General features: G+C 66.3%; 108 protein-coding genes and 1 riboswitch (1 of these 109 cut by a window edge). Of the genes, 52 read left to right on the top strand and 56 right to left on the bottom strand.

Annotated features, from left to right (window positions below; genetic code table 11):
- Nucleotides 1-67 carry the start of a hypothetical protein gene (locus tag ABKS89_RS24350; RefSeq protein ID WP_348587364.1) on the bottom strand. 467 nt of this gene lie to the left of the window's left edge, so only the first 67 of its 534 coding nucleotides appear in the window; its start codon is at nt 65-67; its stop codon lies beyond the left edge, outside the window.
- Nucleotides 68-290: 223 nt separating this feature from the next.
- Between ABKS89_RS24350 and ABKS89_RS24355 the strand changes: the two genes are divergently transcribed.
- Both ABKS89_RS24355 and ABKS89_RS24360 read left to right on the top strand, forming a co-directional pair.
- Entirely contained in the window at nt 291-533 is a 243-nt protein-coding gene (locus ABKS89_RS24355) for a hypothetical protein (protein ID WP_348587366.1), read from the top strand.
- Nucleotides 534-635: 102 nt separating this feature from the next.
- Entirely contained in the window at nt 636-2324 is a 1689-nt protein-coding gene (locus ABKS89_RS24360) for a SulP family inorganic anion transporter (RefSeq protein WP_348587367.1), read from the top strand.
- A 263-nt stretch (nt 2325-2587) separates the two neighbouring features.
- On the opposite strand, the gene ABKS89_RS24365 is transcribed toward ABKS89_RS24360, so the two are convergent.
- Genes ABKS89_RS24365 through ABKS89_RS24380 form a run of 4 tightly spaced genes read right to left on the bottom strand, consistent with a single transcriptional unit; the run spans nt 2588 to nt 7405 of the window.
- Nucleotides 2588-3493 carry an efflux RND transporter periplasmic adaptor subunit gene (locus ABKS89_RS24365; protein ID WP_192401047.1) on the bottom strand — a complete coding sequence of 302 codons (906 nt, stop codon included), beginning with the start codon at nt 3491-3493 and terminating at the stop codon, nt 2588-2590.
- 13 nt (nt 3494-3506) lie between these two features.
- Complete coding sequence (locus tag ABKS89_RS24370; protein ID WP_138216197.1) at nt 3507-3707, bottom strand: DUF1656 domain-containing protein; 201 nt, start codon at nt 3705-3707, stop codon at nt 3507-3509.
- 1 nt (nt 3708) lies between these two features.
- A complete protein-coding gene (locus ABKS89_RS24375) occupies nt 3709-5910 on the bottom strand; it encodes an FUSC family protein (RefSeq protein WP_348587368.1) in 2202 nt (733 codons plus the stop codon).
- Nucleotide 5911: 1 nt separating this feature from the next.
- On the bottom strand, nt 5912-7405 hold the full coding sequence (locus tag ABKS89_RS24380) for an efflux transporter outer membrane subunit (RefSeq protein WP_171039462.1): 1494 nt from the start codon (nt 7403-7405) through the stop codon (nt 5912-5914).
- Between the two features lie 310 nt (nt 7406-7715).
- Here ABKS89_RS24380 and ABKS89_RS24385 point away from each other — a divergent pair, with 310 nt between their 5' ends.
- Both ABKS89_RS24385 and ABKS89_RS24390 read left to right on the top strand, forming a co-directional pair.
- Nucleotides 7716-8651, top strand: a complete 936-nt coding sequence (locus ABKS89_RS24385; RefSeq protein WP_081516204.1) for a LysR family transcriptional regulator — start codon at nt 7716-7718, stop codon at nt 8649-8651.
- A gap of 205 nt (nt 8652-8856) precedes the next feature.
- The gene (locus tag ABKS89_RS24390; protein ID WP_138216111.1) at nt 8857-9831 is read left to right on the top strand and encodes a 2-hydroxyacid dehydrogenase; all 975 of its coding nucleotides are present in this window, start codon (nt 8857-8859) and stop codon (nt 9829-9831) included.
- A 102-nt stretch (nt 9832-9933) separates the two neighbouring features.
- Here the strand turns inward: ABKS89_RS24390 and ABKS89_RS24395 are convergent, their stop codons facing one another.
- Nucleotides 9934-10827 (bottom strand): DMT family transporter, encoded by an 894-nt coding sequence (locus ABKS89_RS24395; protein ID WP_138216110.1) that lies wholly within the window; start codon nt 10825-10827, stop codon nt 9934-9936.
- A 137-nt stretch (nt 10828-10964) separates the two neighbouring features.
- Between ABKS89_RS24395 and ABKS89_RS24400 the strand changes: the two genes are divergently transcribed.
- The gene (locus ABKS89_RS24400; protein WP_138216109.1) at nt 10965-11840 is read left to right on the top strand and encodes a helix-turn-helix domain-containing protein; all 876 of its coding nucleotides are present in this window, start codon (nt 10965-10967) and stop codon (nt 11838-11840) included.
- Nucleotides 11841-11889: 49 nt separating this feature from the next.
- Here the strand turns inward: ABKS89_RS24400 and ABKS89_RS24405 are convergent, their stop codons facing one another.
- The 5 genes from ABKS89_RS24405 to ABKS89_RS24425 all read right to left on the bottom strand — a co-directional run bounded on the left by ABKS89_RS24405 (nt 11890) and on the right by ABKS89_RS24425 (nt 16403).
- Nucleotides 11890-12213 (bottom strand): DUF3325 domain-containing protein, encoded by a 324-nt coding sequence (locus tag ABKS89_RS24405; RefSeq protein ID WP_138216108.1) that lies wholly within the window; start codon nt 12211-12213, stop codon nt 11890-11892.
- The gene (locus tag ABKS89_RS24410) at nt 12213-13736 is read right to left on the bottom strand and encodes a PepSY-associated TM helix domain-containing protein (protein WP_138216107.1); all 1524 of its coding nucleotides are present in this window, start codon (nt 13734-13736) and stop codon (nt 12213-12215) included. Before ABKS89_RS24410 ends, ABKS89_RS24405 begins: the two co-directional genes overlap by 1 nt.
- Nucleotides 13733-14020: a DUF3649 domain-containing protein gene (locus ABKS89_RS24415; protein ID WP_138216106.1), complete on the bottom strand. Its 288-nt coding sequence runs from the start codon at nt 14018-14020 to the stop codon at nt 13733-13735. Before ABKS89_RS24415 ends, ABKS89_RS24410 begins: the two co-directional genes overlap by 4 nt.
- Before the next feature lie 101 nt (nt 14021-14121).
- A complete protein-coding gene (locus ABKS89_RS24420; RefSeq protein WP_138216105.1) occupies nt 14122-14709 on the bottom strand; it encodes a hypothetical protein in 588 nt (195 codons plus the stop codon).
- Between the two features lie 296 nt (nt 14710-15005).
- Nucleotides 15006-16403 carry an aminotransferase-like domain-containing protein gene (locus ABKS89_RS24425; protein ID WP_348587369.1) on the bottom strand — a complete coding sequence of 466 codons (1398 nt, stop codon included), beginning with the start codon at nt 16401-16403 and terminating at the stop codon, nt 15006-15008.
- A gap of 153 nt (nt 16404-16556) precedes the next feature.
- Here ABKS89_RS24425 and ABKS89_RS24430 point away from each other — a divergent pair, with 153 nt between their 5' ends.
- Entirely contained in the window at nt 16557-17444 is an 888-nt protein-coding gene (locus tag ABKS89_RS24430; protein ID WP_348587370.1) for a DMT family transporter, read from the top strand.
- A 90-nt stretch (nt 17445-17534) separates the two neighbouring features.
- Nucleotides 17535-19916: an SNF2-related protein gene (locus ABKS89_RS24435; protein ID WP_518300965.1), complete on the top strand. Its 2382-nt coding sequence runs from the start codon at nt 17535-17537 to the stop codon at nt 19914-19916.
- Nucleotides 19917-20191: 275 nt separating this feature from the next.
- Here the strand turns inward: ABKS89_RS24435 and ABKS89_RS24440 are convergent, their stop codons facing one another.
- The 7 genes from ABKS89_RS24440 to ABKS89_RS24470 form a co-directional block, all read right to left on the bottom strand.
- Nucleotides 20192-20977, bottom strand: coding sequence for a 3-hydroxybutyrate dehydrogenase (locus ABKS89_RS24440; protein ID WP_138216102.1), 786 nt, complete (start codon nt 20975-20977; stop codon nt 20192-20194).
- A 42-nt stretch (nt 20978-21019) separates the two neighbouring features.
- On the bottom strand, nt 21020-21382 hold the full coding sequence (locus ABKS89_RS24445) for a YceK/YidQ family lipoprotein (protein ID WP_138216101.1): 363 nt from the start codon (nt 21380-21382) through the stop codon (nt 21020-21022).
- A 30-nt stretch (nt 21383-21412) separates the two neighbouring features.
- Nucleotides 21413-21772: a YceK/YidQ family lipoprotein gene (locus ABKS89_RS24450; RefSeq protein WP_348587372.1), complete on the bottom strand. Its 360-nt coding sequence runs from the start codon at nt 21770-21772 to the stop codon at nt 21413-21415.
- Nucleotides 21773-21805: 33 nt separating this feature from the next.
- Entirely contained in the window at nt 21806-22939 is a 1134-nt protein-coding gene (locus ABKS89_RS24455; RefSeq protein WP_348587373.1) for an ABC transporter permease, read from the bottom strand.
- A 9-nt stretch (nt 22940-22948) separates the two neighbouring features.
- Entirely contained in the window at nt 22949-24121 is a 1173-nt protein-coding gene (locus tag ABKS89_RS24460; RefSeq protein ID WP_348587374.1) for an ABC transporter permease, read from the bottom strand.
- Complete coding sequence (locus tag ABKS89_RS24465; protein ID WP_138216097.1) at nt 24103-25074, bottom strand: HlyD family secretion protein; 972 nt, start codon at nt 25072-25074, stop codon at nt 24103-24105. The genes ABKS89_RS24460 and ABKS89_RS24465 overlap by 19 nt, the downstream gene beginning before the upstream one ends.
- An 85-nt stretch (nt 25075-25159) precedes the next feature.
- A complete protein-coding gene (locus ABKS89_RS24470; RefSeq protein ID WP_192291983.1) occupies nt 25160-25639 on the bottom strand; it encodes a phosphate-starvation-inducible protein PsiE in 480 nt (159 codons plus the stop codon).
- Nucleotides 25640-25808: 169 nt separating this feature from the next.
- Here ABKS89_RS24470 and ABKS89_RS24475 point away from each other — a divergent pair, with 169 nt between their 5' ends.
- The 9 genes from ABKS89_RS24475 (at nt 25809) to ABKS89_RS24515 (ending at nt 33934) form a co-directional block, all read left to right on the top strand.
- Complete coding sequence (locus tag ABKS89_RS24475) at nt 25809-26090, top strand: DUF3509 domain-containing protein (RefSeq protein WP_138216095.1); 282 nt, start codon at nt 25809-25811, stop codon at nt 26088-26090.
- A 269-nt stretch (nt 26091-26359) separates the two neighbouring features.
- Nucleotides 26360-26626 (top strand): YebG family protein, encoded by a 267-nt coding sequence (locus ABKS89_RS24480; protein WP_017519065.1) that lies wholly within the window; start codon nt 26360-26362, stop codon nt 26624-26626.
- A 262-nt stretch (nt 26627-26888) separates the two neighbouring features.
- Nucleotides 26889-28253, top strand: coding sequence for an ABC transporter ATP-binding protein (locus ABKS89_RS24485; protein ID WP_138216094.1), 1365 nt, complete (start codon nt 26889-26891; stop codon nt 28251-28253).
- Nucleotides 28254-28257: 4 nt separating this feature from the next.
- Complete coding sequence (locus tag ABKS89_RS24490; RefSeq protein WP_081516225.1) at nt 28258-28749, top strand: acyltransferase; 492 nt, start codon at nt 28258-28260, stop codon at nt 28747-28749.
- A gap of 7 nt (nt 28750-28756) precedes the next feature.
- Nucleotides 28757-29593 (top strand): beta-keto acid cleavage family enzyme, encoded by an 837-nt coding sequence (locus ABKS89_RS24495; RefSeq protein WP_348587376.1) that lies wholly within the window; start codon nt 28757-28759, stop codon nt 29591-29593.
- The gene (locus ABKS89_RS24500) at nt 29586-31025 is read left to right on the top strand and encodes a glycosyltransferase family 4 protein (protein WP_348587377.1); all 1440 of its coding nucleotides are present in this window, start codon (nt 29586-29588) and stop codon (nt 31023-31025) included. Before ABKS89_RS24495 ends, ABKS89_RS24500 begins: the two co-directional genes overlap by 8 nt.
- Nucleotides 31022-31927, top strand: a complete 906-nt coding sequence (locus tag ABKS89_RS24505; RefSeq protein WP_138216091.1) for a Gfo/Idh/MocA family protein — start codon at nt 31022-31024, stop codon at nt 31925-31927. Before ABKS89_RS24500 ends, ABKS89_RS24505 begins: the two co-directional genes overlap by 4 nt.
- Before the next feature lie 19 nt (nt 31928-31946).
- The gene (locus tag ABKS89_RS24510) at nt 31947-33059 is read left to right on the top strand and encodes a DegT/DnrJ/EryC1/StrS family aminotransferase (RefSeq protein WP_138216090.1); all 1113 of its coding nucleotides are present in this window, start codon (nt 31947-31949) and stop codon (nt 33057-33059) included.
- A complete protein-coding gene (locus ABKS89_RS24515; protein WP_348587379.1) occupies nt 33056-33934 on the top strand; it encodes a sulfotransferase family protein in 879 nt (292 codons plus the stop codon). The genes ABKS89_RS24510 and ABKS89_RS24515 overlap by 4 nt, the downstream gene beginning before the upstream one ends.
- 18 nt (nt 33935-33952) lie before the next feature.
- Here ABKS89_RS24515 and ABKS89_RS24520 read toward each other — a convergent pair whose 3' ends face one another.
- Nucleotides 33953-34972 carry a Glu/Leu/Phe/Val dehydrogenase family protein gene (locus tag ABKS89_RS24520; protein ID WP_138216088.1) on the bottom strand — a complete coding sequence of 340 codons (1020 nt, stop codon included), beginning with the start codon at nt 34970-34972 and terminating at the stop codon, nt 33953-33955.
- A 155-nt stretch (nt 34973-35127) separates the two neighbouring features.
- On the opposite strand from ABKS89_RS24520, the gene ABKS89_RS24525 reads away from it, so the two are divergent.
- Nucleotides 35128-35937, top strand: a complete 810-nt coding sequence (locus tag ABKS89_RS24525; RefSeq protein ID WP_138216087.1) for a SirB1 family protein — start codon at nt 35128-35130, stop codon at nt 35935-35937.
- Nucleotides 35938-35947: 10 nt separating this feature from the next.
- Here ABKS89_RS24525 and ABKS89_RS24530 read toward each other — a convergent pair whose 3' ends face one another.
- From ABKS89_RS24530 to ABKS89_RS24540, 3 genes are all read right to left on the bottom strand, one after another.
- Nucleotides 35948-38491, bottom strand: a complete 2544-nt coding sequence (locus tag ABKS89_RS24530; protein ID WP_138216086.1) for a LuxR C-terminal-related transcriptional regulator — start codon at nt 38489-38491, stop codon at nt 35948-35950.
- Nucleotides 38492-38688: 197 nt separating this feature from the next.
- Nucleotides 38689-40059, bottom strand: coding sequence for a DUF1329 domain-containing protein (locus ABKS89_RS24535; protein ID WP_348587381.1), 1371 nt, complete (start codon nt 40057-40059; stop codon nt 38689-38691).
- A gap of 22 nt (nt 40060-40081) precedes the next feature.
- Nucleotides 40082-41893 carry a DUF1302 domain-containing protein gene (locus ABKS89_RS24540; protein ID WP_348587382.1) on the bottom strand — a complete coding sequence of 604 codons (1812 nt, stop codon included), beginning with the start codon at nt 41891-41893 and terminating at the stop codon, nt 40082-40084.
- Nucleotides 41894-42134: 241 nt separating this feature from the next.
- Here ABKS89_RS24540 and ABKS89_RS24545 point away from each other — a divergent pair, with 241 nt between their 5' ends.
- The 3 genes from ABKS89_RS24545 to ABKS89_RS24555 all read left to right on the top strand — a co-directional run bounded on the left by ABKS89_RS24545 (nt 42135) and on the right by ABKS89_RS24555 (nt 44891).
- Nucleotides 42135-42950 carry an AraC family transcriptional regulator gene (locus ABKS89_RS24545; RefSeq protein ID WP_081516236.1) on the top strand — a complete coding sequence of 272 codons (816 nt, stop codon included), beginning with the start codon at nt 42135-42137 and terminating at the stop codon, nt 42948-42950.
- Between the two features lie 112 nt (nt 42951-43062).
- Complete coding sequence (locus ABKS89_RS24550) at nt 43063-44484, top strand: NAD(P)/FAD-dependent oxidoreductase (protein WP_081516237.1); 1422 nt, start codon at nt 43063-43065, stop codon at nt 44482-44484.
- Between the two features lie 59 nt (nt 44485-44543).
- Nucleotides 44544-44891 (top strand): cupin domain-containing protein, encoded by a 348-nt coding sequence (locus tag ABKS89_RS24555; protein WP_081516238.1) that lies wholly within the window; start codon nt 44544-44546, stop codon nt 44889-44891.
- A gap of 199 nt (nt 44892-45090) precedes the next feature.
- Here ABKS89_RS24555 and ABKS89_RS24560 read toward each other — a convergent pair whose 3' ends face one another.
- From ABKS89_RS24560 to ABKS89_RS24580, 5 genes are all read right to left on the bottom strand, one after another.
- Nucleotides 45091-45858, bottom strand: coding sequence for a crotonase/enoyl-CoA hydratase family protein (locus ABKS89_RS24560; RefSeq protein WP_138216083.1), 768 nt, complete (start codon nt 45856-45858; stop codon nt 45091-45093).
- Nucleotides 45859-45983: 125 nt separating this feature from the next.
- Nucleotides 45984-46895, bottom strand: a complete 912-nt coding sequence (locus ABKS89_RS24565; RefSeq protein ID WP_081516240.1) for an SDR family oxidoreductase — start codon at nt 46893-46895, stop codon at nt 45984-45986.
- A gap of 112 nt (nt 46896-47007) precedes the next feature.
- Entirely contained in the window at nt 47008-47301 is a 294-nt protein-coding gene (locus tag ABKS89_RS24570) for a hypothetical protein (RefSeq protein WP_138216082.1), read from the bottom strand.
- 99 nt (nt 47302-47400) lie between these two features.
- Entirely contained in the window at nt 47401-48279 is an 879-nt protein-coding gene (locus tag ABKS89_RS24575; RefSeq protein ID WP_138216081.1) for an alpha/beta fold hydrolase, read from the bottom strand.
- Entirely contained in the window at nt 48279-49061 is a 783-nt protein-coding gene (locus tag ABKS89_RS24580) for a class II aldolase/adducin family protein (protein ID WP_348587384.1), read from the bottom strand. Before ABKS89_RS24580 ends, ABKS89_RS24575 begins: the two co-directional genes overlap by 1 nt.
- A gap of 436 nt (nt 49062-49497) precedes the next feature.
- Between ABKS89_RS24580 and ABKS89_RS24585 the strand changes: the two genes are divergently transcribed.
- Nucleotides 49498-50211 (top strand): WbqC family protein, encoded by a 714-nt coding sequence (locus tag ABKS89_RS24585; RefSeq protein ID WP_242015410.1) that lies wholly within the window; start codon nt 49498-49500, stop codon nt 50209-50211.
- Nucleotides 50212-50230: 19 nt separating this feature from the next.
- Here ABKS89_RS24585 and ABKS89_RS24590 read toward each other — a convergent pair whose 3' ends face one another.
- Complete coding sequence (locus tag ABKS89_RS24590; RefSeq protein WP_348587386.1) at nt 50231-50917, bottom strand: LrgB family protein; 687 nt, start codon at nt 50915-50917, stop codon at nt 50231-50233.
- Nucleotides 50904-51281: a CidA/LrgA family protein gene (locus ABKS89_RS24595; RefSeq protein WP_081516245.1), complete on the bottom strand. Its 378-nt coding sequence runs from the start codon at nt 51279-51281 to the stop codon at nt 50904-50906. Before ABKS89_RS24595 ends, ABKS89_RS24590 begins: the two co-directional genes overlap by 14 nt.
- A gap of 113 nt (nt 51282-51394) precedes the next feature.
- Here ABKS89_RS24595 and ABKS89_RS24600 point away from each other — a divergent pair, with 113 nt between their 5' ends.
- The gene (locus ABKS89_RS24600) at nt 51395-52291 is read left to right on the top strand and encodes a LysR family transcriptional regulator (RefSeq protein WP_138216078.1); all 897 of its coding nucleotides are present in this window, start codon (nt 51395-51397) and stop codon (nt 52289-52291) included.
- Nucleotides 52292-52437: 146 nt separating this feature from the next.
- On the opposite strand, the gene ABKS89_RS24605 is transcribed toward ABKS89_RS24600, so the two are convergent.
- Both ABKS89_RS24605 and ABKS89_RS24610 read right to left on the bottom strand, forming a co-directional pair.
- Nucleotides 52438-52908, bottom strand: coding sequence for a cupin domain-containing protein (locus tag ABKS89_RS24605; protein ID WP_348587388.1), 471 nt, complete (start codon nt 52906-52908; stop codon nt 52438-52440).
- Nucleotides 52908-53363, bottom strand: a complete 456-nt coding sequence (locus ABKS89_RS24610) for a flavodoxin (protein ID WP_348587390.1) — start codon at nt 53361-53363, stop codon at nt 52908-52910. The genes ABKS89_RS24605 and ABKS89_RS24610 overlap by 1 nt, the downstream gene beginning before the upstream one ends.
- 145 nt (nt 53364-53508) lie before the next feature.
- Between ABKS89_RS24610 and folM the strand changes: the two genes are divergently transcribed.
- From folM to ABKS89_RS24635, 5 genes are all read left to right on the top strand, one after another.
- The gene (gene folM / locus ABKS89_RS24615; protein WP_348587391.1) at nt 53509-54234 is read left to right on the top strand and encodes a dihydromonapterin reductase; all 726 of its coding nucleotides are present in this window, start codon (nt 53509-53511) and stop codon (nt 54232-54234) included.
- Nucleotides 54235-54266: 32 nt separating this feature from the next.
- On the top strand, nt 54267-54827 hold the full coding sequence (gene folE, locus ABKS89_RS24620; RefSeq protein WP_138216074.1) for a GTP cyclohydrolase I FolE: 561 nt from the start codon (nt 54267-54269) through the stop codon (nt 54825-54827).
- Nucleotide 54828: 1 nt separating this feature from the next.
- Entirely contained in the window at nt 54829-55200 is a 372-nt protein-coding gene (folX, locus tag ABKS89_RS24625; RefSeq protein WP_081516251.1) for a dihydroneopterin triphosphate 2'-epimerase, read from the top strand.
- 124 nt (nt 55201-55324) lie between these two features.
- A complete protein-coding gene (locus ABKS89_RS24630) occupies nt 55325-55636 on the top strand; it encodes a DUF1244 domain-containing protein (protein WP_081516252.1) in 312 nt (103 codons plus the stop codon).
- A gap of 12 nt (nt 55637-55648) precedes the next feature.
- On the top strand, nt 55649-55987 hold the full coding sequence (locus tag ABKS89_RS24635; protein WP_081516253.1) for a HopJ type III effector protein: 339 nt from the start codon (nt 55649-55651) through the stop codon (nt 55985-55987).
- Nucleotides 55988-56361: 374 nt separating this feature from the next.
- On the opposite strand, the gene trxB is transcribed toward ABKS89_RS24635, so the two are convergent.
- Nucleotides 56362-57306: a thioredoxin-disulfide reductase gene (trxB, locus tag ABKS89_RS24640; RefSeq protein WP_138216073.1), complete on the bottom strand. Its 945-nt coding sequence runs from the start codon at nt 57304-57306 to the stop codon at nt 56362-56364.
- A 421-nt stretch (nt 57307-57727) separates the two neighbouring features.
- Here trxB and ABKS89_RS24645 point away from each other — a divergent pair, with 421 nt between their 5' ends.
- From ABKS89_RS24645 to ABKS89_RS24660, 4 genes are all read left to right on the top strand, one after another.
- Complete coding sequence (locus ABKS89_RS24645; protein ID WP_348587393.1) at nt 57728-59659, top strand: sensor domain-containing diguanylate cyclase; 1932 nt, start codon at nt 57728-57730, stop codon at nt 59657-59659.
- Nucleotides 59660-59756: 97 nt separating this feature from the next.
- Complete coding sequence (cysZ, locus tag ABKS89_RS24650; protein WP_081516257.1) at nt 59757-60497, top strand: sulfate transporter CysZ; 741 nt, start codon at nt 59757-59759, stop codon at nt 60495-60497.
- Nucleotides 60498-60594: 97 nt separating this feature from the next.
- Nucleotides 60595-60894 carry a hypothetical protein gene (locus ABKS89_RS24655; RefSeq protein ID WP_138216071.1) on the top strand — a complete coding sequence of 100 codons (300 nt, stop codon included), beginning with the start codon at nt 60595-60597 and terminating at the stop codon, nt 60892-60894.
- Between the two features lie 66 nt (nt 60895-60960).
- Nucleotides 60961-62154: a glycosyltransferase family 4 protein gene (locus ABKS89_RS24660; protein ID WP_138216070.1), complete on the top strand. Its 1194-nt coding sequence runs from the start codon at nt 60961-60963 to the stop codon at nt 62152-62154.
- A gap of 3 nt (nt 62155-62157) precedes the next feature.
- On the opposite strand, the gene ABKS89_RS24665 is transcribed toward ABKS89_RS24660, so the two are convergent.
- The 4 genes from ABKS89_RS24665 to ABKS89_RS24680 all read right to left on the bottom strand — a co-directional run bounded on the left by ABKS89_RS24665 (nt 62158) and on the right by ABKS89_RS24680 (nt 66647).
- Nucleotides 62158-63117, bottom strand: a complete 960-nt coding sequence (locus tag ABKS89_RS24665) for a DegV family protein (RefSeq protein ID WP_138216069.1) — start codon at nt 63115-63117, stop codon at nt 62158-62160.
- Nucleotides 63118-63907: 790 nt separating this feature from the next.
- The gene (locus tag ABKS89_RS24670; protein WP_138216067.1) at nt 63908-65020 is read right to left on the bottom strand and encodes an NADH:flavin oxidoreductase; all 1113 of its coding nucleotides are present in this window, start codon (nt 65018-65020) and stop codon (nt 63908-63910) included.
- A 71-nt stretch (nt 65021-65091) separates the two neighbouring features.
- A complete protein-coding gene (locus ABKS89_RS24675; protein WP_081516261.1) occupies nt 65092-65682 on the bottom strand; it encodes a TetR/AcrR family transcriptional regulator in 591 nt (196 codons plus the stop codon).
- Between the two features lie 74 nt (nt 65683-65756).
- On the bottom strand, nt 65757-66647 hold the full coding sequence (locus tag ABKS89_RS24680; protein WP_348587395.1) for a LysR substrate-binding domain-containing protein: 891 nt from the start codon (nt 66645-66647) through the stop codon (nt 65757-65759).
- Between the two features lie 107 nt (nt 66648-66754).
- On the opposite strand from ABKS89_RS24680, the gene ABKS89_RS24685 reads away from it, so the two are divergent.
- A complete protein-coding gene (locus ABKS89_RS24685; RefSeq protein WP_138216065.1) occupies nt 66755-67162 on the top strand; it encodes a tautomerase family protein in 408 nt (135 codons plus the stop codon).
- Here the strand turns inward: ABKS89_RS24685 and ABKS89_RS24690 are convergent.
- The 3 genes from ABKS89_RS24690 to ABKS89_RS24700 all read right to left on the bottom strand — a co-directional run bounded on the left by ABKS89_RS24690 (nt 67149) and on the right by ABKS89_RS24700 (nt 69192).
- Nucleotides 67149-67889 carry a nitroreductase family protein gene (locus tag ABKS89_RS24690; RefSeq protein WP_138216064.1) on the bottom strand — a complete coding sequence of 247 codons (741 nt, stop codon included), beginning with the start codon at nt 67887-67889 and terminating at the stop codon, nt 67149-67151. The genes ABKS89_RS24685 and ABKS89_RS24690 overlap by 14 nt on opposite strands.
- Before the next feature lie 113 nt (nt 67890-68002).
- Entirely contained in the window at nt 68003-68488 is a 486-nt protein-coding gene (locus ABKS89_RS24695) for a glutathione peroxidase (protein ID WP_081516265.1), read from the bottom strand.
- A 218-nt stretch (nt 68489-68706) separates the two neighbouring features.
- On the bottom strand, nt 68707-69192 hold the full coding sequence (locus tag ABKS89_RS24700) for an FKBP-type peptidyl-prolyl cis-trans isomerase (RefSeq protein ID WP_017519102.1): 486 nt from the start codon (nt 69190-69192) through the stop codon (nt 68707-68709).
- On the opposite strand from ABKS89_RS24700, the gene ABKS89_RS24705 reads away from it, so the two are divergent.
- From ABKS89_RS24705 to yihG, 4 genes are all read left to right on the top strand, one after another.
- The gene (locus ABKS89_RS24705) at nt 69161-69493 is read left to right on the top strand and encodes a DUF3565 domain-containing protein (protein WP_138216063.1); all 333 of its coding nucleotides are present in this window, start codon (nt 69161-69163) and stop codon (nt 69491-69493) included. The two genes, ABKS89_RS24700 and ABKS89_RS24705, sit on opposite strands and share 32 nt — an antisense overlap.
- Before the next feature lie 2 nt (nt 69494-69495).
- Nucleotides 69496-70686 carry an acetate kinase gene (locus ABKS89_RS24710; protein ID WP_348587396.1) on the top strand — a complete coding sequence of 397 codons (1191 nt, stop codon included), beginning with the start codon at nt 69496-69498 and terminating at the stop codon, nt 70684-70686.
- A gap of 61 nt (nt 70687-70747) precedes the next feature.
- Complete coding sequence (pta, locus tag ABKS89_RS24715) at nt 70748-72874, top strand: phosphate acetyltransferase (RefSeq protein ID WP_348587397.1); 2127 nt, start codon at nt 70748-70750, stop codon at nt 72872-72874.
- Between the two features lie 81 nt (nt 72875-72955).
- Nucleotides 72956-73864 carry a 1-acylglycerol-3-phosphate O-acyltransferase, YihG family gene (yihG, locus tag ABKS89_RS24720; protein ID WP_138216060.1) on the top strand — a complete coding sequence of 303 codons (909 nt, stop codon included), beginning with the start codon at nt 72956-72958 and terminating at the stop codon, nt 73862-73864.
- Nucleotides 73865-73928: 64 nt separating this feature from the next.
- On the opposite strand, the gene ABKS89_RS24725 is transcribed toward yihG, so the two are convergent.
- Entirely contained in the window at nt 73929-74642 is a 714-nt protein-coding gene (locus ABKS89_RS24725) for a YiaD family glycine zipper/OmpA-like lipoprotein (protein ID WP_138216059.1), read from the bottom strand.
- Between the two features lie 85 nt (nt 74643-74727).
- Nucleotides 74728-75369 carry an MBL fold metallo-hydrolase gene (locus tag ABKS89_RS24730; RefSeq protein WP_348587399.1) on the bottom strand — a complete coding sequence of 214 codons (642 nt, stop codon included), beginning with the start codon at nt 75367-75369 and terminating at the stop codon, nt 74728-74730.
- Between the two features lie 119 nt (nt 75370-75488).
- Between ABKS89_RS24730 and ABKS89_RS24735 the strand changes: the two genes are divergently transcribed.
- The 4 genes from ABKS89_RS24735 to ABKS89_RS24750 all read left to right on the top strand — a co-directional run bounded on the left by ABKS89_RS24735 (nt 75489) and on the right by ABKS89_RS24750 (nt 80221).
- The gene (locus ABKS89_RS24735) at nt 75489-76301 is read left to right on the top strand and encodes a LuxR C-terminal-related transcriptional regulator (RefSeq protein WP_138216057.1); all 813 of its coding nucleotides are present in this window, start codon (nt 75489-75491) and stop codon (nt 76299-76301) included.
- A gap of 182 nt (nt 76302-76483) precedes the next feature.
- Nucleotides 76484-77614, top strand: a complete 1131-nt coding sequence (locus ABKS89_RS24740) for a histone deacetylase-like amidohydrolase (protein WP_081516273.1) — start codon at nt 76484-76486, stop codon at nt 77612-77614.
- Nucleotides 77611-78789 (top strand): MFS transporter, encoded by a 1179-nt coding sequence (locus ABKS89_RS24745; protein ID WP_348587401.1) that lies wholly within the window; start codon nt 77611-77613, stop codon nt 78787-78789. The genes ABKS89_RS24740 and ABKS89_RS24745 overlap by 4 nt, the downstream gene beginning before the upstream one ends.
- Before the next feature lie 109 nt (nt 78790-78898).
- Entirely contained in the window at nt 78899-80221 is a 1323-nt protein-coding gene (locus ABKS89_RS24750; protein ID WP_138216054.1) for an alginate export family protein, read from the top strand.
- A 60-nt stretch (nt 80222-80281) separates the two neighbouring features.
- On the opposite strand, the gene ABKS89_RS24755 is transcribed toward ABKS89_RS24750, so the two are convergent.
- Nucleotides 80282-81298, bottom strand: coding sequence for an AraC family transcriptional regulator (locus tag ABKS89_RS24755; RefSeq protein WP_138216053.1), 1017 nt, complete (start codon nt 81296-81298; stop codon nt 80282-80284).
- Between the two features lie 121 nt (nt 81299-81419).
- Here ABKS89_RS24755 and ABKS89_RS24760 point away from each other — a divergent pair, with 121 nt between their 5' ends.
- Nucleotides 81420-82259, top strand: coding sequence for a metal-dependent hydrolase (locus ABKS89_RS24760; protein ID WP_348587638.1), 840 nt, complete (start codon nt 81420-81422; stop codon nt 82257-82259).
- A 533-nt stretch (nt 82260-82792) separates the two neighbouring features.
- Here ABKS89_RS24760 and ABKS89_RS24765 read toward each other — a convergent pair.
- Nucleotides 82793-83731 carry an alpha/beta fold hydrolase gene (locus tag ABKS89_RS24765; protein ID WP_348587403.1) on the bottom strand — a complete coding sequence of 313 codons (939 nt, stop codon included), beginning with the start codon at nt 83729-83731 and terminating at the stop codon, nt 82793-82795.
- Between the two features lie 163 nt (nt 83732-83894).
- Here ABKS89_RS24765 and ABKS89_RS24770 point away from each other — a divergent pair, with 163 nt between their 5' ends.
- The gene (locus ABKS89_RS24770) at nt 83895-84767 is read left to right on the top strand and encodes a hypothetical protein (protein WP_348587404.1); all 873 of its coding nucleotides are present in this window, start codon (nt 83895-83897) and stop codon (nt 84765-84767) included.
- A gap of 128 nt (nt 84768-84895) precedes the next feature.
- Here ABKS89_RS24770 and ABKS89_RS24775 read toward each other — a convergent pair whose 3' ends face one another.
- The 4 genes from ABKS89_RS24775 to ABKS89_RS24790 all read right to left on the bottom strand — a co-directional run bounded on the left by ABKS89_RS24775 (nt 84896) and on the right by ABKS89_RS24790 (nt 93189).
- On the bottom strand, nt 84896-87622 hold the full coding sequence (locus tag ABKS89_RS24775) for a winged helix-turn-helix domain-containing protein (RefSeq protein WP_348587405.1): 2727 nt from the start codon (nt 87620-87622) through the stop codon (nt 84896-84898).
- 232 nt (nt 87623-87854) lie between these two features.
- On the bottom strand, nt 87855-89222 hold the full coding sequence (locus ABKS89_RS24780; RefSeq protein WP_138216049.1) for a DUF1329 domain-containing protein: 1368 nt from the start codon (nt 89220-89222) through the stop codon (nt 87855-87857).
- A 153-nt stretch (nt 89223-89375) separates the two neighbouring features.
- Nucleotides 89376-91298 carry a DUF1302 domain-containing protein gene (locus ABKS89_RS24785; RefSeq protein WP_348587407.1) on the bottom strand — a complete coding sequence of 641 codons (1923 nt, stop codon included), beginning with the start codon at nt 91296-91298 and terminating at the stop codon, nt 89376-89378.
- Nucleotides 91299-91506: 208 nt separating this feature from the next.
- Nucleotides 91507-93189, bottom strand: a complete 1683-nt coding sequence (locus ABKS89_RS24790) for a fatty acid--CoA ligase (RefSeq protein ID WP_348587408.1) — start codon at nt 93187-93189, stop codon at nt 91507-91509.
- Nucleotides 93190-93389: 200 nt separating this feature from the next.
- On the opposite strand from ABKS89_RS24790, the gene ABKS89_RS24795 reads away from it, so the two are divergent.
- The gene (locus ABKS89_RS24795; RefSeq protein ID WP_192292107.1) at nt 93390-94565 is read left to right on the top strand and encodes a thiolase family protein; all 1176 of its coding nucleotides are present in this window, start codon (nt 93390-93392) and stop codon (nt 94563-94565) included.
- A 63-nt stretch (nt 94566-94628) separates the two neighbouring features.
- On the opposite strand, the gene ABKS89_RS24800 is transcribed toward ABKS89_RS24795, so the two are convergent.
- Both ABKS89_RS24800 and ABKS89_RS24805 read right to left on the bottom strand, forming a co-directional pair.
- Nucleotides 94629-95258 carry a LysE family translocator gene (locus tag ABKS89_RS24800; protein WP_348587409.1) on the bottom strand — a complete coding sequence of 210 codons (630 nt, stop codon included), beginning with the start codon at nt 95256-95258 and terminating at the stop codon, nt 94629-94631.
- Between the two features lie 29 nt (nt 95259-95287).
- The gene (locus ABKS89_RS24805; protein ID WP_348587410.1) at nt 95288-96736 is read right to left on the bottom strand and encodes a DUF1266 domain-containing protein; all 1449 of its coding nucleotides are present in this window, start codon (nt 96734-96736) and stop codon (nt 95288-95290) included.
- A 219-nt stretch (nt 96737-96955) separates the two neighbouring features.
- Between ABKS89_RS24805 and ABKS89_RS24810 the strand changes: the two genes are divergently transcribed.
- From ABKS89_RS24810 to ABKS89_RS24835, 6 genes are all read left to right on the top strand, one after another.
- A complete protein-coding gene (locus ABKS89_RS24810) occupies nt 96956-97921 on the top strand; it encodes a 2-hydroxyacid dehydrogenase (RefSeq protein ID WP_348587412.1) in 966 nt (321 codons plus the stop codon).
- The gene (locus tag ABKS89_RS24815) at nt 97918-98682 is read left to right on the top strand and encodes a DUF1835 domain-containing protein (protein WP_348587413.1); all 765 of its coding nucleotides are present in this window, start codon (nt 97918-97920) and stop codon (nt 98680-98682) included. The genes ABKS89_RS24810 and ABKS89_RS24815 overlap by 4 nt, the downstream gene beginning before the upstream one ends.
- A gap of 53 nt (nt 98683-98735) precedes the next feature.
- Nucleotides 98736-99737, top strand: a complete 1002-nt coding sequence (locus tag ABKS89_RS24820; protein ID WP_348587414.1) for a methyltransferase — start codon at nt 98736-98738, stop codon at nt 99735-99737.
- 119 nt (nt 99738-99856) lie between these two features.
- Entirely contained in the window at nt 99857-101314 is a 1458-nt protein-coding gene (locus ABKS89_RS24825; protein ID WP_138216193.1) for an amino acid permease, read from the top strand.
- A gap of 44 nt (nt 101315-101358) precedes the next feature.
- Nucleotides 101359-101478, top strand: a riboswitch (yybP-ykoY riboswitch).
- A gap of 89 nt (nt 101479-101567) precedes the next feature.
- Nucleotides 101568-102149: a TMEM165/GDT1 family protein gene (locus tag ABKS89_RS24830; RefSeq protein ID WP_081516290.1), complete on the top strand. Its 582-nt coding sequence runs from the start codon at nt 101568-101570 to the stop codon at nt 102147-102149.
- A 100-nt stretch (nt 102150-102249) separates the two neighbouring features.
- Entirely contained in the window at nt 102250-102693 is a 444-nt protein-coding gene (locus ABKS89_RS24835) for a ketosteroid isomerase-related protein (protein ID WP_138216040.1), read from the top strand.
- 133 nt (nt 102694-102826) lie between these two features.
- Here the strand turns inward: ABKS89_RS24835 and ABKS89_RS24840 are convergent, their stop codons facing one another.
- Complete coding sequence (locus ABKS89_RS24840) at nt 102827-103810, bottom strand: NAD-dependent epimerase/dehydratase family protein (RefSeq protein WP_138216039.1); 984 nt, start codon at nt 103808-103810, stop codon at nt 102827-102829.
- Between the two features lie 92 nt (nt 103811-103902).
- Nucleotides 103903-104724, bottom strand: a complete 822-nt coding sequence (locus ABKS89_RS24845) for a M48 family metallopeptidase (RefSeq protein ID WP_138216038.1) — start codon at nt 104722-104724, stop codon at nt 103903-103905.
- 430 nt (nt 104725-105154) lie between these two features.
- Between ABKS89_RS24845 and ABKS89_RS24850 the strand changes: the two genes are divergently transcribed.
- Nucleotides 105155-107287, top strand: a complete 2133-nt coding sequence (locus ABKS89_RS24850) for a methyl-accepting chemotaxis protein (RefSeq protein ID WP_348587415.1) — start codon at nt 105155-105157, stop codon at nt 107285-107287.
- Nucleotides 107288-107354: 67 nt separating this feature from the next.
- Here ABKS89_RS24850 and ABKS89_RS24855 read toward each other — a convergent pair whose 3' ends face one another.
- Genes ABKS89_RS24855 through ABKS89_RS24865 form a run of 3 tightly spaced genes read right to left on the bottom strand, consistent with a single transcriptional unit; the run spans nt 107355 to nt 108437 of the window.
- A complete protein-coding gene (locus ABKS89_RS24855; RefSeq protein ID WP_138216036.1) occupies nt 107355-107966 on the bottom strand; it encodes an SOS response-associated peptidase in 612 nt (203 codons plus the stop codon).
- Nucleotides 107967-107988: 22 nt separating this feature from the next.
- The gene (locus ABKS89_RS24860) at nt 107989-108255 is read right to left on the bottom strand and encodes a putative signal transducing protein (protein ID WP_138216035.1); all 267 of its coding nucleotides are present in this window, start codon (nt 108253-108255) and stop codon (nt 107989-107991) included.
- Nucleotides 108255-108437 carry a CPXCG motif-containing cysteine-rich protein gene (locus ABKS89_RS24865; RefSeq protein ID WP_081516296.1) on the bottom strand — a complete coding sequence of 61 codons (183 nt, stop codon included), beginning with the start codon at nt 108435-108437 and terminating at the stop codon, nt 108255-108257. The genes ABKS89_RS24860 and ABKS89_RS24865 overlap by 1 nt, the downstream gene beginning before the upstream one ends.
- 131 nt (nt 108438-108568) lie before the next feature.
- Here ABKS89_RS24865 and ABKS89_RS24870 point away from each other — a divergent pair, with 131 nt between their 5' ends.
- Entirely contained in the window at nt 108569-109729 is a 1161-nt protein-coding gene (locus ABKS89_RS24870) for a 1-acyl-sn-glycerol-3-phosphate acyltransferase (RefSeq protein ID WP_348587416.1), read from the top strand.
- Between the two features lie 43 nt (nt 109730-109772).
- Here ABKS89_RS24870 and ABKS89_RS24875 read toward each other — a convergent pair whose 3' ends face one another.
- Nucleotides 109773-110051: a hypothetical protein gene (locus ABKS89_RS24875; RefSeq protein WP_138216033.1), complete on the bottom strand. Its 279-nt coding sequence runs from the start codon at nt 110049-110051 to the stop codon at nt 109773-109775.
- 263 nt (nt 110052-110314) lie between these two features.
- Here ABKS89_RS24875 and ABKS89_RS24880 point away from each other — a divergent pair, with 263 nt between their 5' ends.
- A complete protein-coding gene (locus ABKS89_RS24880; protein WP_081516299.1) occupies nt 110315-110521 on the top strand; it encodes a hypothetical protein in 207 nt (68 codons plus the stop codon).
- 63 nt (nt 110522-110584) lie between these two features.
- On the opposite strand, the gene ABKS89_RS24885 is transcribed toward ABKS89_RS24880, so the two are convergent.
- Nucleotides 110585-111172, bottom strand: a complete 588-nt coding sequence (locus ABKS89_RS24885) for a YajG family lipoprotein (protein ID WP_081516300.1) — start codon at nt 111170-111172, stop codon at nt 110585-110587.
- Nucleotides 111173-111344: the final 172 nt, after the last annotated feature.

Consider the following 111344-nt stretch of genomic DNA (forward strand, 5'->3'; position numbering starts at 1 on the left):
CCCAGGCCACCAGGACGGCGGCATCGAAGAAAACCTTGGGACGGATTTGTGGCGTTTGCTCACTCATGACCTTACCTCTCCTTAGTCTTTGTTCTTATGTCATTTTCAACCGCCGCATCGAGCGGCACAGCGAGACTGCGCGGTCCAGCCTAATGGTCCAGAACGGGTCGACAATCGCTCGAACGAACTACTGCGCCACAATACGAATAGCCCCGTGAAGCCGGCCGGTTGTTCGCACCTTTGCTCGGCCCCACAGGTCTCAAGCAGCAAAGCCCTGTGGGAGTACCCGCATGCAACTGATCGATCTGCTGCAATGGCCCGCCATGCTGGTCACCGTCCTCGCCGCCTGGCTGGTCGGCTCGCGCGAGCGCAAACGGCGCAAGATCGGCTTCTGGGTCTTTCTCGCCAGCAATGCGCTGTGGATCGCCTGGGGCATTCCTGCCAAGGCCTATGCGCTGGTTCTGCTGCAGCTGTGCCTGGCGGCGATGAACATTCGCGGCAGCTACAAGAATCGCCAGCGCGGTGACGCCTGACGGATTGCAGCGAAGACTCCGATAAGCCCTTGGGAAGTCGCCCGCTGTTCGCCGGCCGGCGCCATTGCTCGAATGCCCCACCACTCTCCAGGTAGAGCACCCATGGCATTTCCCGTGAAACTCCTCCAGGGCATTCGCCCCATCACCCGCAAAGGCGCACTGCGCGACGCGCTGGCTGGCGTCTCGCTGGCGGCGATGGACATCCCCCAGCTGCTCGGTTATGCGCGCATCGCTGGCATGCCGGCAGTCACCGGGCTCTACACCGCGCTGCTGCCGCTGCTGGCCTTCGCCTTCTTCGGCGCCTCGCGGCATCTGGTGGTGGCGGCGGATTCGGCCACCGCTACCATCTTCTCCAGCCAGTTGTCCGGCATGGCCAGCTTCGGCAGCCCGCAGTACGTCGCCCTCGCCGGCACCGTGGCGCTGCTCACGGCTGCGCTGCTGTTGATTGCACGTCTGCTGCGGCTGGGCTTTCTCGCCGACTTCCTGTCGCGCACGGCGCTGACCGGCTTCCTTGCCGGCGTCGGTGTGCAAGTGGCGCTGGCCATGAGCGGCGATCTGCTGGGGCTCACGGTCGCCGCCCCCAGCTCGCTGGGCAAGCTGCTGTACGTGCTCGGCCACCTGCCGCAGGTCCACCTGCTCACCGCCGCACTGGCCCTGCCTTTGCTGCTGGTGCTGTTCGCCGCCAAGCGCTGGGCACCGCAACTGCCCATCCCGCTGCTGATGCTGGTCGGCTGTATCGCCGCCAGCGCACTGTTCGACTTCGCCGGCAAGGGCATCCAGGTGCTCGGCCCGGTGGCCGGAGGGCTGCCTTCGCTGACCCTGCCCCGACTTGGCTGGCAGGACATCGTCGCCCTGCTGCCGATCGCCGGCGCCTGTTTCGTCATGATCATCGCCCAGAGCTCTGCCGCCAGCCGGGTCTACGCCGACCGCCACCATGAGCACGATGACCAGAACGCCAATATCCTCGGCCTGTCGGCGGCCAACGCGGCGGCGGCCTTCAGCGGCACCTTCGTGGTCAACGGCAGCCCTACCCAGACCGCCATGGCCGAGCAGGCCGGCGCGCGCAGCCAGGTCGCCCAGTTGGGCTTTGTGGTCGTGGTGGCGCTGGTGCTGCTGTTCCTCTGCCAGTGGCTGCAGTACCTGCCGCATTGCGTGCTGGCGGCGGTAGTGCTGTCGATCGCCGTCGGGCTGGTAGACGTGAAGACCCTGCGCGCCATGCGCCGGGAAAGCCCGGTGGAGTTCCGCATGGCGCTGATCACCGCCGCCACCGCGGTGGCGGTGGGAGTGGAACAGGGCATCCTGCTGGCCGTGGCGCTGTCGATGCTGCATCACGTGCGCCACAGCTACCGCCCACACACGCAGATGCTGGTGCCGGACGCCAGCGGCCGCTGGGACCCCACGGACGTGCAGCCGGGCCTGGAAACCGCACCGGGGCTGATCGTTTTCCGCTTCGGCGCCGATCTGTTCTATGCCAACGACACCTTCTTCGCCAGCCAGGTCTCGCAGCTGGTCGCTCTGGCTCCCACCGGGTTGCGCTGGTTCATCGTCGATGCTGGCGCCATCACCAGCCTGGACTATTCGGCGGCCCGGACGCTGCTGGAGCTGTACCAGAACCTCTCGCGGCAAGGCGTGCAAATGGTATTCGGACGGGTCAACAGCTACCTGCGCGCCGACATGGCGCGGCACGGCATCGACCAGGTCGTCGAGGCTCGCTATCTGCTGTCGACACTGCATGAGGCGCTGGCGGTGGCGGGCATAGCACCGCGGCCTCAAGCCAATGGCGAGGCATGACAAATCGGGGGCAAGCGCAAGTTGCTCTGCCCACTCAGGCTTGCGCAGCCCTCACCCCAACCCTCTCCCGGAGGGAGAGGGGGCCGATTGTGCCGAGAGTCGATCGGCGCTAGCCGGCTGCATGAGTAGCCGCAGAATTGCACCGGGGTTTCTGCCTGCACGGACTGGGTTGGGGTGAGGGTAGCCCCAGGCAGCGAACGTCCGCGGAACACCCTTCAAACGAAAACGGGAGCCGAAGCTCCCGTTTCATTCATCCCATCAGCTCACTGCGCCGCCGCAGCCGCGCCGTCGGAGTGTTCCGCGTTGCGGCTCTGCGGGTTGACGATCACGGTGGCGGTGATGCCTGCCGCCAGCAGCACGCCTTCGGGCACGTCGTCGATATGGATGCGCACCGGCACGCGCTGGGCCAGGCGCACCCAGTTGAAGGTCGGGTTGACGTCGGCCACCAGCTCGCGGCTTTCCGGGTTGTCGCGGTCGTAGATGGCGCGGGCGATGCTCTCGACATGGCCCTTCAGGCGCTCGCCGCTCATCAGTTGCAGCTCGGCCGGGTCACCGACACGGATGTGCGGCAGCTTGGTCTCTTCGAAGTAGCCGTAGATCCAGTAGGAGTTCTCGTCGACTACGGCCATCTTCGCCTCGCCGACGCGGGCGTAGTCGCCACGGTGCACGTTGAGGTTGGTCACGTAGCCGTCCACCGAGGCGCGCACCTGGGTGCGTTCCAGGTTCAGCTTGGCGGCGTCCAGCGCGGCCAGAGCCTGCTGGTAGTCGGCCTCGGAGGCGGCGGCGGTGTTGCTGGCGTCGTCCAGGCTCTCGCGGGAGACGACTTCCTCGTCCATGGCACGGCGGCGCTTGGCGTTGAGCAGGCGCATCTGCAGGGTGGCCTTGCGCGAGTCGACCAGGGCCTGGGCCTGCTTCACGGCGATCTGGTAGTGGTCCGGGTCGATCTGCATCAGCAGGTCGCCCTTCTTCACCTGCTGGTTGTCGCGCACCGGCACGTCGACCACCACGCCGGAGACGTCGGCGGCGACGTTGATGATGTCGGCGCGCACCCGGCCGTCGCGGGTCCAGGGCGTATCCATGTAGTTCACCCAGAGGGCGCGGCCGATCAACGCGGCGACCGCCAGGATGATCAGGGTCGCCAGCAGGCTGATGATGGATTTGAGAGTCATGGGTGCACGCTCGTTACTTGTAGATAGTGAGAGACAGGCCGCCGAACAGGCAGGCGAACAGGCACACGCGGAACAGCGCCGGGTGCCAGGTGAAGCGGTACAGGCCGATGGAGGCGAAGATGCGGTCGATGCCCCAGCTGATCAGTGCGGCGACGAGGAACATCAGGGTCAGGGTCGGCATGTAGACCCCGTGGAACGCGATCTCGCGGGGCAGGTCAGGCAACATGGGTCGATCTTCCAGAAGAGGTTTCGCCATCGCGCAGCGGCGACTGCGGGTCGAGCAGGCTGCTGCGGATGAAGTGCAGGTAGCTGAGCACGCGGCGCAGCGGCGAGCTTTCGAAGTCCGGGGCGCGAGGCTCGTCGGTGGTCTTGACGCAGTCGATGGCCTGCTCCACGGCGGCCAGGGCGCGCTCGCGGTTGGCCTCGCACGGCTTGACGAACAGGCGGATCAGCGCGCGGCCCATGGCGCGAATCGACTGCCGCCAGGGCGACGACTGCGCATAGCAGGGCTCGTTCGGCAGGTTCTCCTGCTCGACGCGCAACTCAATGATCGAATGGCCGATCTCCAGCACCACGAAGGTCCAGCGCAGCAGGCGGCGTTGCATCTGCGGGCTGCGCGCGGCGACGCCGTATGCCTGGTTGAGCAGGTCGCGGGTGCCGCTCTCGAAGGACGAGACGAGGCCGTCGAGCTTGCCGCTGATGGCTTCCACCACACGCAGGCGCAGGTCCTTCTCCAGGCGGCGCCACAGCCAGGCGCTGGTCGGCGGCATGATCACCGCGGCGACCACGGCCGCCAGACTCTGCGAGATCACCAGGGCGATGTACTCGTTGAGCATGCGGCCCGGATCGTAGACGGTGAGGTTCGCCGGGATCGCGCCGAAGCTGAAGAACACCAGCAGGCCCAGGCCGTAGCCGGCGTACTTGGGCTTGATCGAGAAGAACGCGCCCACCGCGAACACCGGCGCCAGGGCAAAGGCCAGCAGCGGGAAACCGTCCAGGTGCGGGAACACGAAGAAGGTTTCCGAGAAGCCGAGGATGGCCGCGAAGAAAGTGCCCACGGCCATCTGCATGGCCATCTTTGCCGGGTCCGGCGCGGCCGACACCAGCGCGGCGACGGCGGCGGCGTTGAGCACGAAGGTGCTGCCACTGGGCCAGGCGGTCTCGATCCAGAAGATGCCGAACACCAGCACCATCAGTGCGGTACGCCCACCGGCCACCAGCGAGGCGACCAGGTTGGCCTTGGGCGAGAAGCCGTGCTTCCAGTTCTCCCGCTCGTGCTTGTGCGCGGCCAGGGAGGCGTGGGTCAGGGCGTAGTTGTAGAGGTCGTCGGCCAGGCGGTAGAGCAGCTCGCCGGCGGTGTTGTAGTCCAGCAGCGCGGACGGCTCGTCCTGCTCATCCAGCAGTTGCGCGCGGCCAGAGCGGATGCGTTGCATCATCCGCGTGCGGTGGCTTTCCAGCTGGGCGGCAAGGCGTTCGGCATCACGGTCGGTGACCGACTGGCCGCGCCACGGGGCGAGCACCTGGGCGAGTTCGTCCAGGCACGGCTGCAGCGCACGCAACACGGCCTCGGCTTCCTGCGCACGCAGGCGCGAAAGCAACTGGTGCAGCGCGTGGTAGCGGGTGGTCAGGACCATGAACTCGTTGTTCAGGCGCGACAGGCGGCCGGAACGCAGGCGCATGTGCGGGTCTTCGAAACGGGTGACACTGCGCAGCGCTTCCAGGCCTACGGCCTGGGAGGCGAAGGCCACGTTGGCGGCCTCGAACTTGGGCCGCTCGCCGCCGCCGAGGTTGTCCAGGACGAAGCCGGCGAAAGCGCCGAAACGCTGGTACAGCGCGCTGCGCATCGCGGTGCTGGAGGTCTGCGGGAACAGCGTGGCGCTGACCACCATGGAGCAGAGGATGCCGAGGCTGATTTCCAGCACACGCCAGATGGCCGACATGAACGCGGCTTCCGGGTGCAGGGTGGCGGGCAGGCCGATCAGCGTGGCGGTGTAGCCGGCGAGCACGCAGGCGTAGGAGCGGAAGTCGCGGTAACGCGCGGCACCGACGGTACACAGGCCGATCCACAGCGCCGAGACCAGCAGGAACAGCTCACGCTGCTGGGCGAAGATGGCGATCAGCGCGACCATCACGGTCAGCCCGACCAGGCTGCCGAGAATCCGGTAGAAGCTCTTGGCGAATACCTGGCCGCTCTGCGGCTGCATGACGATGAACACGGTGATGGTCGCCGTGCTCGGCTGCGGCAGTTCCAGGCGCATCGCCAGCCACAGGGTCAGCAGCGCGGCGAGCAGCACCTTGGCAATGTAGATCCAGGTGACGCCGTCACTGCGGCCCCACTCCAGCAGCGCGCGACGCAGGGCGTCCAGCGGAGCCAGCTGGCGGGTGGCGGTGCTGCCGTTGAAGGAATCGCCGGCCATCTCAGCGCTCGCTGGCCGCGCGGACGTCGACGGTCTCGGGGACCATCTTCGTCTCTTTCGGGCCTTCCTGCTTGTCCATCAGGCCGCCGCCCAGGGCGACGACAAGGCCGGCATGGGTAGCCAGGCGCGCGGCGCGAACCTGTTGCTCCACCAGCTGCTGCTGGAACAGGCGGGTCTGCGCGTTGAGCACGTTGAGGTAATCGGTCAGGCCGCCACGGTACGCCTTGGTGGCGATGTCGTAGGTGCGCTGGGCCGAGGCCACGGACTTGGCGGCGAAGCCTTCCTGCAGCTCCATGGAGTGCATGCGGATCAGTTGGTCGGAGATGCCCTTGAGGGCATTGACCAGAGTCTGGTTGTACTGCGCCACGGCGGCGTCATAACCGGCGGATTCCTGGCTCAGCTGCGAGCGGCGACGACCGCCGTCGAAGATTGGCAGGGAGATGGCCGGGCCGACGCCGTAGGTGAATTTCTCGGCGTTGAGGAACTCCAGCACACCGCCACCGACCGCGCTGTAGCCGATGCTCGCGACCAGGTCGACGTTGGGGTAGAACTCGGCACGGGCAACGTCCACGCCCTTGGCTTGCGCGGCGACCTTCCAGCGGCTGGCAACCACGTCCGGGCGGTGGCCGAGCAGTTCCATCGGCAGCTTGCTGGGCAGCCCGGGGCCTGCGGCGAGCTTCAGGCTCGGGCGCTGGATCGAGGTGCCGGCGCCGGGACCTTTACCGGCGAGGGCGGCGATCTGGTTGCGGGTGAGCTGGATTTCCTCGTCCACCGCTTCGATCTTGCGCTCGGTTTCCGGCAGCGGGACTTCCGCCTGGCTGACTTCGAAGTGCGTGCCGATGCCACCGTCGAGGCGGCGCTGGGCCAGGGCCAGGATGCCTTGCTGCTGCGCCAGCATGGCCTTGCCGATGTCCAGCTTGGCGTACTGCAGCGACAGCTGGATGTAGGCGCGGACGATGTTGCCCTCCAACTCCAGCTGGGCCATGCGCGCCTCGGCGGCAGTCATCTTGGCGATGTTCACGTAGCGCTCGGTGTTGCTGCGCTCGCGGCCCCAGAGGTCCAGCGAATAATTGAAGCCCAGGGCGGCGTTGTTGTTGAAGGTGGTGCTGTCGGCCAGGTCGCCCGGACCGTAGAAGTAGTCGGTCGGCCAGCGGTGGCGGGTCAGCGAGGCATCCACGCCGATCTGCGGCGACTCGGCGGACTCGGCAATGCCGGCCATGGCCATGGCCATGCGCACCCGCGCCTCGGCCTGGGCCAGGGTCGGGCTGCCCTCCAGCGCGGTCTGCACCCAGGCATTCAACTGCGGATCACCATAGGCGCGCCACCACTGCTCGGCCGGCCAGCCAGCTTCCTGGTTGGCGTGCGCGATGGCGGCGTCGGTGGCCAGCTCGGTGTCGCCCAGGCGTTGTTCCTGCGGGGCGATGCCGTTGGTGCTGATACATCCGGCGATTGTTGAAAAAATGACAAAGGAGCCGACGAACGTCAGTCCTTTCATGAGGTGACGCGACACGGTGGAGGTCCTGGAAGTGGTCTAGCTTTTCAGCGTGGGGCTTTTAAGCGTGGAGATGCCGGCAAAGCCATTGGCGGCGATTGAATTCTAGGGATGGGGAAGGGAACGGATAAGCCGGCTGATTTGTGATTGTTTATTACCGATAATGAAACAATGTGTGTCGCCATCCATGTGACAATAGGCCGCCCCCGCTCTGCTCCGCGCATTGCCACCCATCAAGGACATGCCGCCGGCGACGACGTATCGCTTCACTGGCGTCGCCACCCGGGACAGACGCCCCACTGACGAGGCCCCAATGGACACACTGCAGACCATGCGTGCGTTCGCCTGTGTCGCGGAAACCGGCAGTTTCACCGCCGCCGCGCAGCAGCTGAACACCACCACCGCCTACGTATCCCGCGCGGTCGCCAATCTGGAGTCCCACCTGCGGACCCGCCTGCTCAACCGCACCACCCGGCGGATCGCCCTCACCGAGGCCGGCCAGCGCTACCTGCTGCGCTGCGAGCAGATCCTCGCCTACGTCGAGGAAGCCGAAGCCGAGGCCAGCGACGCCCACGCCCGGCCCGCCGGCCGCCTGCGCGTACACTCGATGACCGGCATCGGCCAGCACTACGTGATCCGCGCCATCGCCAACTACCGCCAGTTGCACCCGGACGTGACCTTCGAGCTGACCATGGCCAACCGCGTGCCGGACCTGCTCGACGAAGGCTTCGACGTGGCCATCGTGGTCGCCTCCGAACTGCCCGACTCGGGCCTGGTGTCCCAGCGCATCGGCGAGACCTACAGCATCCTCTGCGCCTCGCCCGACTACCTGGCCCGGCGTGGCACGCCGAAAACCCCGACCGAGCTGATGGATCACGACTGCCTGCGCCTGATCAGCCCGGTGCTGCCGCTGGACAAGTGGCTGTTCGACGGCCCCAACGGCCAGGAAATGATCACCCTCGGCCCCTCGCCCTTCCAGGTGAACGTCGGTGACGCCATGACCGAGGCCATCGGCTCGGGCATGGGTATCAGCGCCCTGCCCGTCTACTCGGCCATCGACGGCCTGCGCGACGGCTCGCTGGTGCGCGTGCTGCCGCACTACAAGTTGCAGATCCTCAACGTCTACGCGCTGTACCCGTCGCGCCAGTACCTGGATGCGAAGATCAAGACCTGGGTCGCGTACCTGCGAGAAAATCTCCCCGGAGTGCTCCAGGCCGATGGCGCCGGCCTCGCCGATGTGGGACCCTGACCATCCGTTTTGTCGTGTTTCGCGGGCAAGCTCACTGTGTAACTCCCTACCCCGGTGTTCAGTGAGCTTGCCCGCGAACCCATCTTCTTCCCCGCCGCACACCACCCCACGTTCGATAATCGCCCGGCGCGCACGCAGGCCTTGCGCCGCTCTGGCTCGGCAATGGTAGGGTTAAGCCCCCTCCGCCCCCTGCCGTCCGAGAGCCATGAAAAAGAACGTCTTCGTCTTCAGCCGCCTTGCCGCGGAACACCTCGACCGCCTGCGCAGTCAGTTCAACGTCACCGTGCTCGACCCCAAGCTGGGCGACGTCGATGCACAGCTGGCCGCCGCGCTGCCGACCACCCACGGCATGATCGGCGTCGGCCGCCCGCTGGGCGAGAAGCAGCTGGCCCAGGCCACGCAGCTGGAAGTCATCTCCAGCGTCTCGGTCGGCTACGACAACTATGACCTGAACTACCTGAACCAGCGCGGCATCCCGCTGACCAACACCCCGGACGTGCTGACCGAAACCACCGCCGATCTCGGCTTCGCCCTGATCATGGCCGCCGCCCGGCGCACCGCCGAACTGGACGCCTGGACCAAGGCCGGGCAGTGGAAGCGCACTGTGGACGCCCAGCACTTCGGCGTCGACGTACACGGCAAGAAGCTCGGCATCCTCGGCATGGGCCGTATCGGTGCGGCCATCGCCCGCCGTGGCCGCTTCGGCTTCAACATGGACATCCTCTACCACGGCAACAGCCGCAAGCCCGAGCTGGAACAGGAATTCGGCGCGCGCTTCTGCGGCTTCGAGGAACTGCTGGGCGAGGCGGATTTCGTCTGCGTGGTGGTGCCGCTGTCGGACAAGACCCGCAAGCTGATCGGCAAGCGCGAGCTGGAGCTGATGAAGCCTACCGGCATCCTGGTGAACATCGCCCGCGGCCAGGTGATCGACGAAGCCGCGCTGGTGGAAGCGCTGCAGGAGAAACGCATCCTCGCCGCCGGCCTGGACGTCTACGAGAAGGAGCCGCTGGCCGAATCGCCGCTGTTCGCCCTGCCCAACGCCGTGACCCTGCCGCACATCGGCTCGGCCACCCACGAAACCCGCCAGGCCATGGCCGAGTGCGCGCTGGACAACTTCGAAGCCGCCCTGCGTGGCGAGCGGCCGAAGAACCTGGTCAACCCGCAGACCTGGAAGGCCTGATGCGCTTTTCGTAGGGCGCATAACCTGGAACAGGTTATCCGCCGACACCTCGGCGGCGGATAACGCTGGCGCGTTATTCGCCCTACCAAGCTACGAGGAACGTCAGGCCTGTGCCGGCTGCAGCACCGGCCTGGGCTTGCGGAACACCAGCACGTTGCCGACCATCACCAGCCCCAGCCCGGCCAGCGCTGGCAGGCTCCACTGGTATCCCTCGGCGAAGGCCGAGACGTTCAGCGCCACCACCGGGAACAGTACGGTGCAGTAGGCCGCACGCTCCGGCCCCATGCGCCCGACCAGCGTCAGGTAGGCGGTGAAGCCGATCACCGAACCGGGAATCGCCAGGTACAGCAGCGACCAGACGTACTGCGGGCTGCTGTCGAAAGTCAGCGGCACGCCCTGTACCAGACAGATCGCCAGCAGGATCAGCGAGCCATAGAGCATGCCCCAGGCGTTGGTCGACAGCGGCCGCAGCCCGGCCTTCTGTTGCAGGCTCGACAGCAGGTTGCCCGCCGAGAAACACAGCGTGCCGAGCAGCGCCAACCCCAGGCCGTAGAAGGTCTCCCGCGTGGCCTGATGCCCGGACAGCTCCGGCCAGAACAGCAGCGCCAGACCCGCCAGCCCGAACGCTCCACCCCCCATCACGTTGGGCGCAATCCGCTGACCGAAGAAAACCCGCGCATTCAGCGCGTTCCAAAGCGTCGCGGTGGAGAACACTACGGCGACCAGCCCGCTGGGGATCCACTGGCTGGCGGTGTAGAAGCACAGGAAGTTCACGCAGAACAGGCACAGTCCCTGGGCGAAGCAGATCGCCTGCCCACGCCGTCCCAGCGGCTGCAACCGCCGCGAAACCAGCAGCAGGGCAAACAGCACCAGCGCCGCCAGACTGAAGCGGTAGGCGATGGACAGCGGAATGGCGACCACGCCAACCTGCAGCTTGATGGCGATCCAGGTCGTGCCCCAGATGAGCACGGTGAGCAGGTAGAGCGAGAGGTTCATGGCGGTCTCCGAAAATCCTACGGAAACAGTCTCCCGCCCGCCCTCGGCGCCGGCTTGCAGATTCTTGCGCTTATTGCGACAACCGGGCTGGCAAGGCGCGCCCGCGCGGGTAGAGTGAAGGCAACAGAGGAACACCCATGTCAGCCATTTCGCAGCTCGAAGTTTTCCAGTCGATGAACGCCTCGCCCAACGCCCGCCTGGAGCGTTGCGCCGAGCTGGGCGACGGGCTGTCCGCTGCGATCTGGAGCAACAGCCACGACGCCCGCGACTACCACGCGCCGAGCCACCACACGCTGTCCTGCTACCTCAACGACGGCACCGGCACCTTCCGCCGCGGCGCGCCCGGCGCCACTGGCGCGCCGGACAAGCTCTGCGTGATGCCGGCCGGCGCCGAGTCGGCCTGGATCGTCAACGGCGACATCCGCCTGGCGCACCTCTACATCGGCCAGGAGCAGTTCTCGCTCGGCTGCATCCGTCTGCTCGATCGCGAGCCGCGCGAACTGCAACTCCACGAACGCACCTTCCTCGACGACCCGCAGCAGGCCGCACGCTTTCGCCAACTGGTGAAACTCGACTGGCACGAGCCCGGCGAGCGCATCCGCACCAGCACGCTGGCCCATGACCTGATCGATCACCTGCTGCTGAACCAGGTGGGCATGCGCGAAGGCCTGAAGCTCAAGGGCGGACTGGCGCCGACCATGCGCCGGCGCGTGGCCGACTACATCGAGCAGCGCCTCGACCAGCCGCTGTCGCTGGGCGAGTTGGCGATGCAGACGGCGCTGTCGGAATACCACTTCGCGCGGATGTTCCGCGAAAGCTTCGGTATGCCGCCGCACCAGTACGTCCTGGCCCGCCGCGTGGCCCTGGCGCAGCGCCTGCTGCGCGACACCCGCCAGCCGCTGAGCCAGGTCGCCCTGGCCTGCGGGTTCTCCAGTGCCAGCCATTTCGCGAACCGCTTCAGGTCAGTGGTAGGCGGGACGCCGGGGGAATACCGGCAGGCGTTCGAGGAATAGCGATTCGGCCATGTACCTGCCGGTACAGGGTTCGCGGGCAAGGCCGGCGTCAGCCCAGCACCGCCAGCACGCCACCGATCACCGGCATCGCCGCCGCCGTCGGCAACGCCCAGCGCGGCCGCCAGGCCAACAGCAGGACCAGCACAGCACAGGCAATCATCAGCAGGCACGCCCAGTAGACGATGCCCAGTTCGATGCCGATGCGGTGAATCGAGTACGCCAGCGCCAGCGCACCATCCACCAGCGCAGCGACTCGCAGCAGACGCACACGCGACGGCGAGGGCGCGCTGCCGAACAGATCGCGATGATGTCGGGACAGAGACAGACAGGCCGCCGCCAGCGCCAGCAGGTTGAGACCGAACACCAGCAGCATCAGGCGTACTCCTCGTTACGGACGCGGCGCGCGCGAGCTGGCTCGGCACGCTCCTGTCCCGGGCGCCAGCAGAGGAAGGCGCAGAGACCGCCGATCAGCAGCAAGCCGAAATCGATGCCGACCATCATCCAGTCGCCATTGGCGACATGCGTCGTCACCCGGCCCGGCTCGGGGCCGAACAGGCTCAGCAGCGGCAGCAGCAGCGCCAGCGCCGCCAGCGCGACGAACTGCTCGCGGGCCATGACGCGGCTGCCACGGCGCAGCAGCGCGTGGGCCAGCGCCAGCAGCCAGATCACCACGAAGGCCGTGGCTTCCCAACGGGTGCGCTGGAGCAGCTCCGCCGGCAACAGACGCGACGCCGCCAGCAGACCCAGGGAAGCAATCGGCAGACCGCCGCAGACCGCGCCGTTGAGTGTTCGTACCAGCGCTACACCACGGTGGCCGCGCGTTTCACGCTTGCTGACCCAGACCTGCAGGCCGCCGAACACCATCACGCAGCCCACCAGGCCGAGGACGAAATACATCACCCGCAACAGGTCGTTGCCGAACTGCGCCATGTGCAGGCCGGTCAGCCAGGCGTAGGTCTTGTAGCCCGGCTTGTAGGGCTTCTGCACATGCAGCAGTGCGCCGCTGCCGGAGTCGAAGGAGACGGTGCGCTGGTCGTTGACCATGCTCTTGTCCACCGCCTTGCGGATCTGCACCATCGCCGCGGCGTCGCCGGGATTCTCGATGTTGATCCAGCCGACCTGGCTGTCATCGCCCCAGGCCTCGCGGGCCTTGAGGATCATGTTGTCGATGGACTTGGTCGCCTTGGCCGGCTTGCCCAGCGCCTCACGGTCGAAGGCGCCCTGCACGTCATGGAAGAAGTGCTCCATGTCGTTCTTGTAGGCCACCTTGATGCCGGCGGTCATATAGAAGGTGATGAAGATCGCCAGGCCCGTGTAGGCCATCAGCAGGTGGAACGGCAGGCCGAGGACGCCCAGCACGTTGTGAGCGTCCAGCCAGGCGCGTTGCTTCGCCGCCTTCGGCCGCAGGGTGAAGAAGTCCTTGAAGATGCGCCGATGGACGATCACCCCGCTGACCAGCGCCACCAGCATGAACACGCCGGCCACGCCGACCACGTAGAGGCCGAGGATGCCACCGTGCAGTTCGTAATGCAGTTCGAGGAAGAAGTTGCCGCCGACAGTCTTGGGCAGCACCTCGCCGCTCTGGGCATCCACCAGGAAGGACTGGAACTCGCTGAAGTCCGCCGGCTCCCAACCCGCCGTCCAGTAGGGCATGCGCTCGGTAGGCGGGTGCATCCAGTAACCGTGGGCCTTCGGCGCGCGCTCGACAATCAGCTCACGCACCTGGTCTGCGCCCACCTTGACCTGCTCCAGCTTGTGCAGCTGCGGGGTCATCCAGCGGGTGAGTTCCTTGTCGAACACCGCGACGGTGCCGGAGAACAGCACGACGAAGAGAATCCAGCTGACCAGCAGCCCGGCCCAGGTGTGCAGGCCGGACATCGATTGGCGCAGGCTCATGGGCGCACTCCGTAGCCGGTCGGCAGGAAGGCCGCGACGCCGAGCACGACACTCATCGCCACCGGGAGCCAGACCGCACGCCAGGGGCTTTTCGCGCCGAAGGCGTAGATGATCGCAGCGACCCACACAATGAAGCAGGCGAGACTCGACAGCGACACGCGATCCGGTCGCGACATCGGCAGGTAGACGCTGAGGAAGGCGGTAGCGGTGTAGGCCAGGGCATAGCCGCCGACCACGGCACTGAGGATGCGGGCGACAACGGCGCCAGACTGGGTTCCGGTCATGCGGCAAGTCTCGACGGGATACGGGCAAAGCGGCCCAGGTTATTCCCAGGCACGCGATTGAAAAGCGGAATTATATGATATTAATTCTCAATTGAAAGGACTCAACAGCGTCGTTTGTGAGTATCTGTGTCGGAAATTCGCTGAACGGCATAGGTAGCGGTCACGTCCATGGCGCGCACCAGCCTGCTCATCACTATGTCGGCTTCGGCCATGACACGAGGCGGCGGCTGCTCGTGGAGGATTCGGGATGCGCCAGGGGTCAGTTCGACGGCGGCCACCACCGTGCCCTTGCCGAAGAGGTATTCGTAGATCAGCAGGTAGTCCGCGCCCGGCAGGTCCTTGTACTCCGCTACACGTCGCAGCACGTTGAGCGCACCGACTATCCAGTCCCGGCTGTCGCGGAACTCCAGCACGCCCAGGCTCCAGGTCTGGGTCCAGTCATCGTAATGATTCCAGGCCGGCGAGCGCAGGTGCTGACTCCAGCCAGCCACCCAGCCCGCCGCCGTCGTTCCCTGACCCAGCTCACACAGTTCGCTCCACGTCAGACCACCGCGGCGCTGTGGATTGCGATCCAGCCACTCATCCAGGTCCTCGAAACCCGCAGCGGACCCTGCCTCCTGACGCAGGAAATCTTCCAGCCTTGCCCGGCTGATGGCGACATTCAGGTACAGCTGGCACGGCTCGGCCATGGAGTGTCCTCTTCTTATGATCCAACGATTCACCTCGAATGACTAATCGCGAGCCTGAGGTGCTGAATCGATAATCCTAGAGGTTTGGCCTGTTTGCGGTTCGCCGTACCTTTTCGACCGTGAGGTGGTATTTTTCGGATCTTGCTGTACACCCGTTCAACTTTCCGCAGGCATTTCAGTCAGTCCAAGGCTGACTGCCCTTCCCCTCCCCCTTTTCTGCCGGCTCCAGGAGAGGGAAACGCTCTGGATTCCCGTGCAGAAAAGGAATAGCCGACCAGTTCTGAGCTCGATTTCTGTCAGCGCCCGCCCGCCTGCCCCATGGCCCGTTCCAGCCCCTCGAAGACGCGGGGCGACAGGCACTGGGCGACGTTGAAGCGCAGGTAGCCGGTGGCGCTCTGGCTCAGGCTGAAGACATTGCCGGGCGCCAGCACCAGGTTGTCTGCCAGCGCCGCCCGCGAGACTGCGGCGGCATCCAGCCCACCGGGCAGGCAGGCCCAGACGAACACCCCGCCACGCGGTTCCAGCCAGGGCTGGATATCCAGCGCGCGCAGGCGCAGCAGCGTCTCGCCCATGGCGTCGGCCAGGCGCCCGCGCAGGCTGTCCAGATGGCGGCGGTAGCTGCCCTTGCGCAGCAGTTCGTAGAGCATCTCCGCGCTGAACGGGCTGTTGCCGAAGCTGGTGGCCAGCTTCAGGTCCACCAGGCGCTCGCACCATTGCGGCTGGGTGGCGATGTAGCCGCAGCGCACCGAGGCCGACAGCGTCTTGGAGAAGCTGCCGACCTGGATCACCCGTTCCAGCCCGTCGAAGGCCGACAGGCGCGGCGCGCTCTCGTGCTCGAAGTCGCCGAAGATGTCGTCCTCGACGATCAGCAGGTCATGGGCCTCGGCGAGCTTCAGCAGGCGATGGGCAACCAGAGGCGAAAGCACCGCGCCGGTGGGGTTATGGAAGGCCGAGTTGGTGATGTACAGGCGCGGGCGGTGCTGCTCCAGCAGGCTCGCCATGGCGGTGATGTCCGGCCCGGTCGGCGTGTACGGCACGCCCACCACCTGCACACGGTGCGCGCGCAGCAGGGCCTGGAAGTTGAAGTAGCCGGGATCGTCCACCAGCACGCAGTCGCCCGGCTCCAGCAGGAAGCGGCAGACCAGGTCGATCGCCTGAGTACCGTTGTCGGTAAGTACCACCTGTTGCGGGCCGACCGGCACGCCGTAGTCCGCCAGCCGGCGCGCGAGCTGTTCGCGCAGGCCGGAATGGCCGTAGGGGCGGCCGTATTCCAGCAGGCTCGATTGCGGCGCACGGGCGATCTGCCGCAGCGCACGGCGCAACTCCTCCTCCGGCAGCCAGGACGGCGGCAGCCAGCCGCAACCGGGCTTGAGCGAGGTGTCCGCGGCCTCCAGCGACTGCCTGGAAATCCACAGCGGATCGATGCTGCGGTCCAGCGCCGGGCCGACGTCCGCCAGGGACAGCGGCGGCGCATGGCCAGCGACATAGAAGCCAGAACCCCGGCGCGCGGCGATCACGCCGTCGGCGGCCAGTCGGTCATAGGCTTCGACGACGGTGGTCTTGGACACTTCCAGCTGCTCGGCCAGCTGACGTATCGACGGCAACCGTTCACCGGGAACCAGCACCCGCGCAGCCAGGCGCTCGCGTACGTGGTGCATCACCGAATCTACCCGCGTGCTCTTTGGTCTGCCCATGCCGCCCTCGCCTGCCCCTGGATAACCTGCCCCTGGATAAGGTGTACCGAGATAATTTACGGACAGTTTGCGCAAATTGTACCCTTCTGTCACTGGCCGCCCGGCGGCTCCGCGCGCAATCTGCAAGCTCGCTCTCCTGCCGGAAGACCCACCATGAACAACACCCACACTCTGACCACGAACAGCAACCTCGGCGGCTGGCTCAGTGGCTTCCTCGGCGTACTCATCTTCAGCGGTTCACTGCCGGCGACGCGGGTAGCAGTGGCTGACTTCGACCCGACCTTCCTCACCCTCGCCCGCGCCAGCATTGCCGGCCTGCTGGCGGCGGCGATCCTCATCGTGCTGCGGCAGAAGCTGCCGGCGCGCAGGGACCTGATCCCCCTGCTGGTGGTCGCCAGCGGGGTGGTGGTGGGCTTCCCACTGCTCACCGCGCTGGCGCTCAAGCACGTCAATTCGGCCCACGCCATCGTCTTCGTCGGCCTGCTGCCACTGGCCACCGCGCTGTTCGGCGTGGTGCGCGCCGGGGAACAGCCGCGCCCGGCGTTCTGGATCTGCTCGCTGCTGGGCAGCGCCGTGGTCGCCGGCTACGCCCTGTCGCAAAGCAGCGCGGGCAACTTCACCGGCGACCTGCTGATGCTCGCCGCCGTGGCGGTCTGCGGCCTGGGCTACGCCGAAGGCGGACGCATCGCGCGCCACCTGGGAAGCTGGCAGGTGATCTGCTGGGTGCTGGTGCTGTCCCTGCCGCTGATGCTGCCGCTGGCCTGGTACACCCAGCCGGAGACCTTCACCGGCGCCAGCTGGCCGGCCTGGATCAGCCTGGGCTACGTGTCGCTGTTCAGCATGCTGATCGGCTTCTTCTTCTGGTACCACGGCCTGGCCACGGGCGGCATCGCCGCGGTCGGCCAGCTGCAACTGCTGCAGCCGTTCTTCGGCCTGGCGCTGGCCGGTCTGCTGCTGCACGAGCAGATCAGCCCGCTGATGGCCGGCGCCACCGTCGCCGTCGTGCTGTGCGTAGCGGGGGCGAAACGCTTCGCCCGCTGACCGCCGGTTTCCTTCCGCGTCCCGCCCGAGAAAAATCGCGGTATCATCGGGCGTTTGCGTACTCGGCTGGACTGCCGGAAGGAAACTCGGATGAAGCCACCCGCCGAATCTCCACTGCCCGCCGTGGAGCGCGACGAACTCGCGCCCCGGCCACGGCTGACCCTGGGCAGCCACGTGCACAGCGGCTTCGACCTGCGCAGCGGGCGCATGCAGAACATCTCCCGGCACCGCGCCGCGCTGGCATTCCTGTATGGCGACATGCCCGTCTCGGGCAGCGTCACTCCACGCTTGGGCCGCGAGATCCGGGTGTTCCGCGATGACCAGATCGTCCGCGTCAGCCGCGAGCTGGAGCTGGAGCACGCCTGGCGCCTGGATCTGCGCGAACTGGGCTTCAAGCCGGCGATGCGCCGCAGCGACGCGCTGGAAGACAGCGCCGGGGAAATGTTCGAACTGCCCGACGACAGCGCCTGGCAGGAGTTCATGCGCGAAGGCCTGCCACAACTGCGCGAACAGGGCTGGGAAATCGATATCCGCCCCGAATTCGTCTTCGACCTCACGCCAGTGGAGAGCTGGTACGCCGAGATCGAGGAAACCGACGACCGCCAGTGGTTCGACCTGGAACTGGGCATCGAAGTGGAAGGCCGGCGCATCAGCCTCCTGCCCGCGCTGATCGAACTGATCCGGCGCATGCCGGCACTGCTCGACCCGGTCGCCCTCGCCCGCCACGCCGACGATGAACAACTGGTGCTGCGCCTGGATGCCGGGCGCAGCCCGGTTCACACCTGGCAGACCGCCTCCGACCGTCCGCTACGCGTTTCGCTGCCGTTCGGCAAGCTCAAGCCGATGCTGGGCACGCTGTCGGAGTTCTACATCGGTGAGCAGCCGCCAGTACGCCGCCTGCGCATGGGCGCTCCGGACGCCGCGCGCCTGACTGAGCTGGAAGAATTACCGCTGACCTGGCAGGGCGGCGAGCAACTGCGCGAGATCGCCCACCGCCTGCGCGACTACCGCGCCCAGCCGGCGCAGATTCCCGCCGGCCTCAATGCCGAGCTGCGCGGCTATCAGCACGAAGGCTTGAGCTGGATGCAGACCCTGCGCGAAGTCGACGCCAGCGGCATCCTCGCCGACGACATGGGCCTGGGCAAGACGCTGCAGTCCCTCGCCCACGTGCTGCTGGAAAAGCAGGCCGGGCGCCTGACCAGCCCAGCGCTGGTGATCATGCCCACCAGCCTGATCCCCAACTGGCTGGACGAGGCAGAGCGCTTCACTCCCGACCTGCGCGTGCTCGCCCTGCACGGCGCCGGGCGGCGCAAGGCGTTCGCTAAGATCGCCGAGCACGACCTGATCCTCACCACCTACGCCCTGCTGCCGCGCGATGCCGAGAAGCTCGCCCAGCACGAGTATCACCTGCTGATCCTCGACGAGGCGCAGAACATCAAGAACGCCACCACCAAGGCCGCCCAGGCCGCACGCCACCTGAGGGCGCGCCACCGGCTGTGCCTGACCGGCACGCCGCTGGAGAATCACCTGGGCGAACTGTGGTCGCTGTTCCACTTCCTGCTGCCGGGCTGGCTTGGCGATGCGCGGCAGTTCGCCGTGGACTACCGCACGCCCATCGAGCGCCACGGCGACCAGGGCCGCCTGGCGCACCTGGCCGCGCGCATCCGTCCCTTCCTGCTGCGTCGCACCAAGGAACAGGTGGCCTCGGAACTGCCGCCCAAGAGCGAGTTCATCCAGCACATCGAGCTCAGCGAAGCTCAACGCGACCTCTACGAGACCGTGCGACTGGCGCTGGACCGCAAGGTACGCGACGAGATTGCCCGGCGTGGTCTGGCGCGCAGCCGGATCATCATCCTCGAGGCGCTGCTCAAGCTGCGCCAGGTCTGCTGCGACATCCGTCTGGTGAACAAGGAAGCGCCGCCGCCCACCGGCAAGTCCGCACGCGCGGTGACCTCGGGCAAGCTGGTCTACCTGCTCGACATGCTCGAAGAGCTGCTCTCCGAAGGCCGCCGGGTGCTGGTGTTCTCGCAGTTCACCTCGATGCTCGCGCTGATCGGCGATGCGCTGGCCGAGCGCAACCTGGAGTACGCCCTGCTCACCGGTGACACCCGCGACCGCCGCGCACCGGTGAAGGATTTCCAGGAAGGCCGCGTGCCGCTGTTTCTGATCAGCCTGAAGGCCGGTGGCGTAGGCCTGAACCTCACCGCCGCCGACACCGTGATCCACTACGACCCCTGGTGGAACCCGGCCGCCGAGAACCAGGCCAGCGACCGCGCCTACCGCATCGGCCAGGACAAGCCAGTGTTCGTCTACAAACTGATCGCCCGTGGCACGGTGGAAGAGAAAATCCAGCTACTGCAGCGCGACAAGGCCGCGCTGGCCGCCGGCATCCTCGACGGCTCGGGCAGCGACTGGCAGCTGGACGACGCGGATATCGACGCGCTGTTCGCGCCGCTGCCGAAGGCGGTCTGACCCGTCGCGCATCCCTGTGGGAGCAGACCATGCCGGCGACTTTCGTCCCAGGCAATCTCCTACAGTGAAGAACCTCCTGACACCACGAAGGGGAAATCCACTACATCGCCGAGCACTGGCATGTAGGAATCTACACCTGCGCCGACGCAACGAGCCCGGACCCGGCAGAGGCAGACGCCCCGGGCAAACCAGGGCTCCAGCCGGCGCAAGCAAGTCGACCCAATGACCCCGCTCGTCCCCTTACGAGACGGGGTCATTGTCCTTGCGCCGCCTCGTCAACGCATCCCCCAGCCATGGCTGACCAGCACCGACTGCCCGGTGAGCGCGGCCGAGGGGAAACCGGCCAGGAACAGCACCGTCTGCGCCACGTCCTCCACGGTGGTGAACTCCCCATCCACCGTCCCTCCGAGCATCACCTGCTTCACCACCGCCTCTTCGCTGATGCCCAACTCCTTCGCCTGCTCGGGAATCTGCTTTTCCACCAGTGGCGTGCGCACGAAGCCGGGACATACCACATGGGAGCGCACGCCGTGTGGCCCACCTTCCTTCGCCAGGGTGCGGGCCAAGCCGAGCAGGCCGTGCTTGGCGGTGACGTAGGCGGATTTGAGCGGTGAGGCTTCGTGGGAGTGCACCGAGCCCATGTAGATCACCACGCCGCCGCGCCCGGCCGGGTACATGTGTCGCAGCGCCGCGCGGGTGGTAAGGAAGGCGCCGTCGAGATGGATAGCGAGCATCTTCTTCCAGTCGGCGAAGGCATAGTCCTGCAGTGGGTTGACGATCTGGATGCCGGCGTTGGAGACCAGGATGTCGAGCCCGCCGAAGGTGGCGACTACCCGCTCGATGCCGCTGTCCACGGCCTGTTCATCGGTCACGTCCATGGCCACCGCCAGCGCCTTGCCGCCGGCTGCTTCGATCTCGGCCACCACGCGCTGGGCGGCATCCTGCTGCAGGTCGGCGATGGCCACTGCGGCGCCGGCCTGCGCCAGGGTCAGGGCGATCTGTTTGCCGATGCCGCTGGCCGCGCCGGTGACCACTGCGACCTTGCCGTTCAATGCGTTCATCAGAGAGCTCCCGGGGAAGTTGGAACTCTCACTCTAGACGGGTCAGTCGCGGGTCAGCTCGATACTGCCATCGCGTTGCTGCCGGTAGATCGTGTAAGGCAGCGCCATCGTATCGGTGGCAGCGGAAAGCAGACCGTCGAACAGCGGCCAGTAGAGCCCCTGGGGCGAATCGGGAAGCGGTGGCGATAGCCCGGCACTGCGCTGATAGCTGCCGCCCGGATCACCGTGCAAAGCGCAGAAGTTGTAGGCGACACCACTGTAGATACGGGGGATCTCGGTGCAGTAGGTCCTGCCCAGTTTCAGATCGCGCACGCTCTCGTGCGCTTCACTGTCCAGCGTCCGGACTGACCCGCACCCGGTAACTCCAGCGGTGACTATCAGCACCGCGAACAGACGACTCAGCATTGATCATCTCCCTTGAAGTTCGGATTCCGCTCAGTCACGGCGCAGCTCGATGCTGCCGTCGCGACTCTGTCGATACAGGGTGTAGGGCAAGGCGAGGGTGTCGACTACACCGGAAAAGGCCATGTCCAGCACAGGCAGGATTGGCGGGCCGAAGGTGTAGTTGGCCGGTGTGGAGGGCGACGTCTGGCCGGTGTCGGTCGGGGGTTCGCCATACAGCTGGCAGGCATCCCAGACCACGCCGCCATACACGCGCGGAATGGCGCCGCAATAGGTCCCTTTGAGTCTCAGGTCGCTGGCATCCATCACCTCGCCGCTGCGCAGCGTGTGGTAGGACCCGCAACCGCTGAGCATCGCGGCAACGAGCAGCAGCCAGGAACGGAACATCGTCATATCGAAACTCCTTCTCGATAGCGAAACGACAGCTTACCAGCCCTTGAGCTGGTCCCAGCGCCAATTGCGGTACTGGTAGATCAATGTCCCCAAGAGTCCATAGGCTGCGGCCATGGCGAAAAGAATGAGGATGCGGTCAGCAACGGCGGAAAGCGGAAGATTCATCTGGTTCATTTCCACCACGGCGCGGATCGCCCACGTGGAAGGGATCGCGTCGGCCAGCAACTGCACCCACTGCGGCATGGCCTGGGGCGGCCAGGTGAAGCCGGCCATGTAGAACAACGGCAGGGTGATGAAGGTCATGGTCAGGTACACCGCCTCTTCCGAGGGCAGCAGCTCGGCGATGAACTCGCTCATGGCGATCACCGCCAGCAGGAACGGCAGCACCAGGCCCATCAGCATGAAGAACGAGGCCGTCTGCCGGTAGCCCATGATCCACGGCCAGATCACATAGAAGAGCATCGCCAGCACCGTCCAGATCAGCAGTTGCGCGGCGTAGCGGCCGAAGCGCGTGGAGGTCGGCTGGCGCAGCGAGCGCGGAGTGCCGCCGCGCAGGTTGAGGTTCACCCGCGTGCAGGAGAGCAGCAGGCTGTGCTGCAGGATCAGCGTCACCAACCCCGGCAGGACGATGGCGGCGAAGCTGGTGCCGGGGTTGAACAGGTCGGTCAGCTGGCCGATGGCCGGCTGCAGCAGGACGTTCGCCTGCACCTCGGAGAAGCCGCCGCGCATCAGCCGCTCCCGGTTGTAGCGCAGCGACAGCTCGCTGTAAGTGGCGCTGATGTCCTGCTGGATCTGCCCGTTGGCCATGCGGTTAGTGGCGTCGCCGAAGATCGGCACGGTCACCGCCTCGCCGCACAGCACGCGCTTCTCGAAGTCCAGCGGGATCACCACGATGGCGAACAGCTTGCGCCAGGCCAGATCGTGCTGGGCCTCGGGCAACTGGTCGTAACCCACGGTGGCGATCTTCGGCGCGGCATCCAGCTGGCGCACCAGCTCGCGGGACACCGCGCTTTGGTCCATGTCGATCACCGCCACTGGCAGGTCGTCCATGGTGCGATGGGCGTAGGGCAACGTAGTCAACGCCACGGACAGCACCATCAGCAACCACATCGGCTTGCCGAGCATGCCGCTCAGGGATTCGCGGAAGACCTTCCAGAAATTCTCCATGGCGGCTCCTTACGCCGGGCTCAGGTCGAGGCGCCGGCGCAGGCGCATCTTGGCGATCATGTAGGCAATCAGCGGGTAGAGCAGCAGCTTGCAGCAAGTGTAGAGCCCGGACTCGGCCGGCGCCCGGCGCAGGAACTGGTCGAACAGGCCGTGCAGGGTATGGGTCAGCGGCTCGGCTTCGGAGATGATCCGGGCAATTTGCGGCATCGCCAGTTCCGGCAGCAGCACGCCGGAATAGGTCTGTGCCACGCCGATCAGCAGGCCGATCAGGGAATAGGCGCTGTAGCGGTTGGCGGTGAAGATGAACAACATCAGCCCGACACTCTGTGCCGCCGCCACGTAGCAGATGGTGATCGCCAGCATCCACCAGGAGTTGCCGTTGATCCGCGCGCCATTGAGCTCAACCAGCAGGAACAGCTCGACCATCAGCAGCGTGCTGAACAGCAGCGTGTAGGGCGCCAGCTTGCCCAGCAACCGCACACCGAGTGCCTGGGCGCGCAGGATGTGCGGCGACGACGCGCGCAGCTCCGGCGCTTCGCGCGCCAGCACATGCACGGTGGCGACGATCACGAACAGTTGCAGCAGGTGCACGATGGCGGCGAACTGCTGGAAGTAGATGTAGTTGCCGCTGGCGTTGAACAGGCTTTCGTAGGACACGCTGATGCTGGCCAGTGCGGGCATCGCGCGGTCCATGCCGGTGGCCAGGCGCGGGCGCAGTTCGGCGTTGACCGAACTCATCAGGCCGCTGAAATCCTGGGTCGAGTAGAAGCCGGCGGAATAGAACAGCGAGTTGTAGTACAGCTCGGCCACCGGCTGGCGGCCGGACAACGCGTCCGCCTCAAAGTCACGCGGGATGTAGAGCAACGCGTAGTCATCGGCCATGCGCAGGCGGCGCAGGCCCTCCTGCAGACCCCCGCCGAGCACTTCGACCTTGGCGTGGGAGCCGGCATCCAACTCGCGGACGATGCGCCGCGACAGGCTGCTGTGGTCGGCATCGACCACCGCCACCGGCATGTCCAGCAGCGTCCCCGCCTGGTACACGCCGCTGATCACCACGAACAGCAGCAACGGCCAGAGCCAGCCGAGCCAGTGGATGGTCCAGCTGCGCAGGGCGACCCGCGTTTCGCTGCCGAAGGCCTGGGCGAAACGCAGCAGGTTGCGCCTTACTGCTTCCACTGCCACAGCGCGCTCATGCCGGGGCGCAGGCCTTGCACCGGCTGGTCCGGATACAGGCGCACCTCGAAGGTCTTCAGGTCGAAATCGCCGGTGGCGCGGGTGGCGCGCTTGGTGGCGAAATCGCCGAGCGGTGCAATGTAGGCAACCCTGGCTTTCACCTCGGCGCCCTTGAGGGCCGGCACCTGGATCGCCACTTCATCGCCCTTCTTCACATCCGCGAGGATGTCTTCGCGCAGGTTGAACACGAAGTAGCTGTCGGACAGCCGCACCAGCGTCAGCAACGGGCTGTAGGCGTTGACCAGCTCGCCCTGCTCCGCCGGGATCGGCCCGACCTCGCCGTCCACCGGCGCGACCACGTTGAGATCGTCGGTCTGCGCCTGCAGTTCGAGTATCTGGGCGTCAGCCCGGCGCACAGCGGCTTCCAGCGCGCGGCGGCGTTCCTCGCGGTCGCCCTGGGTGCCTTCATCGAGATTGGCCTGGGCCTCGGCGACGCGGTTACGCGCCACGTCGCGACCACGGCGGGACAGGTCCAGCTGCGCCTGGGAGACGAAGCCACGGCCGGCCAGTTCCTCGTTGCGCTGGTACTCCAGCTCGGCATTGCGGAGCTCGGCCTGTGCCTGGGACAGGCTGGCCTGCAGGGCGCGCAGGGTTTCCTCGCGGGTGCCATGCAGGGATTCGTCGAGGTTCGCCTGCACCTGGTTGCGCGCGGCGCGCAGGGAGTCCAGCTGGGCCTGCAGCTCAGGGCTGCTGAGTGAGATCAGCACCTGGCCCTGCTTCACGTCGTCGCCGCGGCGCACATGCAGCACCTCGACCCGGCCCTTGGCCTTGGACGCGACGATGACGTTGGTGGCGTCCGCCTCGCCCTGCAGCAGCAGCGGCTGGGTGTGCAGGCGCAGGTAAAGGGTGACGGCGATGATCACCAGGATCAGCAGGGGTGCGAACAGCTTCCATCCCTTCATGGAGTGGTCTTCTCAGGCAGCGGATGCACCGATGGTAGTGCATCCGCCGCCTGAGCGGCGGCTCTGGATCAACGCCGCCGGGCGATCAGCGCTCGTCGTCGCTGATCAGGTCACGCTCGCTGCCGCGCTGCGGCGAACTCGGCGAGGGGAAGCGCGAGGAAGCGTAACGCACCACCAGGATCGCCAGCGCCAGCAGCAGCAGGGCTACCGAGACCAGGATGATGCCGTCGTCGGGCACGTGGTTGTGCTGGATGTCTGCGATCATCAGGCGGGTCAGCGCGGTCATCGCCACGTAGATCAGGAAGCGCACCGGCATGTGGTTGGTCTTGAAGTAGATGCCGACCATGGCACCCAGTTCGAGGTAGATGAACAGCAACAGGATGTCGTCGATGCTCGCGTGTCCCTTGCTGACCATCTCGCCGAAGGCCACCGCCGCCGACCAGAACACCGTGCCGCCGATGGCGAACAGCGCCAGGTAGTGGAAGCCCTCCACCAGCAGGTTGCCCAGGGACTCGGCACAGCCGTGCATCCGCTCGCTCAGGCGCTCGGCCCAGTTCTGTTTCATTCGTCGGTTCTCCGCAATACAAGGCTTTGTTGGCGTGAAGCCTGCAAGTGCTACGCCATTGATCTTGCGCAGTCATGGCACAGATGGGCTGCGCGAATATGACTGCGAACTTTTTCGGCCAGCCCCGAGTCCATTCAGGGGCATGCCACAAAACAGGCAGGAACGAGTGATGGAAAGTCCCTTTCAGAAGCTGACCGACGCCTTCCAGGACCAATACCGCGTCAATTTCAGCCTTGAACGGCCAGACGGCAGTATTGTCCTGACCCTCTCCACCGAGGCAGGCGTCGCCGCGCGCCGGCTGATCCGCAATACCCAGCTGCAGGACCCGGAACAGCTACAGCGCTTCATCCAGAGCATCCGCTTCGGCATCGCCATCGAGCAAGGCGGCACGGCGCCGCAGCTGCTGGCTGCCATGACGCGCGGCGAAAACGGCCTGCCGATCGCGTCCTGACGCACCTGTCTGCAATAAATCCTTCCTACAGAGCCATCTGACTGACGATTCATTGCGCCAGTCACGTGGCTGCGCTGCGCGCGCCGACGGGGCGCGCGCACTGCTTTGGGCCACCGCCAATACTGGCCATCTACAGGCACATCCCTATCCTGCGACTACGCTGCTGGCAACGATTCGCATAGCGGCAGTAGCATTGCGCGATCACTTTACTGTATAAATAAACAGTAATTTCGAACTCCCCAATCAAAGAGAAGGCACAGAGGTGATGAATGGCCGTCGAAGTGGTGTACCGCAGCAGCCGCGATCCGGAGCGCCTGTTCATGGATAAGGCAGAAGCCGACCGGCACGACAAGATGCTGGAGCTGGCGGAAACGCTGGCCGACGTGCTGCAGAAGGCGGTGCCTTCGCTGAAGGAGGATCAGGTCGAGGAGATCGGTATCTTCATGGCCAGGAACCGCGACGCCTTCGCCCGCGCCTTCAAGAACCAGCCCGATGCGCTGAGCGAGATCTTCAGCGAGCCTGCGGCCGAGGAATGAGCCGGCGAGCAAGCCGCTCGGACCCGGGCGATGGCGATGTGCGAGGCCGCATCGATCATCGCCCCGCCCGCCGCTTCATCTCCCGACTGACGGGGACCGCCGGCACCTGAAGGCGGCTTGTCCGGGTACTGGCCCTGATGCCAGAATGCGCTAAGAAAATTCCTATAAGATTCTTAACGCACCGTGCACCGGGAACTGTCGGCGCGCCGGCCTTGCCGGAGCGCAGATGTCCGCCGCGTGGTCGTGATCAGGACGACCGACCATGCATGATGCGCCCGCCGCCGAACTCATCCGCTGCTCAGCCCTGAGCAAGAGTTTCCGGCAATATTCCAAGCCCAGCGATCGCCTCCTCGATGACCTGAGCCATGCCTGGCCCCGCTGGCTTGGTGGCCGGCCACGCAACAGCGCCAACGAATTCCACGCCCTGCGCGGCATCGACCTGACCCTCAATGCCGGTGAGGCCGTTGCTATCATCGGGCGCAACGGCTCGGGCAAATCGACGCTGCTGCAACTCATTGCCGGAACCCTGAGCCCCGGCAGCGGCACCGTCCAGGTGCGCGGCCGGGTCTGCGCCATGCTCGAACTGGGCGTCGGTTTCAATCCCGAGTTCACGGGGGTCGAGAACGTCCGCCTGTATGCAGCCGTGCTCGGCATGAGCGGCGAGGAGATCGAACAGCGGCTGCCCTCGATCATCGCTTTCGCTGAAATCGGCGACTTCGTGGACCAACCGGTGAAGACCTATTCCAGCGGCATGTATGTCCGCCTGGCCTTCGCCGTACTGGCGCACTCCGATCCGGAACTGCTTATCGTCGACGAAGCGTTGTCGGTGGGCGATGCGGCCTTCCAGGCCAAGTGCATGCACTGGTTCCGCGGCTTCCAGGAAGCCGGCGGCAGCCTGCTGCTGGTCAGCCACGATGTGAGCACCGTCCGCGCCATCTGCAGCCGTGCCATCTACCTGGAATCCGGAAGGATCAAGGCAGAAGGCCCCTGCGGCGAAGTCACCGATCTCTACCTGCACGACATCCACCAGACCCAGAACCAGGTGCTGGCGCAACCGGCGGCATATTCCGAGGGAACGGCCCCGAACTGCCAGGTCACCGACGCTGCCTACCTCGCACGCTGCCAGGCTTTCGAACAGCGCTGGATCAGCAGGCGTCAGGGCACCGGCGACAGCCGCGTTCGTCTGGTCGAATTGCTCAACGCCTCCGGCGAGCCGTCCGAACTGTTCCAGTTCGATGCTCCCGCGATCATCCGCATTCATGTCGAGTGTCTGCGCAGCACCGCGGTATCGGTCAACTACAAGGTGCGTGACCGCCATCTGGTCTCGGTGATCGGCGCCGACTTCCTCATCGCCGAGCAACCCCTGCTGACCATGCAGCCCGGCGAGATCCACTGCATCGAATACCGCACCCGGCTGCCGCTGATGCACGGCGACTACAGTCTTCGCCTATCGATCACCGAACCCGTCGACAAGCACGCCCAGGCAGTCTTCCACGACATCGTCGAGGTAGCACTGCCCTTCAAGGTTCTGCCGGCCGATCGTGGCTGGATCTACACCCAGAGCTACCTGCCCAACCAGGTCAGCGTCCGCCAATGGCAGGACCAAACCCAACTCGAGAACGCCTGACGCCATGCATGAACTCGAACAACGCTTCCCCGAAGTCCGCTTCTACAACCCGCCACTCACTGAAGTGCAGGACAACGTCGAGATCGGCCCGCAGAGCCGCGTCGGCTCGATGACGCTGATCCACAGCGGCGCGCGGATCGGTGCCGGCGTCACCATCGGTTCGCACTGCAACATCTGCGACTGCCGCATCGGCGAACGCGTGTCGATCCAAACCGCCTGCCACATCACCCGCGGCGTCGTGATCGAGGACGATGTCTTCATCGGTCCGCACGTGGTCACCCTCAACGACAAGCTCAAGGGTGGCCCCATGGTCTACCCGCGCATCTGCCGGGGCGCACGGATCGGCGGCGGCAGCGTCATCCTGCCGGGCGTGACCATCGGCGAGAACGCCGTCGTAGGCGCCGGCAGCGTCGTCACCAAGGACGTCCCGGCGGGCGCCACGGTGATCGGCAACCCCGCGCGCAGCCGCGCCGGCGTGACCGTCGAGCGCGACTGAGACGACGATGGAAGGATTCATCCTCAATCTGGCTCCCACCGGCATGCTACCCACACGGGCAATGAGCCCTCATGTGCCGCTGAGCGTGGAAGAGATAGTCGCCGACGCCTGCCGCTGCGTTGCCCTGGGCGCCAACATGCTGCACCTGCATGCACGCGATGAGCAGGGTCGCCCGACCTATCACCGGGAGATCTATGCCCGCATCATCGGTGGCATCCGCGAGGTGCATCCCGACGTCGTCATCTGCGTCTCCCTCAGTGGCCGTGACTTCGGCGAGTTCGAGCAGCGCGCCGATCCGCTCGGACTCACCGGCGACCTGCGACCGGACATGGCGAGCCTGACCCTGTCGTCGCTGAATTTCAGCCGCAGCGCCAGCGTCAACAGCCCCGAGATGATCCAGCGTCTGGCCGAACGCATGGCCGAAGCGGGCATCCGGCCGGAGCTGGAAGTGTTCGACGCCGGCATGCTCAATTACGCCCACTACCTGCTCGAGCGCGGGCTGATCCAGCCACCGCTGTACTTCAACTTCATACTCGGCAACGTGGCGGGTGCGCAGGCCAGGCCCGGCGCGCTGGCGCTGCTGCTCAGCGAACTGCCGCCGGGCGCTCTCTGGAGCGGTGGCGGCGTAGGGGCCTGCCAGTTGGCGATGAACACCCAGGGCCTGCTGTACGGCAACGGCGCCCGTACTGGCCTGGAAGACTACCTGTGGCTCGACCCGCAGCGCCGCGTGCTGGCGAGCAATGAACAGATGGTCAGCCGCCTGGTCGACCTCGCCTCTCACTTCGACCTGCGCCCGGCCAGCGCCGCCGCGGTTCGCCAGGCACTGGGGCTGCGCCATGTCTGAAGCCACCTTCAAGCCCTTGCGCGTTCTCATCACCAACAACACCCTGGGCGGCCGTGCCGGCTCCGAACTCTACGTCCGCGACCTGGCGCTGGCGCTCCTGCGCCGCGGCCACTTGCCGGTGGCTTACAGCTCGCAGCTGGGCGAAGTCGCCGAAGAGCTGCGCCGGGCCACCGTTCCGGTCATTGATGACCTCAACGCGCTGAATACTCCACCCGATGTCATCCACGGCCAGCACCATCTGGATGCGGTCACTGCGATGCTGCACTTCCCCAGAGTGCCGGCCCTGTACATCTGCCACGGCTGGTTGCCCTGGGAGGAAGTCCCGCCGGTACTGCCCTCCATCGGCCGCTATCTGGCAGTGGACGACCTGTGCCTGGAGCGTCTGCTGACGACGCCGGGGATCCCCCCGGAGCGCTGCGAAGTGCTGTACAACTTCGTCGACCTGCAGCGCTTCAAACAGCGCGCGGCATTACCCGAGCGTCCACGCTCCGCACTGATCTTCAGCAACTACGCTGCAGGCCAACCCAGTCTCGAAGCCATGCGCAACGCTTGCCACCGTGCGGGCATCGAGCAGGTCGACGTGGTTGGCGGCGGCTCGGGCAACGCGGTCCGGGAACCGGCGCAGATACTGGGCAACTATGACCTGGTGTTCGCCAAGGCTCGCGCGGCACTCGAAGCCATGGCCAGCGGCTGCGCGGTCATGGTCGCCGATCAGGTAGGCCTGGCGGGCATGGTGGACAGCGATAACCTGGCCGAGCTGCGGCGCCTGAACTTCGGCGTACGCAGCATGCAGCGCCTGCCTCTGGACGAAGAGACCCTGCTGGCACAGATCAATCGCTACGACAGCCAGGACGCGCGCCGGGTCAGCGACCGGATTCGCCAGGATGCCGACATGGAGCGTGTGGTGGATCGCTGGCTGCAGATCTACACCCAGCTCATCGAGGACTCTGCAGAGGGCGACAACACCCCGCCGCTGCAGTCCCAGCTGCAGGCCGGAGCCGCCTACCTGCGCTGGCTTGCACCCACCATCAAGAAGCAGTACCAGACCGCACACCATGCCGCACAGGCCCAGCGGGACCTCGCCCACGTGCAGGGGCAGGTTCACCAGTTGACCGAGCAACTCGACGGACACCAGACCCAGTGGGCCGCACTGGAACGACATTGCCAGCATCTGCAGTCGCTGCTGAACGAGGGCGAGCAGCGCGCTCAGCACCTGCAGGCATCGCTGACGGAGCAAGAGTTGCACGGCCAGCAGCTGGAAAACCAACTGGCCACGCAGGAACTGCATGGCCAGCGCTGGCAAACACTGGCAAGCGAGCGGGAACTGCACCTGCGCAAGGTCGAGGCCGACCTCGCCGAAGTCCTCGATTCGCGGACCTGGCGCGCCCTCGCCCCGTATCGACGCCTCAGACGTTGGCTGCGCAAGGGATGAGCGCCGCTCTGCACCCGCCACTGCGCGTCGCAATCGTCGGCCTGGGCAAGATGGGCAGCCTGCACTACGCGGCTTGGCAGCGCCTTCCCAATGTCCGGATCACCACGCTGGTGGATTGCGAGCCGGACCGGATCCGCTGGGCGGCCGCCCAGGAAATGATCGGCCTCGATAGCGTTCAGGACCTGGTGGGCAAGGTGGACGTGGCGGTCATCGCCACCCCCAGCGACCAACATGTCGGCAACGCCCTGCCCCTGCTCGAGGCCGGCATCCATTGCCTGGTGGAGAAACCCCTGGCCCTGACCTTCGCCGGGTGCCGGCGCCTGGTCGATGCCAGCCGGTGCAGCGGAGCGCTCCTCGCCGTGGGCCACAGCGAACGCTTCAACCCCGCCCTGCACCTCGCGCGCAGTGCGCTGTCCGGTCACGCACCCTGCGTAGAAGTGATACGCGCCGCGCCCCCACCTCAACGCTCGCTCAAAAGCGACAGCGACGTGGTGCAGGACCTGATGATCCACGACCTCGACTGGCTGCTGGATACCCTGGGGGCCCCCGAGGAAGAGCTCCGCCTGCTCGAATGGCGCCGGCAGGACGGCCAGCTGTCGCACGTCCGCTGCCAATTGAATTACGCCAACGGTCGCCGGGTGAACCTGACCGCGTGCCGCGAAAGCGACCGCCGGCAGCGCCAGGTGCGGCTTTACGAGGGTGACATGGCGAACCGGGTGATCGACCTGGACGTGCGCTACGCCAGCCACGAACCGGACGCCCTGACGCGCCAGGCGCAGGCCTTCCTCATGGCGCTGCGCGGCGAGCCCTCGCCCATCGCCCTGGGCAGCCAGGCCCTGGAAGCGGTCCTGCTGGGCGAGCGCATCCGCAACGGCTGCCAGATGGCAGAAGCCGTACTGTGATTTATTCCCGGAGCAACGAATGACGACTGCGGTTCCCTTCATCGACCTGGTGGCCGACTGGCAACCGCTCAAGGACGAGGTACTGGCGCGGGTGGCGCGCCTGTTCGAGCATGGACAGTTCATCATGGGGCCTGAAGTTCAGGAGTTGCAGCGGCTCCTGGAGACGGACTGTAGCGTCGCCCACGCCGTCACCTGCAGCTCCGGGACCATGGCCCTGCAACTGGCGCTGATGGCGTTGGACATCGGCCCCGGCGACGAAGTGATAGTGCCGGCGTTCACCTTCGCCGCTCCGATCGAAGCCATCCTGCTGCAGGGCGCCACACCGGTGCTGGCCGATGTCCATGCCGACACGCTCAATCTCGACGTGGAGTCCTGCGCCCGGCTGATCGGCCCGCGCACCCGCGCCATCATTGCCGTCTCGCTGTTCGGCCAGCCGGCCGACTTCGACGCGCTCAATGCGCTGGCCCGCCAGCACGGCCTGCGAGTCATCGAGGATGCCGCGCAGAGCTACGGCGCGACGCTTCACGGCCGACGCAGCGGCGGCCTGGCCGACATCGGCTGCACCAGCTTCTTCCCCACCAAGCCCTTCGGCGGCGCTGGCGAGGGCGGGGCCCTGTTCACCCAGGACGAGCAACTCGCCCAGCGCATTCGCGAGGCCCGCGACCACGGCCAGTCCACCAAATACCTGCACAGTTCGGTGGGCACCAATGGCCGGCTGGATGCATTGTCATGCTGCGCGCTGCTGGTGGCCCTCGAACGCCTGCCGGAACAGCTGGCCCGTCGGCAGGCGATAGCGCGACGCTACGACCTGGGGCTGGCCGCCGCCGGCAACAACCTGCGGCATCAGGGAATGCTGGCCGGCGCCAGCTCGGTCTACGCGCAGTACGCCGTCCGGCTCGAGGAGCGCGACCGCCTCGTCGAGTATCTGCGCGACGCCGGTATCCAGGTGGCCGTCCACTATCCGACGCCCGCCCACCAGCAACCTGCTTTCGCCAACCGCTGCCGCTACGAAGCCTTGCCCAACTCGGAGCAGGCCTGCCGCCAGGTGCTGTGCCTGCCGCTCTACCCGACCCTGGAAGAAGCAGCGCAGCAGCGTGTCATCGAGGTAATGCTCAAGGGGCTGCAAAGGTGAGCGCAATCTCCCGACAGCTCCGGCCATTCCCGATCATCGTCGGCGTGCCGCGCTCGGGTACGACGCTGCTGCGCTTCATTCTCGATGCCCACCCGCAACTGGCCATCCCTCCGGAAACCGGCTTCCTGATGAACGAGGCGCTGCTGCACAGCGCCGCGTCCCCCGCGGAGCTTGCCCGGAGCCTGACGCAGCTGCCGGAGACGGCGCCCGCCTGGGCTGATTTCGCCCTGGACGCGGAGACCTTCATCCAAGCCGCAGCCCAGCTGCCAGGATCGGCGGGACTCCCGCAGGTACTGCGGCTGTTCTACCAGCTGTATGCGGCGCGCCTGGGCAAGCCGCGATCCGGCGACAAGACTCCCGGCTACCTGCAGCACATGCAGACTGTCGCCGGACAACTGCCGGAAGCCCGCTTCATTCATATTCTGCGCGATGGCCGTGACGTTGCCCTGTCGTGGAGCCAGACCTGGTTCGCCCCCGAGCGCGAGCCGGAACTGCTGGTACAGCGCTGGGCCGGGATGATCACGCGAGCCCGCCGACAGGCCCATGGCCTGCCCTATCTGGAGCTGCGCTACGATCAGCTGCTCACCGATCCGCAGACACAGATCAAGCGTGTCTGCGAGTTCATCGAACTGGACTTCCACAGCGCTATGCTCGACTACCACCGCGGCACAGCCTCACGCCTTGACGAACACCAGGCCCGCTTCCAGAGCGACGGTCAGTTGCTGGTCAGCAAGCAGCAGCGCCTGCAACAGCAGTGGCGCACGACCCAGCCGCCGGACACGAGCCGGCTCGAAGTCTGGCGCGAGCAGCTCAGCCCGGCACAACAGGCCGCTTGTCGCAGGGCAGGCGGCGAGGTGCTGGGGGAGTTCGACTGACAGCCAGCGGCGACCGGCCTACCCGTAGAGAATCCGCTCGGCCAGCATGTCGGCGATGCGCGCCGGCGAACGGTGATCGGCCTGGGCGTGGGCATAGACCTCGGTCAGGCGCTCGGCGATGCGCGACAGGTGCGCGGTGATGGTCGGCAAGGACTCGCCCTGGTGTTGCAGGGCGACATAGATCAGCCCGCCCGAGTTGATCACGTAGTCCGGCGCATAAAGAATGCCCCTCCCCTCCAGCTCATCGGCGACTTCCGGATGAGCCAGCTGGTTATTGGCCGCCCCGGCGACGGCGGCACAGCGCAGGTGGCCGACCACATGTGACGTCAGCACGCCGCCCAGCCCGCAGGGCGCCAGGATGTCGCACGGGGTGGTGAGCAGCGCTTCGTTGGGTACCGGGCGGGCGCCCAGTTGCTCGACGGCGAGCTGTACCTTGCCGGCGTCGATATCGCTGACCAGCAATTCCGCCCCAGCCGCCGACAGGTGTTCGGCCAGCGCGTAGCCCACATTGCCCAAGCCCTGGATCGCCACGCGCAGGCTGTCCAGGTCATCGCTGCCCAGGCGCGCCTGGGCGCTGGCGCGGATGCCGGCGAACACACCGAGGGCGGTATGCGGTGAGGGATCGCCGCCACTGGTGGTGCTGGTCACATGGCGGGTGAACTGGGCAATGCAGTCCATGTCGGCGCTGGAGGTGCCGCTGTCCACCGCCGTGATGTACGCACCGCCCAGGGAATCGATCGCGCGGCCGAAGGCTTCGAACAGTTCGCCGCGGTTGTTGACGTGCGGGGCGCGCAGGATCACCGCCTTGCCGCCGCCCTGGCGCAGGCCGGCCAGCGCTGCCTTGTAGCTCATGCCCTGGGCCAGACGAGCGGCGTCGCGCAGCGCGGCATCCTCGCTGGGGTACGGCAGGTAACGGCAACCACCCAGCGCGGGGCCGAGCCGGGAATTGTGGATGGCGATGATGGCCTTGAGTCCCGTGGCCGGGTCCTGGAACAGATGCAGCGACTCGAGCCGGGTGGCTTCCATCATGTCGAACATGGCGGCGCTCCCTTGCTGGGGGTGGACGGCGGTCCGAAGGCGGACCCTCTTCAGTATAGGCAGCGCCTGTCACAACACCTTCACGGGCGACGACTGCACCACTGGACGAGTGCCCGGCGCTCCGGTTACAACCGCAGGGTCAGCCGGAGAACGCCATGGACCCGCGTCAAGCCTGCCTTGCCTGTCTTGCCCAGGACCCGCCCGCCCTGTTCGAAGCGGCCCTGTGGATCGCCGCCGAGCACGAACCGCACCTGCCGCCGGACCAGGCGCTGCGGTTGTTCGATTCGCTCGCGCACCAGGTCGCGGTGGCCCTGCCCCAGGGCACCGGCGATGCGGAGCGCGCGCAGTTCCTGTTGCGCCGGCTGAGCGAGCTGGGCTTCGCCGAGGACGACGAGTACCCGTTGCACCCGCGCGCCGCCCTGCTCCCCCAGGTACTGCAGCGTCGCCACGGCCAGCCGCTGTCGCTGGCGCTGATCGCGCTGGAGATGGCACGGCGCAACGGCATCACCCTGGTCGGCGTGAACTTCCCCGGACGTTTCCTGCTGCGCGTACCCGGCGCCGACCACCTGCTCGACCCCGCCACCGGCCGCCGTCTCTACACCCGCGACTGCCGTGACCTGCTGGCGCGCCAGATGGGCGCCAGCGTTGAGTTGTCAGCCGAGCACCTGCGCACCGCCAGCGCCGCCGACATGCTGCAGCGCCTGTCGCGCAATCTGCGTCAATTGCACCTGGCCGCCGGGGAACCGCTGGCGGCGCTGAAGGATGCCCAGCGCGTACTGGAACTGGGGGCGCCCAGCGCCAGCGATCACCTTGCCCGCGCCGACCTCTACCACGTGCTGGATTGCCCGCAGGCGGAGCGCTACGACCTGGAGCGCGCCATGCTGCTCAGCGACGACGCCGCCGAGCAGATGCGCCTGGCCCAGCGTCTGGCTGAGATCAGCGTGCCGCCCAAGGCGCTGCACTGATCCTCGCGCTTCAGACTTTCAGCAAGCCCAGTTCTTTTGCCCGCGCGACCGCCTGGGTGCGGCGCTCCACGCCGAGCTTGCCGTTGATCCGGCGTGCGTGGGTTTTCACCGTGTGCAGGGAGATGTACAGCCGCTCGCCGATTTCCAGGTTCGAGCAGCCTCGGGCGATCAACTCCAGCACCGAGAGTTCGCGCAGGCTCAGCAGGTTGTGCGGGGCCATCTCGCCGGCGTGCGGGCGCAGGCCGAACAGACCGGGCTGGCGGCGCTGGGTGTCACGCAGGGTGGAGAGCAGCCCGAAGCGCTGGGCCAGGGAGACGCCCTGGTCCAGCGCGCTGCGCGCTTCGTCCAGGCTGCCGGCGATGAAGTGCGCCTCGGCAAGGGCCAGCCAGACGTCGCAGGCCAGAGTGTTGCGGCCCTGGCGCAGCAGGTCCGGAAGCATCGCCAGCAAGCGCTGCAGGGCGGCGTCAACGTCCCCGTCATAGAGTTCGGCCAGGGCCAGGTGATGTTCGACGCGCAGTATCTGGTCCGGCGCCGCCGCGGGCGGGCTGAGACGGTCGGCGCGATAGCGCGAGGCCACGCGCTGCAGGACTTCCCGCGCCGGCCCCGCACGGTTCTGGCGCAGATTCAGCGCGCCGCTGGCCAGCAGCAGCGGCCCGCGGTAAATCGGCTCGGGGACATGCTGTAGCTGCATCAGCCGCTCGACTTCCAGCAGGCGGCTGAAGGCGCCATCGGTGTCACCGTCCAGCGCATCGAGCCAGGCCATGCCGGTAAAACCGTAGATCGAGCTGGGATCGTGGCTGCGGCGGGTTTCGTTGAGGCCGGCGATGAACAGCTCGCGGGCCTCCTCGTCACGCCCCTGGCGCAGGCACAGCCAGCCCCGACGCAGGGCGACACGGCCGGCCATGGCGTTGCAGGTGATGCGCATCTCGTCGAGGTATTCCTGCACCCGCGCCAGCAGCGCATCGGCACGCTGCAGCTCGCCGCGCTGCTCCAGCCACTGGGCGCGGTCCAGTTCCAGCAGTGCTTCGAAGGTGGTGCTGCCTTGCAGGCGAGCGCGTCGCAGCGCTTCGCGGTTGATCAGTCGCGCTTCGGCCAGGCGTCCCTCCGCCTGGGCCTGCTGGGTCAGCGCGGACAGGCAGATCAGCGTCTGCGACCAGGCTTCTTCCGGCAGGTGCTGCAGAGCCTCGCGCAGTTGTTCGCGGGAGCCCGGCAGTCCGCGCGCATGGATGAGCATGCCGTTCAGGCCCTGCCACTGGGCGACCAGCGCGCGCTGGCGGTGCTCGCCGGGCATCGGCAGGAAGCGGTCGAAACCGGTCAGCAGCGCTTCCACGTCGTCCAGGCGACCGACGAACAACAGCGTCCAGGCGTTGAGGATGAGCAGGCGTGGCGTGCTGCACAGTAGCTCCTCGGGCAGCGACTCGCGCAGTTGCAGCACGCGCTCGACGTTGCGCCCGTGGAGCAACTGCTCCTCGGTCAGGCGCTGCAGCAGGCTGGCGGAAACGTCCGGCTGCTCGGCGTACAGTGAGTGCTCGAAGGCCGAGTGGATTTCCCCGCACTGGGTGAACCACTGGCAGGCACGTCGGTGCAGGGTCGCCGCCGGCCAGCGCGACAGGCTCGCCAGCGCCGTCGCGACCATGGGCGCCACCTGGAACCAGTGCTGGGTATTGTCCACCGCCTCGATCAGTACGCCCCAGGCCTGCAGGCCGTCCAGGCCGAGGCCGGGTTCGTCGAACAGGTAATCACAGAGTTCGCGGTTGAAGCGGGCGATCTGTGCCAGGCCGCAGAGGGTTTCCGCCAGCTCCGCCGGCAGGCTCGCCAGGACTTCGCGTTGCAGGTAGTCCTGCAGCAGGCCGTTGCCGGTCTCCGCCACCTGGGTGGCGCAGGGCGCGATAGGCTCAGCCCCCAGGCTGAGCAGGCGCAGGCGCACGCCTGCGAACCAGCCGTGGGTCGCATCCTGCAGGGCCTGGCGCTGGGCCTGCGGCCATTCCAGGCCGGCGGTCTGCAGGTAGGCGTCCAGCTCGCATTGGGTCAGCGCCAGGGTGCTGGCAGCCAGCTCCAGCAGTTCGCCTTCGAGCAGCAGGCGGGTGAGGTTGCAGGCAGGGCGGCGGCGACTGGCCAGCCACCAGCCGATCTGCGGCGAGGCCACCGCGAGCAGGCGGTCGAAGCAGTCGTCGAGGGCAAGATCGGGGGCACGGGGATAATCGTCGAGCATCAGCCAGACCGGCTCGCTGGCGTTTTCCAGCCAGGCCGCCAGGGCCGCTTCGCCCGACCAGGGCACGCCCAGCGCCTCGCCCAGGCGTTCGCAGAACTGTTCGGGTTCGAGTGCGCGACCGCCCAGGCCCAACCAGACCACGCGGGTGCCGGCAGGCGCCAGGCGCGCGCATTCGCTCATCAGTACCGTCTTGCCGCAACCGGGCGGCGCCACCAGCAGGCGCAGGCGGCACTCGGTGGCGCTCAGGCTGGCATGCAACCGTTCGCGGGGCAGGTGCTGGCGGGGCAGGCGAGGCAGCGCCGCACCGTGCTCTGTAAGACTGTGCAGGGCGATTGTCGACATGGGCTTCTTCCGGCCATTTGCAGCCCAGACTATGCCGCCAGAAAGAGCGGGCAAAGGACCATCAGCCAGATTCATGGGGCGATATAGCGCAGGCCGCCCCCAGGCGCAGAACAGACGCTGCGCGCCTTGCTGACGGCAAAAAAAAAGAAACCCGGCATCCACGATGGGATGCCGGGGCCAAGGAGCGGAGTGTTACTTCAGCGCACGCCAGTGTTGCGCAGTGCCGCCGGGGTGAAGTCGGCCATGGTGGCCTTGTTGCCGAACTGGTAGCCGCGCTTCTCTTCGTTGTTCAGGCCGAAGGTCACGTAGCGGCCGGCGAGGATGTCGTACAGCGATTCGGCGGCGTAGCCAGTGGCGAGTTCGGTGTAGAAGGTCATCTCGTGGCCTTCGCCGACGCGCCACAGTTGGCCCCGACCGTCATACAGCTCGGACACTGCGATCTGCCAGCTGTCCTCGTCCAGGTAGAAGTGGCGCTGGCCGTAGATGTTGCGCTCGCCCGACTTCAGGGTGCCCACCACTTCCCACACGCGGTGCAGTTCGTAACGGGTCAGGTCCTGGTTGATGTGGCCCGGCTTGACGATGTCGTCGTACTTGAGCTCCGGCGAGTTCAGGTGGTAGCTGTTGTACGGGATGTACATCTCGCGCTTGCCCACCAGTTTCCAGTCGTAACGGTCCGGGGCGCCGGAGAACATGTCGTAGTTGTCCGAGGTGCGCAGGCCGTCCGAGGCGGTGCCCGGGCCGTCGTACGCTACCTGCGGGGCGCGGCGCACGCGGCGCTGGCCGGCGTTGTAGATCCACGCCAGGCGCGGCTCCTTCACCTGGTCCAGGGTCTCGTGCACCAGCAGGACGTTACCGGCCAGACGCGCCGGAGCCGTTACCTGCTGCTTGAAGTAGGTGAGGATGTTGCCGGTCTTGCTGACATCCTGGTCACCCATGTTCTGCGGCACCGCGATCGATTCCTCGAAGCGGATCGGCGTGTAGCTGCCGTTGGTCTGCGGTACAACCTGCACCACCGAGCGAGAGATGTTGCCGCCGTGGTAACGGGTCAGGTGGTTCCACAGCGCCTGCACGCCGTTCTGGGGCAGCGGGAAGGCGTAGTAGCGGCTCTTCTCGAAGTTCTCCAGGCCGTTGCCGTCGTTGATCGGCTGGACGAACTCGGCGCTGCGCTTGATGGCGGCGTAGATGTCGTCAGGCAGCGCGAAGGTGCGGTGGGTCTTGTACACCGGAATCTTGTAGGTATCAGGGTAGCGCTTGAACATCGCCAGCTGGCCGGCGGAGAGCTTGTCCTTGTACTGGTCGACGTTCTGCGCGGTGATGATGAACAGCGGCTTCTCGTCGGCGAACGGATTGGAGAGGAAGCCCTTGGCGTCCAGCTTGCCGGCGGTGCGGGAGATGCCGCCGGTCCAGGCCGGGATGCTGCCGTCGGCGTTGCCTTCCTTCTGCGAGCCCATGGGCGTCAGGCTGGTGCCCAGCTTGGCCACTTCATCGGCGGACACCGCCGCCATCACGCCGCAGGACAGCAGGCTCAGGGCCAGCGCGCCGCATTGGAGGATTCTTGTCGTTCTCATGTCGATTCCTTGAGCAGGCAGGTCAGAAGTTCACGCCGAAGCTGAGCGAAACGAAGTCACGGTCAACGATGGTGTTGTAATCGCCGCCGAAGAAGTTCGTGTAGTTCAGGCTCGCGGTGTAGGTGTTCTGGTAGTCCGCATCCAGACCAACGCTGGCGGCCTTGCTGCCCTCGTTGAAGACCGGGCCGTAGCCGTGCACGTCGTGGGACCAGGCGAGGTTAGGCTTGAGGTTCACCCCGGCGAAGACGTTGTTGTAATCCCAGATCGCGCGGGCGCGGTAGCCCCACGAGGACGAGGTGTAGAAGCCACCGCTGCCGTACTCGTTACGCGCAGTGGCATTCTCCGGGACGCCGTAGACCGAGTCGCGACCGTAGCGCTCGCCGACTTCGTTGGTCATGCCGCCGACATAGGTCATGCCGACTTCGCCCACCAGGGTGACGCGGTCCGCGCCCATGGTCTGGTCGAAGAAGTGGGTGAAGGTGGTCTGCGCCTGGGTCACTTCCTTGCGGATGTAGCCGTGGCTGATCCGGTCGGCCTGGGCCAGCGCGCCGGCCGCTCCACCGCTGGTGAATCCGCCGACTACCGTGGTGGCGAGCAGCGGGGTCATGTCGGTGGTGTTGAGCTGCAGCGGCATGTTCGGCCGGTAGCTGAGTTCGCCGTTCCACGCGGTGCCGGTGGGCAACGTGGTGGAGAAGCTCAGGCCGTACAGGCGGATGTCTTCCGGGTATTCCAGGAAGTAGTTGCCACGCCCCAGCAGCAGCGGCTGGGCCAGCGCGGCGCCACCGGGCACGGAGAGCGCCCGCAGGACGTTGCCGATGTCGGCGGTGCCGGCGTTCTTCATGCTCACGATCGGCGTACGGCTGTGGTAGTTCATCGCATACGCGCCGTACTCCACGTCGTCGCCCAGCCAGCGCAGGGCCAGGCCCCACTGGCCGGAGTCACGTGCGTCACGGTCGGCACCACGCGGCACCATCAGGCCCTCGGGGGTCACGGTGACGCCCAGGGAGTTGAGCAGGGCCTTGGTCGCCGGCGCATTCAGCGAGTTGACGGTGGCCGGATCGAGGATGTTGTAGTTGGTGTTGCAACCGTCGGCAGCGACGTCGGTGGTGGAGAAGAAGGTGCCGCAGTTGTCGAGCACCGTCTGGTCCCACTCCAACTGGTAGAAGCCTTCCACGGACAGCGCGTCGGTAACGCTCTGCGACATGTACAGCATGTTCACCGGGATCAGGCCTTCCTTGATTTCCGAACCGGGACGGCGGAAGGCGGAGACGTCGATCGGGTTGATGGTGTTGATGCTGTTGCCGATGAAGGTGCTTTCACCCCAGCTCACCACCTGCTTGCCCAGGCGCACAGTGCCCGGCATGTCGGCGATGGCATAGTTGTAGTAGCCGAAGGCATCGAGCAGCTGCGCGCCGGATGCCTTGGCACCCTCCTTGCGGCCGCTGTCGGAAAGCTCCTTGAAGGCCACGCTTTCGTCCTTCAGACGGAAGTCATACCAGTACTTGCCACGGGTGAAGACGCCGAAGTCCCCATACTTCAGCTCCAGGTCGTGGATACCCTTGAAGATCTTCGAGAAGGTGTGGCCTTTGCGGAAGTTCTGCCGGCCATCGTCGTTGGTCTGGGTCATGCCGTGGCCGCCGTTGGCGGCGCCGATCAGATCCTGCTTCGGACTCTGGGTACTCCAGCTGGCCCCCACGGACAGACTGGAATCGAACTGTCCTTCGATCTCCCCGATGTTGAAGTTGATTGCCTGAGCCTGGGTGGCGCATCCCAGGGCGACAGCAGTGGCGAGAAGTTGCGGTTGGAAGAATCCGCGCCTTGTTTTTGTTGTCATGCGGCTCTCCTGACGGTGTCTAGGTGGCCTTACCCTACTGAGCGACCTGACGGGGAGTAAGCGCTCCAAGGTGGTATTTGGCGTGTCGCCCGAAAGAGTGAATCCCCCCTCTGCGACGGGCTCTGGCGGGCGATATTGGCGCAGGCGATGACGGATCATCGAGACGATGGATAGTGCCTTGCGCCCGACAGGTGCTTTGCCACTACCCGAGAAGCGCCGTCTGGGGCATCCTTAGCTTCCTATGCAAGCCATCGACCAACGCCCGACCGACAGTCACCTGACCGAGCAGACCCGCGAGGTGGTGCTGCGCTACCACCAGTGCTGGAAGCATCGCGACCTCGAAGCGGTGCTCGCGCTGTATCACCCGCAGGTGCAGTACAACGACTTCTTCCAGAACCGCACGCTGGGCTACACCGACCTGCGCGATTACGTGCAGGGCACCATGCCCAGCCGCCCGGAAGAGTTCCTCGACCACATCGACCGCATCCGCGTGGACGGCGACACCGCCTTCATCCAGTACCGCATCGCGGTCACCCTGAGCGGCCGTCTGGCAACCTTCCATTCCAGCGAAGCGATCACCGTGCGCGAAGGCCTGATCTGGCGCATCAACGAATACGCTTCGGTGGTACGCGAAGGCGGCGAAAGCCGTCCGCAGGCCATCGACCCACGCCCGGCCACCAGCCGCCTGGGCCTCTCGCCGCGCCAGCTCAGCCAGTTGGCCAGCGACCTGGAAGACTATTTCAGCAAGAGCCAGCCGTACCTCGCGCCGGACCTGGACCTGACCCAGGTGGCCACCGCCACTGGCTACACGCGCAACCAGATTTCCTACCTGCTCAACCAGGTGATGGGGCTGAGCTTCTACCAGTACGTCAACCAGACGCGCCTGACCCACCTGCTCAGCCAGCTGCGTCCGCCGCTGCCTTCACGCATCGACGAACTGGCCTTCTCCGCCGGCTTCAACTCGCTCTCGGCCTTCTACCGCTGCTTCCGCCAGCAGACCGGCCAGTCTCCCCGCGAGTACCTCAAGCGCCTGCGCGAGGAACAGCAGGAGGCCTGATGCGCCCCTGCCAGCGGGTACGCGAGCAATCCTCGCGTACCCGCGCGCACGACAGAACCCCGCGCCAAATCTAGGCTTGCCGACATTCCCCTTCTTCCTTTCGGAGTCGTCTATGTCGGCATGGCGTCATATCAGTCTGTGGATGAACCAGCTGGACGATGATCTCGTCCCGCGGCCTTCCCTGCAGGGCACCCTGGACGTCGATGTGGCCATCGCCGGCGCCGGCTATACCGGCCTGTGGACCGCCTACTACCTGAAGCTGCGCGCACCGCAGCTGAAGATCGCCATCGTCGAGGCAGAAACCGCCGGCTTCGGCGCCTCGGGCCGCAATGGCGGCTGGCTGATGGGCAACATGCTCGGCGAAGACCGCCTGCTCGCCGGCCTGTCGCCCGAGCAGCGCCGCGCGTCCTACGACCTGCTGCACGACATCCCCGATGAAGTGGCCCGCGTGCTCGACCGCGAAGGCATCGACTGCGACTACCGCAAGGCCGGCGTGCTCTATACCGCCGCGCGCTACCCGGAGCAGGAAACCCGCCTGCGCGAGTACCTCGCCCACCTGCACGCCGAAGGCCTGACCGAGGACGACTACCGCTGGCTGAGCAAGAGCGAGCTGGACGAGCAGCTGCGCATTCCCAGCTCGCTGGGCGCCATCCACACCCCGCACTGCGCCACCATCGACCCGGCCAAGCTGGTCCGTGGCCTGGCCCGCGCGGTGGAACGCCAGGGCACGCAGATTTTCGAGAAGAGCCGCGTCACCCACTGGGCGCCCGGCCTGCTGCGCACTGACCGGGGCGAGCTGAAGGCTCACTGGGTGGTGCCGGCCATCGAAGGCTACGCCGCCGACCTGCCGCCGCTGGGCAACTACCAACTGCCGGTACAGAGCCTGCTGGTGGCCACCGAGCCGCTACCCGAATCGGTGTGGGCCGAAATCGGCCTCGACAAAGGCCAGGCCTTCAGCGAATTCAGCCGCCAGGTCACCTACGGCCAGCGCACCCCGGACAACCGCCTGGCCTTCGGCGCCCGCGGCGGCTACCGCTTCGGCGGCAAGCTGCGCAACGACTTCAGCCTGACCGAAGATGAAGTCGGCCTGCGCCGCTACCTGTTCAGCGAGCTGTTCCCGCAACTCAAGGACGTGCGCATCACCCACACCTGGGGCGGCAACCTGGGCATGTCGCGACGCTTCCACCCGCACATGCTGATCGACCGTCGCAACGGCATCGCCCTCGCCGGCGGTTATGGCGGCGAAGGCGTCGGCGCCACCAACCTGGGCGGCCGCACCCTCGCCGACCTGATCCTCGGCCAGGACAGCGCCCTCACCCGCCAGCCCTGGGTCATCAACGACCGCAGCGTGCAGGACGGCCTGCGCGGCTGGGAGCCCGAACCCTGCCGCTGGCTGGGCTACAACGCCATCATCCGCAGCTTCGTGCACGAGGACGATGTGCTGGCCAACCCGCATAGCGCGCCCTGGCGCCGCCGGCTGGCCGAGAAGGTCGCCGCCAGCATGGAAAACCTGATGACCTGGAAGGTCGGCTGAAACGCTGATCTGCTTGCGAACAGCCAGCCCCCGAATAGAAAGCCCACTGGAGCCCCTGTATGAAACTGACCCACCTGAAGAACACCCTGCACGCCGAACTCGGTGAAGCCAATCCGGTGGCCGTGCCCCTGGGCGAGCCGATCTCGGAAACCCGCGTGGAATCCATCGAGCGCACCGACCGCGTGGAAACCGGCATCTGGGAATGCACCCCCGGCCGCTGGCGCCGCCAGATCGTCGAGCAGGAGTTCTGCCACTTCATCGCCGGCCGCGGCACCTTCACCCCGGACGGCGGCGAGCCGATCGCCTTCCAGGCCGGCGACGCCTTCCTGCTGCCGCAGAACAGCCTGGGCATCTGGGATATCCAGGAAACCACGCGCAAGACCTACGTAATCATCGAGCGCGACTGATCTGCCTGTAGGTGTGATGGGTTAGCCCGGCGCTCGGGCTTTTCCCTCTCCCTAACCCTCTCCCTGAAGGGAGAGGGGACTGAAAAGCGTCAAGCGAAACTCCGAGCCAGCCGGCAACTCTGAACGGCTCCCTCTCCCTTCGGAGCGGGGCGCGCAGCCAGGGCTGGGGAGAGGGTGTCTCAGCCACGCCGCGCGCCCATCAGAACTCCCCGTGCCGCCCTTCCCCGCCAGCGAAACGCTTCGCCCCATTCACCGTCTCGCCGCTTTCGATCACCGCCATCCCGCCCTGGAATTCGTTGGCCAGCGCCACGTCGAACGACAACTCCCATTGCGCGAACACGCTCGCCCGGTCGGCCAGCATGCACAGCTGCGGAAACTCGGCGATCTCCCGCGCCAGCTCCTCGGCGGACTCCAGCGCCTGCCCGCTGGGCACCACGCGATTGGCCAGGCCCATAGCCAATGCCTCCTGCGCACCCACCGGGCGACCGGTGAGGATCAGGTCCAGCGCCCGCCCCTGGCCGACAATGCGCGGCAAGCGCACGGTGCCGCCGTCAATCAGCGGTACGCCGAAGCGCCGGCAGAACACCCCGCACACCGCGTCCTCGGCCATCACCCGCAAATCCGCCAGCAGCGCCAGCTCCAGGCCACCGGCCACGGCGTAGCCCTCTATGGCGGCGATCAACGGTTTGGACAGCTGCATGCGGCTCGGTCCCATCGGCCCGTCGCCTTCCATTTCCAGGCGGTTGCGCCGCTCGCCATCCTCGGCCACCGCCGCCAGATCGGCACCCGCGCAGAAGGTTCCGCCGGCGCCGGTAAGCACGGCGACGCGGGCTTCCTCGTCCTGCTCGAAATCGCGCAGGGCATCGGCCAGCGCCTGGGCGGTCGGCAGGTCCACCGCGTTACGCACCGCAGGGCGGGCGATGACCAGGGTGGTCACCGGGCCGTTCTTCTGGATTATCACGCTCATGGCGAACTCCTCGGGCCTGGAAGCGGAAAAGCAAAAGGGCCGGCATTGAGCCGGCCCTTTCACCTTACTGCGTTCGCCACCGTGGAACAGCCCCGCTGGCCGTTCCACCGGTCAGGCTGGCCGGATCAACCGGCGTATTTCTGCAGGTTGGCCATCATCTCTCGCAGCGCTTCGACGTTGTCCTTGGGATGCGCAGCGTTCTCGAAGTCGCAGATCTGCGCAAAGTTGGCCGCCACGTCCTCGACGCTGAAGCCCTCGCGCGGATCGAAGCCCACGCCCAGGCTGCGCTCCCAGCGCACCTTGCCGATCCAGCCGCCGCCCACTTCGAAGAGACCGGAGGTTTCCTGGCAGGCTTCGCTGCCCAGGTACACCACCAGCGGGCTGACCAGTTCGGGCTTGAGCGCCTCGAACACCTGCGGCGGGATCAGGCCTTCGGTCATGCGGGTGCCGCCGGTGGGGGCGATGGCGTTGACGAAGATGTTGTTCTTGCGGCCCTCGATGGCGAGGTTACGGGTCAGGCCATAGAGACCCAGCTTGGCCATGCCGTAGTTGCTCTGGCCGAAGTTGCCGTAGATGCCGGAGGTGGACGAGGTGAAGATCACCCGGCCGTAACCCTGCTCGCGCATGAACGGCCACGCGGCGCGGGTCACCTTGTAGGCACCTTCGACGTGGACCTTGTAGACCAGGTCCCAGTCGGCGTCTTCCATCTTGTGGAAGGTCTTGTCGCGCAGGATGCCGGCGTTGTTCACCACCACATCGATGCGGCCGAATTCCTCGACGGCCTGGCGGACGATCTTCTCGCCGTCGGTCACCGAGTCATGGTTGGCGATGGCAGTGCCGCCGGCCTCGCGGATTTCCGCGACCACGCGGTCGGCAGCCGAGGCGTTGGCGCCTTCGCCATGGGTGCTGCCGCCCAGGTCGTTCACCACTACCTTGGCGCCGTGTTTGGCGAACAGCAGGGCGTGGGCGCGGCCGATACCGCCACCGGCTCCGGTAACGATCACGACTTTTCCGTCGAAACGCAGGGCATCACTCATGATTGGGGCTCCAGGCAGGATGGTTTTTCGTCGAGTGTCCGGCAGTCACGATCCGGTCACAACCAAGACGACCCAGGCTGAATGGTGCTCGATAAGGCCAGGGGATGATCGGTCAGCGCATCGGCAGGTTCAGCTCCGAGCGCGGGCCGAGCTTGAACAGCCACCAGTCGTACTCGCTCCAGAACAGCAGCAGGCCGAAGGCCGGCAGCAGCGCCAGCGCGCCCAGGGCGGCGGGCACCCAGTCCTGGGTGAGCCAGGCGTAGTAACCGCCGACCGCGCAGACTCCGACCAGCACCAGCAGCACGGGAATGGCGACGAAAACGAAGTCCCGGCGCAGGTGCAGAAGCGCCCGGTACAGCAGCGAACCTTGCGGCTGGCGGACGGGAATGACGGATCTGAGTGGCATGGCAGTGACCTCCGGCTGGACAAAGCCGGGGAAGCTACCGATGCCACGCAGGGCCGATCTATCAGTCAGTTCCGAATCTTCGCCCAGATCGGTCCGTAGCTACGACGCCCTTTCCTGTCGGAACGCCAGATAGTGCTGTAGCACCTGTTCCGGCGCCTCGACCTGCGGGTAGTGGCCGATGCCGGGCAGTTCGACGGTGTCCGGTTGCGGGATCAGCTCCCGGTAGCGCACCACCATGTGCGCACCGGAGATCGGGTCTTCCGGCCCGTCGATCAGGCGCAGCGGCACCGCCGTGCGCTGCATCGCGCCGACCCAGCGTTCGCGATGCTGGCGACGGTCGAGGATGTAGTGGATCAGCCGGTGCATGACGCGCGGCCCGTCGTTGTGGCGGATCAACTCCCAGAAGGCATCCAGTTCTGCTTCGGACGGCTGGGTCTGTGGGCCGAACACCTTGGCGAAGTTCTGCGCCAGGCGCTTGCGGTCGAACAGCCGGCCGAACAGGGAACCGAACGGGCCGAGCAGCAGCTTCTGCGAAAGCACCGCACGGTGGGTCTCCGGGAACAGCCCGCCGTTGAGGAAGGCCAGCGAGGCCAGGGCGAAACCGCCCTCCTCGTGCCGCGCGAGCAGCTCCTGGCCGACGCTGTTGCCGTAGTCGTGCACCAGCAGGTGCACCGGCTCGCGCACGCCCAGGTGCTCCAGCAACGCCTGTTGCAGGTCGGCCTGTTCGAGAATGCGGTAGTCGTGGCCCTTTGGCTTGGCAGAATCGCCAAAACCGAGCATGTCGCAGGCGATCAGCCGGTAGCGCTCGGCCAGCGGTTGCCAGAGGTAGTGCCAGTCCCAGGATGCGGTGGGGAAACCGTGGACCAGCAGCAACGGAGCGCCGCTGCCGGCGCTCCAGTAACGTATCTGCTGCCCACGGAAGGTGAAGTCACTGCCCTGCGCGCGCCAGTCGCGCAGGGCGATGCCGACCAGCGCCATCAGTCGCGGTAGCCGGGGTTCTGCAGGTCGAGCTTGCGCAGCAGCGCCGGCCACGCCAGCGCACCGCCCATGCCCTGTTTGCTCTTGGTCACGGCGGCGGCCATGGCGCGGGCGCCATCGAGAATCTGCTGCGGGATCATGATCAGCTCGGCGCCGCCGCCCTGGGCCAGCACCTGGATCTCGCAGGCACGCTGCAGGGTGAACATCATCAGGAAGGTGTCGGCGATGGTGCCCGAGCAGGTCAGCAGGCCGTGGTTGGGCAGGATCATGAAGTTGGCTTCGCCCAGGTCCGCCTGCAGGCGCGCCTTCTCGTCATGGTTCAGCGCCACGCCCTCATAGCCGTGATAGGCCAGGCTGGAGAGGACGAACAGCGACTGCTGGGAAATCGGCAGCAGACCCTGCTTCTGCGCGGAAACGGCGATGCCGGCGGCGGTGTGGGTGTGCAGCACGCACTCGACATCGTGGCGCACGTCGTGGATCGCGCTGTGGATGGTGTAGCCCGCCGGGTTGATGTCGTAAGGGCTGTCCATCAGCTTCTTGCCCGAGGCATCCACTTTCACCAGGCTCGATGCGGTGATCTCGTGGAACATCATGCCGTAGGGGTTGATCAGGAAGTCCTCGGTGCCGGGAACCTTGGCCGAGATGTGGGTGAAGATCAGGTCGTCCCAGCCCTGCAGGGCGATCAGCCGGTAACAGGCGGCAAGGTCGACGCGGGTCTGCCATTCGGCGGCGGAGACCTGGTCCTTGACGTTCACGGTGGGCAGCGGATGAGCGGCGTGCATGGTCGGTAGCCTCTTCGTTGTTGTTGTTCGATGGCGCAGTCTAGTCAGCGCGGCGGCGTGGCGACTGTCACGGAACTGACAGTTTCATCTGGCAGCGTCTGGCGAATGTTCCCCTATAAGCGCAGGCGGATAACTCTGCTTGCGTCAGCAGTTTCCCCACCTATAGTGGCGGTAGTCGCTGCCAGCGGCGCCTGATCGACCCGGCGCCCGGCGATTCCCTCCAAAAGCGCTATCCAGACAGTGCGGCAGCCAGCTCGCACGTCAGGGCTGGCGGAAGCGTGCCCGATTTCCATCCCTGCCCCGGTGCCTTTCCGGCGCCTCCGAGCCATCTGGAAACATTTCGCAATATCTTTCGCAACATCCCTGATTCGCAACATTCCTCAGTAGTACCCGGGAGTCGGGAGGAGACTCCAGTTCGGCCAACGAGGCAGCCGACGTGAAACGAACCGCCATCATGCAGCCCTACTTCTTTCCGTACCTGGGCTACTTCAGCCTGATCAAGCACACCGACCTGTTCGTCCTGTTCGACACCGTGCAGTACATCCACCACGGCTGGATCGAGCGCAACCGCATCCTCAAGCAGCAGGACGGCTGGCTGTACATCCGCGTGCCGCGCGTCAAGCACCACCGCGAGACACTGATCAAGGACGTGCGCCTGGACAACAGCCAGGACTGGCGGCGCAGCCTGTTCTCCCAGCTGGACGTGTACCGCAAGGTCGCGCCCTATTACCGCGACGTACGGGAAATGATCGCCGCCTCGCTGGACCATCCGTTCGACGATATCGTCTCGCTGAACAAGACCACTCTGGAGGCCACCTGTGCCTACCTGGGCTTTCCCCGGAAGATGCCGGTGCTGTCGCACATGGAGCTGCCGATGGAGCGGCCGACCGCGCCGGACGAATGGGCTCTGAACATCTGCAAGGCGCTGGGTGGCGTGGAGGAGTACTGGAACCCGCCGGGCGGGCAGAGTTTCTTCGACCGTGGCAAGTACGAGGCAGCCGGGCTGACGCTGCGCTTCCAGGAGCCGAAGCTCACACCCTACGAACAGAAGCGCCCGACCTTCGAGGCGGGTTTGTCGATCATCGACGTGATGATGTTCAACTCCCCCGCCGATATCTCGCGAATGCTCGATGCCTACGAGCTGAGCTGACCGCGCCCTTGACTGTCACTTACAGGCACCAGGCCAGGACGGGCGCCAGCAGCAGGTTGAACAGCCCGGTCAGGACCATCAGCAGGCCGGCCGCCGAACCCTCTTCACCGCCGAACTCGTAGGCCCGGCTGGTGCCCGCGCCGTGGGCGCCGACACCCAGCAGCGCGCCGCGGGCCAGGGCGGAGCGCAGGTGCAGCATCTTCATCAGCACGCCGCCGATCAGCGCACCGAACACCCCGGTAATCATGACGAAGGCCGCGGTCAGCGCCGGAACCCCACCCAGGTCGTGGGACATTTCCATGGCGAAGGGCGTGGTGATCGAGCGCGGGATCAGCGACAGGGTCACCTGGCCGTCCAGCGCCAGCGCGTGGGCCAGCGCCCAGGAACTGCCGATGGCCATGGTCGAGCCGGCCAGCATGCCGGTCAGCAACGCCGGCCAGTGGCGGGCGAGCAAGGCACGCTGCTGCCAGATAGGGATGGCGAAGGCCACGGTGGCCGGGCCGAGCAGCGCCACCAGCCAGCTGGTGTCACGGGCGTAGTCGGCGTAGCGGGCCTGCAGCGGAATCGCCAGGGCGAACAGCAGCACCGGCACGAACACGATGGGCGACAACCAGTACTGCTGGAAGCGGCGGTAGAGGGTACGGCTGAGCAGGTAACCGCCCAGGGTCACGGCCAACCAGAACAGGGCTTGCTTATCGAGGCTCATGGCGCGAACTCCTGTTGCACATCCATTCCACCGCCAGGGCGGTGGAGAGCATCACCATCACGGTGCTGGCGGTTATCACCAGCAGAATCTTCCAGCCCTCGCTGCGCAGCAGCGGGCCGTAGTCCAACAGGCTCATCAGCGCGGGGATGAAGAACAGCAGCATCTCCGCCAACAGCAGGCCGGCGCCGCCCTGCAGCAGGGCCGGGCGGATGGCCCCACAGGCGAACAGCACCAGCAGCAGCGCCAGGCCGATCACCCCGCCCGGCAGCGGCAGGCCGGTGAGCGTGGCGATCCAGCCGCCGACCCACCAGAAGGCGGCGAGGACGGCAAGTTCGAAAATGAGGCGGGCGGCGCGGCGGAACATGGCGGCGATCTCGATGCGTTGGGCGGATGGAGAAATCGGTTGGGAATGGCGCAAAGCCTACTCCCGCGCCTATCATCCCCAAAGCGAATAGATCGAATCGGAGCCATTCCAGAATGGAATTCAAGCAGCTGCGCACCTTCGCCGAAGTCGTGCGCCACGGTAGTTTCACCCAGGCGGCGGTGTACCTGAACGCCAGCCAGTCGGCGGTGAGCAAGCAGGTCGCGCAACTGGAGCAGAGCCTGCGCGTGCAACTGCTGGAGCGCAGCGGCCCGCACATCCGCCTGACCGCCGCTGGCGAGGTGGTGCTGCGCCGTGCCGAAGACATGCTGCGCCTGCGCCGCGAGCTGCATACCGAACTGGACGACCTCACCCAGCTGCACCGCGGCGAGCTGCGCCTGGGCCTGCCGCTACTGGGCGCGGACGCGCTGTTCGCCGGGCGCTTCGCCGAATACCGGCGGCGCTACCCGAACATCGACGTGCACCTGATCGAGGGCGGCAGCAAGACCATGGAGGAAATGGTCCACAGCGGCGAACTGGAGCTGGGCGGCGGCCTCACGCCGGACGACCCCGGCTTCGACTGGCAGCCCTTCTGCAACGAGCCGCTGGACGTGCTGCTGCCCGCCGCCCACCCGCTGGCCGGGCGCGGGAGCCTGGAGCTGGCGGAACTCTCGGACACTCCGTTCCTGCTCTATCAGCAGAGTTTCACCCTCAACGACCGCCTGCTGCGCGCCTGCCGCGAGGCCGGTTTCGAGCCGAAGGAAGGCGGCCGCAGCGGCCAGGCGGACTTCCTTGGCGCGCTCGTCGCCGCCGGGCAAGGCGCGGTGCTGCTGCCGCGCGTGGTGGCGAAGGACCTGGAGCGACCGGGACTGGTCCGCGTGCTGCTGAGCCAGCCGGACCTGCGCTGGGACATCAGCTTCATCTGGCGGCGCGACGCCTACCTGTCGAATGCGGCGAAGGCCTGGTTGGCGTTGATGGTGGAGATGCCGCTGCATCCACAGGGGGCGGAGTGAAGCAGGTTCGCGAGCAAGGGCCAGGCGCCCCCTCGATCCCACGAAGATCGTAGGGCACATAACCCGCAACGGGTTATCCGCCGGCAACTTGGCGGCGGATAACGCTGGCGCGTTATTCGCCCTACCAGAGCTCGGCACGAAGCCTTTCAGAGCAGTTCAGGAAACTCGCTGACGAGCCGCGGCCACTCCCGCTGCGCTTCACCGTCATCCGCCAGCAGCTTGAAACCAGCGAACTCGAAGGCCGGCGACACGGTGCAACCCACCAGCACGTAATCCCCCAGGCAGCGCGCAGCCTGCCAGGCGTGGGCCGGCACGGCGCGTTGCGGCAGGCTGCCCTCGCCTACCGGGCCGAGGAGTTCGCGGCGCACGGCGGCATCCGGCCGCTCGGCGATCAGCAGTTCCAGCGCGCTGCCTTCGTGGAAGTGCCAGAGCTCGTCGGCGTCCACGCGGTGCCAGCGGCTGACGGTGCCGGCGGGCAGGAGGAAGAGGATGGCCGACGACTGCGGCCGGCCATCGGCGCCCACCAGCCTCGATTCGAACACCCGCCGGTAGAAGCCACCCTCGGGATGCGGGGCGAGTTGCAGGGTGTCGATCAGGTAGCGAGCGCGCGGATGCATCAGGCCTTCAGCGCGGCGATGAAATCGGCCAGCCACGGTTCGGAATCGGTCTCCTGGTCCACCGTCTCGCTGCCGTCCAGGCGCAGCATCGGCACGATTTCCTGCACGCCCAGTTCGGCGTACAGCTCGCGCACCTGCTCGCCGCCGCCGCAGTAGGTATCGCCGTAGCTGGAATCGCCCAGCGCCAGCACAGCGCCCGGACGACCGCGCCACTCGCCCGGCAGGCGGTCGCGGATGGCGTGGAACAGCGGCTGGAAGCTGTCCGGCAGGTCGCCCATGCCGGTAGTGGCGGTCACCACCAGGAAGGCCTCGGGAGCGAACTCGAGCATGCCGTCCAGGGTGGCGCGCGGGTCATACCAGGCTTCGAAGCCGGCGGCTTCGAGCAGGCGCTTGGCGTGGCGCGCGACTTCTTCGGCGGTGCCATAGACCGAACCGGACAAGATGGCGACTTTCATGTTCACTCCCACAAGGCAAGACAAGGCCGCCCATTATGCCCCATCCGTGCCGCACCGCGCCGGGGCTGGTATAGTTTTGCCCTACCCGGCCGCTAGGACATTGTCCGCCGCGGCGCTCCCTGAAGTGGATTTTCGCGAGGCGCGCATGGGCCAGACCCCAGCCCCCATCCTGATCACCGGCGCCAGCCAGCGCATCGGCCTGCACTGCGCGAAACGCCTGCTGCTCGAAGGCCAACCGGTCATCGTGACCTATCGCCAGGACAAGCCCGGCATCGCCGAACTGCGCGAACTGGGCGCCACCTGCCTGCACGCCGAACTGGCCGATGAAGCCGGCATCCTGGCCTTCGCCGACGAGTTGAAGTCCCGCACCGACCGGCTGCGCGCGATCATCCACAACGCCTCGGCGTGGATCGGCGACACCCCCGGCGAGGAAGCTCAGGCCTTCGAATCGCTGTTTCGCCTGCACATGCTCGCGCCCTACCTGATCAACCTGCGCTGCGCGCCCCTGCTCGAGCGCGACGCCGCCGAGCGCGGCGCCCCGGCGGACATCATCCATCTCTCCGACGACGTCGCCCGCAAGGGCAGCGCCAACCGCATCGCCTACTGCGCCAGCAAGGCCGGCCTGGACAACCTCACCCTGTCCTTCGCCGCGAGCCTCGCGCCGCGCATCAAGGTCAACGGCATCGCGCCGGCACTGATCCTGTTCAACGAAGGCGACGACGACGCCTACCGCGCCCGCACCCTGGCGAAATCCGCCATGGGCATCGAGCCCGGCCCGGACGTGATCTACCAGAGCGTGCGCTACCTGCTCGACAGTCCCTACGTGACCGGCACTACCCTGACCGTCAACGGCGGCCGGCACCTCAAATGACCCGCCCGGCGCGGGCGCGAGGAACTCCCACCATGATCGAAGACCTGTCTCACCACTACCGTGAGATTCTCCAGGGGATCGGCGAAGACCCGACCCGAGAAGGCCTGCTGGACACCCCCAAGCGCGCGGCCAAGGCCATGCAGTACCTCTGCCACGGCTACGGGCAGACGCTGGACGAGATCGTCAACGGCGCGCTGTTCGCCTCGGACAATGACGAAATGGTGATCGTGAAGGACATCGAGCTCTACTCGCTGTGCGAACATCACCTGCTGCCCTTCATCGGCAAGGCCCATGTGGCGTACATTCCCACCGGCAAGGTGCTGGGCCTGTCGAAGGTCGCACGCATCGTCGACATGTTCGCGCGCCGCCTGCAGATCCAGGAAAGCCTGACCCGGCAGATCGCCGAGGCGGTCCAGCAGGTCACCAACGCCGCCGGCGTGGCGGTAGTGATCGAAGCGCAGCACATGTGCATGATGATGCGCGGGGTGGAGAAGCAGAACTCGGTGATGAACACCTCGGTGATGCTTGGCGCCTTCCGCGCGTCCACCAATACCCGCCAGGAATTCCTGCAACTGATCGGACGGAGCAAGTGAAATGACGCAATTGCAGCCGGGCATGGCGCGAATCCGGGTCAAGGACCTGCGCGTACGCACCTACATCGGCATCAAGGAAGAGGAAATCCTCAACAAGCAGGATGTGCTGATCAACCTCACCATCCTCTACCCCGCCGGCGACGCGGTGCAGGTCAACGACATCGACCACGCGCTGAACTACCGCACCATCACCAAGGCGATCATCGCCCACGTGGAAGAGAATCGCTTCGCCCTGCTCGAGCGCCTGACCCAGGAACTGCTCGACCTGGTGATGGCCAACCCGGCCGTTCACTACGCCGAGGTGGAAGTGGACAAGCCCCACGCGCTGCGCTTCGCCGAGTCGGTATCGATCGCCCTGGCCGCCCAGCGCTGAGCCGCGCTTTCGCTTGCACGCCCGTGCCAGTCGGCCAACGGGCGTTGCTGGCAGATCGCCCGCCTCTTAGAATCTCGCCAGCCCCGCCATGCGCCTCCGATGCGCCCTTGTTGAGAGACCTGCCATGACCGAGCCGATGAACCTGACCGACGAGCAGCGCACCGAACTCGAAGCCGCCGCGTTCCGCACCCTGGTGCAGCACCTGCGTACCCGCAAGGACGTGCAGAACATCGATCTGATGAATCTTGCCGGGTTCTGCCGCAACTGCCTGTCCAAGTGGTACAAGGCCGCGGCGGACGACATGGGCCTGCCGGTCAGCCCGGATCAGGCCCGCGAAGAGATCTACGGCATGCCTTACGCCGAATGGAAGGCCAAGTACCAGACGGAAGCCTCGCCCGAGCAACAGGCGGCCTTCGACCACGCGAAGAAACACTAAGAGTTTGCCTTGATGACCCTCACTGATTTCCGCTCGCGCCTGCGCAGCGAGCAGCACCTGTTCACCGACACCCTGGCGTACATCGCCGAGCACTACAGCTACACCCCCAGCGCCTTCACCAACGGCAGCGTGGAAAACCCCGCCGGGCAGAACGAAGGTTCCTGCAAGACCCTGGGTTTCGCGATCCTCGAAGGCCTGAGCCAGGAAGAGTCGCTGCTGGCATTCGGTGAGCACTACCGCGCCGTGCGCGAGCACCCCGAAGGCACTGACCACGCCAACATCCGTGCGTTGCAGACCACCGGCCTTGCCGGCGTCAACTTCGAGCGCCAGCCGCTGTCGCGCCGCGGCTGAGGCTGGCCGGCTCGATGAAAAAGCCCCGCTGATGCGGGGCTTTTTCATACATGGGGCGTGGTATCGGAGTCCCCTGTAGGAGCGCCCCATGGGCGCGATCGCGGGCATGGCCCGCTCCTACAATGGGCATCGGTGCGGGGAGGTAACAGGACGTTGGTGCAGAGAGGTTCGCGAGCAAGCTCGCCCCTGCGGGAACCCATTCGACACACCCAGCACGTAGGGCGCATGACCCGGAACGGGTTATCCGCCGATACCACGACGGCGGATAACGCTGGCGCGTTATCCGCCCTACGAAGAACACCCGCCTCGCTGAGCGGAAAAAGAAAAAGGCCCCGCAAGCGGGGCCCCTTCCTGCACGCCGGCTCTTCGGGCCGTTACAGGGAATCCAGGTAACGCTCCACGTCCAGCGCGGCCATGCAGCCGGCGCCAGCGGAGGTGATCGCCTGGCGGTAGACGTGATCGGCCACGTCGCCAGCGGCGAAGACACCGGGAATATTGGTCGCAGTGGCATTGCCGTCACGGCTGCCGCTGACCACCAGGTAACCGTCCTTCAGCGCAAGCTGGCCTTCGAACAGCGAAGTGTTGGGCGTGTGGCCGATGGCGACGAACAGGCCATCCACCTTCAGCTCGGAAGCCTCACCGTCGTTGTGGCGCAGGCGCACGCCGGTAACGCCCATGTCATCACCCAGCACTTCCTCCACCTGGGCATTCAGGCGCAGCTCGATCTTGCCTTCGGCGATACGCGCACGCAGCTTGTCCTGCAGGATCTTCTCGGCGCGGAAGCTTTCGCGGCGGTGCACCAGGGTGACCTTGCTGGCGATGTTGGCCAGGTACAGCGCCTCTTCCACGGCGGTGTTGCCGCCGCCGACCACCGCCACTTCGCGGTTGCGGTAGAAGAAACCGTCGCAGGTGGCGCAAGCGGACACACCCTTGCCCATGAAGCTTTCTTCCGAGGACAGGCCCAGGTAACGCGCACTGGCGCCGGTGGCGATGATCAGTGCATCGGCGGTGTAGGTGCCGCTGTCGCCCTTGAGTACGAAAGGCTTGCCGGCCAGGTCCACGCCGTGGATGTGGTCGAAGACGATCTCGGTCTCGAAGCGCTCGGCGTGTTCCTGCATGCGCTGCATCAGCGCCGGGCCGGTCAGGCCGTGGGGGTCGCCCGGCCAGTTGTCGACCTCGGTGGTGGTGGTCAGCTGGCCGCCAGCCTGCATCCCGGTGATCAGCAGTGGCTTGAGGTTGGCGCGGGCGGCATAGACCGCGGCGCTGTAGCCGGCAGGCCCGGAACCCAGAATGATGACGCGCGCATGACGATCGGACATGACAGCCTCCAGAGCTCAGATGGGATGAGTCAGGCAAAGAAAAGGGAGCTGCCAAAGCACCAGGGGGAAGGTTGGGAGGGCGGCAGCTCCACGTAAAAGTTTCTTGCGCGGACCGCATGGCCCGGAGACCGTGGGCAATGCGGTGTGACCTGAGTCACGCTTTGCATTGTCCCGCAGAACCCCGGGAAACCCTTGAGATAAGTCAGGGATTTCCGCAGTCGCCCCGGACTCCTTGAGATAAGTCAGGGAGCGGCGGATCGACCCTCGAACTTGTTCGATACCAGATGGCGCGCAGCTTACCGCCGCCGCCGCGTCCTGCTGAAATGTCCAATATCAATGCCCTCCATAGGCTGACCCTATGCAGCGGGCACCCACTGCCTGGATGGCTAGACTCAAGAAACCAAAGGTCACCCGTATCACCATGAACCTTCGCGCCCGCCTGCTATGGCTGTGCCTGCCCCTGTTCACCGCGAGCCTCGCAGGGGTCTGGCTGCTGTCGGACATGATCCTGCTCGACCGCTTCGACCGCGGGGACCGCCAGCACCTCGCCGACGAGGTGCGCATCGTCCACAACCGCGTCGCCTACGAGAAGCAGCGCAACCTCGATATCGTCCACAGCTACGCCTGGTGGGACGCCAGCTATCAGTTCATGCACCTGCCGCAGGCGCGCTTCGTCGAGGACAACCTGGACCAGGACCTGCTGGGCATTCTCGGCTTCGACTACGTGCTGTTCGTCGGCCGCGACGGACACATCCTCGCCCAGCAATGGAAGCTCGACGAACTGTCCGCGCGCTTCCCCGGTCAACAGGTGCCCGACGCCACACAGCTGCGCGACGGCATCCTGCGCACCGCACTGGACCTGGGCGCCCTGCAGATCGACGGCGACCCGCGGCACAGCCTCGACCAATTGCTGCAGATCGAAGGCATCCCCCAGCTGCTGCTCAGCTACCCCATCAGCAACACCGCCGGCACCGCCGAACCGGCCGGCGTGGTCATCGCCGGCGTGCTGCTCGACAGCGCGCGCATGTACAGCCTGCAGACCCAGATGGGCGCGAGCCTGCGCCTGGTGCAAGACAAGGTGCAGGGCAACGACTGGCGCACCTTGAACATCCCCACCGGGCGCGGCGCCACCCTGCTCAGCCCGCGACGTCTGCTGGACGAGAACAGCCAGCAGATGTCCCTGCTCTACCTCGACTCCCGCGGCCGCCCGCAACTACGCCTGGAACTGACCAGCCCGCGGCCGCTTTACCAGCAGGGCCAGCAATCGGTGCGACTGTTCCTCTACCTGACGCTGGCGCTGCTCGGCGGCGCCACCCTGCTCGCCTACGTGGCCCTGGAATTGCGCATCATCCGCAGGGTTTCCACGATGAACCGCGAAGTCGCGGTCATCGGCCAGGACGACACGCCCTCGCGTCTGAGTTCCCAGGGCGCGGACGAACTGGGGCAGCTGGCCCGTGAGATGAACGACATGCTCGACCGCCTGGAGCAGAGCGAGGCACGCGACCGGGCGATCCTCGACGCGATCCGCGACGGCTACTTCGAGATGGACACCACAGGCATCATCCGCACCCTCAACCCGGCGCTGTGCCGGATGCTCGGCTACAACGCCGAGCAACTGAGCGGCCAGCACTTCAGTATCCTGCTGCAGGAGCAGGACCTGCTCCGCGCTCGCAGCCTCTACCAGCAAGCCCGCGACGATGAGCAGGAAACCACCTTCTCCGCGCCCTTCAAGCGCCGCGACGGCCGGCTGGTCAGCTGCGAGACGCGGCTCTCGGCAATCCGTGACGGCCAGGGCGAGTTCCAGGGATTCCGCGGCATCCTGCGCGACATCAGCGACCAGGTGGCCTACCAGAAGCAGCTCATCGACCTGGCCTACCGCGACACCCTCACCGAACTGGGCAACCGCAAGGCGTTCAACGAACAGCTGCAGCAGGCTGTCGTGCACAGCAACCGGGTGTCCCTGCTGTACATCGACCTGGACCGCTTCAAGCAGGTCAACGACCGCTTCGGCCACGCCCTCGGCGATGCCCTGCTCAGCACAGTCGGCGAGCGTATGCGCAACAGCCTGCGCCAGCCCGACCAGGCCTTCCGCCTGGGCGGCGACGAGTTCGCCGTGTTGCTGGAGAACGCCGAGCCCGATCAGGCCGAAGCCCTGGGCATGCGCCTGCTGGCCGTACTCGGCGCCGAGTACCACCTGGGCGGCCAGGTGATCGACTTTGTCACCCCCAGCATCGGCATCGCCTTCTACCCGCAGGATGCCGCCGACGCCGACGCCCTCACCCGCGCCGCCGACATCGCCATGTACCAGGCCAAGCAGGAACGCAACCGCTGCTATCGCTACACGGCAGCCTGAGCGCCGGCCCGCGAACACATACCCGGCAAAACAGACGGCTCGCCGGCCGTTCGCCGGGTCTGCTAAGGTCGCCTACGGTTCAACCCTGGAGAATCCGATGTCCACCCTGAGCGGCCCGCAATACCTCAGCGAAGGCCTGAAACTAATGATGCGCCCCGGCCTGCGACTGTTCGTCCTGCTGCCCCTGAGCATCAACATCCTGCTGTTCGTCGGCCTGATCGGCTTCGCCATCAACCAGTTCAGCCACTGGGTCGACTGGCTGATGCCCAGCCTGCCGGACTGGCTCAGCTTCCTGCAGTTCATCCTCTGGCCGCTGTTCGTGGCGCTGGTGCTGCTGATCGTGTTCTTCACCTTCACCATGATCGCCAACATCATCGCCGCGCCTTTCAACGGTTTCCTCGCGGAAAAGGTCGAGGTGGTGGTGCGTGGCACCGACGACTTCCCCGAATTCAGCTGGGGCGAGCTGATGGCCATGGTGCCGCGCACCATCGGCCGGGAGCTGCGCAAGCTCGGCTACTTCCTGCCGCGCGCAATTGCCTTGTTCATCCTCAGCCTGATCCCCGGTCTGAACCTGATCGCCGCACCGCTGTGGCTGATTTTCGGCGTATGGATGATGGCCGTGCAGTACATCGACTACCCGGCGGACAACCACAAGCTGGGCTGGAACGAGATGCTCGCCTGGCTGCGCAGCAAGCGCTGGGCGTGCATGGGCTTCGGCGGCATCACCTACCTGGCGCTGCTGATCCCGGTGGTCAACCTGGTCGCGATGCCCGCCGCCGTGGCCGGCGCGGTGCTGTTCTGGGTGCGTGAAGGCGGGGACAAGGCGCTGGTGAAGTAATCACCGGCGCCGTATGAATCTTCCTGTTTGACCCGAGAGTGCTGACTGCTGCCGGGGAAATCCGTCCAATGACGTTTTCCCCGGCACCGAGACTTCCATGCGCTCACTGCTTGTCCTCTTCCTCACCCTGCCCCTGGGCGCCGCCCTGGCTGACGATTACGACAGCCGTTTCAGCAGCACATTGCCGACGCAGCCGGCCGCTCCCAGGGACCAACCGAGCGAACCGACCTTCCGTATCAACCAGGATGGTTCGCTCGTTCGTCCGCCGGACGAACGCAGGATCGACAGCGGCAACCCCCTGCTCGATTCCGACGAGTCCCGTGAGCGGGCCAACTGCCAGCGCACCCGCCAGCGCGTCGCCGATCAGGGCAAATTTCCCACCTTCAGCTGCGACTGAGCCGCTGTCACCTATCGATCATCGCTCTGTCATCGGCGCGCCACCGCGCGCCGAGACACTGCGAGCATGACCACGACTCCCCTGCGCATCGCGCTGATCAGTGAAACCTTTCCGCCGGAAATCAACGGCGTTGCCAACACCCTTGGCCGGCTGGCCTCGGGGCTGTTGCGCCTCGGACACCAGATCCAGGTCGTGCGCCCGCGCCAGCAGGGCGACGAAGGCCGTCACAGCGATGGCGAGCTGGTACTCACCCGTGGCTGGCCGCTGCCGGGCTACCCCGGCCTGCAATGGGGCCAGTCCTGCCTGCACAAGCTGCTGCGCCACTGGAACAGCACCCGCCCGGACGTGCTCTACATCGCCACCGAAGGCCCGCTGGGCCTGGCTGCCCTGCGCGCCGCGCGACGCCTGCGGATCCCGGTGATCAGCGGCTTCCACACCAACTTCCAGCAGTACAGCGCGCACTACGGCTTCGGCCCGCTGATGCGCCTGGTGACGCTGTACCTGCGCTGGTTCCACAACCGCACCCAGCGGACCCTGGTGCCCAGCGCCAGCCAGTCCGTGGAGTTGCAGCGGCGCGGTTTCGAGCGCCTAGCGCAGCTTTCGCGCGGCGTCGACAGCCAGCTGTTCAACCCCTCGCGGCGCGACGAAGCATTGCGGCGCGAGTGGGGCCTGGGCGAGCGCGACATCGCCGTGCTGCACGTCGGCCGGCTGGCGGCGGAGAAGAACCTGTCGCTGCTGGGCAGCAGCTTCCGTGCGCTGTGCGCGGCGCACCCGCAGCTCAAGCTGCGCCTGGTGATAGTTGGCGACGGGCCGCAGCGCGCGCACCTGCAGAAGGAGCTGCCCGAAGCGGTGTTCTGTGGACTGCAGCGCGGCGAGGAACTGGCCCGGCACTATGCCAGCGGCGACCTGTTCCTCTTCCCCAGCCTGTCGGAAACCTTCGGCAACGTGGTGCTGGAAGCACTGGCCTCAGGGCTGGCGGTGGTGGCTTTCGACCAGGCAGCGGCGGGCCAGCACATTCGCCACGGACACAACGGAGTGCTCGGCGTACCGGGCGAGAACCAGAGCTTCTTCGAAGCGGCGAGCTGGCTGCTGGGCGACCCGGAGCGCCTGCGCCGGGTACGGCTCAACGCGCGCCACCATGCCATCCATCAGGCGTGGGACACAGTCATCGAGCGCTTCGAGAGTTATCTGCAGGAAGCCTGCCGCGCGGCCCTGCCGGGAAAGAATCCCGGCCTGGGACACGCGGAGGTACACAAGTAGGAATCAGGCGAAGGGCTTGGGCTCGGCGGCGAAGGACAGGCTCATGGCGCCTGCGCCAAGGTTGATGCCGCCCGTGGGGCTGAGCATCGCCAGGTGCACCTGGATGCCTTTCGCCTCGCAGGCATCCTCCAGCGCAGCGAAACCGGGCAGGTCGCGCAGGGCGGATGGATCGCCGGCATAGCTCAGGCACATCTGCGGCGCCAGCAGCTCGCCCGCCTCGACCCGCGCACGGGCGAAGTTGAGCAGGCGCTCGGCGGACTTCTCGTAGTTCGGCGAGACCGACACGGGTTTGTCTTCACCCTGCACCAGGCTCAGCACCGGCTTCATGTCGAGCATAGAGCCGAGGCCGAGGAAGGCGCCGCGCAGACGGTCGCCGATGCTGCTGCGGTCGCCCTTCTGGAAGCCCCGGCGGCGGATGTGCCCCAGGTCGCTGGCGACCAGGAAGGTGTTCATCTGCTGACCGAGTTGCTCCAGGCGGGTACGCACGGCGTTGGGATGCTGGTCTTCGCCGAGCAGGCGCACGCCTTCGGCGGCGAGCACGGCAAGGCCGGCGAACACCGTCTGGCTGTCGATCACCCGCAACGCGAACGGCCCGGCGATGCCGGCGGCGGCGCGGCGCTCCTTGTAGCTCTGCAGCAGACTGAAGGAGGCCTGGGTGGCGTGCTCGAAGATCGGGCTGCGCTGGCTGGTCACGGTCAGGCAGATCACGTAGTCGAAATCGGTGACCAGCTGTTCCAGGAACCAGTCATGGGTCTGCGCCGGCGTCAGCGGTTCGCTGCCGTCCTCGGGGCCGACCTTGGGCAGGTCCTGGGAATAAAACTTGAGGGTGGTGTCGGGATCGCGATCATCGACAATGCGACGCTCGCCCACACGGATGCCGATGGGCAGTACGCGAATGTTGTTGGCAGCAAGGAATTCCGGGGGAAGGTCGCAGGTTGCATCGACCACCAAGCCGATCCGCATGTCTTACTCCTATGGCCGTATCCCGGCCTATTTTTGTGTGAACGCCGTCATACTCTGCCCGTTTCGGACCGGGAAGTCAGCATGCGGAAAGGTGGGTCTCGGAAAAGATTTGTAAACGCCTAGGACGGTGCTTTCAGACCATTCAGGCTGTTTATGGATCACCATAACCGAGACACGACATCCCAAACTGCAGGAACACGCCATGCGCGCGATCGCAGGCATTGTGCGCGTCTACAGGTTCGGCTCTGCGTTGGGCGGTTCGCGAGCAAGGAGTAGGCGTCCCCCTCGATCCTACGAAGAGCCGCTCCAGCTCTGGCTCTGGCTCTGAAGACTTCCAGAAAAATATCCGCACGCGCCGAATGCCCCGTTCAGGAGGCCTCGTTGAAGCGGAGTTTCAGGGGTTGAGCGGCATGGATGCCGCGAGAGCCGCGATGGGCCAGGGATGGCCCTTCGCGGCGTGCCCCTGAAACTTCGCTTCAACGAGGGAATTTTTCGCCTAAGCGAAAAACCGGATGTCCGGGGCAAGACCTTTGCCTACTTTGGGTCGTTTGCCAAAGTAGGTCGCCCGAGGGGGCGAAACACGGAGTCCTCGCGCACACCGTTGCGGCGCTGACACAACCAAGCCAAAGCAGAAAAAACCTGCACCATAGGAGCAGAGACAGACGCCGGCCCTGCCGACGGATCGCGGGCATGGCCCGCTCCTACAAGGGATTCCGTGCAAAGGCTCAGCAAAAGAAGAAACCCCTGGCACCGATGGCGCCAGGGGCTTTTCATTTCAGCGGATCGCGGATCAGGCCAGCGACATCAGCGCATCGCGGCTGAAGGGTTTGATGTCCTCCAGGCGGCCGTCACGCACTTTCACTGCCCAGTCCGGGTCGACCAGCAGGGCGCGGCCGACGGCCACCAGGTCAAACTCTTCCTTGTTCAGGCGCTCCAGCAGACCGTCGATACCCGACGGCTGGGCGACTTCCTCGGTGTTGCCGAAGAAAGCGAGGAACTCGCTGCCATCCAGGCCGACGTTTCCGACGGTGATGGTCGGCTTGCCGATGAGCTGGCGAGTCCAGCCGGCCAGGTTGAGGTCGGAGCCTTCGAATTCCGGAATCCAGAAGCGGCGGGTGGAGCAGTGGAAGATGTCCACGCCGGCATCCGACAGCGGCTTGAGGAAGGCTTCCAGCTCTTCGGCGGTCTGCACCAGACGGGCGCTGTAGTCCTGCTGCTTCCACTGGGAGAAGCGGAAGATGATCGGGTAGTCGGGGCCGACGGCCGCGCGCACGGCCTGGATCAGCTCGATGGCGAAACGTGAACGGTTGGCCAGGCTGCCGCCGTATTCGTCGGTGCGCTTGTTGCTGCCGTCCCAGAAGAACTGGTCGATCAGGTAGCCGTGGGCGCCGTGGATTTCCACGCCGTCCATGCCGATGGACTTGGCGTCGACGGCAGCCTGGGCGAAGGCGGCGATGACTTCCTGGATATCTTCCCTGGTCATCTCATGGACCAGCACGGTGCCGTCCTTTTCCTTGCCGCTGGGGCCGTAACCCGGAACGCTGGCGTCCGGCTCGGTGCCCAGGCGGCGCACGGCGCCGACGTGCCACAGCTGCGGGACGATCTTGCCGCCTTCGGCGTGCACGGCGTCGACCACCTGCTTCCAGCCAGCCAGGGCATCTTCACCGTAGAAGCGCGGTACGTTCGGGTAGCCGTTGGCGGCCTTGTGGTTGACCGTGGTGCCTTCAGTGACGATCAGGCCGACGCCGGCAGCGGCGCGGCGACGGTAGTACTCGACCACCTGGGCGTGGGGTACGCCGCCCGGGGTGAAGTTGCGGGTCATCGGCGCCATCACGATGCGCGTGGGTAGTTCCAGGCCGCCCAGGCGGAAGGGCGAGAACAGGGTGTCTACGGATGCGGTCATTGGGGTCTCCATGACGACCAGGCGACCGGTCGTCTCGTTTTTTAAGAAGGGGAAGTGATGACTCAGGCAGATCAGGCCTGAAGCAGGTGCTCCAGGCGTTCGATAAAGCGTTCCACCGGCTTGAGCGAGGCGCTGACCTTCATCCGCGCCAGCACGCCCTGCCAGGCGTTGCCGATGAACTCGGCGAGGGATTCGGCGTCTTCCGCTGCCGGCAGCTCACCTGCGCGCTGGGCGTCGATCAGGCAGCCGCGCAGGGTGTCGATGGACTGCTGGAGGATGCCGTCGACCCGCTCGGCGATCGCCGGCGACAACTCGGCCATCTCGAAGCTCAGGCTGCCGATGAAGCAGTGGTATTCGAGCTTCTCCTGGCGGGCGAAGTGCGCCAGGAGTTCGCGGTAATAGGTGAGGATGCGCGCACGCGGGCCCAGTGCCGGGTTGCCCAGCGCCTCAGCGTAACGGGCCAGGCGCGGTGCATACAGATGCTCCAGGGCCTGCAAGGCGAAGTCTTCCTTGCTCTCGAAGTAGTGATAGAAAGAGCCCTTGGGGATGCCGGCGGCCTGGACGATGTCCTGCACGCCGGTGCCGTGGTAGCCGCTGCGGGTCATCGCCAGGGAGCCCTTGGCGAGGATCAGGTCGCGTTTGTCGAGTCGGATGCTGTTCATGGGCGCAAGAATATGACCGGTCGTCTCGCTTTTTCCAGCACCATTGATCGCAGTGATTTTCCTCCACAAGCGGATCAGCGAATCGCCGGGCTTTCCAGCAGCTCTGCCACACCTTCCTGCAGCAGTTCGCGCAAACGCTCCACCAGCGCTTCCGGCTCTGCTTCGCTGCGGTGCAGGCACAGGCCCAGCGGCGCCATGGCCGGCAAGCCGGCGCGCTCGGCGTCCAGCTGTTCGACACTGGCCGGTAAGCCGATCGGCGTACGCAGGCCGACGCCCAGCCCAGCGCCGACTGCCGCCCAGATGCCGGACAACCCGGCGCTGGTGAACGCCACGCGCCAGGCGATACCGGCCCGATCCAGCGCCGCCGTTGCCGCGCTGCGCAGCAGGCACGGCGCCTCCAGCATCACCAGCGGCAAGGGTTCCGCGCCGGGGGATGGGAATGCGTCCGGCGCGCCGATCCAGCATTGCGCCACTGCGCCGATGCGCTCCATGTGCGGCGTGCGTTCGCCGGTTTCCCAGGCCAGTGCCAGGTCCAGCTCGCCGCTGCGCACGCCTTCTATGAGCTGCTGATTGCGCGCCGTGCGTACCTCGATGCGTACCTTGGGATGGGCGCGGGCGAAGCGCGCCAGCACGGCGGGCAGCAGGGTTTCGCCGAAGTCTTCCTGCAGACCGAGGCGCACCCGGCCTTCCAGCGAGCCGCCGCGCAAGGCAGCGGCCGCTTCGTCATTCAATTCGAGCAGGCGGCGGGCGTAGGCCAGCAGCGTCTCGCCCGCCTCGGTCAGCGCCATGCCGCGCCCTTCACGGCGCAGCACCGGAGTGCCGGCCTGCTCCTCCAGCTTCTTCAACTGCGCGCTGACCGCGGAAGTGGAACGCCCCAGGCGATCCGCCGCGCGGGCGAAGCTGCCCAGCTCGATGCCGGTGACGAAGGTGCGCAGCACGTCGAGGTCGAAGTTGATGCGGGCCATGGCAACCATCCTGATTAATCGAACTATCGGTCAAATATTTCCCGATTTTCCGAATCAACTTGCCGGGCTAGCCTGAACTCGTCAATCACCCACCGAGGAACGGCGCCATGCCTACCGTCCGCATCTCCCTGCTCAAGGGCAAGCAACCCGAGTACCTGCGCGAACTCGCCGACACCGTCTACGACGCCATGCACGAGGCTTTCAACGTGCCGGAGGGCGACCAGTTCGTGATGATCCACCAGCACGAGGCTGAAGAGTTCGTCTTCAACCGCCACTACCTGGGCGGGCCGCGCAGTGACGACTTCGTGCTGATCGCCATCACCATCGGTCGCCCACGGGACTCGCAGACCCGGCAGGCGTTCTACCGCCGGCTGAACGCGCTGCTGGGCGAGCGGCTGGGCATAGCCAGCGAAGACGTGATGGTGCAGATCACCAACAGCGACGCAGACGACTGGTCCTTCGGCGGCGGGCGCATGGGTGTGCTGACGCGCCCCGATGCGCTCAGTGCCAGCTGACGCGCTGCTCCAGCGGGAAACGCAGGCGCGGGTTGTAGACGCCGTTGTCGGCAGCCCGACCGGCAGCCAGCAGCATGATCGGCACCGCGCGCGGGGGAATCTGCAGCACCTTACGCAGCCTCACCTCGTCGAAGCCTTCCATGGGGCAAGTGGCGTAGCCGTGGCTCTGTAGGGCAAGCATCAGGTTCTGCGCCGCCAGCGAGGTGGACTTCACCGCCCACAGGCGCATCTCGGCGTGGCTGTTGGGCTGGCGCATCAGCGCGCGACGGCGACCGACCACCGCATACAGCGCGCGCTTGAACAGCCCGCGCAGGCCGAACGCACCCTGGTTGTACTGGAAGGGCGCGGTGCGCTGGTAGAAGTCGCGCACCTTCTCCGGCACCTGCGGCTCGGGCCACTGCTCGAGGACCGCCGCGCACGACTCGCGCCAGGTATCCGGCCGCGCCAGCACGGCGATCAGCACCGGTGCAGTGCGTGCCGCATTCTGCCCCAGGCACACCGGCGCCAGCTGGCGGCGCAGCTCGGCATCGCGGATCACCAGGAAGCTCCACGGCTGCAGGTTGCAGGCATTGGGCGCCAGCACCGCCTGTTCCAGGCAGTCACGCAGCACGGCATCCGGCACCGGTTCGTCGAGGAAGCGACGCACCGCGCGGCGCTGTTCGATCAGGGCGCGCAAGGCGTCGGGCGTGGCGGGCAGGCAGGAAGACTCGGCGGCGAAACGGCTCATGGCGGGCTCCGGAAGCAGGTCGCCCGATTAAGCCGTCACCACTGGCGTGGAACAAGACGAAAGGGAGAAATGCCGGCGGGATTGGCGCATGCGCCCTCTCCCGCCGGGGAGGATCAGGCGCCCAGCGCCTTCTCGATGGCCTGGATCAGCGCCGGATCATCCGGCGTGGTGCGCGGGCTGAAGCGGGCCAGCACGCGGCCATCCGGGCCGAGGAGGAATTTCTCGAAGTTCCAGGTGATGTCGCCGGGGAACTCGGCGCCCTCGCCCGCCAGCAGGCGGTACAGCGGGTGGCGCTCGGAGCCGTTGACCTCGAGCTTGCCCGACATGGGGAAGCTGACCCCGTAGTTCAGCGAGCAGAACGACTGGATCTCGGATTCGCTGCCCGGCTCCTGCCCGGCGAACTGGTTGCACGGCAGACCCAGTACCACGAACCCCTGATCCTTGTATTGCTGGTAGAGCTGCTCCAGACCGGTGTACTGCGGAGTCAGGCCGCATTTCGAGGCGACGTTGACCACCAGCACGACCTTGCCCTTGAGCGGGGCCAGCGGCAGATCCTGGCCGTCGAGACCATGCAGCGTCAGATCGTGAAAAGCGCTCATTGCTTGCTCCTTGAAGAGGTAGGCACAAAGTGCCCGCGCAGGGAGCGGACAACCTGTCCGTCGTGCTGCGCAATCCCAGTCGATACGGGAAAAATGCCCTGGCATTCTTTGCAGTTACAGCGACTTGCATGAGAAAGGCGCCCGAAGGCGCCTTTCACGATTGAGCGTAGCAGCTCAATGATGGCTGCACCCGGTCGATGGCGACCGGGTGACGACAATCAGTGGTGGTGACCACCTTCGCCATGGACGTGGCCATGGGCAACTTCTTCGGCGGAAGCGTCGCGGATGTCGACCACTTTCACCTTGAAGTTCAGGCGCTGGCCGGCCAGCGGGTGGTTGCCGTCGACGATCACGTCATCGCCTTCGATGTCGCGGATGGTGACGATCTGCATGCCGCCGTCCGGAGCGGAAGCGTGGAACTGCATGCCGACTTCCAGCTCGTCCACGCCTTCGAACATTTCGCGGGTCAGGGTGGCAACCAGCTCGGCGCTGTATTCGCCGTAGGCATCGGCCGGCTCGACGGTCACGTCCAGCTCGTCACCGACCTGCTTGCCTTCCAGGGCCTTTTCCAGGCCGCCGATGATGTTGTGGGCACCGTGCAGGTAGACCAGCGGAGCGCCGCCGGCGGAGCTGTCGATGACCTCACCCGCGTCGTTGGTCAGGGTATAGTCGATGGAAACCGCCTTGTTGGCCGCGATCTGCATGGTTCGAAACCTATCTGATATAGAAGTTGAGCGCGTAAGTTTACGCGGCGACGCCCCCGAATGCGACCCGAAGACGGACGGACGGGATCACGCAGCCCCGCCGCGCCTGCTTGACTTTCATCAGGACGAAGAAGGCCACTGGGTGGCAGTCTTGTCCTGCGGCCACACCCAGCACCTGCGCCACCAGCCGCCCTGGCAGTCGCGGCCCTGGGTGCTGGACCCGCAGCAGCGCTTGGCGCAGATCGGCCGCTGGTTCCCCTGCGGCTGGTGCGCCAGGCAATCCGACAGCAACAAGGAGTAGGCATGCCGGCTCGCAATATCCTGGTGATCAACTGCGGTAGTTCGTCGATCAAGTTCGCTCTGGTTCGAGAGGGACGCGACGAATTCATCCTCCATGGCCTGGCCGAACGCCTCGGCGCCAACGGCGCCAGCCTGCGCTGGCAGGGCGAGACCGACGAGCAGCCGCAGACCCTGGAGCTGCCCGGCGCCGACCACAAGGCCGCCCTCGCCCGCCTGCTGCCGCTGGTGGCCCAGGCCGCCCAGGGCGAGCTGCACGCCATCGGCCACCGCGTGGTGCACGGCGGCGAGCGCTTCACCCAGGCCTCGCGCCTGACCGAAGAAGTGCTCAGCGCCATCCGCGAGACCTCGCCCCTGGCGCCGCTGCACAACCCGGCCAACCTGGTGGGCATCGACGCCGCCATGGCGCTCTACCCGGACCTTCCGCACATCGCGGTGTTCGACACCGCCTTCCACCAGAGCCTGCCCGAGCGCGCCTACCGCTACGCCATCCCCGAACCGCTGTACCGCGAGCAGCATGTGCGCCGCTACGGTTTCCATGGCACCAGCCACCGCTACGTCAGCCACAAGGCCGCGGAAATGAGCGGGCTGGCAGTGGGCGACAGCTACTGGCTGTCCGCGCACCTGGGCAACGGCAGCTCCACCTGCGCCATCGCCAACGGCCAGAGCCGCGACACCAGCATGGGCCTGACCCCGCTGGAAGGCCTGATGATGGGCACACGCTCCGGGGACGTCGACCCGAACCTGCACAGCCACCTGGCGCGCACCCTGGGCTGGAGCCTGGAGAAGATCGACCACATGCTCAACCACGACAGCGGCCTGCTCGGCCTGTCGGGGCTGTCCAACGACATGCGCACCCTGGAGAACGCCCGCGAGCAGGGCCACGCCAATGCGGCGCTGGCCATCGAAGTATTCTGTTACCGATTGGCCAAGTCGCTGGCCTCGCTGACCTGTGCGCTGCCGCGCCTGGACGGCATCATCTTCACCGGTGGCATCGGCGAGAACTCCGCGCTGGTGCGCAACCTCACGGTCAAGCACCTGCACGTGCTCAATCTCGAACTCGACGGCGAAGCCAACGCCCGCTGCGTGCGCGGCGTCGGCGGGCCGATCCACCTGCCCGGCCACCCCCGCGTGCTGGTGATCCCCACCAACGAGGAAAAGCAGATCGCACTCGACACCCTGGCCGTGCTCGACTGAAGATTCATTGGTTGTGCCCCACAAGGGCAACTCCCACTCCCGCACGGCTTAAGGAGCCCGGATGCACACCTTCTTCCTCGCACCGACCGGTTTCGGTGTCGGCCTGACGTCCACCAGCCTGGGCCTGATCCGCGCCCTGCAACGCGCCGGCCTGAAAGTCGGCTTCTTCAAGCCCATCGCCCAGCCCCACGCCGGGGACGATGGCCCGGAGCGCTCCAGCGAACTGGTCGCGCGCACCCACGGCCTCAACGCACCCACCCCGCTGTCACTGTCCAAGGTCGAGCGCATGCTCGGCGACGGTCTGCTCGACGAACTGCTCGAGGACATCGTCGGGATGTACAACAGCGCCGCCGTCGACAAGGACGTGATGATCGTCGAGGGCATGGTGCCGACCAAGCACGCCAGCTACGCCGCGCGCATCAACGCGCATCTGGCGCGCAGCGTGGACGCCGAAGTGATCCTCGTCTCCGCGCCGGACAACGAGACGGTGGGCGAGCTCTCCGACCGCATCGAGATCCTCGCCCAGCTGTTCGGCGGCCCGCGCGACCCGCACCTGGCCGGCCTGATCGTGAACAAGGTCCGCGGCGGCGAAAGCGACGACATGCCGCGTGACGCCGAAGAAGCCGCACGGCTGTTCGGCGAACGCCTGAAGGAACACTCCCCACTGCTGCGCGACGGCGACGTGCGCCTGCTCGGCTGCATCCCCTGGCAGGACGAGATGAACGCCCCGCGCACCCGCGACGTCGCCGACCTGCTGGACGCCAGCGTGCTCAACGCCGGCGACTACGAACAACGCCGCGTGCAGAAGATCATCCTCTGCGCACCCTCGGCGCCCAACACCGTGCACCTGCTCAAACCCGGCGTGCTGGTGGTGGTGCCGGGCGACCGCGACGACATCATCCTCGCCGCGTGCCTCGCCGCCATGAACGGTGTGCCGCTGGCCGGCCTGCTGCTGTGCTCGGGCCTGATGCCGGACGCGCGGATCATGGAGCTGTGCCGCAGCGCGCTGCAGAGCGGCCTGCCGGTGCTGACGGTGAAAACCGGCTCGTTCGACACCGCCGGCGACCTGTCGCGGATGAACAAGGAAATCCCGGTGGACGACCGCGAGCGCGCCGAGCGCGTCACCGAGTTCGTCGCCGAACACATCGACTTCGAGTGGCTCAAGGACCGCTGCGGCTCCCCCCATGAGCTGCGCCTGTCCCCGCCGGTATTCCGCTACCAGCTCACCCAGCGCGCCAATCGCGCCGACAAGCGCATCGTCCTGCCCGAAGGCAGCGAGCCGCGCACCGTGCAGGCCGCCGCCATCTGCCACGCCCGCGGCATCGCCCGCTGCGTGCTGCTGGCCAAGCCCGACGACGTGCAGGCCGTGGCGCAGATGCTGGGCATCGTGCTGCCCGAGGACCTGGAAGTGGTCGACCCGGATCTGGTGCGCAGCCGCTACGTCGAACCCATGGTCGAGCTGCGCAAGGGCAAGAGCCTGAACGCGCCGATGGCCGAGCAGCAGCTGGAAGACAACGTGGTGCTGGGCACCATGATGCTCGCCCTGGACGAAGTGGACGGGCTGGTCTCCGGCGCCATCCACACCACCGCCAACACCATCCGCCCGGCCCTGCAGCTGATCAAGACAGCGCCCGGCTACAACCTGGTGTCCTCGGTGTTCTTCATGCTGCTGCCCGACCAGGTGGTGGTCTATGGCGACTGCGCGGTGAATCCCGATCCTTCGGCCAGTGACCTGGCGGAGATCGCCCTGCAGAGTGCCGCCTCGGCACAGGCCTTCGGCATCACCCCGCGAGTGGCGATGATCAGCTACTCCACCGGCGACTCCGGAACCGGCGCAGATGTCGAGAAAGTCCGCGAAGCTACGCGCATCGCGCAGGAAAAACGCCCCGATCTGTTGATTGACGGCCCCTTGCAGTATGATGCCGCCGCCATCGCCAGCGTGGGCCGTCTGAAGGCTCCGGAAAGCCAGGTGGCAGGACGCGCCAACGTGTACGTGTTCCCCGACCTGAACACCGGGAACACCACCTACAAGGCGGTCCAGCGCAGCGCCGACTGCGTCAGCATCGGGCCGATGCTGCAGGGCCTGCGCAAACCGGTGAACGACCTGTCGCGCGGGGCGCTGGTGGACGACATCGTCTATACCATCGCGCTGACGGCGATTCAGGCAGACAGCAGCAAGGATGGCTGACTGACACGGCACGAGGGATGTGCCCAAGAACGCATCACGCGCCCGGCCGACCGGGCGCCTACGTACAAGGACCATTCCTCGATGTTGAGTTTCCTCCCGCACACCCTGCGCGGCATCCTCGCCACCCTGATCCTGGTGACGAGCACGCTGTGCTGGTGCATTCCGCTACTGGGCATGTCGATCATCAAGCTGCTGCTACCCTTCAAGGCAGCGCAGCTGGCGCTCAGCAAAGTCATGAGCGTGATCGCCGAAAGCTGGATCACCTGCAACAAGGGCTGGATGAACCTGGTCCGCAACACCGGCTGGAACGTGCAGGGCCTGCAGGGCCTGCACTACGACCACTCCTACCTGGTCACCAGCAACCACCAGAGCTGGGTGGACATCCTCGTCCTGCAGTACCAGCTCAACCGCCGCATTCCGCTGCTGCGCTTCTTCCTCAAGCAGGAGCTGATCTGGGTCCCGGTGATCGGCCTGTGCTGGTGGGCGCTCGATTTCCCCTTCATGAAGCGCTACACCAAGGCCTACCTTGCCAAGCACCCGGAAAAGAAAGGCAAGGACCTGGAGACCACCCGCAAGGCGTGCGCCAAGTTCAGCCGTATCCCGGTGGCGATCTTCAACTTCCTCGAAGGCACCCGCTTCACCCCCGCCAAGCATGACGAGCAGAACTCGCAGTTCCAGCATCTGCTCAAGCCCAAGGCCGGCGGCATCGCCTTCGTCCTCGACGCCATGGGCGAGCAGCTGCGCACCCTGGTCAACGTCACCATCCACTACCCCGACGGCCGCCCGACCTTCTGGTGCCTGCTGTCCGGCCGCCTGCGCTCGGTGGTGGTGCGCTTCGAGGAGCTGGAAATCCCCCGCCAGTTCATCGGCAAGAGCTACGACCAGGACGAGGGCTACCGCGCCGAGTTCCAGCTGTGGGTAAATCAGCTGTGGGAGCGCAAGGACCAGTTGCTGACGCAGTTGCACCGGGAATTCCCCGCCAAGGCTTGAGCCGGCGTCGGTAACCCCACAACGAAAAAGCCCGCCAATCGGCGGGCTTTTTCATGGGTGAGGCTTACTGCTGGTACTGCTGGGTCTGCGCGTTCGGCAGGGCCTTCAGGTTCACTTCCACGCGGCGGTTCTGCGCGCGGCCGTTGGCGTCGGCGTTGGAGGCAACCGGCTGGTCCGGGCCCATGCCACGGGTGCTGACGCGAGTGCCGTCGACGCCCTGGGAGGTCAGGTAAGTGGCAACGGACTGGGCACGACGCTGGGACAGGTCCATGTTGTGCTGGCGGCTGCCGGTGCTGTCGGTGTAGCCGACGATCTCGATGCTGTTCTGGTTGAACTCCTTGAAGGAGTTGGCCAGGTTGTTCAGCGGGGTGTAGAAGGACGGCGCGATGTTCGCCGAATCGGTGGCGAAGGTGATGTTGCCCGGCATGATCAGCTTGATGTCATCACCCTGGCGCTCGACCTGCACACCAGTGCCCTGCATCTGCTGGCGCAGCTTGGCTTCCTGCTTGTCGGCGTAGTAGCCGTAGCCGGCGGCGGCGGCACCGATGGCGGCAGCGCCGATCATCGCGCCCTTGCCACGGTTGTCATGGTTGATCGCAGCACCGGCGACGGCGCCGGCCAGCGCGCCCAGCGCGCCGTACTTGGCGGTCTTACTCATGCCGCCCTCGGCCGGCGGGGCCTGGGTGTTGGGGTCATAGGGGTTCTGGGAGGCGCAACCGGCCATGAGGGCGAAGGCGGTGGCAGCCGCAACCATGGACAGACTACGTGCGGTGAACATGTCGGATGACTCCTCGAAATAGCGAAACACCCATTAGCGGGCGGCAGATTAGAGCTTAGGTCGTGCAAATAATTCCGTAACAACCTTAAGCGCGGATGAAGGGATTCTCCCTCATCTCGTCACCCAGGTTGGTATCCGGGCCGTGGCCGGTGACCACGGTCGCGTCTTCGTCCAGCGAGTACAGGCGCTCGCGAATCGAGCGCTCGATGGTGGCGTAGTCGCCGCCCCACAGGTCGGTGCGGCCGATGCTGCGACGGAATAGCGTGTCGCCGGCGATCAGCAGCTTGTCCTGGGGGAACCAGAAGCTCATCGAGCCCGGCGTATGCCCCGGGGTGTGCAGCGCCACGCCGCAGCCGCAGGCCAGCTCCTCGTCATCGGCCAGCCACTGGTCCGGCGAAGGCACCGGAGTATAGGGGACGCCGAACATGCGGCACTGCATCTCCAAGTTATCCCAGAGGAACTGGTCGTCCTTGTGCAGGTGCAGGGTCGCGCCGGTCTTCTCCTTCATCTGCCCGGAGGCGAGGAAGTGGTCCAGGTGCGCGTGGGTGTGGATGATGCTGACCACCTTAAGCCCCAGCGCGTCGAGACGCTGCAGGATGAGCTCGTGGTCGCCGCCCGGATCGACGACGATGGCCTTCTTCGTCAGCGGGTCGCCGATGATGGTGCAGTTGCACTGCAGGGGGCCGACAGGGAAAGTTTCGCGGATGAGGGTAGGCTGATCGGTCATCGGTTACTCCGGAGCGGTGAGCGGCCAGCGAAGCCGGCATGGCAGTCGGCGGCCGAATGGCACCCATATTGCAGCAACTCACCCGGAAAAGAACAAGATCGAATGCAGAGAGCACGCCGATGCAACTGAGCAACCTGCTGGCGACCCAGGCCAGTGCCGACTGGAACCAGAACCTGGCTCGGCTACTGGAGCACAAGGGCCACCCGGATTTCCCGGTGCTGCTGTCACACAGCCTGCAACCGGTCCTGGCCCATGACAACGTGATCATCAAGGCGTACCGCGGCGACGGCTGCCCGCGCATTCTCTACGAGGACTACCCGGACCAGCTCCACGCCGAGTACATCGAGCGCTACCTCGACGGCATGTATCGCCTGGACCCGGTGTCGAACTCGATTCGCGAGGGCATGAGCAGCGGCATCCTGCGCATCAACCAGCGCACCAGCCAGTTGCACGGCAGCGACTACTACAAGCACTACTACCGCGAACTGCGCCTGGACGACGAGATCGACATTCTCTTCGACGACTGCGACGACACCGTGCTGGTGATGTCCATTGGCCGACGCCAGCGCCACCTCGCCAGCACCGCCGAACTGCGCGCCCTGCGCAACCTCTACCCGCTGTTGCGGTACCTGCTGGGCGGCTTCGCACAGAGCCGCGAAACCCTCGTCCAACCGGAAGAGGAAGACAGCCTCGCGCGGGCCCTGGCGTCCTTCGCCGGCGGCCTGCTGACGCCGCGCGAGCAGGAAATCGCCCGGCTGATGCTGCAGGGCAACTCCAGCAAGCTGATCGCCCGCCAGCTGAACATCAGCCAGGCCACCGTCAAGGTGCATCGGCGCAACCTCTATACGCGGCTCGGCGTGCGCTCCGAACTGCAACTCTGCGACCTGTTCCTGCGCCACTCCGCCAACGGGCTGCTGCCCTTGCCGCGCTGATCCGCCCCTACCCACCTGCATCAGCCGTGTTCCCGCCGGGAACACGGCTGCCTGTTGCCCGCCGGGGCCCCTACCCCCACGGGTGTATTTACCCTCCTCCGGCCCCTTCCTACTCTCGCCGTGCCTTGCCCAGTCCCGCTGCGCACGCTGCAACATCCCGAACAACAACAAGGATCAAGCCAATGACCACGGCATTCGTCTGGCACGAACACTACATGTGGCACGACACCGGCAACTACGCCGGTCTGTTCACTCCCGGCCTGGGGGTCCAGCCCGGCCTGCATTTCGAGAACGCCGAAACCAAGCGCCGGCTGAAAAACCTGCTGGACGTCAGCGGCCTCGGCGAACGCCTGCTGGCGGTCAAGCCACTGGCGGCGACCGAGGAGCAGTTGCTGCGGGTACACACCCCCGGCTACCTCGCGCACCTGCAGGAGCTCAGCGCCGGGCGTGGCGGTGACGCCGGCGACAACACGCCTTTCGGCCACGGCAGCTATGACATCGCCCGGTTGTCCGCTGGCGGCGTGATCCAGGCGGTCAAGCACGTGCTGCGCGGCGACGCGCGCAACGCCTATGCCCTGGTGCGGCCGCCGGGCCATCACGCCGAAGCGGACCGCGGCCGCGGCTTCTGCCTGCTGGCCAACGCCGCCCTGGCCGCCCATGTAGCGATGGCCGAACACGGTCTGGAACGCATCGCGGTGGTCGACTGGGACGTGCACCACGGCAACGGCTCGCAGAGCATTTTCTGGGAAGACCCGCGCGTGCTGACCATCTCCCTGCACCAGGAAGGCAACTATCCCCAGGACTCGGGCTTCGTCGACGAACAGGGCGCTGGAGCCGGCCGCGGCTTCAACCTCAACGTGCCGCTGCCGCCCGGCTGTGGCGAAGGCGCCTACCTGCATGCCTTCGACGAGATCGTGCTGCCGGCCCTGCGCGCCCATCGCCCGCAACTGATCCTGGTGCCCTGCGGCTTCGACGCCGGCGCCCACGACCCGCTGGGGCGGATGATGCTCCACGGCGACGCCTACCGCGCGTTGACCGCCAGGCTGATGGCGCTGGCCGACCAGCTCTGCGATGGGCGCCTGGTGCTGTGCCACGAAGGCGGCTACGAGCCCAACTCGGTGCCCTACTTCGGCCTGGCCGTGATCGAGACGCTCAGCGGCATCGCCACTGACATCCAGGACCCGCACCTGGAGGCGATGCGCGCCCTCTCCGGGCAACCCCTGGCCGCGCACCAGCGGCAGTGGATCGCCAACCTGCGCGCCCGCTACGACAGCCCCTTGCTCCCGGCCAGCCGGCAAAAGGTGGAAGCATGAACACCCTGACCGCTCCCCTGGTGCTCAATCCGGTGCAGCAACGCCTGCGCCTGCTGGCGGTGGTGCTGTTCTCCGCCATCGGCCCGCTGGTGCTGCTCACCGCACCGGCGCTGGCCAGCCGCTACATCGCCGAACTGGGCCTGGACAACCGCCAGGTCGGCTTCCTGTTCAGCATGGAACTGGGGGCCATGGCGATCTCCACCATTCCCACCTACTTCTGGATGCGCCGCTACAACTGGCACCGGATCGCCGCGATTGCCGCTGCCGTGTTCCTCCTCGGCAACCTGCTCAGCGCCGTGCTGATGAGCACGGCGGCACCGTCCTATCCCTTGCTGGTGACGCTGCGTTTCCTCACCGCGTTCTCCGAGGCGGCACTGGTGCTGGTGTGCCTGGGCACCGCCGGCACCTTGCCGAACGCGGCGCGGGCATTCGGCCTGTGGGTCACCGGCCAGCTGGTGCTGGCAGCCCTGAGCCTGCAGTTCATGCCGTGGCTGTTCAGCCATTGGCGCGTCGCCAGCTTCTTCCTGCTGATCGCCGTGTTCACCGCCGCGTGCCTGCCGTTGATCCGCTCCCTGCCTGCGGGCAGCGACAATCAGGCCGAAGCCCTGCCGCCCAGCCAGGCGCGCGCCGCGCTGGGGAAGATCGCCCTGGGCATGACCGCGATCTTCCTGTTCTACCTCAGCCTCGCCGGCATCTGGACCTTCGTCGGCGAGCTGGCGCGGACTCAGGGCATCAGCGCCACGGACAGCTCCAGCGCCCTGGCCAGCGCCTCCCTGCTGGGCGTGGTCGGCGCTTCGCTGGCCAGCTGGATCGGCATCCGCGGCCGGCGTGAATGGCTGCTCGCGCTGGGCTACCTGGCCATGGCGTCGAGCCTGATCGGCCTGCTGGGAGACATCTCGCTGCTGCGCTACGTACTGGCCGCCTGCGCCTTCAAGTTCGCCTGGACCTTCGCCCTGCCGTTCCTCCTCGCGGCCATCAGCGACTACGACCGCCAGGGCGGCAAGCTGGTGGTGCTGGCCAACCTGGCGATCTGCGGCGGGCTCGCCGTGGGCCCTTCGCTGGCGGCCTGGCTGCTCGGCGAGACGGAGAACTTCAGCCTGCTGCTGCAGGTCTCCGCGGTCATCTGCGCCCTGTCGTTCCTGGCGATCCTGCCACTGGCCCGCCGCCGCGCCTGACCCGCTCCACCGCAACCTCGCGCCTCCCTCCGGCGTGCTTTCGGGCACGCCGCGAGCGGTTGCGCCCTGAACTCCTGCCATCCCAATAACAACAGCGCAGAGCTCCCATATGAACAACCAGAACCTGGGTTCCTTATCCACGCTCCTGCTCGCCTCCCTGACGAGCCTCGCCCACGCCGACAGCCACTACGAGAACGGCGACCTGCAGGCAGACTTCAGCCTGAGCAGCGGCGCCACCTTCATCGACAGCCACAACGTCAACTTCGGCGCCGGCCAGCGCGACTATCGCAGCGGCGAGGTGAAGGGCGAGCGGGCCGTCTGGCAGGAAGCCTTCCTCAAACCGGAAGCCAGCTTCCGCTACACCCTGGACCAGGACCTGCGCCTGGTCGGCGGCGCCTCGCTGGTCGCCGCGCATACCTTCGGCGACGGTGACGCCGGCGGTTACACGCGCAACTCGGACGGCAAGACCTCACTGGAAGAACTCTATGCCGGCATCGAACGCGGCCCCTGGCGGCTGACTCTGGGCAACCAGAACTTCCGCGTCGGCACGGGCTTCATCCTCGCCGACGGCAACCTCGACCTTCTCGGCGAAGGGGCGTACTGGTCCGGCCCACGCACCGCCTTCCGCGATGGCGTCATCCTTGCCTATCGCGGCGGGGCACTGTCTGGCCAGGCGTTCAGCGTGCGCAACGACGACGACCTGGGCGGTGCCCGCTTCAGTGGTGCCAACCTGGACTATCCCTTCCTGCGCGGCCAGCTCGGCCTGATGGCGCTGAAAGTCAGCGACGTCGGTAGCCAGGCCAACCAGATAGCGCCGCGCAATGGCATGCAGGTGTACAACCTGCGCTGGCTGGACGGCGGCTTCGAAGCCCTGCCGGAGCTTTCGATCAGCGCTGAGTACGGCCTGCAGACCGGCGAGGGCGAACAGGTGAGCTTTTCCGGCCACGCCTGGTATGTGCGTCTGGACTATGGCTTCGCCGACCTGCCCCTGCAGCCGAAGCTGACCTACCGCTATGCGCTGTTCTCCGGTGACGACGACCCGAGCGACAACCGCCGCAAGAGCTGGGACCCGCTGAGCAAGGCCTACACCGAGCGCGGCTCGTGGGTGATCGGTGATGTGGTCGGCAACTACCTGCTCAACGACAGCAACGAGCGTGTGCACATGTGGCGACTGGCCGGGCAGGTCGCGCCCGGCCTGAGCGCGGGCACGGTCTACTACCAGTTCTCGCTGGATGAGGAGAACTACTACGGCCAGCCGGTCAGCGACCGGCGCTTCGCCGACGAGGCGGCGGTGTACCTGGACTGGGCGGCGAGCAGCCAGCTGTTCGCGACACTCTCGTACAACTGGGTGAAACCCAAGGCCGCCGCTCGCGAAGTGTTCGGCAACGACACCTTCGATGCCCTGCAACTGTACGTCGGCTATCGCTTCTGAGGCCGACGCAGCCCCAGTGGTCAGCGCAGCTGCCGGGCGGCAGCTGCGCCGGTCCCAGGCTCAATCCTCGCGGTAGTCGGTGGGCAGCTTGCCGGTCCACTTGCGGAACGCCCGGCGGAAGTTCGACGGGTCGTTGAAGCCCAGCAGCAGCGCGATCTCGTAGAGCGGCAGGTGGGTCGTGGTGAGGTACTGCAAGGCCAGGCGCTTGCGCACGTCATCGAGCACTTCCTGGTAGGTGGTGCCCAGGTTCGAGAGATGCCGGCGCAGGCTGCGCCCGCTGGTGTGAAGGTCGGCGGCGACGCTTTCCAGGTCGGGGAACTCGCCGGGGCGCGCCAGCAGCAGGCGGCGGATGCGGGTCAGCAGTCCTTCCTGCACGTCCAGCGTAGCCAGCAGCGCCTCGCACTGCTGCTCGCACATCTGCACCGTGGCCGGGTTGGCCAGCGCCATGGGCCGCGCCAGGTACTCGCTGGGCAGGCCGATGAAGTGGAACGGCTGATCGAACAGCACCTCGCAGCCAAACACCTCGGCGTAGCGCTCGAGGTAATCCGGCTCGGCATGGGCGAAGCCGACGCTGACACCCTGCAAGGGTTCGCCCACCAGGAAACGGGCGATGGTGTGCAGGCTGGTCATCAGGCCTTCGGCGGCGAAGCGGCTGGTGGGGCCCAGGGGAATCGACTCGCTGGCGCGCAGGTAGGACACGCCGCCGTCTTCCACCATTTCCAGGTCGTAGGCCAGGCCGAGCACACGGTAGTACTTCAGGGCAAAGCCGATGGCGCGCCCGAGGTTGGCGCTGGACAGCACCGCGTAGCCGAGGATGCCGTGGGTGGAGACGTTCAGCCGCTGCCCCAGCAACAGGCCGAAGGCCGGCTCGTTGCAGTGCACCAGGGCGGTGCTGGAGAGCTGATGGAAGTCGATGAAGGACAGGCGGCCGTTGGGGCTCTGCAGCACCTCCGGGCGCACGCGGGCCAGCTCGAACAGGCGCACACGCGGCACGCCCAACTCTTCGGCGAGATCGAGAAGTGCCTGCGCATAGGCGACGGGCACCAGTTCGGCGGTGAAATTGAGCGGTTGTTTCATCATTCTTCTTATAGTGACCGCTGGCCGGATATGACCGGAAAGTTGGCAGACAATAACCTTGTGACGCTTTCCCTACAAGCCCAGAGTAATGACCATGGACAACCACAACAATGGAGCCGCCATGGCCAGCACCACCCCCGCAGGACTGGAGATCAAGCCCCGGCACATGGACTTCGATCTGCCCGATCCGCTGCCGCGTCACTGGCACAGTGGAGACGCCTTCAAGTCCCATCTGTTCGACGCCATGTCGGTGCTGTTCCCCGACGGCGAGCGCTTCTTCATCGACTCGGTGCGGCAGTTCCGCGACCAGATCAGCGATCCGGTGCTCAAGGAACAGATCCGTGGCTTCATCGGCCAGGAAGGCCACCACAGCCGCGAGCACCTGACCTACAGCCAGCGCCTGCGCGACCAGGGCTACGACATCACCGCCATCGAGAAGCGCGCCCAGGCGCGCATCCGCTTCACCCAGAAGAAATTCCCGGCCAAGCGCCAGCTGGCTGCGACCGCCGCGCTGGAGCACATCACCGCGATCATGGCCAACGGGCTGCTGACCGACCCGCGCACCATGGAAGGCGCTGACCCGGTGATGCAGCGCCTGTGGCGCTGGCACGCACTGGAGGAAACCGAGCACAAGGCGGTGGCCTTCGACGTCTACAACCAGGTCTGCGGCAGCCGCAAGCTGCTGCGCCGGGCGATGCGCATGGCGACCTTCTTCTTCGTGCTGGATACCTTCCGCGGGCTGGTGCACATGCTCAAGGTCGACGGACTGCTGTGGAACTGGCGCGTCTGGCGCGACGGCATCAAGTGGACCTGGGGCAAGCACGGCGTGTTCCGCCCGCTGCTGCGCGAGTACATGGACTTCTTCAAGTCCGACTTCCACCCCTGGCAGCACAACAACCTCGACGTGCTGCACGAGGTGCGCAAGGAATACGACGCGCAGCCGATGGCTCACGCCGGCTGATTCGCCCTGCGCTTCGAACACCGCCCCGCTCTGTCGGGGCGGTTTCGTTTCCAGCCCATTGCAGACCGGAGGGCGGATAACGCTGGCGCGTTATTCGCCCTACGAACTGCGAACACCGCCCCGCCCTGTCGGGGCGGTTTCGTTGCCAGCCCATTGCAGACCGTAGGGCGCATAACCTGGAACAGGTTATCCGCCGGCAATTACGCGGCGGATAACGCTGGCGCGTTATTCGCCCTACGATCTGCGAACACCGCCCCGCCCTGTCGGGGCGGTTTCGTTTCTGGCGCCAGGCATGGATTCCCCTGTAGGAGCGCGCCATGCGCGCGATCGCGGGCATGGCCCGCTCCTACATTCCATGCGCCGATAGTAATCGGGAGCATCCGGGTAGGATGGGTGGAGCGCAGCGATACCCATGCTGTCCGCGCGAGGGAATCGATGGCTATCGCTACGCTCCACACCACCCTGCGAAGAGCGATCCGGCAGAACGAAAAAGCCCGGCACTTGGCCGGGCTTTTTCACCGAGCGATCAGCCATCAGGCATGCAGGAAACGCAACGCATCCGCCGCCGACTCCTCGGGGATTTCCTCCATCGGGATATGCCCCACGCCCGGATAGACCTTCACCTCGATGCCCGGCACGTCGCGCTGCCACATTGGCACATGGCGCGGCGAAATCCAGCGGTCGCGCTCGCCCCACATCAGCATCGTCGGCACTTTCAATGCGGCGACGCGATTGGGCGTGGTGGGCAGTTCCTCGCGGTTGGCTTTCACCAGGACACGGAAGATATCGATCATCGCGCGGCGGTTACCCGGCCGGCGGCTGATGTCGTAGTAGCGGTCGATCACCCCCGGCTTGATGTTGCGCGCATCGCCGTAGACTTCCTTGATGCCCTGGGCCACCAGGGCGCGCGGCATCCACATCGGCATCATGATGCCGGCGCCGGGCAGCACCGCGCTGGCGATCATCAGCGGCACCTTCTGCATGTAGTAGCCGGCCGGGTCGATGAGGATCAGCCGTTCGACACGGTGGGCGTTGACCAGCGCGTAGTTCCAGGCGATGTAGCCGCCCAGGGAGTTGCCGGCGATGGACACGTGCTTGAGGTCCAGGCGGTCGAGGAACAGGCCGAACACCTTCACCAGGCGCTCGCCGTCGTACTCGCGATCCTGGCCACCGCCGGTGAGGCCGAAGCCGGGCACGTCGAGGCGGATGATGCGGAAGTGCTCGGAAAGCTCGGCAACCCAGCCATCCCAGGTGTGCAGCGAGGCCATCACGCCGTGGACCATCACCAGCACCGGCTTGTCCGGGCTGCCTTCGTCGCGGTAGTGGATATCGAAGCCGTCGACGTGAATGAACTTCGAACCGGATTCGGGCGAAGCGTAGCGTGCCTTCAGCGCGGCCAGTGGCAGGGGGCCGAACCCATAGCGGGCCAGACCCTCGGCCAGCGGCGGTTGCACAGACAATGTGGCGGTCATGGACGAGTGACTCCCGTGCTTGTTGTTCTAAAGCCCGAATCACACCACAGCGCCCGCGCCGCCGCGCCCAACCTAGGTAGTGTGATGGCCTGCCACGGGATGACGCAGGCCTTTCGCCCCGTTAACCTAGCCCGACCCGCCCTCGCGCAAGGAAAGCCCGTTCGTGCCGATCCTCATTCGCCGTTCGCTGTCGCCGCTGGCCGTGCTGTTGCTGCTCCTGTGCCGCCCTGCCCTGTCCGCCGACCTGTATTACCTGGGCCAGAAGATTCCCGACATCCAGCGCAACTGGACCAGCGCCGACTACCAGGTGCTGATCGACGCACTGAAGAAGATCGACGAGACCCAGGTCAACGGCCTGCCCCGGCGCAGCGGCGAGTTCACCGGGCCGATCTACCAGCGCATGGTCAGCGAGGAGAACTTCCGCCCGCAGCTGAACATCTACGCCCCGCTGGAGCTGCGGCAGAACGAGGCGCGCGAGGTGCTGTTCAAGCTCAAGGAGCTGATGCGTCTGTACTTCAACTTCCGCGCCGCCAAGCAACCCTACGGCGCCGAGGCGCTGGGCCTGATGAGCTACTCGCTGCGCGAACAGGCGATCCTGTTCAACCTGACGGTGGAATTCTGGATGACCCTGGCGCAGAGCGAGCAGCGCAACCCGGTGCGCCTGCAAGGCATGCAGGAAGCCAAGGCCGCAGCCTCCATGCTGACCAGCAGCGCGCTGGACTACCTCGGCCTCACCGCGCAGTTCGACCGCCAGGACCTGGTGCTCTACAGCGCCGAGCTGGCCAAGCAGCTGCCCGAACTCTTCATCCACCTGCCGCCGGAAGTGCGCGTGCAACTGCTGATGCGAGTGGATGAACTGTCGCAGAAGCACGCCTACCCGGAAGTGCGCGAGAACATGCGCGACCTGCTGCCGGTGCTGCAGGCGATCCAGGCGGACGTGCAGAAGCAGCTGGCCGCCCCGGCCAAGGGGCAGCCCGTGCCCAAGGGGTTGGACCTGAGTGCGCCGCCGGAGGCGGAGAAGAAGAAAGGGATGTGAGCCTGCGACTTGCCATCGTGGTTTCAGGACCGTAGGGCGCATAACCCGGAACGGGTTATCCGCCGATTGCCTCGCGGCGGATAACGCTGGCGCGTTATCCGCCCTACGATCTTCGGAGCGGGGTACCCCTAGCGCAACAGCCCCATCTCTTTCGCCCGCGCCACCGCCTGGGTGCGGCGTTCGACACCGAGCTTGTCGTTGATGTGGCGGGCGTGGCTCTTCACGGTGTGCAGGGAGATGAACAGGCGCTCGCTGATTTCCTGGTTCGAGCAGCCCTGGGCGATCAGTTCCAGCACCGCCAGCTCGCGCCCGCTCAGGCAATCGTTGAGCACCGCACCGCGCTCAGGCGGGGCCGGCAGGCGCTCGCGCAAGGCGTCGATGGCCGGCGATGATGCCCGTACGGCCAACTGCTCGCGCAGCCATTCCGGATGCTGCAGCAGCACTTCATGCAACGGGATCAACAGGCCGACCGCCAGGCCGTTCAGGCACTCGCCCAGCTCGAAGGAAGCTTCGCGATCGCGACCGTCCTGCAGCAGCAGGGCGACCAACTGGCCCTGGGCGAAGCGCGCCTGCAACTGCGCGCCGCCTTGCAGGGCGCCGCTGGCCACTGCGCGCAGCCGCTTCTCGGCATCGGCCATACGGCCTTCACGGCGTTCCAGCTGGGATTGCAGCATCTCCACATTGCGCGGCAGCTGCGGCGAGCATTCCGGCGGGGTGGCCGGTTCGTCGCCGGTGTAGGTGTCGCGCAGACGCTCCAGCCAGGCGGTGGCCAGTTCGACCTGGCCCTGGCCGAGCCAGAGTTCGCACTTGATCAGGGTAATGGCCGATAGGTAGTAGACCGGCGGCACGTCCCACACATGCATCATCCGCTCGACCTCGGCAAGGTGGGCGAAGGCGCGGGTGTAATTGCCCAGCCGCCCTTCCAGGCTGGCCAGCACGCAGAAGCCGATCACCAGGCTGATGTCGCGGCAGGCACGAGCTTCCTCGATGCCGGCCTTGAGGCATTTGCGCGCCTCGTCGGGCTGCAGCGCAAGGCTGCGCAAGTAGCCCTGGTAAAGCATCAAGCGGCCGCGCACCGCGTAGCGGCGCTGGGACGACAGACCGGACAGCCGCGCCAGGCCCTGACGCACTTCTTCCTCGGCGCGCAGCACCTCGCCGCGCGCCTGCAGGACGCGGGCACGGTCGTAATGCACCATGGCCTCGAACAGCGGATTACCGAATCGCTGCGCCAGTTCCAGCGCTTCGCGATTGAGCCCGCGGGCGCGCCACAGGTCGTCGCGCACGATGGCCAGGTTACTCAGGGTCGACAGGCACAGCAGGCGCGGGCCGAAGCGCTCCGGGCCGAGGCCGTGCATGGCCTCCTCGCAGTGCCGCTCGGCCGCTTGGATCTCACCGCGGCCACGGGCGATCACGCCCGCCAGCGCCTGCCACTGCGCGAGCAGGTCGCGCTGGGCCGTGGCATCGGCGGCGGGCAGGAAGCGCGACAGCTGCGCCGCCAGTTCCTCGGCTGCATCCAGCTGGCAGGCCAGCGCCAGCGCCCAGCTGTACAGCACGATCAGGCGCGGCGTACTGGCCAGCAGGCTGTCGGGCAGGTCCATCTTCCAGCGCAGCAGCGTGGCGACGTTCTGCTCGGCCAGCAGTTGTTCTTCGGACAGGCTCTGCACCAGGCTCGCCGCGACCTCCGGGTGGCCGGCGCGCAGGGCCTGCTCCACCGCATCGTCGAACAGCCCCTGGGCGCTGAACCAGCGGCAGGCGCGCAGGTGCAGCGCCGCCGCCGAAGGCCCGGAGCCGGGCAGCGGGCGCGCCAGCAGCAGGTCGGAGAACAGGTGGTGATAACGGAACCATTGGCCCTGCTCGTCCAGCGGCACGAGGAACACCTGGTGCTGCTGCAGGTGGCGCAGGATCGAGGCGCTGTCGTGGGTATCACGCAACGCGTCGCACAGTTCGGCGGAGAAGCGTTCGAAGCGCGCGGTCTGGGCCAGGAACATCTGGACCTCCGGCGACTGCTTGTCGATCACCTCTTCCAGCAGGTAGTCGCGGATCAGCTCTTCGGCGCCATGCACCGACAGATCGGGCACATTGGCCGCCAACTCGTCGCCGTGGGCCAGCAGCCACAGGCGCAGCCCGGCAATCCAGCCTTCGCTGCGCTCGACCAGGTTGTCGAGGGCGTTGTCGTCGAGTTGCGCGCCGTTGGCGCTGACCAGCTGCGCGGTTTCCTCGACGGTCAGGCGCAGGTCCTGTTCGGTGAACTCCAGCAGTTGCCGCGACAGGCGCAGGCGCGCCAGGTGCCAGTCCGGGCGCTGGCGACTGGTGACCAGCACGACCAGGCCGGCAGGCTGGTGATTGAGCAGGAATTGCAGGCAACGGTCGAGCACCGCGCCCTGGGCCAGGTGGTAGTCGTCGAGCACCAGCAGCAGCGGGCGGTCGACCGACAGGCTGTCCACCAGCTCATCGAGCAGGTCGTCGAGCCAGGCTTCGAAGGCGAACGGCTGATGGCGCTGGCGCATCTTCAGCAGGGCCAGGGCTTCTTCACCGAGGGTGGGGAAATGCAGGCGCAGGCCTTCGAGCAGGCGTTCGAGGAAGCGTCCGGGGTCGCTGTCCCTGGCACTGAGCCCCAGCCACAGGCTGCGCCAGTGGCCTTCCAATGTCTGACAGAATTCGATGGCCAGCGAGCTCTTGCCGAACCCGGCCGGGGCGGATACCAGTATCAGCCGTCCCTGCAGCCCCGCGGCCATGCGCTGGCACAGCCGCGAACGGGCGACGTGGCCATGCGGCAGCGGCGGTCGGAAGAAGCGGCTGCCGGCCGTACTGGGGGGTACATCGGTCAGACTTGGCAGAGTCGAGAAGTCGGTCATCGGCCTGGCTCTTGCTCTAGCTCTTATAGCGGTCAACGAAGGTCACACTGCCGTCCGAGCCTAGCCGCTCGTGGTCGGGAATAGAAGTCGTTTTTGTTACCTTTGCTCACAACATGACCGGAAGGCGTCCTACATTCAGGCTTCCATTCATCTGACAGATGATCTCCCATAAAAAAACCGGCCCGAAGGCCGGTCTTTTTTCACCGCGGAACCACCCGTGGGGATCGGGGGATCAGCGCACGCCTTCCTGGCGAAGCGCTGCCGGGGTGAAGTCGCTTTCCGAAGCGCTGTAGTTGAAGTCGTAGGCGGATTTCTCCTCGTTCTTCAGACCCAGCACCAGGTAACGGCCGGACAGCAGGTCATACAGGGTTTCCGCGGTGTACCACGGTACCTGGTAGTTGTAGTAGTACTGGTTGAACGCCTCGGCTACGCGCCACAGGGTGCCACGACCGTCGTAGTGGTCGATCTCCACGGCCTGCCAGGTGTCCTCGTCGATGAAGAAGTCACGCTTGGCGTAGATGTGGCGCTCGCCCGGCTTCAGGGTGGCGGTCACGTGCCACACGCGGTGCAGCTCGTAGCGGGCCAGGTCCTGGTTCAGGTGGCCGGGCTTGATGATGTCCGAATACTTCAGCTTCGGATCATCCATCTTGTAGTTGTTGTACGGGATGTACAGCTCCTGCTTGCCCACCAGCTTCCAGTCGTAGCGGTCCGGCGCGCCGTTGTACATGTCCAGGTTGTCGGAGGTGCGCAGGCCGTCGGCGGCGGTACCCGGGCCGTCGTAGGAAACCTGCGGAGCACGGCGAACGCGGCGCTGGCCGGCGTTGTAGAGCCACGCCAGACGCGGTTCCTTCACCTGGTCGAGGGTCTCGTGCACCAGCAGCACGTTACCGGCCAGACGCGCCGGAGCGGTGACACGCTGCTTGAAGTAGAACAGTACGTTGCTCGGCTTGCTGGCGTCGTAGTCCTTCAGGTCGGTACGGAAGACAAACTCGTCCTGGAAGTACACCAGCGAGTAGGAGCCGTTGACCTGCGGGGTCGCCTGGGTCACCAGACGGCGCACGTGGCCGCCGCGGTAGCGGGTGATGTGGTTCCAGATGACTTCCAGGCCGTCCTTCGGAATCGGGAAGGGGTTGGCTACCTGGAAGTTCTCCAGGCCGTTGCCGCCCTGCAGCAGCTTGGTGCTGGTGGCGTTCTTCTTGGTCGCCTCCAGCACGTTTTCCGGCACGGTGGCAGTGCGATGGGTGGTGTACACCGGCATCTTGTAGGTGTCGGGGTAGCGCTTGAACATGGCCTGCTGGCCGGGGGTCAGCTTGTCCTTGTACTGGTCCATGTTCTGCGCGGTGATGGTGAACAGCGGCTTCTCGCTGGCGAACGGATCGCTGAGGAAGCCCTTGCTGTCGGCGGTGCCGGCGTTCTTCGCCAGGCCACCGGTCCAGGCCGGAATGCTGCCGTCGGCGTTGCCGGCCTTTTCCGCGCCCATGGGAGTCAGGGTGGAGCCCAGCTTCGCCGCTTCATCGGCAGAGACGGCCGCCATCACCTGGGAGGCGATGAGGCTGAGCGCCAGGGCGCCCGTGTGCAGCAGGATCTTTGTTGTTCTCATTCGTTTATCGTCCTCGTTGAGTCTTAGCCACCGCGATCAGCGCCCTTGCAGGAGCGGCTCGCGGGTCTTGTCTGCTGCCCCGCGCAGCCGGGTCACCCGGCCGCGCGGATGGCCCGCCGCGTGAGCGGGCCGCTTGCCGGTTGAACGGCCGGCTTAGAAGGTCACCCCGAAGCTCAAGCTGACGAAGTCACGGTCATCGACGGTGGAGTACTTGCCGTCGAAGTAGTTGGTGTAGGCCAGGCTTGCGGTGTAGGTGTTCAGGTAGTCGGCATCGACGCCCAGGCTGACTGCCTTGCGGCCTTCCTCGAAGTTGCCGCCGGGGCCGGGGGAGTAGCCATCCACGTCGTGGGACCAGGCCACGTTGGGCTTCAGGTTCACGCCGGCGAACACGTCGTTGTAGTCCCAGATCGCACGGGCGCGGTAGCCCCAGGAGTCAGCGGTGGTGAAGCCATCGCTTTCGCAGTTGCGGCTGACGTTGTTGGCGTTGGCAGTGCCCAGGGTGGAAGTGTTGAGCGCCTGGCAGGTCGGCGCGCCGTTGAGGGTGCCGTTCAGCGGGCCGGGGCCGAAGATCGGGTCGCGGCCGTAGCGCGCCTTGTTCTGGCTTTCCAGGCCGCCGACGTGGGTCCAGCCGACTTCGCCCACCAGGGTCAGACGCTCGGCGCCCATGACCTGGTCGAAGAAGTGGGTGAAGGTGGTCTGCAGCTGGGTGACTTCCTTGCGGCGGTAGCCGTGCAGGTCTTCACCCGCGGTGCCGGTCAGCACGGAGGCGTTGTCGTAGACGTGGTTGCCGCCGATGGAGACCGGGTCCAGGCCGGAATACAGGATGTCGGTGGTGTTCAGCTGCACCGGGGCGTTCGGGCGGTAGCTGATCTCGCCCTGCCAGGCGGTGCCGGTGGGCAGCGTGGTGGAGAAGCTCAGGCCGTACAGGCGGATGTCTTCGGGGTACTCGATGAAGTAGCTGGAGTTGCCCGCCATCGCCGCCGCGCCGGCCTGGGCCGCCAGGGACGGGCTGATCGCCGCGATGTTGGTGATCAGCTGGTTGATCTGCGCAACCTTGGAGGCATCGGCGCCACGGCCGGAGAAGATCGGCAGGCGGCTGTGGTAGTTCATGTAGTAGCCGCCGAACTCGGTGTTCAGGCTGTCGGCGAAGTACTTCAGCGAGAGGCCGTACTGGCCGCTGTCGCGGGCATCACGGTCCGGTCCGCGCTTGACCACGATCCCTTCGTTCCACGGCGACGGGGTCAGCGCCAGGTTTGGGCCGAGCAGGCTGTTGAGCAGGTTGATCGAGGACTGGCTGTTGGTCAGCACTGCCAGGTTCTGGGTGCAGCCATCGGCCACCACGTCCGGCTGGGAGAAGAAGGTGCCGCAGTTATCGACGGCAGTCTGGTCCCACTCCAGCTGGTAGAAGCCTTCGGCGGAGAGGTTCTCGGTGAGGTTCTGCGACAGGTAGAACATGTTCACCGGCACCAGGGCTTCCTTGATCTCGGAACCCGGGCGGCGGAAGGCGGTGACGTCGAACGGGTTGATCACGCTGATGCCGTTCTGGATGAAAGTACTCTCACCCCAGTTCACCACCTGCTTGCCCAGGCGCACGGTGCCCGGCAGGTCGGCGATGTTGTAGTTGTGGTAGATGAAGGCGTCGAGGATTTCCGCGCCGGAGGCCTGGGCGGCTTCCTTGCGGTTGTGGTCGGAGAGCGGCTTGAACTCGGTGTTCTCGTCCTTCTGCTCGAAGTCGTACCAGTACTTGCCGCGGACGAAGACGCCGGTGTCCTGGTATTTCAGTTCGAGGTCGTGGATGCCCTTGAAGATCTTCGAGAAGGTCTTGCCGGCCTTGTAGTTCAGGTGGCCATCGTCGGAGGTCTGGGACAGGCCCTTGCCGCCGTTGTTGATGCCGATGAGGTTGCTGTTCGGATTCTGCGTCGACCAGCTGGCCCCCACGGACAGCGTCGAGTCGAACGAACCTTCGATTTCCCCGATGTTGAAACTGACGGCGGAAGCCGGCGTCGCCAGCGTGGATGCCAGGCTCACTGCCAGCGGCAACCGTGCCAGGCGCCAGATATGTTGCATGGTTTTCATCGACGCTACTCCATGTGTTTTTTGTTATGAGTAGCGGCGACTATATCCAGCGTCCTAAGGCACTTGATCGCTCTAAAGTGTGATTTGTCTTACAAAGGCCCTGACTAGACGCTTGCGCAGGCCCCGAGGTGGCGTGATCACTGGGCTGCGCCGTGCCAAGCGCTTGCTTGGCACGACCGCCCGAAATCCGTGACTTGCCGGTCGTCGGTCACACCGTGGAGAGGAAAGCGCTGCCAGCCTCCTGCCATTGGGCGATGTCTACCCGGATACGCTTCTTGTCGAGCTTGCCGACACTGGTCTTGGGAACTTCAGTAACAACGGCGATCTGCGAGGGAATTGCCCACTTGTTGATGTGGCCCTGCTCGACGAAAGGCTTGAGGTGTTCGCGCAGCGCCCTGGCGTCCAGCGCCTGGCCGTCGCGCAGTACCAGCAGCGCGAACGGGCGCTCGCCCCACTGCGGATCGGGCACACCGACCACTGCCACCTCGCGCACCGCCGGGTGACGGCTGATGAGGTCTTCCAGCTCCAGGGACGACAACCACTCGCCGCCGGTCTTGATGACATCCTTGATACGGTCGCGGATGTCGATGAAGCCCATGCCGTCGAGGGTCGCCACGTCGCCGGTGTGCATCCAGCCGCCGGCCCAGAGCTCCTCGCCCTTCTCCGGCTCGCGGAAATATCCCTGGGTCAGCCAGGGCGCGCGCAGTACCAGCTCGCCCTGGGATTCGCCGTCGGCCGGGTGGAACTGGCCGTGCTCGTCCATGATCGCCGCTTCCACCAGCGGCACCGGCACGCCGGCCTTGATGCGGTAGGTGGTGCGCTCATCCTCGCTGCCGGCGCAGAGTTCCTGGTTGAGGTAGCCACAGGAAATCAGCGGGCAGGTCTCGGACATGCCATAGGCCGCCGTGAGCTGGATGCCGCGGGCCTTGGCGGCGTCGTACAGCGCGTGGTTGAGGGCGCTGCCGCCGATGATGATCTTCAGCCCGCCGAAGTCGTGGTCCTTGGCGCCGGCGGCGTTGAGCATCATCTGCAGGATGGTGGGCACGCAGTGGGAGAAGGTCACCTTCTCCTCGCGGATCAGCTTGCACAGCAGCTCCGGCTCGTAACGGCCCGGATACACCTGCTTCACCCCCAGCATGGTCGCCACGTAGGGCACGCCCCAGGCGTGCACGTGGAACATCGGGGTGATCGGCATGTAGACGTCGTCGGTGCCCATCAGGCGGATACTGTCCAGGCTGCCGATGGTCGCGGCCATCGCCAGGGTGTGCAGCACCAGTTGGCGGTGAGTGAAGTACACACCCTTGGGGTTACCGGTGGTGCCGGTGGTGTAGAAGGTGGTCGCCACCGAGTTCTCGTCGAAGTCGGGGAAGGCGTAGCGCGGGCTGGCGGCAGCCAGCAAGGTCTCGTACTCGCCGACGCAGTTGGGCAGCGTGCTGGTCTTGTCGGCGCCGTCGGTGATCAGCAGGGTCTTTTCCACCGTGGTCAGTTGCCCGGCAATGCCCTGGTAGAGCGCGGCGAACTCGCTGTTGACCAGCACGAAACGGTCATCGGCGTGGTTCATGGTGTAGAGGATCTGCTCCGGCGAGAGGCGGATGTTGATGGTGTGCAGCACCGCGCCGATCATCGGGATGGCGAACATGCACTCCAGGTAACGGTGGCTGTCCCAGTCCATCACCGCCACGGTGTCACCGGCCTTCACGCCGGCCTCGGTCAGCACGTTGGCCAGGCGCGCGACGCGCTCGTTGAAGGTGGCATAGCTGTAGCGCACGGTGTCGCGGTAGACGATTTCCCGGCCTTTCTCGTAACGACTGCCCGACAGCAGCAGGCTCTTGATCAACAGCGGGTACTGGTAGGCGTTCTGTGCAGCGGGGATGACGCGGGTTTTCAGCATGGCGTACGCACTCTCAAGGCTGGATCTCATCAGGATGAGACCGACTCTAGAGCGCCCCGTGTGTCCATTCATCAGTCAAAAGAGTGATTTGCCGATGACTCTATGGCCACATCCGGTCACGCGGTAGAATCCTGACGCCCGGTCGTTCACGCCCGGTACCCAGATAGCGCATCACAACAAGAGCGAAGAGGTTAAGAGTCATGTCCGAGATCGTCATCGTCAGCGGCGCCCGTACTCCCATGGGCGGCTTCCAGGGCAGCCTGTCCGGCGTTTCCGCCGTCGACCTGGGCGCCATCGCCATCCGCGAAGCCATTTCCCGTGCCGGCATCCAGCCCGAGGACGTGCAGGAAGTGATCATGGGCAACGTGCTGCCCGCCGGTCTGAAACAGGGCCCGGCCCGCCAGGCGTCGCTGAACGCCGGCCTGCCCGCCGCCACCGGCTGCACCACCATCAACAAGCTCTGCGGCTCGGGCATGAAGGCCGTGATGCTGGCCCACGACCTGCTCAAGGCCGGCAGCAACAGCGTGATGGTCGCCGGCGGCATGGAAAGCATGTCCAATGCCCCCTACGTGATCGAGAAGGCCCGCACCGGCCTGCGCATGGGCCACGGCGAGATCAAGGACCACATGTTCCTCGACGGCCTGGAAGACGCCCGCACCGGCCGCCTGATGGGCTCCTTCGCCCAGGAAACCGCCGACAAGTACAACGTCACCCGCGAAGAGATGGACGCCTACGCCATCGAATCCCTGCAGCGCGCCCAGGCCGCCATCAAGGATGGCTCGCTGGATTCGGAAATCGTCCCGGTCACCGTCACTACCCGAAAGGGTGAGACCGTGGTGAAGGACGACGAGCAGCCGCTCACCGCCAACCTGGACAAGATCCCCGGCCTGCGCCCGGCCTTCCGCAAGGACGGCACCATCACCGCGGCCAACGCCAGCTCCATCTCCGACGGCGCCTCCGCACTGGTCCTGATGACCGCTGAAGAGGCCGCGCGCCGTGGTCTGAAGCCGCTGGCGAAAATCGTCGCCCACGCCACCCAGAGCCAGGACCCGGCCGAGTTCACCCTCGCCCCGATCGGCGCCATGACCAACCTGTTCAAGAAGGCCGGCTGGAGCAAGGACGACGTCGACCTGTTCGAAATCAACGAAGCCTTCGCCATGGTCACCATGCTCGCCATGCGCGAACACGGCCTGGACCACGCCAAGGTCAACGTCTACGGCGGCGCCTGCGCCCAGGGTCACCCGGTCGGCTCCACCGGCTCGCGCATCATCGTCACCCTGATCAACGCCCTGCAGAAGAAGGGCGGCAAGCGTGGCGTGGCCTCGCTGTGCATCGGCGGCGGCGAAGCCACTGCGGTGGCGATCGAGCTGGTCTGATCCTCGAACCGGCATGAAAAAGGGGCGCCTCGGCGCCCCTTTTCATTTCGCTCCGGCCGCGGCTCAACGCAGTTCGGTGAACGCCAGCTTGATCCCCAGCCCCACCAGTACCACGCCCATCATCCGGTCGAACCAATGCCCCATGCGGGCGAAGCCGGCGCGCACCCGTTGCTGGCTGAACAGCAGCGCCACCAGGCAGAACCAGGCGGCGGTCGCGCAGGCCAGGTACACGCCGTATCCCGCCTGAACCGGCAGCGGCGTGTGCGGGTTGATCACCACGGTGAACAGCGAAAGGAAGAACAGCGTAGCCTTGGGATTCAGGCCATTGGTGACGAAGCCGGCGACATAGGCACCGCGTGCAGTGCGGGCGACCGGCGCGGCAACGGCTTCTGCCGCCGCCGGGTCAGCCGGGCGCGCCCGCAGCGCCTTGAAGCCGATGTACAGCAGGTACGCCGCCGCCAGCCATTTCAGTGCGTTGAACAGCACGATGGACTGCGACACGATCAGGCCGATGCCCAGCAGCGAGTAGGTCACGTGCAGGAAGATCGCGCTGCCCACGCCCAGCGCCGTCCAGGTGCCGGCGCGGCGGCCGTGGGTCACGCTCTCGCGCACCACCACGGCGAAGTCCGGGCCGGGGCTGGCCACCGCCAGCAGGTGAATGAACGCCACCGTGAGAAATTCCGCCCAGTACATCGCGCCTCCGAACAGCCGCCAGGAAAACCCTAGGTTCTATACGAAGCGCCGGGGCCCCGACAAGCGACAGGCGCCACTCGGTGCAGCACAGGCAGCATTTCCAGCGGGCAGACCTGCCACGGCGAAGGGTACTGGGCGAACGGGGTGATACCGTCGAGCAACGCCATGCCACTGCGCAGCAAGCGCTTGCCCGCCTGCCAGTCCTCATTGGCCAGGGCGTGGCCGAGCATCAGCGAGACCAGGTACCGCTCCCAGCAATCGAATGCTGCACGGGCCTGACGGGCCATGTGGCGCAAGGCATTCCACAGACTTTCCTCGTCGAGCAGCCCGACGCTGAAGGCCAGACGCGCACCGAAGGCGGCGCGCTCCAGGTCGTAGGCCAGCACGGTGCGGCACTCATCGATCATTGCCGGATCGTGACCTTCCTTCAGCAGCGCCCGACGCGCCTGCGCGAAACGCGCCATCGGCGTTCCGCCGACAGACATCGGAGCATCGGCCACACAGTCCAGCAGCGGATCGAGCTTTTCGCGGCTGCCGCTGCCCAACAACCAGTCCATCCGCGCGCGCACCTGCCCGGCATCGGCAGCCCGCCAATGCTCGGCCAGCCACAGCCGGTGAAACTCCCTCTCCTGCGGGGCAATCGCCAGATCATCGGCGCGCACGCCTGCGCTGTGGGCGATCACGCAACCCAACGCGAGCAGGGCGCTGCAGGGAGGGTGCGCCAGCGGCTCATGGATGTGCTCCTCCTGCAGCACCACCTCGCTCACGCGGATGCCTGCCAGCGGATGGGCTCGCCACAAGCCAGCCAACGAGGACTTGTCGGCGCGACCGCCAATCAGTTCCTTGAATGCCCTGATCGCCATGGCACCGGACGCCCCGTCGCGCAGCAGGATCGCCCGCCCCAGCACGAACGACGCGGCATACGCCTGCCAGTCGGAAAAGCTGCGGATGGCGTTCTCGGCCACCCAGGCCAGGCACAGCCAGGTTTCCGGCTCGCTGAGATAGCCACAGGCATGGCATTGCCGCGCCAGCCAGGCGAGGCTTTCGAGGTCGTGGGCGGCCATGGAGATATCCACAGGCAACGCCAGGCCCGCCTTGCTCCAGGCTCGTTTCGCCTGCTTGTAGCGCAGCCGCTGCTGCCCCTCGAAGACGCACGGCTCGTTGCGCTGCAACCGACGGAACTCCTCCTCCAGGGTCTGGCTCTGGGCTTCGAGCATCAGCTCCTGCAGTGTCCGGCGCGCCGTTGCCGCATCAGTGATGCCCCACAGCTCGATCCGGTCATCGGCCTGTGCCACGCCCGCGCCCACTTCGCAGTGCGACAGCAGCGCACCGAAGCACAGCAAGGGTTCGGGGCCGGCGGCGCCGGGCGACTTTCTCCGCCGGGAGCGGGGATACCCGGTCGTCGCACCAGTGCGCAGCCCGACACGCACGCCGAGCGCACGCATGGCCGTGAGGCCGGAGAGCAGCCAACCCATCATCGCCAGTCACCTCGAGATTTCGATGGGATCACTCTAAGAAGCGGGCGCGAGGCGGCGGATGAGGGAAAACCGAAACGTCTGTCAGACTTTTCACTCAAACATTTACCATCAGTACGCAGTTCCCTCCGTCCACGTCCGCGGGCAGACCGGGTTGTCCACGGCGGCGGTTCTGCCGAGAATCCCCTTCATCCCGCCCTTCCGATCAAGGTGTCATCGCTCATGAATCCTGCTCGCGCCGTCTTCCTCGACCATGCCTCCCTAGACCTCGGTGACCTCGACCTCGCGCCGCTGCGCGCGCCGTTCGGCGAACTGGTCCTGCACGGGCGCAGCGACACGCAGCAGGTGGCCGAGCGACTGCAGGGTGCGCAGGTAGCGATCAGCAACAAGGTGCGTATCGGCGCCGATGTTTTCGAACAGTGCCCGGACCTCAAGCTGATCCTGGTGGCCGCCACCGGCACCAACAACGTCGACCTCGAAGCCGCCCGCCAGCATGGCGTGACCGTGAGCAACTGCCAGGGCTACGGCACCCCGTCGGTGGCGCAGCACACCCTGATGCTGCTGCTCGCCCTGGCCACGCGCCTGCCGGACTACCAGGCGGCGATCCGCGAGGGCCGCTGGCAGAAGGCCCCGCAGTTCTGCCTGCTGGACTTCCCCATCGTCGAACTGGAAGGCAAGACCCTCGGCCTGCTCGGCCATGGCGAACTGGGCGGCGCGGTGGCGAAGCTGGCCGAGGCCTTCGGCATGCGCGTACTGCTCGGCGCCCTGCCCGGCCGCCCGGCGCGCGCTGATCGCCTGGCGCTGGACGAACTGCTGCCACAGGTCGACGCCCTCACCCTGCACTGCCCGCTGACCGATGCCACGCGCAACCTGATCGGCCAGCGCGAACTGGACCTGATGAAGCCCGGCGCCTACCTGATCAATACCGCCCGCGGCGGGCTGGTCGATGAGCAGGCGCTGGCCGATACCCTGCGTCGCGGCCATCTCGGCGGCGCGGCCTTCGACGTGCTCAGCGTCGAGCCGCCGCGGGACGGCAACCCGCTGCTGGCCGGCGATATCCCGCGCCTCATCCTCACCCCGCACAGCGCCTGGGGCAGCCGCGAGGCCCGGCAGCGCATCGTCGGCCAATTGAGCGAGAACGCCGCCGGCTTCTTCGCCGGCGAGCCGCGCCGGGTGGTGGCGCCATGAGCCTGCATCTGGTCTGCGGCGACGGCGCCGCCGAAGCCCTGCATCGGGCCGTCGAAGCAGGCGTGCTGACCGAGAAGAAAATCCGCGTGATGCCGGACGACCTGGCGGTCGGCCCACTGAGTGATGTGGATAAGCCGCCCTGCCAGCAGCGCGCTGCGTTCTGGCATGCGTTGGGCGGCGACGTCCTGCGCGAGCGGGAAATCGCCATCGAGATGGCCACCGAGGTGAACTGGCTGCACAGCCCGGACGTCGCCTCCGTCACCCTCTGGCACGGCGACAGCGCCAGCGAGCAACTGCTGCTGCGCCGCGTCTGCGCTTTGCTGCCGGCGAACGTCATCCTGCGCAGTGTCGGCGCCGGCAGCGGCCAGTGCCGCAGCGAGGACCGCCACGCCATCGCCATGCTCAAACCCGTCGAACTGGCCAACGCCCTGGCCGCCAGCCACGAACTGGACGCCGCCGAGCGCCAAGGCCTGGCGGCGGACTGGCAGCGCGCCCTGACGGAAAACGCCGAGCTGCGCCTGTGGCTGGATGGCCAGCTGAGCGGCACCGGCTACGCCCACATCGACCGCATCCTGCTCGACAGCGCCAGCGAATCCTGGCGCCCGGTGCAGTCGCTGATCGGCCCGACCATGGCCTACGTCGACGGCTTGTTCGTCAGCGACCTGCTGGCCGCCTGGCGCCTGCGCGAACAAGTCGCGGCCGGGGTGCTGGAACTGCGCGGCGACGACTTCTGGAAGAACGCCGAGGTGCGGCTCGCCTAGGCTCGGCCGCGGCAGCCCTGCTAAACTCGCGCCCTTTTTCGCCAGGAGGCCGCATGTCCAACGCCCCTACCAGTGAAGTGCTGCTGCGCCAGATCGAGCGCTTCCAGGGCCGCGTCCTGCTCGCCGGCCTGCCTGCCGACGCCCTGCTCGGCGACCTGCCGCAGGCCCAGGGCTGGAGCTGGCACGCCGGCGAAGCCCGGCAGTTGGAAAGCCGCTACGCCGGTCGTTGTCACTTCGGCGCTACGCCGCCGGCGGGTCAGTTCGCTGCCGCCGTGTTGTTCCTGCCCAAATCCCGCGAACTGACCGACTACCTGCTAGCCGCGCTGGCCAGCTGTGTGCCGGACGGCGAGCTGTACCTGGTCGGTGAGAAACGCGCCGGCGTCGAGCGCGCCAGCAAGCAGCTCGGCGAATTCGGCCGCGCCAGCAAGCTGGACAGCGCCCGCCACTGCCAGCTGTGGCACACGCACATCGACGGCGCACCGACTGCGCCCGACCTGCATGCCCTCGCACAACGCTACGAACTGCCGCTGGCCGACGGCCCGCTGCAGGTCATCACCCTGCCCGGCGTGTTCAGCCATGGTCGCCTGGACCGTGGCAGCGCGCTGCTGCTGGAACACCTGGACAAGCTGCCAGCCGGCCATGTGCTGGACTTCGGCTGCGGCGCCGGGGTGCTCGGCGCCACGCTCAAGCGACGTTATCCACAGAGCCGCCTGACCCTGCTGGACGTCGACGCCTTCGCCGTCGAGAGCAGCCGCCTGACCCTGGCCGCCAATGGCCTGGAAGGCGAAGTGATCGCCGGCGACGGCATCGACGCCGCGCCGGAAGGCCTCGCCGCCATCGTCAGCAACCCGCCCTTCCACCAGGGCGTGCACACCAGCTACGCCGCCACCGAACACCTGCTGCGCCAGTCGGCACGCCACCTGGCGTCCGGCGGCGAGCTGCGCCTGGTGGCCAACAGCTTCCTGAAATACCCGCCGCTGATCGAGCAGCACCTGGGCCCCTGCCGCACCCTGGCCGAGGCCGACGGCTTCCGTATCTACAGCGCCCGGCGCTGATCCAAGGCTCGCACTACACTCCACCGAGCCCGCTGGATCGGCGCATCGCCGCTCGCCCTGAAATATCGAGGACACCCGTGAACCGAAGAATTAGAGATGACGTCGAACTGACTTTCGCCATGGGGCCGAAGGAGAAGCCGCATCATCTGAAGCGCTCCCTCAAGCCGCGTCACCTGAACATGATCGCCATCGGCGGCTCCATCGGCACCGGCCTGTTCGTCGCCTCCGGCAGCACCATCGCCACCGCCGGTCCCGGTGGTGCGCTGCTGGCCTATGCGCTGATCGGCCTGATGGTGTTCTTCCTCATGACCAGCCTCGGCGAGCTGGCGGCGTACATTCCTGATTCCGGCTCGTTCTGCACTTATGGCAGCCGTTTCATCGACGATGGCTTCGGTTTCGCCATGGGCTGGAACTACTGGTACAACTGGGCGGTGACCATCGCCGCCGAACTGGTGGCGGCGCAGCTGGTGATGAAGTTCTGGTTCCCGGAAGTCTCGGGCATGTACTGGAGCGCCGGCTTCCTGGCCATCATGTTCATGCTCAACTTCTTCTCGGTGAAGGGCTTCGGCGAGAGCGAGTTCTGGTTCGCGCTGATCAAGGTGGTGGCCGTGGTGATCTTCATCGGCATTGGCCTGGCCAGCATCATCGGCATCATGCATGGCATCGACAGCCCCGGTTTCAGCAACTTCACCACCGGCGATGCGCCCTTCGTCGGCGGCCTGCAAGCGATGATCGGGGTGGCGATGATCGCCGGCTTCTCCTTCCAGGGCACCGAGCTGATCGGCGTCGCCGCGGGCGAGTCGGAGAACCCGCAGAAGTCCATTCCCATCGCCATCCGCCAGGTATTCTGGCGAATCCTGATGTTCTACATCCTGTCGATCTTCGTCATCGGCATGCTGATCCCCTACACCGATCCGAACCTGCTCAAAACCGACAGCAGCGACATCAGCACCTCCCCCTTCACCCTGCTGTTCGAGCGCGCGGGCCTCGCCGCCGCGGCAGGCGTGATGAACGCAGTGATCCTCTCGGCGATCCTCTCGGCAGGCAACTCGGGCATGTACGCCTCGACCCGGATGCTCTACACCATGGCCACCCAGGGCAAGGCGCCGCGCCTGTTCACCCAGGTGTCGGAAAGCGGCGTGCCGCGCTACGCGCTCTACGCCACCACGTTGATCGGCGCGCTGTGCTTCCTCACCAGCTTCATCGGCGACAAGACCGTCTACACCTGGCTGCTCAACGCCTCGGGCATGTGCGGCTTCATCGTCTGGCTGGGCATCGCCGTGTCGCACTACCGCTTCCGCAAGGGCTTCATCCTGCAGGGCGGCAACCTCAACGACCTGCCCTACCGCGCCAAGTGGTTCCCCCTCGGCCCGCTGTTCGCCTTCACCCTGTGCCTGATCATCACCCTGGGGCAGAACTACCAGGCGTTCGTCGGCGAGCACGTGGACTGGGCCGGTCTGGTCGCCACCTACATCACCATCCCGCTGTTCCTGTCGATCTGGCTGGGCTACCGCTTCAAGAACGGCACCCGCTTCATCCGCTACGAAGACATGGACATCAGCCCCACCCGCGACTGATCCGACGCGCAGGCTTGCCCAAGTCCCAGGACTTGGGCAGAATGCGCCCCGTCCTAGGGGAGTAGTCTCCCGCGAGCGCCCTGCTCGCCCGGTACGCGTCAACACACTTGGTCCACAGACCATGGCGCGTACGATCCAGGCCTGCAGCGTTCAGGCCGGGGTTTGACAAGACCTATGACACGAGCAACCTGACCCGGGGCGGGCAGGTGGCGCGTGTCATGGTGATTAGTCGACCCGCCCCTTAGGAAGTCTGATGGAATCCCTCTTCGTCCCAACCCTGATCGTTGCCCTCGCGGAAATCGGCGACAAGACGCAACTGCTCGCGCTCGTCCTCGCCGCGCGCTTCCGCAAGCCCTGGCCGATCATCGCCGGGATCATCGCCGCCACCCTGGCCAACCACTTCGCCGCCGGTGCCGTCGGTAGCTGGGTCGCCTCGTTCTTCTCGGAAAGCACGCTGAGCTGGGTGCTGGCCGTGTGCTTCCTGGCGGTCGCTGGCTGGACCCTGATTCCCGACAAGCTGGATGACGACGAAGAAGGCTCGCTGAAGAAATTCGGCCCGTTCCTCACCACCCTGATCGCCTTCTTCCTCGCCGAGATGGGCGACAAGACCCAGGTCGCCACCGTGATGCTGGCCGCGCAGTACCCGCACTTCTGGCTGGTGGTCATCGGCACCACGCTGGGCATGCTGATCGCCAACGTGCCGGTGGTCCTGGCGGGTAACTTCGCCGCCGAGCGCCTGCCGCTGAACCTGATCCGCCGCCTGGCCGCCGCCGCCTTCGCCATCCTCGGCCTGGCTGCCGTGTACCACGCGCTGAAGCTCTCCGGGGTGTTCTGACCGGCAGCTTTTCGTCGGGAGGCTGGCGCGCCGGCCAATGCCTGTGTATCGCCCGCAATACACAGTGGCGCATCCGCCTCCCACGACAAAGGATGTCGCCATGCCGGAAAAAGACCTGAAGCGAGTCGCCCGCCACCACATCGACCTCGCCTGGAACAAGGGACACCTGGCGCTGGTCGAGCAGCTGCACAGCCCGGACTTCATCTACAAGAGCGCCTTCACCGCCCAGCCGCTGGACAACGCCGGCTACCGGGCGCTGGTGGAGGAGATCCGCAGTGGCATGGAGGACCTGGAAGTGGCCGTGGAGGAATGCATCCGCGAGGGCAACAAGGTCTTCACCTGGAGCACCCTGATGGGCAGCATCGCCCGCCCGGTGCTGGGCTACCCGGCCAGCGACCGCATCGTCAGTATCTCGGCCATGGGCTTCTGGACCTTCAACAGCCAGAACCAGGTGCAGGAGCTGTGCACGCTGTTCGACATGGAAAGCTTCCGCGCACAGATGGGCCTGCCCAACCGCCCCTTCGCCGAGAAGGCACTGCCCTGATCCAAAGAAAAAGCCCGTCCATGAGCCGGGCTTTTTCTATCTGTTTTATCCCCACTGCGGACCTGCAGCTCTTGTAGGAGCGCGCCATGCGCGCGATCGCGGGCATGGCCCGCTCCTACAGGGGGCCCCGAAGTCAGAGGTAGTCGTTGGCGTGGAACCAGGAAATGGCCCGCTCCAGCGTGTCTTCCAGCGGCACATGGGACTCGAAACCCAGCTCCTCGCGGGCCTTGCGGCCGTCGAGGAACTGCCCGCCGGCCATCACCTCGATAGCGGTGTCGTCCAGCAGCGGCATCTTGCCGGTCAGGCGGTAGCGCCAGCGCCCCAGGGTCGCCAGCGCGCGGGCGCGGTGCAGCGGCATCGGTGTCGGCGCAGGCTTGCCCAGCAGCTTGGCGATGGTGGCGGTCAGTTCGCCCATCTCGATGTTGTGCCCGGTGAGCAGGTAACGCTCGCCGACCCGGCCGCGCTCGAGCGCGGTTAGCAGGCCACGCCCGGCCTCGGAGGCATCGATGACGTTCCGCCGGCCCGGCACGTAGTGCAGCATCTCGTCGCGGCCAATGGCGGTGATCAGGCGTCCGGTGGTCGGGCCGATATCCAACTCGCCCAGCACCATGCCGGGAATCCCGATGACCACCGGCAGGCCGCCACGGGCCTGCTCGCGGGCCTGTTCGTCCAGCGCCCACTTGCACATCACGTAGGCGCTCTTGCCGGTGGGCAACCCTTCGTAGAACAGCCCTTCATGGCCCGGCAGTCCCTGCGGGTGCGAGGGCATGGCGAAGGCAGAGCCAACGTAGAGGATGCGCGGCACTTTCGCCTGCAGGCAGGCGGCGTAGAAATGATTGGTCAGGTCCAGTGCGCTGGCCACTTCCTCCTGCCAGCGACGCGGGCGCACCGGGTAGTAACCGGCACTGAAGATCACCGCATCCAGCCCGCTGAGCGCGCGGGCCATGCCCTGGTGATCGAAGAGTTCGGCCACCCGGCACTCAGGCTCGAGGTAGGCCAGGCGCTGGATCTGCGACGAGGGTCGGTGGATCAGCACCAGCTGGTGGCCGGCCGCCTTGATCGCGCGGGCGGCGTGGTGGCCCAGGAGCCCGGTGGCTCCGAGTACAGCGATTTTCACGGGTGCTCCCTGTTCACTGGATAAAGCGGCGCAACCTTACGCCGCTCCTGGCCGTTCGAGAGAATCACGAACCCCTGCTGCAAAAACACTGTTCAGCGGGTCTTGGCCTGCTCGTAGAGCGGCATGACCTTCGGGATGGCGGCCTGCAGGTTGGCCATCCGCGTACTGTCCGCCGGGTGCGTGCTGAGGATTTCCGGCGGAGCTTCACCGTTCGACGCCTGCCCCATCTTCTGCCACAGGGTCATCGCGGCGTTGGGGTTATAACCGGCTCGCGCCGCCAATTCCAGGCCGATCAGGTCAGCTTCGTTCTCATTCTGCCGGCTATTGGGCAACGTCAGGCTGTATTCGACCACCTGGTGGGCCATGTCCACGCTGCTCTGACCCAGCCCCAGCAGCGCGCCGCCAATGCCCAGCCCCATCTGCTCCGCGTAGGCGCGGGACATGGCCTCACGGCCGTGCTCGCGCAGCGCGTGGGCGATCTCGTGGCCCATCACCGCGGCCAGTTCATCGTCGCTGAGTTTGAGCTGATCGATCAGCCCGGTGTAGACGATGATCTTGCCACCGGGACCGCAGTTGGCGTTGAGCTCGTCGCTCTTGATGACGTTGACTTCCCACTGCCAGGACGGCGCGTCGGAACGGAAGGCGCCGGTCTGCGGGATCAACCGCGCGGCGATGGCCTTCACGCGCTTGGCGTCATTGCTGCTGGCATCCAGCTTGCCTGCCTTGGAGGCCTCACCGAGGGTCTGCTGGTAGGACTGCGCATACATCTGGTCGACCTGGGCGCTGGACAGCATGCTGAACATGTTCTGCTTGCGATCGACGCCGACGACGCCGCTGCTGGTGGTGTTCACCTGCTGGCAAGCGGTGAGCAGCAGGGCTGCGGCCAGGCCTGCGACACGAAAAACTCTGGGCATGTTGCTCTCCCGAAACAATGCAATCTCCCACGGACAGCGCGCATGGTAGGCCCACCCCCGATGCCCGGCAACTGGCAGGAAACAGCCGGCGCAGCAGTGACTTAGGAAACCGCACCGACGCATCGGAAGGTGCCTTGGGGCGACTGTCGTGGCATACGCGGTGCGTGGCATCGCACCTGCGATCCGCACCCGCGAGATAGCCGCAGCCAGCGTCTGATTTCATCCTGGAAACCAGGATGTCGAGGCGCTCGCCACGGCCAGGTAATTTCATTTTGACATCACATGCTAGACCTCCCGGTCAGCGCCGACAATCCTGCGACAGGCGGCGAACAGCCGCGTTACAACCCATTACAACGGCCGCCTAAGGAAAATCCCCGGACCTGCCGATACAGATAGACACGCAGACCTCTGGCGCATTCCGGGTACCCGTATGAAATTCAAGTCGATCCAGTTTTCCGTGGTGGCGTTGGCAGGTGCCAGCGTTCTGGCAGTGGTCGCGGCGCTGGTGCTTTACGCGCTGTTCGCCGGCTCACGGACCCAGGCGCTGGTGCAGGAGCGCACCCAGGCGCTGCTCGAGCAGGTGATCAACGATCGCCTGGTAGCGATCGCGCGCGGCCAGGTCGCACAGATCCAGCGCGAACTGGAATACCCGCTCACCGTCGCCCGCGACCTCGCCAACACCAACGCCCTGCTCGACGAAACCGACGCCAACGGCCAGCCGCTGCTGGGCATCGGCCGCGCCGGGATGTCCAACCTGCTGCGCCAGACCGTGGCGCAGAACCCCAAGCTGCTCGACGCCTTCGCCGGCTGGGAACCCAACGCCTTCGCCGGCAACGACAGCCAGTACTCCGGCCTGCCCGGCTACGACGCCAGTGGCCGCTTCATGCCCTGGTGGTACCGCAAGGACGGCGGCCTGACAGTCGAAGCCATGGGCGACACCCTGGAAAGCCAGAAGATGCAGCCCACCGGCGTGCGCGAAGGCGAGTACTACCTGTGCCCGAAAGAGAAGCACCAGCCCTGCATCATCGACCCCGCGCCCTACGAGATGGCCGGCAAGATGGTGCTGATGTCCTCGTTCAACGCGCCGATCATGGTCAAGGGCCAGTTCAAGGGCACCGTCGGCGTGGACCTGTCGCTGGACTTCATCCAGGACCTGCTCAAGACCGCCGACAGCCAGCTCTACGACGGCGCCGGCGAGATGGCGCTGATCTCCACCAACGGCCGCCTGGTCGCCTACACCAAGGACCCGGCCAAGCTCGGCGAACCCGCCAGCAGCGTGCTGGACGCCAGCGAAGTAGCCAACCTGGCCAAGCTCACCCTCGACCAGCCGCTGACCTCGGTGGACAAGGAACACGGCCACATCGAGCTGTTCCTGCCCTTCACCATCGCCGACTCCGGCGCGCGCTGGACCCTGATGCTGCAACTGCCGCAGGAAGCCGTGCTGGGTGACCTGAACCAGCTGCAGAGCGACCTGAAATCCCAGCGCGACAGCGACACCCTGGGCATGACCCTGGTCGGCCTGCTGATCGCCGCCATCGGCCTGGCCGTGATCTGGCTGGTCGGCCATGGCATCGCCCGCCCGCTGCGCCAGCTGGTCGGCATGCTCGACGACATCGCCCAGGGCGAGGGCGACCTGACCCGCCGCCTGAGCAGCGACCGCGCCGACGAACTGGGCTCCATCGCCAAGGGCTTCAACACCTTCCTCGGCAAGCTGCAGGGGATGATCGGCCAGGTGGTGACCTCGGTGCAGCACGTCAGCGATTCTTCCGAGCACACCGCCGACATCGCCATCCGCACCAATCAGGGCGTGCAGAAGCAGTTGGCGGAGATCGAGCTGGTGGCCACCGCCGTCCACGAGATGACCGCCACCGCCCAGGACGTGGCGCGCAACGCCACTCATGCAGCCGAAGCGGCCAACCATGCCGACCAGGCCGCCCACCACGGCAAGCGCATCGTCGAGAGCAGCTCCACGGCGATCCAGGCGCTGGCCAGCGAGATCGGCCGCGCCGTGGGCGTGGTGCAGTCGCTGGCCCGCGACAGCGAGAACATCAACGCGATCCTGGTGGCCATCCGCGGTATCGCCGAGCAGACCAACCTGCTGGCGCTCAACGCTGCCATCGAGGCCGCCCGCGCCGGTGAACAGGGCCGCGGCTTCGCGGTGGTCGCCGACGAGGTGCGCAACCTGGCGCAGAAGACCCAGCAGGCCACCGAGGAAATCCAGTCGATGATCCAGCAGTTGCAGAACGGCACCCGCGAAGTGGTGCACGTGATGCAGCAGAGCCAGGACAAGACCGAGGACAGCGTGCGCCACGCCGGCGAAGCGGCCCAGGCGCTGGAATCGATCACCCAGGCGGTGTCGGTGATCAACGACATGAACACCCAGATCGCCAGCGCCGCCGAAGAGCAGAGCGCGGTAGCCGAGGACATCAACCGCAACGTCAGCAACATCGGCATGGTCGCCAACCAGGTGGCCGGCGGCGCCGACGAGGCCTCCCAGGCCAGTGCCGAGCTGACCAAGCTGGCCGAGCAGCAGCGCCGGCTGGTGAATCAGTTCAAGGTGTAAGCCTTCACACCCTGTAGGAGCGCCCCATGGGCGCGATCGCGGGCATGGCCCGCTCCTACAGAGGAAGTCAGGCGGGCGTCAGGCACTCCGGCCCATTACAGGTCGGGTCATTGATGAAGTTCGCCAGCGCCTGCACGCGCAGCCGCGCCTGGGGCAACTGCAGCAATTCCAGCAACCGCGCGGTGGGCGTCTCGTTCGACAGCCACTGCGCCTGCTCCTGCACATCGAGAATCAGCGGCCGGCGCATATCGCCCGCCGCCTGGGTGAGCATCGCCACGCTGTAATAGGTGTGGCCTTCCACCGGATACGCCTCCCACACCCCTGCAAAACAGATCAGCCCGCCACCGGAAACCCAGTGCGGCCGCTTGCGCACGCCGAGCCACTCGTAGAAGCCATTGGCCGGCAGCAGGCAGCGGCGCTGGGCGAAGGCGTCGCGGAACATCGGCTGTTCGGCGATGGTTTCCGTGCGGGCATGGGCGGGGGTTCGCGACAGGTCCTTCAGCCAGGCCGGCGTCAGGCCCCAGCGCGCAAGGTCGGCATGGCGCGCGCCGCTCTCCTCGCGCAGCATGAGCACGCGGGCGCCGGGCGCGACGTTCCACTGCGGCTGCAGGTCGGCAGGGAAGCCGGCGCTTTCGGCAAGCTCGCGGTTCCAGCGGAACAGGGCGTAGCGGCTGGTCATTGGGACTCGTTGGGGGAGAAGGTCAGCAAAGCAGTACGCCGGGGCCGCCCTCGTGATCGTCGGCGCTGCCCGGCAGGGGTTGCGCCGCATTGTACGCGGCGATCAGTTCGCGCGCCTGCTCGGCCACGCCGTCCTCTACCCACAGGTGCAGCAGGCCCAGGCCCGGCAGCTCGCCGATGCCGCCGACCAGGTGGCGCCCGCCCAGGTGCGACGAAATGCCCTCGTTGGCCAGCATGCCGCCCAGCAGCTCGGCTTCGATCAGGTCGGCGGGTTCGTAGATTCGCTGCATCAATCGTCCTCGCGCTGGACTTCCAGGGTCCAGTCCACGCCGTCGGTGTGGAGCTGGAACAGGATCGGCCGGCAACACACCGGGCAATCTTCATAGTAGCTCTGGTCGCCCCCGGAGAGGTCGAGCACGGCCTCGGCCGGCTCGCCGCAATAGGGACAGGAATAGTCCTGACTTTCGAGCATCGCTGGTTCCCCCGTGACTTCCGTTTATAATCGCGCGGTCTTTTTGGGTGCCCGCCTGGCCGGTGAGTCGGCGGCATACCCATCCGGGCCGTCTATTTCGCGGCCCGTCCTCCCCAAAATTCATAGAGAGCATGATGGGCGAGTTCGAAGCCATCCGACCGTACAACGACGCCGAAGTCCCGGCTGTCCTGCAGCGCCTGCTGAGCGATGACGCCTTCCTCGGCGCGCTGGCGCGTTACCGTTTCCCGCGTCTGTCCGGTCCGTTCGGCTGGCTGCTCAGACCTCTTATAGCCCATCGGCTGGCCCGCGAAGTCACCGGCATCCGCAGCGTCAGCGAGCTGCAGCACAAAGTCGAGCCCTACGTCGACCGGACCATCGAGCACGCCACCGACGGCGTCACCTATTCGGGTGTCGAGCGCCTGCAATCCGGCCGCGCCTACCTGTTCATCGCCAACCACCGCGACATCGTGGTGGACCCGGCCTTCTGCAACTACGCGATCTACCACGCCAAGCTGCCGACGCCGCGCATCGCCATCGGCGACAACCTGCTGCAGAAGTCCTTCGTCAGCGACCTGATGCGCCTGAACAAGAGCTTCATCGTGCACCGCTCGATCAGCGGTCGCCGCGAGAAGCTGGCGGCGTACCAGAACCTCTCGGCCTACATCAATCACTCGATCTGCCAGGACATCCAGTCGATCTGGATCGCCCAGGCCGAGGGCCGCGCCAAGGACGGTGACGACCGTACCGATTCGGCGATCCTCAAGATGTTCCACATGAGCCGCAAGGACGAGCCGTTCGCCGAGGTGATCCGCCAGCTGCACCTGATCCCGGTGTCCATCAGCTACGAATACGACCCCTGCGATGCCGCCAAGGCCCGCGAGCTGTTCACCCGCGCGACCACTGGCGAGTACAAGAAGGCGCCGGGCGAGGACGACCGCAGCATCGTGCAGGGCATCACCGGCTACAAGGGCCGGGTGCACATCAACTTCGGCGAGGAGATCACCGGCGACTTCGCCGACGCCAAGCAGCTCGCCGCCGAGCTGGACCGGCAGATCCTCGGCAACTACCGGTTGTTCCCGGTGCACTACCTCGCCTACGAGGCCTCCGACCTGCGCGACGCCGCGCTGAACGTGCCGCGCGCCGAGACCCTGTTCAAGGCCGACGAGCTGCAACGCGCACGCACCGAATGGGAGCGTCGCCTGGGCGAATGCCCCGCGGAGCAGCGCGGCCACCTGATCCTGCAATACGCCAACCCGGTGCTGAACCAGTACCGGCTCAAGCAGCAGGCATGAAAAAAGGCGCCCTCGGGCGCCTTTTTCAATTCTCTGAGCTGACTCAGAGCTGGGTGCTGTACCAGCTCACCGTCACGGCCAGCGCCATGCAGGCGAAACCGAAACGGTAGAAGAAGCGGTTCATCCGCGCAGTCGGCTCGACGCTGTCCAGCGGCACCGGCGCGACTTCGCTCTCGGCGGCCAGGCGCGCCAGGGCGAGGCGCTCGCGGCGGCGGGTCGCCAGTAGCAGCCAGCCTCCAGCCAGGGCGAAGAACAGGGCCAGGTCGTTCACGATACGACCGGGATGGGCCTGGAAGAGACTCCAGAGCGCCTGCAGCGACATCACAACCTCCGCTTCAGAACTGCACGCCAACGACTTCGAAGCAAAGCGGGGGTCAGTCTGGACGAACGGGCATGGCCCGTCATGGATGAGAAACAATCGACGCGCATTTTATCCGCTGGCCCGCCATCGCAGCCAGCGCGCAACGCTTATTTACGACGAGCGTAAGAATTATCGAGAAATGGTCTAAGACCTCTCCCGCGCCCTGGCACGTTGCTGGCTTTAACGAATTCTGCAAACCCGGTCTTTCGCCAAGGAGATTCGCCATGCTCGACATCGTCCCCCACGAAAATGCCTACCTGATCGAACACCTCGAGGAAATCGAAGCCGTGGTCGTCGAACTCTCGTTCAACGTCCAGGACGACCACTGGCTGGTCTACACCCAGGCCTGCGGCCACGAACACCTGGACCTGCCGGAAACCGACGAGCGCATGCGTTCGTTCGAGGTCGACCCGTACCGCCAGGCCGCCTGATCGCCGCCGATCAGCGCCCATGAAAAAGCCCGCCATTCGGCGGGCTTTTTCATGTCCGATCGATCAGCGCTGGTTCAGCGTCTGGCCGATGGTCGGGTCCTTGAACACGCGGGTCAGCGCGTCGCTGAGCACATCGCTCACCAGCTTGGTGTTGGTCGCCTGGTTGGGCGCCATGCCGAAACGCTGGTTGGTCGAGGCGCCGTAGCGGCCGCTGTAGCGACGGGTGCCGCTCTGCACGTCGGCGCGGAAGGTGGCGCCGATGTCGGCCTCGGTGACGTACATGCCTTCCTTGGGCGACTGGTATTTCAGTTCGGCCAGGGTCAGGGTCAGTTGCGGTGCGTTGTAGGCGTTGGCCGACGGAGTGAAGCCCAGCAGGCGCACGGCAGTCTCAGCCTGCAGCTGCAGCTTGGGGATCACGTCTTCGCTGCGCACGGTCAGCTGGCTGGTTTCCGAATACAGGCCGCCACGGGTACCCAGCGCGGTGCTCGGGCGACCGTCGACGACTTTCACCACCACCGGCTGGCCCTGGCCAACGGCGGCGACCGGGCCCTTGAACTCGGGCGTAGGGTTGAGTTGTTGCGGGCTGAGGGCGCAGCCGGTCAAGGTCAGGCTGGCGGCAGCGATAAAGCCGAGCAACAGGCGAGGCAGCATGCTCATCTCTCCATGGGGTAAGCGATGGCCGGCAGTATACCGGCGGGCAGCGCGGTCAGATAGCGCTTGGCCATTGGACGCGGAACCCGTTCTCAGGGTTCCCTCGCCGCGCGTCGATAGGCCGCCTTGACCCACCTGCAGGCAAGACGCACCGGGAGGGGGCACAAATGGT

Source organism: Pseudomonas sp. LABIM340 (assembly GCF_040017195.2).
Taxonomy (GTDB): Bacteria; Pseudomonadota; Gammaproteobacteria; order Pseudomonadales; family Pseudomonadaceae; genus Pseudomonas.

Coding starts and splice junctions, on each gene's coding strand:
- ABKS89_RS24355 (WP_348587366.1), top strand. CDS start 291: ATGCAACTGATCGATCTGCTGCAATGGCCCGCCATGCTGGTCACCGTC.
- ABKS89_RS24360 (WP_348587367.1), top strand. CDS start 636: ATGGCATTTCCCGTGAAACTCCTCCAGGGCATTCGCCCCATCACCCGC.
- ABKS89_RS24365 (WP_192401047.1), bottom strand. CDS start 3,493: ATGACTCTCAAATCCATCATCAGCCTGCTGGCGACCCTGATCATCCTG.
- ABKS89_RS24375 (WP_348587368.1), bottom strand. CDS start 5,910: ATGGCCGGCGATTCCTTCAACGGCAGCACCGCCACCCGCCAGCTGGCT.
- ABKS89_RS24380 (WP_171039462.1), bottom strand. CDS start 7,405: ATGAAAGGACTGACGTTCGTCGGCTCCTTTGTCATTTTTTCAACAATC.
- ABKS89_RS24385 (WP_081516204.1), top strand. CDS start 7,716: ATGGACACACTGCAGACCATGCGTGCGTTCGCCTGTGTCGCGGAAACC.
- ABKS89_RS24390 (WP_138216111.1), top strand. CDS start 8,857: ATGAAAAAGAACGTCTTCGTCTTCAGCCGCCTTGCCGCGGAACACCTC.
- ABKS89_RS24395 (WP_138216110.1), bottom strand. CDS start 10,827: ATGAACCTCTCGCTCTACCTGCTCACCGTGCTCATCTGGGGCACGACC.
- ABKS89_RS24400 (WP_138216109.1), top strand. CDS start 10,965: ATGTCAGCCATTTCGCAGCTCGAAGTTTTCCAGTCGATGAACGCCTCG.
- ABKS89_RS24405 (WP_138216108.1), bottom strand. CDS start 12,213: ATGCTGCTGGTGTTCGGTCTCAACCTGCTGGCGCTGGCGGCGGCCTGT.
- ABKS89_RS24410 (WP_138216107.1), bottom strand. CDS start 13,736: ATGAGCCTGCGCCAATCGATGTCCGGCCTGCACACCTGGGCCGGGCTG.
- ABKS89_RS24415 (WP_138216106.1), bottom strand. CDS start 14,020: ATGACCGGAACCCAGTCTGGCGCCGTTGTCGCCCGCATCCTCAGTGCC.
- ABKS89_RS24420 (WP_138216105.1), bottom strand. CDS start 14,709: ATGGCCGAGCCGTGCCAGCTGTACCTGAATGTCGCCATCAGCCGGGCA.
- ABKS89_RS24425 (WP_348587369.1), bottom strand. CDS start 16,403: ATGGGCAGACCAAAGAGCACGCGGGTAGATTCGGTGATGCACCACGTA.
- ABKS89_RS24430 (WP_348587370.1), top strand. CDS start 16,557: ATGAACAACACCCACACTCTGACCACGAACAGCAACCTCGGCGGCTGG.
- ABKS89_RS24435 (WP_518300965.1), top strand. CDS start 17,535: ATGAAGCCACCCGCCGAATCTCCACTGCCCGCCGTGGAGCGCGACGAA.
- ABKS89_RS24440 (WP_138216102.1), bottom strand. CDS start 20,977: ATGAACGCATTGAACGGCAAGGTCGCAGTGGTCACCGGCGCGGCCAGC.
- ABKS89_RS24445 (WP_138216101.1), bottom strand. CDS start 21,382: ATGCTGAGTCGTCTGTTCGCGGTGCTGATAGTCACCGCTGGAGTTACC.
- ABKS89_RS24450 (WP_348587372.1), bottom strand. CDS start 21,772: ATGACGATGTTCCGTTCCTGGCTGCTGCTCGTTGCCGCGATGCTCAGC.
- ABKS89_RS24455 (WP_348587373.1), bottom strand. CDS start 22,939: ATGGAGAATTTCTGGAAGGTCTTCCGCGAATCCCTGAGCGGCATGCTC.
- ABKS89_RS24465 (WP_138216097.1), bottom strand. CDS start 25,074: ATGAAGGGATGGAAGCTGTTCGCACCCCTGCTGATCCTGGTGATCATC.
- ABKS89_RS24470 (WP_192291983.1), bottom strand. CDS start 25,639: ATGAAACAGAACTGGGCCGAGCGCCTGAGCGAGCGGATGCACGGCTGT.
- ABKS89_RS24475 (WP_138216095.1), top strand. CDS start 25,809: ATGGAAAGTCCCTTTCAGAAGCTGACCGACGCCTTCCAGGACCAATAC.
- ABKS89_RS24480 (WP_017519065.1), top strand. CDS start 26,360: ATGGCCGTCGAAGTGGTGTACCGCAGCAGCCGCGATCCGGAGCGCCTG.
- ABKS89_RS24485 (WP_138216094.1), top strand. CDS start 26,889: ATGCATGATGCGCCCGCCGCCGAACTCATCCGCTGCTCAGCCCTGAGC.
- ABKS89_RS24490 (WP_081516225.1), top strand. CDS start 28,258: ATGCATGAACTCGAACAACGCTTCCCCGAAGTCCGCTTCTACAACCCG.
- ABKS89_RS24495 (WP_348587376.1), top strand. CDS start 28,757: ATGGAAGGATTCATCCTCAATCTGGCTCCCACCGGCATGCTACCCACA.
- ABKS89_RS24500 (WP_348587377.1), top strand. CDS start 29,586: ATGTCTGAAGCCACCTTCAAGCCCTTGCGCGTTCTCATCACCAACAAC.
- ABKS89_RS24505 (WP_138216091.1), top strand. CDS start 31,022: ATGAGCGCCGCTCTGCACCCGCCACTGCGCGTCGCAATCGTCGGCCTG.
- ABKS89_RS24510 (WP_138216090.1), top strand. CDS start 31,947: ATGACGACTGCGGTTCCCTTCATCGACCTGGTGGCCGACTGGCAACCG.
- ABKS89_RS24520 (WP_138216088.1), bottom strand. CDS start 34,972: ATGTTCGACATGATGGAAGCCACCCGGCTCGAGTCGCTGCATCTGTTC.
- ABKS89_RS24525 (WP_138216087.1), top strand. CDS start 35,128: ATGGACCCGCGTCAAGCCTGCCTTGCCTGTCTTGCCCAGGACCCGCCC.
- ABKS89_RS24530 (WP_138216086.1), bottom strand. CDS start 38,491: ATGTCGACAATCGCCCTGCACAGTCTTACAGAGCACGGTGCGGCGCTG.
- ABKS89_RS24535 (WP_348587381.1), bottom strand. CDS start 40,059: ATGAGAACGACAAGAATCCTCCAATGCGGCGCGCTGGCCCTGAGCCTG.
- ABKS89_RS24540 (WP_348587382.1), bottom strand. CDS start 41,893: ATGACAACAAAAACAAGGCGCGGATTCTTCCAACCGCAACTTCTCGCC.
- ABKS89_RS24545 (WP_081516236.1), top strand. CDS start 42,135: ATGCAAGCCATCGACCAACGCCCGACCGACAGTCACCTGACCGAGCAG.
- ABKS89_RS24550 (WP_081516237.1), top strand. CDS start 43,063: ATGTCGGCATGGCGTCATATCAGTCTGTGGATGAACCAGCTGGACGAT.
- ABKS89_RS24555 (WP_081516238.1), top strand. CDS start 44,544: ATGAAACTGACCCACCTGAAGAACACCCTGCACGCCGAACTCGGTGAA.
- ABKS89_RS24560 (WP_138216083.1), bottom strand. CDS start 45,858: ATGAGCGTGATAATCCAGAAGAACGGCCCGGTGACCACCCTGGTCATC.
- ABKS89_RS24565 (WP_081516240.1), bottom strand. CDS start 46,895: ATGAGTGATGCCCTGCGTTTCGACGGAAAAGTCGTGATCGTTACCGGA.
- ABKS89_RS24570 (WP_138216082.1), bottom strand. CDS start 47,301: ATGCCACTCAGATCCGTCATTCCCGTCCGCCAGCCGCAAGGTTCGCTG.
- ABKS89_RS24575 (WP_138216081.1), bottom strand. CDS start 48,279: ATGGCGCTGGTCGGCATCGCCCTGCGCGACTGGCGCGCGCAGGGCAGT.
- ABKS89_RS24580 (WP_348587384.1), bottom strand. CDS start 49,061: ATGCACGCCGCTCATCCGCTGCCCACCGTGAACGTCAAGGACCAGGTC.
- ABKS89_RS24590 (WP_348587386.1), bottom strand. CDS start 50,917: ATGAGCCTCGATAAGCAAGCCCTGTTCTGGTTGGCCGTGACCCTGGGC.
- ABKS89_RS24595 (WP_081516245.1), bottom strand. CDS start 51,281: ATGTTCCGCCGCGCCGCCCGCCTCATTTTCGAACTTGCCGTCCTCGCC.
- ABKS89_RS24600 (WP_138216078.1), top strand. CDS start 51,395: ATGGAATTCAAGCAGCTGCGCACCTTCGCCGAAGTCGTGCGCCACGGT.
- ABKS89_RS24605 (WP_348587388.1), bottom strand. CDS start 52,908: ATGCATCCGCGCGCTCGCTACCTGATCGACACCCTGCAACTCGCCCCG.
- ABKS89_RS24610 (WP_348587390.1), bottom strand. CDS start 53,363: ATGAAAGTCGCCATCTTGTCCGGTTCGGTCTATGGCACCGCCGAAGAA.
- folM (WP_348587391.1), top strand. CDS start 53,509: ATGGGCCAGACCCCAGCCCCCATCCTGATCACCGGCGCCAGCCAGCGC.
- folE (WP_138216074.1), top strand. CDS start 54,267: ATGATCGAAGACCTGTCTCACCACTACCGTGAGATTCTCCAGGGGATC.
- folX (WP_081516251.1), top strand. CDS start 54,829: ATGACGCAATTGCAGCCGGGCATGGCGCGAATCCGGGTCAAGGACCTG.
- ABKS89_RS24630 (WP_081516252.1), top strand. CDS start 55,325: ATGACCGAGCCGATGAACCTGACCGACGAGCAGCGCACCGAACTCGAA.
- ABKS89_RS24635 (WP_081516253.1), top strand. CDS start 55,649: ATGACCCTCACTGATTTCCGCTCGCGCCTGCGCAGCGAGCAGCACCTG.
- trxB (WP_138216073.1), bottom strand. CDS start 57,306: ATGTCCGATCGTCATGCGCGCGTCATCATTCTGGGTTCCGGGCCTGCC.
- ABKS89_RS24645 (WP_348587393.1), top strand. CDS start 57,728: ATGAACCTTCGCGCCCGCCTGCTATGGCTGTGCCTGCCCCTGTTCACC.
- cysZ (WP_081516257.1), top strand. CDS start 59,757: ATGTCCACCCTGAGCGGCCCGCAATACCTCAGCGAAGGCCTGAAACTA.
- ABKS89_RS24655 (WP_138216071.1), top strand. CDS start 60,595: ATGCGCTCACTGCTTGTCCTCTTCCTCACCCTGCCCCTGGGCGCCGCC.
- ABKS89_RS24660 (WP_138216070.1), top strand. CDS start 60,961: ATGACCACGACTCCCCTGCGCATCGCGCTGATCAGTGAAACCTTTCCG.
- ABKS89_RS24665 (WP_138216069.1), bottom strand. CDS start 63,117: ATGCGGATCGGCTTGGTGGTCGATGCAACCTGCGACCTTCCCCCGGAA.
- ABKS89_RS24670 (WP_138216067.1), bottom strand. CDS start 65,020: ATGACCGCATCCGTAGACACCCTGTTCTCGCCCTTCCGCCTGGGCGGC.
- ABKS89_RS24675 (WP_081516261.1), bottom strand. CDS start 65,682: ATGAACAGCATCCGACTCGACAAACGCGACCTGATCCTCGCCAAGGGC.
- ABKS89_RS24680 (WP_348587395.1), bottom strand. CDS start 66,647: ATGGCCCGCATCAACTTCGACCTCGACGTGCTGCGCACCTTCGTCACC.
- ABKS89_RS24685 (WP_138216065.1), top strand. CDS start 66,755: ATGCCTACCGTCCGCATCTCCCTGCTCAAGGGCAAGCAACCCGAGTAC.
- ABKS89_RS24690 (WP_138216064.1), bottom strand. CDS start 67,889: ATGAGCCGTTTCGCCGCCGAGTCTTCCTGCCTGCCCGCCACGCCCGAC.
- ABKS89_RS24695 (WP_081516265.1), bottom strand. CDS start 68,488: ATGAGCGCTTTTCACGATCTGACGCTGCATGGTCTCGACGGCCAGGAT.
- ABKS89_RS24705 (WP_138216063.1), top strand. CDS start 69,161: ATGGAAACCGCCTTGTTGGCCGCGATCTGCATGGTTCGAAACCTATCT.
- ABKS89_RS24700 (WP_017519102.1), bottom strand. CDS start 69,192: ATGCAGATCGCGGCCAACAAGGCGGTTTCCATCGACTATACCCTGACC.
- ABKS89_RS24710 (WP_348587396.1), top strand. CDS start 69,496: ATGCCGGCTCGCAATATCCTGGTGATCAACTGCGGTAGTTCGTCGATC.
- pta (WP_348587397.1), top strand. CDS start 70,748: ATGCACACCTTCTTCCTCGCACCGACCGGTTTCGGTGTCGGCCTGACG.
- yihG (WP_138216060.1), top strand. CDS start 72,956: ATGTTGAGTTTCCTCCCGCACACCCTGCGCGGCATCCTCGCCACCCTG.
- ABKS89_RS24725 (WP_138216059.1), bottom strand. CDS start 74,642: ATGTTCACCGCACGTAGTCTGTCCATGGTTGCGGCTGCCACCGCCTTC.
- ABKS89_RS24730 (WP_348587399.1), bottom strand. CDS start 75,369: ATGACCGATCAGCCTACCCTCATCCGCGAAACTTTCCCTGTCGGCCCC.
- ABKS89_RS24735 (WP_138216057.1), top strand. CDS start 75,489: ATGCAACTGAGCAACCTGCTGGCGACCCAGGCCAGTGCCGACTGGAAC.
- ABKS89_RS24740 (WP_081516273.1), top strand. CDS start 76,484: ATGACCACGGCATTCGTCTGGCACGAACACTACATGTGGCACGACACC.
- ABKS89_RS24745 (WP_348587401.1), top strand. CDS start 77,611: ATGAACACCCTGACCGCTCCCCTGGTGCTCAATCCGGTGCAGCAACGC.
- ABKS89_RS24750 (WP_138216054.1), top strand. CDS start 78,899: ATGAACAACCAGAACCTGGGTTCCTTATCCACGCTCCTGCTCGCCTCC.
- ABKS89_RS24755 (WP_138216053.1), bottom strand. CDS start 81,298: ATGAAACAACCGCTCAATTTCACCGCCGAACTGGTGCCCGTCGCCTAT.
- ABKS89_RS24760 (WP_348587638.1), top strand. CDS start 81,420: ATGGCCAGCACCACCCCCGCAGGACTGGAGATCAAGCCCCGGCACATG.
- ABKS89_RS24765 (WP_348587403.1), bottom strand. CDS start 83,731: ATGACCGCCACATTGTCTGTGCAACCGCCGCTGGCCGAGGGTCTGGCC.
- ABKS89_RS24775 (WP_348587405.1), bottom strand. CDS start 87,622: ATGACCGACTTCTCGACTCTGCCAAGTCTGACCGATGTACCCCCCAGT.
- ABKS89_RS24780 (WP_138216049.1), bottom strand. CDS start 89,222: ATGAGAACAACAAAGATCCTGCTGCACACGGGCGCCCTGGCGCTCAGC.
- ABKS89_RS24785 (WP_348587407.1), bottom strand. CDS start 91,298: ATGAAAACCATGCAACATATCTGGCGCCTGGCACGGTTGCCGCTGGCA.
- ABKS89_RS24790 (WP_348587408.1), bottom strand. CDS start 93,189: ATGCTGAAAACCCGCGTCATCCCCGCTGCACAGAACGCCTACCAGTAC.
- ABKS89_RS24795 (WP_192292107.1), top strand. CDS start 93,390: ATGTCCGAGATCGTCATCGTCAGCGGCGCCCGTACTCCCATGGGCGGC.
- ABKS89_RS24800 (WP_348587409.1), bottom strand. CDS start 95,258: ATGTACTGGGCGGAATTTCTCACGGTGGCGTTCATTCACCTGCTGGCG.
- ABKS89_RS24805 (WP_348587410.1), bottom strand. CDS start 96,736: ATGATGGGTTGGCTGCTCTCCGGCCTCACGGCCATGCGTGCGCTCGGC.
- ABKS89_RS24810 (WP_348587412.1), top strand. CDS start 96,956: ATGAATCCTGCTCGCGCCGTCTTCCTCGACCATGCCTCCCTAGACCTC.
- ABKS89_RS24815 (WP_348587413.1), top strand. CDS start 97,918: ATGAGCCTGCATCTGGTCTGCGGCGACGGCGCCGCCGAAGCCCTGCAT.
- ABKS89_RS24820 (WP_348587414.1), top strand. CDS start 98,736: ATGTCCAACGCCCCTACCAGTGAAGTGCTGCTGCGCCAGATCGAGCGC.
- ABKS89_RS24825 (WP_138216193.1), top strand. CDS start 99,857: ATGGGGCCGAAGGAGAAGCCGCATCATCTGAAGCGCTCCCTCAAGCCG.
- ABKS89_RS24830 (WP_081516290.1), top strand. CDS start 101,568: ATGGAATCCCTCTTCGTCCCAACCCTGATCGTTGCCCTCGCGGAAATC.
- ABKS89_RS24835 (WP_138216040.1), top strand. CDS start 102,250: ATGCCGGAAAAAGACCTGAAGCGAGTCGCCCGCCACCACATCGACCTC.
- ABKS89_RS24845 (WP_138216038.1), bottom strand. CDS start 104,724: ATGCCCAGAGTTTTTCGTGTCGCAGGCCTGGCCGCAGCCCTGCTGCTC.
- ABKS89_RS24850 (WP_348587415.1), top strand. CDS start 105,155: ATGAAATTCAAGTCGATCCAGTTTTCCGTGGTGGCGTTGGCAGGTGCC.
- ABKS89_RS24855 (WP_138216036.1), bottom strand. CDS start 107,966: ATGACCAGCCGCTACGCCCTGTTCCGCTGGAACCGCGAGCTTGCCGAA.
- ABKS89_RS24860 (WP_138216035.1), bottom strand. CDS start 108,255: ATGCAGCGAATCTACGAACCCGCCGACCTGATCGAAGCCGAGCTGCTG.
- ABKS89_RS24865 (WP_081516296.1), bottom strand. CDS start 108,437: ATGCTCGAAAGTCAGGACTATTCCTGTCCCTATTGCGGCGAGCCGGCC.
- ABKS89_RS24870 (WP_348587416.1), top strand. CDS start 108,569: ATGATGGGCGAGTTCGAAGCCATCCGACCGTACAACGACGCCGAAGTC.
- ABKS89_RS24875 (WP_138216033.1), bottom strand. CDS start 110,051: ATGTCGCTGCAGGCGCTCTGGAGTCTCTTCCAGGCCCATCCCGGTCGT.
- ABKS89_RS24880 (WP_081516299.1), top strand. CDS start 110,315: ATGCTCGACATCGTCCCCCACGAAAATGCCTACCTGATCGAACACCTC.
- ABKS89_RS24885 (WP_081516300.1), bottom strand. CDS start 111,172: ATGCTGCCTCGCCTGTTGCTCGGCTTTATCGCTGCCGCCAGCCTGACC.